We start from the raw sequence: 115,343 nt of genomic DNA, 5'->3' as shown, positions 1-115,343 counted from the left end.
TGAAGGCATTTACGGCTTCGCCAGCAATTTCAAAAACGGCTCCGGCTTTACGCGTCCGGCATTTGCATCGGGCTCGCTCAGCTCGGAAACAAGCCACGAGGGCTTTAACTACCAAACCGGAGAATTTGATTTCGGCATGTACCGTGATATTGCTGAGGCGCTTCACCAAATGAAAGCGGATGGCAGCATGATTCCAGGCGCTGAATCACTGGATATTGATCCGCTACGTGCCCAGTTTGCACAAGGCAAAATCGCGATGTATGTGAACCACTCCAGTGAGCCGGCAGTCTACACGTCGCAATTCCCGACGGACATCAAGTGGGCATCGACGCTTGTGCCGACAAAGGATGGCGAAATCAACGGCGTAACTTGGGTTAATGCAGGTGGTTATATCGGAATCAATGCACAATCGGACAAGCAAGCAGCAGCTGTGAAGTTCTTAGAATACTTGTACAACACTGAGCTTCGTACGGAATATCAAGAGAAGGGCCTTGGACTTTCCGTTCTGCCTTATGTGAATGAAGCAGCAGGCAAGCCTGAACTGAAGGGCATCGAAGGCTTCCTTCCAACGAAATATGACGGCATCTATCCAGCAACTCCGATTTCGGTTACAGAAACAAAGCTGGAAGGCAAAAAAGCAAGCGACATATTTATTGAATACATTTTGACCAGCAATCAGGACTTGGAAGCAGCGATTAAAGATTTGAATACGAGATACAACAAAGCGCTAGCAGCGGCTCGTACGGAAGGGCTGACCAATATTCAGGCTAATCCGTCGTTCAGCGCCAAGAGCCTGCAAGGCTCGCTCGGCCAGTAGCCGTATAGCTGAAGGGAAAGAGAGGCTGCCTGCGGGCAGCCTCTGCTTCTATGATTGGGGAAAAGCAGAGAGAGGAGCGAGTGCTTAAATGGATCATTTGTATTTTAGGCCGAAGCAGAGAAGCGATTGGGGAGCAAGCTTTCAGCAGCATTTTCCACAGCAGGCTGCCGCTGCGATTGCCCAGGCGAATCGCTGGTGCGAGGATAAGCCTGTGATTTGGAAAGGTTTTGAAATCGATTTGGGCCAGCCTATTAATTGGCTTTACAACCCAACCGGGGACAAGGAATTTACATGGGGCATTAACCGCTTTAAGCATCTTCGCTCCTTAGGCACCGCCTATGCGTGCACCGGGGACGAGAAATATGCAGCTAAGGCGCTGGAGCATATTTTAGGCTGGATCGATACGCAGCCTTGTCCGCGGGATTTGCCGGCAGAGGAGCTGACCTATTTTCAAAGACCGGGTCCGTGGCGGCTGCTGGAAACGGGTCTCAGGCTGCGCCAATGGATATATGCCTATCACTTTTTCGATGAATCGGACAGCTGGAATGGCGAGGTGAAGCAGCGGTTTCTCCAATCGGTGAAGGAGCATGCTTGGTTTCTCTCTACCTACAAAGCGAGCATTGAAATCAATCATTCGATTATGCATATGATCGGGCTGCTAGGCGCGGGGCTGACGTTTGTGTCTTGGGAGGAAAGCGAGGAATGGCGCGGCATAGCGATGAAGCGGCTGGAGGAATGCATTCGCGTGCAGGTGCTGCCAGATGGCGTTCATTCGGAGCTTACGCCGCACTATCATATGGTGTCGCTGGAGCTGTTCGTCGATTGTGCCGTTATGGCGAAAAAGCGCGGGCTTGCGTTCTCCGAGGAATACGAGCGTATTGTAGCCGGCATGACGCGTTTCGCAAGCCTGATGATCAGACAGGACGGCAGCATGGCGCCGTTTGCCGATTCCTTCGCGAACCAGCCGCCAGATTTGAATGCGGCGGCGCTGTATTATGATCGCCCGGGGCTGCTGCTGGAGGATCAGCTGTATGAGCAGTTTTGGACGGTCGGTCCGGAAGCCATCGACCGCCTGCTGGCAGCGGCAGCTAAATCGCCAGAAGCAGCATCGCAGTCTACTTCGACGGCAAGTGGAGCAGGAACGTTGCTCGGTGCTCATGCACAGGAGCAGCTGCCGTTTGCTTTTCCGGCAGCAGGCTATTATGGGTTTGGCGATACGGAGCAGCAGCTCATCTTCGATGCCGCTGCACTTGGCGGCCCTCATGGTCATGCCGATGCGTTGTCCTTCGAATGGTGCGCCTATGGCGAAGCATTGTTTGTCGATCCGGGCACGTACACGTATATGGAAAATCCATGGCGCCGTTATTTCAAAAGCACCTCTGCCCATAATACCGTTCTCGTGGACGGGCAGGATCAGACGCCTTACTTGCGCACCCAAAGATGGGGCGTGCCAGAAGCGGCTGTTTCCTTAATCGCTTGGGAGCCGGATCAGCAAATGATTTGCGCGGAGCATGACGGCTATGCATCCCGTGGCGTAACGCACAGGCGCGCCTTATGGTTTCTGGATAGCGGAGAATGGGTTATTTATGACCGCCTGACGGCTGCTGGCGAGCATACGTATCAGCACCGGCTGCACACTAGGCTGCTGGAGTGGGAGACGCAAAGACTGGCGACGGACAACGGTGCCTTGAATGATCAAACGCGCCCCCTTGATCAGCCTGCCTGCTACTATGCCAAAGGCAGTGGCCTAGCGAATGGATCAGAGCCTGCTCCTGCTTCGCCGCTCGCCTGCGAGCTGCTCGTTTTTGGACCGCCGGAGCTGGAGCTAGACGTGGAGGACAGCTGGGAATCGGTTCACCAAATGAAGATGCAGCCGCTGAAGGTGCTTCAAGGCTTGCTGACAACAGAAAATGCTGGTGCTTGGTTTATTACCGTGATGAAGCCATCTCTTGGAACGCAGCAGCTGCAGACCTCTGAATGGAGCGTCAGCATAGGCGAGCATGGCCGCCCTGTTCTGAGCTTAAACCGTGATGGACAGCTTGCCGTGTTCGCTATGCCTGAATGAAACGATTGGAGTGAAGCATGTGGATAAGCAAAACGGATTTATTACTCATTATCTGACTTCAGGACTGCGGTTGAGTGATTTTATATCAGATAAAACCGACAAAAATCAAATACGCTACGAGCAATATTTACGCTCGATTGTCGCAGACAGGAATCTACCAGCGCCTGCGGCTGCAGAAGCCATTCAAATCGGCGCCGAAAGCGAGCTGGGGCTGCCTTGGGAGTATCTTTACCCTTGCAGCGGTTTCGTAAATTTCAGCCAGTTTTCGTTTACGCCCCAGAAAGTAGAGCTGCTTGCCGCTACCGTGCTTGTTGTGGATGAAGACCTGGTCGCCTTGGCGAACCTATGGACGTATACAGCGATAGAAGTTTGGCTCAATGGGGAGAAGGTAAGCTCCGTTGCCGAGCCGGTTTATAAGCCGATTAATAAACAGGAAATGCAGCTGCCTTTGCGCAAAGGCAGAAACACCATGGTCATCCGCATGCAAAATTTGGCGGTGCGTGATACGCGGAATATTTTTGGCATTCAATTAGTGGAGCATTTGGACCAAATTACAGTGACGCTGCCGGATGCGGAGCAGGTCGAGCCGTTTCTTGCGCTGGACCGCTTCCTGTCAGGCATTACGCTGAAAGGCAGCGAGCTTTGCTTCCCGGTGGAAGCGCCGTGCGGCATCTATCTGGCGTACGGGGAAAACTTGAATGATAGCCTAATTGGCGAGGACATAAGCGGCAAGAGCAGTGTGAAGCTTGACGAGGGTGCGCCAATGGCCATAGTATATGGTGAAATCGGACCGAGAAAGCTGATTCGCAAAATCGAGCTGCTGCAAAACAAAAAGCCGATTTACCGTAGCGGAGCGGCGGCGGCCGAGGTCAAAGGCGCCATGTTTGAGGAGATTGCCGCCATAGGCACAGAGCAGGCGTTTCAACCGCTGCGCTTTGGTTTATTTTACGTGCTGGCGCGCTGGAACTTGGGACAACCTGGTGTTCATGATGAACAGCATATTCTGCACGCGCTTGGACAAATTGAGCGGCGCGAGGATTGCTCGGACTTTATCCTCGCGGGCTTGCTTCGCTTCATGCAGCAGCATGAGCTGCCAGACCATTTAACGGAACGGACTAAGCAGGCGATTTTAGACTACCGCTTCTGGATGACCGAGAATGGCTCCGATGGCATGTGCTTCTGGAGCGAAAATCACGCGCTGATGTTCTATATTTGCGCTTATATGGCGGGCCGCGAATACCCGGATCAGCTATTCGCAAGATCGGGCCGCACAGGCATTCAGGCAAGCGAAGTGGCGCTCGGAAAAATCCGCGAGTGGCTGGCAGATGTTGAGGAATACGGCTTTGAGGAGTTTCTCAGCGCCGACTATATGTGTGTGACGCTTGGCGCACTGCTAAATGTCGTCGATTATATGGAGGAAGAGGAGTCTGCTCGGGCCAGCCATTTAATTGACGAAATGCTGAAATCCTTCGCCTACCATACGTTCCGCGGCTCAATCGTCGCGCCGCAGGCCCGTATTTACCGCTCCGTCATTTTGCCATTTACCCAGTCAGCCCAGTCTTTAATTCATCTGCTGAATCCGGATACACCTATGGGCAACAGCGAATGGATCGTGTTTCTGATGAACAGCAAATACGTGATGCCGCAGCATTTCACAAGCCTGATGAATGAGTCCTTGGAGCTGGAGTATCAGACCGGCAACGCATGGGTGAAGCTCAATAAGCAGCCCGATTATATACTGACCTCGGTTCAATCACCAAGATATGATGCGAACCCGTCCTTCTGGCAAAATATTAGCTTTGACGAGTCCGTTGACACCGAATCGGGCGAATATGTTAAATCGTTTAATGAGCGTTTTCACGGCACCTCGCGTTTCGAGCCGGGCGTGTACGGGTATCAGCAGCATATGTGGTATGCGGCGCTGGACAACGATACGGTGCTGTATACGAACCATCCAGGAGAGCTGGCTGACGATGGCGGCATGCGTCCAGGCTATTGGTATGGGAATGGCATCATGCCAGCGGTCAAGCAGCAGGGCAGCGCGCTGGGCGCGATTTATGAAATCGGGGAGGACCATCCGGTTGCGTTTACGCATCTCTTTTTCCCAGAAGCGAAGTTTGATGCGTTTGTCCAAGACGGACATTGGCTGTTTGGGAAAAAAGGCAGCGGCTATGCCGCCATCTGGTGCAGTGAGCGCATGGTTCCCCACCATGACCGCTTGTTCCATTGTGAATACCGGGCATACAGCCGCGAGAACGCGTATTTCTGCAAGCTGGGCTCGGAGGAGGAATTCGGCAGCTGGGAGCTGTTTAAAGCGGCATGCTATAAGCTTGCTCCTGCCTTCGATTCTGAGGCGCTCAAGCTGACCGCAGCGGATGCTTATGAGCTTAGCTTCGTCCGCAGCAATAACAAAACGCAATATGTTTAGCCACAATATGTGTATACCAATCCGATAATAGTTGAGAGGAATGACGAATGATGAGCAGATTGAACAATTGGGAAAATGCCGAGCCAGGCGTAAAACGGAAGATCTTCACACCAGGCAATACGATTATGATGATGGAGGTGCATTTTGAGGAAGGAGCGGAAGGTTATTTGCACAGCCATGTGCATGAGCAGTTTTCCTACTGCCTGGAAGGACAGCTGGAGTTTTCGATAAATGGAGAAAAGACCGTCATTTCGGCGGGCGAGACGATCTTCATTCCTAGCAATGCCGAGCATGGCTGCCGCGCTTTGAAAGCAAGCAAGCTGCTTGATACCTTCACGCCGCTTCGGCAGGACTTGATCAATTAGTTTAATAAGGCTGTACTAGTGTGCTAAGCTGAGTGAGTACGCTATGCTGCGAGGGTTGTCCCAAAGCCATGCTTGATGGCTTTTGGGACAACCCTATTTTTATGGAGACAAGTACGCGCAGCCGTTCCTGCATTTCTGAAACATTGACATGGGCAGAAGCGTCTAGGGAAATGAGGTGATTGAAGATGAATGGAATCAAGCTTACTAGCCAGACTTTAATCGTGCTGCTCCTTATGCTGACAGCTGCCGGCTGCGGCGGTGGGAGTAGCGCGATGGAAAGGGGAGCGTCCAAGGTACCAGAGGTCCAAGTAAAAGCTGCGGGGCCAGAACCCGAGCAACCAGTTGAATCATGTAATGCGATTATTGAGTGGGTCGATTTTCTGATGATTAATGGCATCAAATATCAATATAACTACGAGGGGACTGGGAAGACAGCTGACGATCAGCTTGGCGAAAAAGTAGGCGAGGTATCTTATATGCTGAACGACCATGCTTGCACGGATCATGTGGAGAAGGATGGGAATGCCGCCTTTTTGCCAATCGGTACAGAGATCTTTGCGATGAAGGGTTATAAACCGGAGTTTCGTGTCATAGCAAGCAACAAGGTTTATGAGGTGATGGATAATCCAAAGGCGGCAACGCTGGGGCAATTACTCGATATTGAAGGCAACGTCGATAAAGTTGGCCTGGAAAGTGCCCAGGATGGCAGTCCAATCGGCGACTTCAGTGCTGAAGCGTCGGCACAATTTATTCAAGAGCTGCTTCCTCTGCAGCACGTGGGGTTTAATCAGGTTTATGAAAAAATCAAGCATGAATCCGGTGTTTTTCTGAGAGTGCATTTGCAGGACGGCACCTCCTTCCGGCTCGTTTATTATCCCGAGGGGAACGGCTTTACGGCTGGGGCATTCGGAACAGACAGCCTGAAAGCGTTAATAATGGAGCAGCGGGCCCAAATCAAAGCGGCAGCAGGTCTGGATAAATAAGCAGCAAAAAAATCCCGATGAATCGTCAGCAGCAAAAGCACGAGGCTTTTTGCTGCTTTTGACCATGCACCGGGACTTTTCTTATCATTCCATGCTACAGCTTGAATTTATTAATTTGAATACGCAGCTTCTCTGCCATATTAGCAAGCTCTGCGGAGGATGAGGCAACTTCCTCCATTGAAGCCATTTGCTCCTCTGCCGCAGCGGAAACATTTTGTGATTCTGCCGCCGTTTCACTGGCCGAGTCGGAAATGAGGCGAATGGATTCCACCAACGTGGTTGTACCGGACACCATCTCGCCGGATGCTGCTGATACGCCTTGAATGCTCGCTGCTACCTCTTGAATAGAAGAGCGAATGCGAGCGAACAGCTCACGGGCTTCTTCACCTGTATGTCTTCCTTCAGCCGCTTGGGAAACAGTCTGTTCGGAGGCCTGCAGCGTCCGATCAATTTCGAGGCGGATACTTCCGATGAATCCGGCAATTTGCTCCGCTGACTCCATCGATTGGCCTGCAAGCTTGCGAATTTCATCCGCTACGACGGCAAAGCCGCGCCCCGCTTCTCCAGAACGTGAAGCCTCAATCGCTGCATTCAACGATAAAATATTCGTTTGGCGGGCGATTTGGCTGATGCTGCCCACGACATCTCCGATTTTGCCGGACAATCCGCTCAGCGCATGAATCGTTTGGGCAAGCTCGCCGATGCCTTGCTCCATCTCCGCCATTTTTCCATTAAGCTGATCCATGGAAGCCGCTCCATCATCGGAGAGATTGGAGGCCTGGGAAGCGATGTCAGACGCATTTGTACTATAAGAAGCGATACCATCAATTTGCACAGCGATGCTGTCGGCGGCTTGGCTTCCATCCTGCAAGCTGGACGTTTGGCGCTCCGAGCTTTCGGCTACGACGAGAATTGCTTCGGAAATGCTTTGCGCGGCACGCGCGCCTTGATCCGCTCCCTCTGCAAGCTGCTTCGCAGAATCCGTCAGCTGCTCGGACAAGCCGTTAACCTCCATCATCAACAGCTGCATTTGATCCCCAGCGGCATTAAAGGAATGCAGCGCCTTGCTAATATCGGTTTTGCCTTTGACCGGAATGCGATACGTTAAATCGCCTTGTGCCAAAACATCAATGCCATGTGTTAATTGGCGAATGGGATACACAATCCGCAGAGCAATCAGAATCGTTGTAATCAGCGCAAGGACGATAATGCCTGAACCAACCAAGAGAATCAAACTCAGCAAAGTATCGACAGGCTTTAAAATTTCATTTTCTTCCGCATACATCGTAATAACCCAGCCCAGGCCAGTCACACTCATAAACCCAATTTTTTCAACGCCATTTTCCGTATAATGAATCGGGGCCGTATTGCCTTGGGTCGCATTGGTGAGAGCTTGATCAAGTGGGGTGATGCCCAGATCGGACAGTTTTTTGTTTAACACAAACGATTCATCCGTGTACGAAAGGAACGTTCCGTCCGCTAACGTCATATAAGCTTTTCCGGTCTCGCCGAATTGGGCTTTGCTGACGCTTTCTACCGCTTGGCTAATCGAATAGGAGGCACCGTAAAATCCATAGGCTTTGCCGTCTTTGATTAGTGGAGCGCCGACAATAACAACCATCGTGCCCATCGTTTTGGAAATTACCGGCTCAGAAATGAATGGTTTGCCTTCTTGGGCAAGCTTGATGTAAGGCCGATCAGCTAGATCGACGTCCGTATTTTTAATGTTAACGGCGTTGGCGCCTATTAAATCAAGCGAGAAAAAAATCGATTCAAACTCGGGATGCTGATTATGGGCTTGGACGAGAAAATCAAGCTGCTGCTGCCGATCTGCTTCCACCTTGGAGCCTTGCTCGGCGATGACCTGCATAATAGCCTGCTTTTCTACTAAGTTGGCATCAATCTCTTTAGCTAGAAGACTGGAGTAGAGCTCCATTTGTTTTTCGGCTTGGATTTGGACTTCTCTGGAGGTTGGAACATAGAACGTGTACGAAAGGACGGAGACACAAACGACAATAATAAGCAGTGTGGACAATACAATTCGACCTGCGGTCTGACGGATTGAACCCAGAATAAGCAAATTTCGAATAAAACGTGAATTCTTCAATGGCTTTACTATTCTCCTTTTAGAAAAGTTTATGTACTATTAATATCGGTTGCTGCCTGCAAATGTATGACCATTATTTTCATTTTATTTTGTAAATCCTTCAATATATATATTTTAAAAATGTAATCGCTTGCAAAAAAAGCTGGCGGAAGTCTGTTTATCTATAATTTATAGCGTAACGTTCCCCATTAGTTCACAGATTCAACAAGAAACTTAATTTTATCTTCTAACTCATCCATGCGACTACTGACATTCAGTTGTCAGTAGTGTTTTTATATAATCTAGGTATTAGAATCGATTCATTATGGAAGTTGATGTTGACGGAGAAATTTTTGATTGCCATTGTCCCACTACAGGTCGTATTGGTGACATCGTTTTTCGTGATGTCCCATGCATGCTTGGTTGAAGTGTGGCAGGTTTACTTCAAAATAACCCTTACAGAAGTAAATCTCATACGTTATTTTGAAACAACGAAAGATAGTATAAATGGTTGAATTCCAACAAGGGAGTGCAGCTTTAATTGAATAAAACAGAGCGTCTTTTAGCGATTGTGGTGGAATTACAGCGAAGCAAATTGCTGACAGCTGATGAATTAGCAGAGGTCTTAGGGGTCAGTGTAAGAACGATCTATCGTGATATGCAGGCTTTGAGTGAAGCAGGTGTTCCCATAATTGGTGAGACAGGATTAGGATATTCTTTAATGGAAGGCTATTTTCTTCCACCAATTAGTTTTACAGTAGAAGAGGCAGTATCACTTCTTCTTGGAGCTGAATTCATAGAAAAACGTTTTGATCCAACTTTTCGCAAAAGTGCTCGTTCTTCCCGCAGAAAAATAGAAGCCATTCTTTCACGACCTATTCGTGAGGAGACAAACCGAATACAAGGGAGCATCCGTCTGCTCCAAAAAGATGAAATGGTCATAATGACGCGGGAGAGAGTAAACTTGGGGATCATTCGCGAAGCCATGCTGGAGGGCAACAAAATTCGTTTCACCTATCACAAGCGGGTTGCTGAAGCTGAGGGGAATAGGGTAACTGTGCGAACGGTATCGCCATTCGGATTGGCACATGATGAGCAGAATGGCTGGCTGTTAGTTGCTTCCTGTGACTTGCGGGAGGATATTCGCCATTTTCGAGTCTCCCGAATCAGTGACCTTACCGTGACTGATGATACGTTTAAGACTCCCGATAACTTCAATCTTCAATCCTATCGGCCGAAGGATACCCGTAGCATACGGGTCTGCGCACTTTTTAATTCAGAAATCACCGATAAAGTCGAAGAAGCGAACAACTACTATATGGAGATTGCCGAATCTAAAGAGGACGGTTACCATGTCACTTTTCGTGTCCGTCAACCGGAAGAATTGCTGAGTTGGATTCTTGGATGGGGGGCAGATGTGGTAGTCACTGAACCTGAATCATTCAAAAACCGAGTAAGAGAAGAAATCGAGAAAATGAAAGAACGCTACTGACATACTGTTGGCAATAGGGGCCTTGTATAATCAAGATATACAAAGGAGGACATTACATTATGTCAGCAATTGGACCCGACTTCATTTCACTTCAAGTGAGCAATCTTGAAGGCTCTGCGGAATTCTATCAAAACTATCTCGAGCCAGGGATAGAACTCGGTTCAGGTACTCAGCCTGGACTTGGTGTCGCTCTGTGGCTTCATGCCCCTGATACGCAAGAAATCCACGATAAGCTTGTTGCAGCAGATGTAAAGATTGCATCCGCACCAATAGATGGACCATTCGGGCGAACCTTTACATTTGCCGACCCAGACGGTTACCTGGTTACCCTTCACAGTAAAGCCTAATTATTTCTATGCGAAACGGTAGCTTTGCCGCCAAAGGACAGCGACAGCCGTTTCACCTTGGCTAAATATGTCTGGAAGGTAGTGCTAAAAAAGCGGAAAAATTAGGGTGAAGTTAGGTCGAATATCTGCTTTTTACGATTTGATAGGTTAGTTGAAAGTTAGTAAAATTTAGGGTGAATTGTTAGTTTGAAAAATATGGAAATTAAAAACGTTTTATTGTATAGTGGCATTGTAGCCTATTTCCAATTAAAGAGAGGAGGAAGGGAGTTTAGTCTAGGTAATTATTGTTAGCCTAATAAACGATGAAGAGGAGAAACGTAAAATGTTGAAAAAAACGATTTTGTTAGGTTTTGTTATGACTTTGCTGCTTTCCCTGTCTCTAGTTCATATTCCTTCTGCTTCTGCTGCTACGGGCTTTTATGTAAGCGGTAACAATTTAAAGGACGCCAATGGCAACAACTTTGTGATGCGAGGGATTAATATGCCTCATGCCTGGTACGACACCCAGTCCTATAATGCGCTGACGACGGCTAGCTCCTATGGTGCGAACACGGTCCGTATCGTTTGGTCGACAAGCGGAACAGCGGCTCGCTTGCAGCAAATTATTAATCGCGCCAAAGCGCTGAAAATGGTGTCCGTTGTGGAGATGCATGATGTTACAGGCAGCGATAGTGCAGCCGCACTCAACAATATGGCGAATTATTTTGCCCGGAATGATGTGAAGGCTGTTTTGCAAAATAATACGAAATATGCGCTGGTTAACATTGCTAATGAATGGGGAAGTGCCAGTCTTTCCGATACGGCTTGGAGAGACGCCTATAAAACAGCGATTACGACCATTCGCAACGCAGGAATTACAAATACAATCGTTATAGACGGCTCTGGCTGGGGGCAATACGTTTCCCCGATTAAAAACTACGGGGCCGCATTGCTGAGTCATGATCCACAGCATAATCTTTTATTTTCCGTGCATATGTATGGGGCCTGGAACAATTCATCCACCATCGGAACAGAGCTGCAAAATGTGAAAAATCTCGGCCTTGCTATCATCGTTGGAGAGTTCGGCTATAACTATAATAACGGCAACAACAATCTGGGTACGACCGTTAATGCTCAAGAAATTATGAATCAATGCCAAGCGAAGGGCATCGGATATTTGGCTTGGTCATGGACCGGCAACGACAGCGCGAATGCATGGCTGGATCTGGTGAGCAGCAGCAACTGGACGACACTGACCTCATGGGGCAATCTTGTTTTTAATGGTACGAATGGCATCGCATCGACGTCTGTAAGGGCCAGCGTATTTTAAAAACAGCCGCTAAGACTGCTTGCCATTAAGCGCCGTGTCGGCAATACCCGGATATAAATGAATGATCTTAACAAGCTGTTCCTGCATATAAGCGGGCGGATGCTTAAAGCCGGTTTCAATCCAGTGCCATACGAGGCCTAGTACAGCACTCATACTATAGGTGGCTAGCAGCTCCCGATCAATATCAGCCGTAGGAAAAAGCAGCTCCTCCATTGAAATTTGCTTGAGGACATGAAGCATTTTTTCCTTCATATTGGGTAGCACATCATTTTTCATGAGAATCGTGTAGACGCCCGAATGCTCGTAAATATGATTGAATATCGTGACGGCATGGGCAGGCAGCTCACTAACGTTAAAGACCTCGACATGCTCGTAGGGTGCTCGGAACGCTTGCAGCAGTTGATCCAGCAGCTCCGTCGAAATCTCGTCAAGGAGCGCTTCTTTATTGTCATAGTTGGCATAAAAGGTTCCCCGGTTGTAGCCGGCATGCTCCATAATCTCGGTAATGGATATGGCTTGAAAGGGCTTATCCGCCATCAAGGCGAGGAGAGCTTCCCGCAAGGCGCGTCTGCTTCGAACGATGCGGCGGTCGATTTTTGAATGGTTTTCGGACATAAACATCCGCTCCTTCTACCAGTTAGTATACAAAAAACCGTCTTTTGTTCGTTAACGGGCAAAGGCGGTTTTTTTGCTGATTGTCAGCAGTTTCTACACTTTATTATACTCGAAGTAACAGATGCTTAAGTAATGAGTATGTGTTTATTTTATCTCTGATTCAAAATGGAGGAATGAACCGTGAGACTAACAGGAAAAGTGGCTGTCGTAACTGGCGCAGCATCAGGTATGGGTAAAGCGATTGCGGAGCTGTTCGCAGCAGAAGGAGCTAAGGTTGTCGTCTCGGATCTTCGCGTAGATGCGGCACAAACGGTTGTTGCAGCTATTGAAGAAAATGGCGGTACAGCGGTTGCCATCGCTGCCAATGTTGCCAAGGAAGAAGATGTCCAGCAATTAATAGATACGACCGTAGCAACTTACGGCACAGTGGATATTTTAATAAATAATGCGGGAATCATGGACAACTTTGTTCCGGCGGCGGACATCACGGATGAGCTATGGGAGCGGGTATTTGCGATTAATACAACGGGACCGATGCGTACGATCCGGAAAGTGCTGCCTCTTTTCACCGAGAAGAAGAGCGGGGTTATCGTCAATATCGCTTCTGCTGGAGGTCTGCAGGGCTCTAGAGCGGGCGCTGCTTATACAGCTTCCAAGCATGCCGTTGTGGGCCTCACGAAAAATATCGGGTTCCAATATGCCGACCTCGGCATTCGCTGCAATGCGATTGCACCAGGTGGTGTGAAAACGAATATTTCGACGACGATTAATGAGCCTAACCCCTTCGGAGCATCGCGCGTCATGGCAGGCATGGGCCTCAATCCGCGTACGGGCGAGCCTGAGGAAATTGCGAAGGTTGCTCTGTTCCTCGCTTCTGATGACGCAAGCTTCGTTAACGGTACGGTTGTAATCGCAGATGCGGGCTGGACGGCTTACTAATATAGGTCAAGCACAAGCTAATAGACCAAAACAATAAATTCCCTCTTGCGATTTCCTGCTCCTCACACACAACTATGGAGGAGGCTTGAATCAATCAAGAGGGATTATTATGCTTCAAGCATTAAGAGTTAATTGTTGTCATAGTTCCCCAATGCATTTGGCAGCCAACTAACCATTATAAAATCGACTTTTGAAGTCTCTGTATTGAAGCTAAAGTAGATGGTGTAGGTCTTCTTTTCGTTTTTAATTTGTGATCCATTGAATAAGGGGTCCAACTGCATATAGCTGCCATCTTCCGCTTCTTCATAAAAATAAAAGGCGCTACCCGTTTTTAAATATCCGGCTGTTCCGTATTGCTGTAAAACATCCAATATCGTACTTTTCTCCAATACAATGCCTTTATAAGTTGAGAAGAGCTTGCTCGCTTCCAAATGATCTTTATCGCTAGCTATATTCCACGAGTCCACTTGGCCTGCTTTATTATAATGAACCGTGAAAGTGGAATATTGGCTGCGTTTAATCATACCGGCCTGCTGTGATTCACCAAAGCGAGAGTCAATGGCCTGTTTACTTTCCCAAAGCTTTACTCCCATAGCTGGATTATTTCCAATTAGATCAAAATCTGCACTTATAACAGGTTGTGTACTGAATAAAGGCAGCGCCTTGGGAGCAGTTGCGGGATCCGGCAGCTTGCTGAGGTCGGAAAGTGCTTTCGGCCGTTCTTTAATGTCAAGCATACCCGCAACTGTTAATTGTCTTATCCATTGAATCGCTTCTGCGCGTGTTAAAGCAGCATCAGATTGGAAAGTCGATAATGTAGCATCAGGGCTGCTTCCCATGCCATTTCCGAGTAAATAAACCATATTATCGTTGCCTTCGTAGTGAACTCCTCTGGCCGATGCGATAATGGCTGCTGCTTGACCTTGCGTTATAGGTACTGGCCTCAGGGCAGGCTTGGAGTAACCAACAATTGGGTGGTTCCAGCTTCTGGCAAGCTGATAGGCTGTGCTAATTGGATGATTGTCTAACCGGACATCAAAGGCTCGATACAAGACGACTAAAAACTCTGCCTCGCTTATTAATCTGTCGGGCTGGAAGCTTCCGTCGGAATACCCCTCCATTATTTTTACATGGCTCGCCCATTGAAGCAGCGTATCAGCCCAATGACCATTTGGTTTATACGAATCGGCGTAAGCCGTTATTCCTCCAGTCATAGTCGATATAAGCAAAAGACAAATGAATGTACGACGAATGATAGGCATTTTCCCTAGTCCTCCTCTTGGTTAGATACCGCTCCTATAAAACATTTTTTAAAATACGTTATTAATTCTCCCCACTGACTACAGGCAGCCAAAAAGACATGATGAGATCGACTTTTAAGTTTCTTCATCGAAGAAGAAGGCGAAGCCATAGGTTTGGTTTCTATTATTAATGGGAGTATCCTGGAAAATCGGATAAAGCGAAAAATAGCTTTCATCCTCCGCCTGCTCATAAAAGAGGTATGCTCTGCCTGGGCTTAAATACCCCGCTGTTCCATATTGCAGAAGGACATCCCTTAATGTGCTTTTCCCGACTATTATGCCTTTGCTGGTAGAGAGGATCTGATTAGTGTCCGTATATTCATCATCATTAGATATAGACCAAAGGCCAATCAGATCAACTTTATTGTATTTAACCGAGAAGGAAGGATACGGGCTCAGTCCAAAAGAGATTCCCTGAGGTTTTCCAAACCGTGCATCGACAGAAGCTTTCGAATCCCATAATTTCAGCACTGAATTAGTATCACTTCCGATTAAATCAAAGTCATCCTTGGCTAATGGCTGCGTGCTGAATAGGGGCAAAGGCTTTGGTGCATTCACCAGACTCGGCAGCATGCTGCGTTTGGATAGGGATTTTGGACGCTCCTTTATACTCATCATTCCTGCAACCGTCAACTGCCTGATCCATTGAATCGCTTCAGCCCGTGTCAAAGGAGAATCGGATTTAAAGGTAGACAGCGAAGCGGAATCACTGTGAACCATGCCATGTCCAATTAGATAAATGAGGTTATTTTGTCCCTCAAAGTGTACGCCATTGGCCTAGGCAATAATCGCAGCCGCTTGTGCGTAGGTGATAGGCTTTGTACGAAGCTTTGACGAGGCTGTCCCGACAACGGGATGGTTCCACTCTTTTGCAAATTTATAAAGCGTGTCTACCCTGCTTTTAATGGTCCCATCCGTCTCAGCGTTCCTCAACAACCCATTATCGAACGCCTCATACAATACTTTCAAAAACTCAGCCTCGCTTATAAGTTTATCAGGCTGGAAGCTTCCATCCGAATACCCCTCAATGATGCCATTTTCGCTGGCCCATTGCTTCAACGTATCTGACCAGTGATCACTAGCACTAGGTAGGCTCATATCGGCATTAACGATGCTTCCCCCAAGCAGGCTTGAAACCAACAGAAGACAAATGAACGTCCGACGGAATATAGACATGTGTATCTCAGTCCTTCTTATTTTTAGTTTTTTGTGAGTGTAATCCCTTAAACGGAGCTTTCTAAAAAGTATTATCGGTTGAAAAGTGATTTTTTGTAAGGTTTTACCTTAGGGATTGCACCTCAGCTTATGAACTGGTAATTTCCCCGAAACCTTGTTACGCTCTCTATATCTAGTTTGAAACAGGGGGAAGCGGGATGTCGGAAGCAAAGGAAGTACAGGAAGGAAAAACTACGCGGGAAATAAAGAGGGTACAAGATAGTGAGAGCATCTACACGATTAAAGAAGCGGCGGAACAAAGCGGCTTGTCGGAGGATACGATTCGTTATTATGAGAAGATCGGCGTTTTGCCGCAGGCGGAGCGTAAAAACAACACCCATCGTTTTTACCGGGTAAAGGATATTGAAACGATGAAAATGCTCGTTTGCTTGAAAAAAACAGGTATGTCGCTAGACGAAATAAGACCGTTTATTGGTGTGTCCTTCATCAATATACCGTCGGATTATCCCGAGCTGGTGCAATTAATGCTGAACCATAAGCAGCATATTCAGCGGCAAATAGCGGATTTGCAGCAGGTGCTGGACTTTATTGATGACAAGCTGAAAATCACTTCTTTGGAGCAGTGAGGAATTGTTTTTTTGCAGCGTGGATAGGGTGGAAAAGGGGGCACATAAAACTAGGTTCAGTGCTGCTGACGGTTCTCAAATTTATACATACATGAAATTGAATTGAATTTTGCGCGGGTATAGTTAATAATTCTTGTTAATTCTCTCTTTTAAACGACAAGGACTGTGTTTAAAAATGGCTATCACGTACAATATACACAAGAATATGTGGTAAATTAGGTATTTAAATGTGATAATGAGTAAGGTAATTAATTGAAAATAAAGTTCTTATATTTCATATAAGAAAGAAGTATTTCTCAGTGGGCAATGACTTCCAAGGCACGGGGAGATAGAACGAGTGGGCGAGGAGGAGTGAAATGGCCGGAAAGCAGGTCATATTTAAACCGGATGAAGTGAGGCGCCTGCAGCAGCAGCTGGTGCGAATCGGAGCGGACACGGATGAGCTGCGACGGCGGGTGAGCGGGAAGATCGCGAGCTGGGATCGCTCTTTGCCGATGCTGAGCAGCCTGGAGCAGATTCAGAGGCAGCTGACGGGCTTGACGCAGGAAGCCGAGCAGATGACGGAGGTGATCAGCAAAGCACTGAAAGGCATCGAGCGTGTGCAAGCGGAAGCAGCGCAGGAAGCGAAGCAGCTGGCGAAGGGGCTGAGCGGGCTGGAGCGTTTTGACCTATTGAAGCGAATAGGGACGACAGGCGGCGGCAGCTATACGCCCGTTCCGGTCACCTTCCGTCCGATGGTGACGAACCTGATCGACCGAATTTTGCCGCAAGCTAGCCGGGATCGCTGGTCGAGCGATCCGTTGGTGAAGGAGCTGCGGCGGGTCGCAGGCCTGCAAGGTGCGACAGCAGCAGAGAAGCTAGATGCGGAAATGAAGCTGGAGGCGATCTTCGCGGAGCGGGATCTGATCGCGAAGGCGCAGACGGCATATGCGGTGTACAAGCAGTTCGGCAATCATCTGCTGATGGCGGAGATGCATAAGCAGGCGGAGATTAGCCGAGAGAAGCTGAAGGCGCTTGGCGTAGCAGAGAGCTATTTTGCCCCAAATGTGAATATGACGAGCTATTTCAAGCAGGTGCCGCTGCTGGCGTGTGACTATGATCCATCGTTCGCGCTGGAAGGGGACCTGACGACGCGGGTGCCGCTGCCGGACAACGCACGTTATTTGTTTATGGTGATGATGGCGCAAACGCAGGGTCCGACGGGTGAACTGGCGAGGGTGCAGCTGAAGGAAATTCATGCGCTGCAGCAAACGATTCGAACCGCCGCGGGCGGATTAGTAACGGATGTCCAGCAGGGGCAAGTGAAAAGCGGACTGCTGAACGTGCTGACGATTTTGCAGAGCATGCAGGCATTAAGCAAATACGATCCCCCACCAAAGGAAGTTGTCGTCGAGGAAAAGCCGGGTATGCTGGAGAAGTTTGGGCAGGATGCGATGCGAAGCCTTGAGATCTACGGGAGCGTGATAAAAAACCAAGCTTCAGTGGAATGGGCTGCGATTAAGCAAACCGGAAATAGCATAGCTGAAGTGGGAACGGATATATACAATGCTTACGTTGATCGAGCGAACAAGAGGAACGACTCGGTCTATGATTTTTTTAACTACGCGACGATGGGCTTGATTAGTGTGCCCGAAGCGCTATGGGAGGAGCACGTTGAACGAACGGCGAATCGAAATGAGTCGGTGTCTGCGTATTTGGATTATGTGAGCATGGGTCTAACGGGGATGGTGCAGGGAGCGTTTGCCCCTGAACATCCGAATTCCAAGGAGCATGTGCAGGATGTCCTAGGTGTCCTCGGTATATTGTTCTCGGTTAAAGTGAAGGTTCCAGGAGGAATAGAACCGACAGTTCCGAAAAGTCCAGCGGTCAAACCAGAGGGTGCAGGAAGTGGCCGTGGACTAGGCTTTGGCAATCAGCTTGTGACCCCTGAGGGGTTCCAATTCATGGACTCTTTTCCTAACAACAAGTCGCCAATTGAAGTCCCAAAAACAGACGTGCAGAAACGGTATTTGGAAGAGATGGATCGACTGAAGCGAGAGGCTGAGGGGACGGGTGAAGTTCCAAAGATTAAACTTACCGAACCTTCTTTACCAAAGGGGAGTAAACCTAAAGGGAATTACGGAGAAGGAGATTCCCATGGAATAAAGAAACAAAATGAAACAGCCGATGTATTGGCTGATAATGGCTATGACATTGAGATGTTGGATGAAATTGATGGTGGAAATGGTCATGGTATTGCAGAAGGGTCGAATCCAGATTTTCTAATCAAAGGAAATGTATTTGATTGTTATGCACCAAAACCAGATGGAAAGGTACAAAGTATAATTAAAGAAATAGCAGGAAAGACGAAGAAGCAGTCTGGAAGAATTGTTTTGAACTTAGACAACTTTCCAAATGAAAAAGTTACCGAAATTATCGAAACAATTTTAAGAAAAGCAAATCCGAATGGAGATTTAAAAAGACTAGAAGAATTAATTCTAGTGAAGGATGGAAAGATTACAAGAGTATTTGGAGGTTAGAAGTGAGATGGACTGTACGTTATTCTTAGTCACAAATTTGGATAAGGAAACACTTAAAAGAACAATTTATGACATAGTATGTGATACAGTTGAAGATAAAGTAACTAACTACGAAGATTTTTCTCGTCTTAGCTGTAAATACTTCACACTTGATATTGAAACGGAAGATATTATTAGTATTGATTTTTTAAGAGAAGAATATCGAATGGAGATTAATGTAGAGATTGGAATTCAATTATTTGGAAAATTATTCGAGGAAGGGATAGAAGTGTTGTTTAAAATTTTCGGTAACATTTTAATGGCTTTTAATCCTGATATGTTATTTTTGGAAAATGGTACAGATCAAATATTCAGAAAAGAAAATGCTACTGTAATCATAAATACAAAACTAGATCAATATCAGAAAAAGTATCTATCAAACAAGGTAATTGCCTTATTACGATATCCATATATTTTTCAGGAGTTACCAAATTAAAATCAGGCTATAGAATGCTTGTTCGGTATAGTCCGCTCGAATCATGAATATTTTAAAGGTGGTGGGCTACCCAGTGCCGAACAAAAGCCTTGTTTAACCAATAACACAGTTAACCCACGTAAATTGAATTGAACTCATATTCCACATGCGAGTCTAACAATGAACTGTAACCCGTAAGATGGACACTTGAAAAAAGTGACCGCTTACGGGTTTTTGTGCTTTAATCATACCATCGAGAATACATGGAGAATGAACATCATGAGGAAAATCAGAACAGGATTTACTGAAACAGAGATCAGGCTATTGGAGTCCAATCCGAATGTCAACCGCGTATCGGGGAGAAACATCTCGTATGCTCCAGCTTTTAAACTCGCAGCAGTGCAAGTTAATCAGGCAGGAGAGCCACCAATGGAGTAGTGGAAGAGAAGCTGCAACAAGCAGAAGCTCGGATTAAACTCCTCGAAGCGGAGAACGAGCTATTAAAAAAGCTAGAAGCGCTCGAAAGGCGAAAAAGTAAGGGGTCGACACCTTCCGAGCGCTTTCAGCTCATTCATCAAACGATTCGTCAGCATGATTTACGACGTTTAACACGTTACCTCTGTCAGATTGCCGGAGTAAGTGCAAGTGGCTATTTACCGTTGGTGTAACGCTGAAGAGTCACGTCAATTGCGAGAGACAGCCGATCAATACGACTTTCAGCTTATTAGGGAGCATTTTGAAGCATTGAATGGGAAAGCAGGCGCATTGGTTATCAAAATGAGGCTGGAGAGATTGAATGGCATTGTCATGAATCATAAAAAGATTCGTCGTATCATGCGAAAGTTTGGGCTAGTAGCTACGATCCGTCAAACCAATCCCTATCGCAAAATGGCTAAAGCAACACAAGAACATCGTACTTGTCCTAATCTCCTGGAGCGCCTGTTTGATCAAGGAAAACCAGAGAAAGACCTCCTTACAGATATCACATACATGCGCTATGGTAGCGGTCAGTGGGCCTATCTTTCTTGTGTGAAGGACGGTGCTACGAAGCAGATTCTGGCACACTATCTATCTTCAACGTTGGAGCTATTTCCATTCTGACCAGGGCATGCACGATACGCACCCGAAAACCCGCCTCCTCATCGCCGAAGCTGGGTTTAAGCAGTCGATGTCTCGTAAAGGGGACTGCTGGGATAATGCGTCCATGGAGACGTTCTTTGGTCATATGAAGGACGAGCTTGACTACAAGGACTGTAAATCTCTTAAAGAGCGGCGGCTAGGAGTTAATGAGTATGTGATTCACTACAATTCAGAACGCTATCAGTGGACACTAAAAAAGATGACTCCTGGTGAAATCAGAAGTCATCTCCTAGCTGCTTAAGGATTCAATACCGTTTTTTAACACTGTCCATAATTGAGGCTACAGTTCACTTATAAGCGAGACCAAGTTTGTAAATCCCACTGGCAAACATGGTGGGAAAGGTTCAACAAAAGCACATAATGAATTGTTAGAAATTATTGATTCGTCTACTGATTATGATATGTTTAAAAGAAGATTACAAAATTGGGCGAATTATAGATTTGAAGGTGGGGTAGATGCTCTGCCTGATGGATTAAAACCTTAGAGGAGGTTTAAAACATGGAAAAGGAAGGATTCGTATCTCTGTGGGTAGGGAATGTTCAATCTTCCGAGGAACTGGATAGATTACTTGTTGTTTCTTATTCAGATGAAGGGGATTTTATTCCGTCTATATTTGCTAAACACTTTGAGATTCGTAGATATGATGATGCGGTAAGAGAAGCAGAATATTATGAAGAAGTAAGTAATGACCTGAATCAATTACTTGAAGGATTTTCTTATGATGACGAAATTGTACCGAGATTTGATACGCTAGTGCAGGAAGAACTTCCAAATGATATTAATGCAGTAGTTTTACTTTATCACTTTAAGTATACTGGGGAAATTATAGAAGCTACAATTCAATCCAATTACCTGAGATTTTTAGGGACGGTAGAATATCAATAATGAGACTACCCAGTGCCGAATAAACCACTCATTCAACCAATAACACATTTAACCCTTGTATTACCCGTATAAAGATTTCTTCAATGCGATTGTACGCACGGCAACGCTTTACTTTTATACCCTAAATAACGCTACTGCGTTACATTAAATTACAGTAAATAAAGTCGAAGGCATGAGATATGGATATGCAGATTTTGCTGGTGCCGGAGTAGTTAAAGAAACGGTGTATTTACCAGAAGACTACTAGAAGTTATTTGATAAGGAGCGTAAAATGGAGCCATTCCTGTAATGAATGAAGTAGGGGGAGGTATTTTTATGGAAATAGATAAAGCGACTATCATTTATCCATTGCCGATTGACGAGTTGTTTGAGAGAAAAGAAAAGTTCTGGCGAGTAAAACTTCCAAAGGATTTTGTCGAATTTTTGAAAGAAAATAATGGAGGGAGAACGCTAGAAGGAGCTTTTGAATGTAATGGACGTGAATATGCAATAGATCGCTTTCTATGTTTACTTCAAACACCCAGAGAAAATAGATTAGGTATGTATGATATAGATGTCACACTAACACAGCTTGAAGATAGATTAACTGACAATGAAGAGTTAATTGGTGCAGATATTTTACCAATTGTTGTTTTGTTTGCAGGCGATTTTGTTTGTTTGGATTTTAGGAAGGATAGAGAAAATCCTAGTGTCTGTGTTTGGAACCATGAAGAGTCAGGTGATTTAGCACCGGTAACATACTTTGTAGCAGATACATTTAGTGAGTTTATTTCAAAACTATAATTGAAATCTGTAAAAAATTTCTCATTTTAATAAAAGTTCTAGAATGGCTTCATAGATTCGTTCCATTTCAAGAGATTTTTAAACCAGTGGTAGGAAAGAGGAATGGGAAAAACGTATTTAGGTTCTTCGTCGTAAAGCGATTTGTAAACAAAGGAGCAATTCTTATGCATGAGCTAACAGCAGCAGAGTTTTATATTGTAAATCCAATGCTTGAAAAGGTGAGAAATAAAGCGGTCTATGCTTTATCGGTCATCCAGCAGCTGCAAACAGGTAAGGTGCTAGTGAACGATAGAAACAATGCCACAGCTGCTCTAATAACGAGTGCCGGTGGCTTCTACTGCTTGTTAGGAGCTGCAAACGATGCTCGTTTTAACGAAGGTGTTATCGAGTTCCTAAACAATAAAAATAGCCATCCTATTCATTTCTATGCTCTAGCTTTATTTTCAACGGACTGGGAGCAACTGCTGGCTAAACATCATTTTATCCATGCGACCAAAATTAAACGAGCCTATTTCCATTTTAACAAGGAAAAATTTCTTCAAGCTTATCGCGATTATCCACTTGTGCTCGACCCGGAATTCAACGAAGAGGGATTGAATCCAGAAATAGCAAACCAATATAGAGAGGACTTTTACCCGTATTATAAATTAGTTTGGGATACGGCCCAACAATTTATCGATAATGGTGTCGGTCATTTTGTGACCAAAGACGATAAGATTATCAGTGTTTGTTCTTCTCCCTATGTTGGAGGTGGCTACGCTGAAATTGACATCATAACAGTAGAAAAATACAAAAGAAAAGGCCTGGCAACGTTGGTTGGTGTCCGTTTCATTAATGAGTGCCTGAATCAAGGACTGACACCAAATTGGTGCTGTCATTCAAATAACGTAGAGTCTTTAAGCGTGGCGCATAAGCTTTGTTTTGAGCAAATAGACGAGCATCCTATGTATTGGTACAACGGTTAGTGAATACGCCACTAGTATAAGGCGAAGGTCAGCGCTTGCTGACCGCCGCAGGTTCTTCCCACCCTTTATTCCCGAATGGTCACGCGGGTATTAATCGGAACCAAATGGGCGAGTGTCACAACATCGTCATTGTACATGCGGATGCAGCCATGCGACACCATGCGTCCGATAGATGCAGGATCATTGTTGCCATGAATGCCGTAATGCGGCTTGGACAATCCCATCCAGAAAGCGCCGAACGGCCCGCCGGGATTGGCTTGTTTATTTATAATCGTAAATTCGCCGAGTGGCGATTGTGTCAGCATTTTGCCGATGCCAACAGGATAGGCGTTTACGACCGTATTGCCATCAAGCAAATACAGCCTGCGGTCAGAAAGATCAACGATAATGCGGTATGAAGGCATGAAAGGTTTCCCTCCTCTGCTTCTATCCTATGTAAGAGTGGAGTAGAGGGCGTTAGGCATTTCTCCTCTATAAGCCGTTTGTTGTTACAGTAAAAATGACGCATCAAACTATGGTTAGTTTGTGCGTCATTTTATAGTTCATTTGATACCTAGCATTAAGCATTATCAGCCATTGAATGGAGCTTTCATGTAGCGTCTAGTGCTCAGCCGCCTCGTGATCGTTAGACAGCTTCAGCACATCAAACAGCTTGAACAGCAGGCTTAGCAAAATCGCTACGACTGTCGCAAGCGCCATACCGGAGATGGCGAAATCGCCTAGCTTGATGGTGACGCCGCTGAGTCCAGTTACCATGACAACTGTCGTCAGAAACAGATTAGTCGGCTTGCTGTAATCGACCTTCGATTCGACAAGCATCCGGAAGCCGGATGCGGCAATAACGCCGAACAGAAGCAGGGAGACGCCGCCCATAACTGGAGTCGGAATGCCTGAAATGAGCGCCGAGAATTTTCCTGAAAAAGAGAGCACAATGGCGATGACGGCAGCGCCGCCAATGACAAAGGTCGAATAAACCTTCGTGATTGCGAGTACGCCGATGTTTTCACCGTAGGTTGTATTCGGCGTGGAGCCGACAAAGCCGGAAATCATCGTGGAAATCCCGTTGCCCAGCATGGAGCGGCTCAGCCCTGGGTCCTTCGACAAATCCTTTTCCACGATATTGCTCGTTACGACCAGATGGCCGATATGCTCAGCAATAACGACGAGCGCAGCCGGAGCGATGGCAAGAATAGCGGCCCACTGGAAGATGGGCAGCGTAAACTCAGGAGACTGCAGCCAGCCGCTCTTCCCCACACCAGAAAAATCGGTCATACCCATACAATAGGCAATGACATATCCAGACACAATCCCGATTAGAATCGGAATGATTTTCATAAACCCGCGGAACAGCACGGAGCCGAACACGGTTATGCCCAGCGTAATCGTTGATAAGGCAACCGTAGCACCGTCCATTTTCCAGTTCGCTGGGTCCGGGTATTTATCCGGCATAATCCAGCCAGCCATTTTCGCTGCAACCGGAATGAGCTCCAGCCCGATAATCGCTACAATCGCGCCCATCGCCGCAGGAGGGAAAACGACGTTTATCCAGCCCGTTCCCGCATAATGAATAATCAAGGCGACAAGTGTGAAAATAACGCCTGCGGCGATAAAACCGCCCAGTGCCGCAGCGTAATTGCCGGGCTCTCCGGCGGCGTGCTCGCCAATAACGGCTCCCGCAGGAGCGATAAAAGCAAAGCTTGAACCGAGATAGGCGGGAATTTTGCCTTTGCAAATCCATAAATAAAGCAAGGTGCCGATTCCGTTCATCAGCAGGCAGACAGCCGGATCGACGCCAAGCAAATTCGGGACGAGTACGGTGGAGCCGAACATGGCGAATAGATGCTGCAAGCTCAGCATCAGGCTCTGCCCTAGCGGTGGGCGATCCATAATTCCAATTGTATGACGTTTTTCCATAAACCATTGATCCTCCCCAGTGTTCTATGTCTATAATCCTTGTCGATTCTACCGAGTTCGGTGAAGGTTGGCAAGCTTTTTTTAAAATTATAGAGAAAGTATGATTTTTCCATCCTTCCTCTATATTTCTCGGAATGAAACGCGCCACGCCGCCAAAGGACGGCGATAGCCGTTTCACCTTGAGCGGAGCAAAAAAAGAGACCGGAGCCGTCCCCAGAACGGACTCCAGCCTGATGCCGTTAGCTATACGAGCCTTGCAGCGTGTTGGTTTTCAAGGCAGTGCAAACCATCCTTACAGTATTATCGTCATTTATGGCGTGTGATGTCCCATATACTGGTACGTGCCTTTTGGATAAAACGACCATTGGCTCGTATCGTACAAGCTTTTGCCGATTTCCCCCGATTTGCGGACCATTGTGCCACCGCTTGGGAAAAGGGTGCTTGTTAAAGCTCCGTTTGAGCTGATATCGCCAACCACATCAACGACAACGCCATCTTTCTTAAGAGCGATGCCGCTCACGATAAATCCCCATTCTGGAGCAAGTTTTTCTTCAAGATTGTAATAGACAGCATTGGTTACATCAAAAAAGTCGTACCACGCCGTGTCTATTATAACGGTGACTCCGTTCGGAGTGAATTGAGAAAGAGCCAGCTCTTTCTCGTAATATTGTCCATTGGTAGAGTTGCGCCCGTAAACAAACAAGCTATAGCCTGTAAGGTTGTTGCTATAAATTTCTACGGCTGCCCGGTTTTCATCCTGAAGTAAAAATTCAGAAATATAAACGGGCGACGTTGTGAATGGCGGAGCGTCAGCAACCGTCGTAAACGTCCACTGCGTCTTTGAATTCATGCCCGTCGATGCCAGACCATTGCTGTCTTTAAAGCTTCCGGCAGCAAACTTTACATAATAGGCGGTCGCGCCTGAGAGCCCGGCAACTTGGACATTTGCCGTATTGCCGTTAAACGTCACCTTGGATGAATCATCAAGGGCGACACTAGCAGCAATGGAATCATCTGATGCTTTATACACGGTAAGCGTTTGGCCTGCTGCCGCTGTAACGGGCCGATTAAACGTAAGGGAGAGCGGTGAATTTTTATTCACACCCGTCGTCTGGTTGGCAGGGGACAGGCTTGTAATCTCCAGCTCATCCGTTGCTGCAATCAGCATGGCAGGAGTTGTAAGCGTACGTCCGCTGGTCAAAGCGCTCGCCTTGGCCGTAATGCTGAAGTTTGTAATATCCGTATCGAAGTCGGTGCCGTCGTAATCAACCGAGAGCCAAATTTCATTGGAGGATGAATGCATAACAGACAGTATAGACATGCCTTGTGGAGCGTGATTGAGCTCGAAGTCGCTAATGTCTGCTGCTGAATTGAAGGTATCCTGATCTAATGTAACGTTGAAAATAGCCCCGCCGGAAGCTCGCAGCTGATCCTCCGTCAAATCCTCAAGATCGACAGCCGTTAACGTCCGCGAATCTGCGGTCAGGAACGTCCAGGCTGCATCACCGCTGATGCCCGCAAACGGATTGCCATGCGCATCTGTAAATGCGCCTTCCTCAACTTCTACATAATAAGCCGTTATGCTTGTTAGTACAGAAAGTTGTGATTCGGGATGGAGAATCGCTTTACCGCCTTGAATCGTAACCTGCAGTGAATCGGACACGTTGTAGGTTTGCACAACCGTATCGTCTGCTGCCTGACGAATCGTAATTTTTTTACCTGTGACCGGAACGATGTTCTCGTTAAACGACAGGGAAAGCTCGGCTGACAAAGCATAACTAAGCTCCTGATTTGCAGGAGAGGTCTGCACGAGCAGCGGAGCGGCGATATCGGCAGTTGTAAAGCTCCATGCCGAGGAATCGCTGATGCCTTCAAATGCATTGTCCGCTTGATCGATGAATGCGCCAGCGTCAATCGTGACGAAATAGCTCGTCTCACTGCCTAGATCAGCATGCTTAATCGAAATATTTTTGCCATCTATGATGATATGACTGGTATCAGCTGCATCGTAGGACAGAACATCAAGCGGGTTTGCCGTATTTGTAATATAAATCTTCTTGCCAGAAACAGCTGTAACAGGCTTATTCATTGTCAGTTCCAAATCGGCAGTGGCACTAATTTCGCCCGCTGAATGAGCTGGAACTTGGTTCTGAATATAGGGTGCAGACGTATCTGGCACCACCGTGCTGGAGGTCAGCGTGATGGCTTGACCATGTGTTGTGCCTGTCGCTGCAATTGGTTTAGCCTCGACAAACAAATAAAGGCCGACATCCTCAGGCGCGACGAGGTAGGAGGCCGAGGTTGCGCCAGCAATGGCCGTGTGGTCCGAGCCATCAGCCTGCGAGCCGCGGTACCATTGGAAGCTGGATGTGGCTTCGGCGTCATTTTCGGCATCAAAATAATCATATTGCACCGTCATCATTTCGCCCGCCTTCAGTAAACCATTGAGCGAAGCGCCATACAGCACAGGAGCATCGTTGATGGAGCTAAGCGTGACAATGTAAGTGGAGCTGTTTGTAGAAATGCCTTTGCCCGCATAGCTGCTCATTAGCTTGGTCGCATCAGCAGCGGTTACAACGCCGTCACGATTAATATCAAGCAGGTTCATTTCTTCCGGCGTCAGTACAGTGCCGCTGTTTACCACCTTCATGATGTACAGGGCGTCAGCGGCTGTGATAACACCGTCGCCAGTTGTGTCCCCGATACGGGTTACCGTCAGTTCAAACTGCTCCGTAAGCTTCTCAAGGCTAGCGGTATGTGCTTCCAGCGTAATCGTAGTTCTTCCCGCAGATAAAATTTCTAATTCAGTGTAAAGCTGATAAGCATTTGCTGTAGCAACAGCGGAATTGCTGGAGGAGGCTGTTAGCTGTGAAAGACCAGCAATGCCAGAGAACAGCACACTTGCATCCAAGGCAATATGGGAACCGCTGTGCTCGATAGCGGCGCCAAATGCCACATTGGAATCGGAGGAAGGCTTAATCCAACTAATGTCCCTATTAACGATTGGGGTGAAAAAGTTGGAACTAGCTGGAGTTGCATTTGCTGCATTGGGCAGCGGCAGTGCGGTTCCCAGCATAGTTGCACACAAAATAAGCGCAGGCCCCTTGCTGCGGGAAAAAGTAGTCATTTTACGCCAATAGTTATTCATTCGCATAGGTCTCCTTGTAAGCCGATTGATGAGATGATGCTTTTATTGTAGAACAAGCGGTTGAACGAATTCTGAATCTTTTGTCGAATATCATCGGTGGAAAAAGGCTGCAAAATTCTAGAGACAGAATTTTGCAGCCTGATTAAAACCATACAGATTAAGCTTAGCCGTTAATCAGTCCAGCTTTGACAAGCAGGCGTTTTACGATAGCAGCCGTTTCCGCCCGGGTCACATTGGAATCCGGGTTCAGGGAACCGTCAGCGCCCTGGACAATGCCGTTTTTCAAAGCGCTGGCAACAGCGGCTTTCGCATATCCCGATACCGATGCACTGTCACCGTAAGCAGCCAGCAGGCTGTCGATTTCAGCAGTATCGCTGACGGTTGCCAAGGCTGTAAGTGCAAGAGCACGATTCAAAATAATCATCGCTTCTTCACGGGTAATCAAACCGTTTGGACGGAAGGTGCCATCCGAATAGCCGCTGATCAGCTTGTTTGATACCGCGAGCTTCACTTCATTTTCATACCAGCTGCCTGCCTTTACATCGGAGAAGGAAACCGAAGTGGTGCTGGAAGCCTTGTGAATACCAAGCGCGCGAAGCAAAGTTGCTGTAAACTCAGCGCGTGTAATGGAAGCATTCGGTGCGAACTCCGTGCTCGATACGCCCTTCATGATCAGACGGGAGCCGAGATCGTTGACGTCATTTTTGCTCCAGTGATTTTCAACATCCTTGAATGAAGCAGGGGCATAAACGACCGCATAGCTGCTGTTCGTCAAGCTGTTGATATTGGCAAAATACGTGCTGCCTGTCACGGAAATATAGGTCGGTACATGGTGCAGTGTACCATCTTCACCAAATACAACGCCTGTTGTAATCGCTTTGCCTTCAGAGCCAGCAGGCAGAGCAATCGTACGCTCTACATAATGATTAAATTGGCTAACGACTACACTTTTCCCGTTGTAATTTGCGGTAACTTCAAAATCTACCGGAGAACCAACAACGTTCAAGCCTTGCTTGGAAGCTTGAGCTTGGATAGCGCTTGCTGCTGCACTGTCCGTTGTTTTCACGGTAATCGTGATTTTAATATCCGACAAGGCAACCGAAGCTCCAACCTGTGCGGAAATGCTGTCAATGTTGATGTCGATGGCCGGCAGCGTGTAGGTAGCGGTTGGCGTTTGGATTTTAACAGCTGCGCCGCGGCTTTCCAGCTCTTTCACCAGTTGGCCGTTAAGCTCGCCAGTTACAATAGCAGCAGTTGTATCTTGAACCGGAAGTACCAGCTCCTTAATGCCGGTAGTACTGATTTGCTTGATTACTTTATCGTTGTCAACCTCAAGCAGGACGGATTTGCGTCCATTTTGCTCAGAGGTTTTGGAGGTTGCGAATTGCGGCTGTTCCTTGCCATCAATGTAGACAATGACAGGTGTTGATATTGCTGTTGGAGCCGGTGTGCTTGCAGCAGGAGTCGGAGTCGGTGTTGTGGAGCCGCCGCCCGACGAGCCAGAACCTGAACCCGAGTTGGCTTTGGAAATGACAATCTCTCCACCATCAACGGTAGACGGGATCGTATACGATGAGCTGCGGTAGACCGCCCATTTCTCATCGTCTGAAGTATCTACAGTCAAATGATACGTTCCAGTCGTTTCGCTGCTTAGCGATTTAACTTCAATAGCGAACAGTTGGATCGGATCATGAATGCGCGCATTTCCGCCCGTGGAATCTATCCAGATAACGCGAGCCCAGCCGGCTGTGTTGTCAAAATTAGACTGGAAATAGCCTGTATCCGACGGAGCGCCGTCTTCGGGAGCAACTACTCCATGTGTAGGCGTGATGCTGACGATGCTTAAGATGGAAGGATCAAAGTCGATTTGCATATTGTAAGCGCCGACGCCGTCTCCTGGATCTGTGAGCATGACAGGCACGGTTGCCGATTGTCCGGCAGTTACATTGGTATTCGTAATCGTAATCTTAGCAGGGGCGTCTGATGCAGCATGTGCGGCAGTTGGTAAAAGAACGGCTGGCAACACGAGCAGGCAGCTCAGCATGAGCAGCAGAAGGCGTCTTGCAGGAGCTTGCTTCAATAATGTTTGCATAATAACCTCCATGATAGTAAGGGTAGATGTGTGGTGCTTGGGTATTTTGACGTTGGGTAGTTTTTAAAAGATTAACCTACGTATTGGGTAGTGAAGACCCATTCAGCAAATGCAGTGCCTGCAAAATCAACGCCATCCATATCTTCAAAGGCGCCGTCATCAATGATAATGCTGAATTGTGTATCGGATGGTAGGAACATGGTTAAACCGCTAATGGTAACCGTATTTCCGCTAATGATAACGTGAGCCGGATAGTCGGCTGGAAAGCTCAGCACTTCACTGTTAGTTGAGGTATCAATAAATTTGATCTCTTTACCAGCAACGGCGGAAATGTCTCTATCAAATGTAAAAACAATATCGTCATTTTGATTGACATTGACGCTTCCGTTTACAGGGGTGCGGCTTACAATGAAAGGAGCAGCGCTTGCTACGGCAGCATTTGACTTCAAGAGGACAGCCTGGCCCGTCAGCAGATCACCAGATGCGGCAACAGGCGTAACCTCTGCGAACACATAATAATTGACATCGGCTTGCTGGAGGATATAGGTATTCGCCGTTTCACCGATGATTTCCGCACGGTCGGAGCCGTCAGCCAGCGTGCCGCGGAACCATTTAATGCGGGTATTGCCCTCGGCATCATTTTCGGCGTCAAAATAGCTGTATTGTGCAGTAGCGGTCTGGCCAGACACCCATGAGTTGACACTTAAGGAAGTGTTGTACACAGCAGGAGCATCGTCAATGGAGCTTAACGTAACGATATATTTTTCAGTTGAGTCAATGGAGGTTTTGCCGGTATACAGATTCATCAGTGCTGTTACATCTGCCATGGAGACGCTGCCGTCACGGTCGATATCGTACAGATTGGCGTCGCCCGGGGACAGGACGGTATTCCGGTCTATCTCTCTTGCGATTAGGAACGCATCCGCTGCTGTAACCATGCTGTCCTTGTTCGTATCCGCAAAGCGGTCGACCGTAACGCGGAAATGCTCGGTCAGTTTTTCATTTCCAGCTGTAACGCCTTCAATTCTGATTTCAGTCGTTCCAGCAGCTAAAATTTCAACGTCTATATAAGGCAGCTGCCCATTAACCGATGCGACATTTGTATTGCTGGACCAAGCAGTTAACGTAGTGATGATGGCTCCCTGAGGGAACAGCTTCCTCGTATCCAGCATAATGGAGGAGTCGTACGTAATAATCTCCGATCCCAAGCTAGGGACAGGACTGTAATTAGAAGTAGGCTTGACCCACTGTATATCGTTATTTACAACAGGTAGGAAGTAGTTCAATGGACCAGATGCTGCATGCGCCAGAGTTGATAATGACAAGCTTGTTCCTAGTACAGCGGTGCACAACAATAGCGAGGGACCTTTGCTGCGTGAAAACCCAGCCATTTTACGCAAAGAATGCTTCATTTGTCGTAAGTCTCCTTTATTCCGAGTAGTTTGTCTAATTCCAGTAGCTGAGTTTGAAAAGCTGCAAGATTCCAAGCTCAGAATCTTACAGCTTTATAACAAGCTTGCTAGTAGCTTAGCCGTTAATCAGGCCAGCTTTGACGAGCAGGCGCTTCACAATAGCAGCCGTTTGTGCTCGGGTCACATTGGAATTCGGGTTCAGTGAACCGTCAGCACCTTGCACAATGCCGTTTTTCAAAGCGCTGGCAGCAGCGGCTTTCGCATAGCCCGATACCGATGCACTGTCTCCGTAAGCAGCCAGCAGGCTATCGATTTCAGCAGTATCGCTGACGGTTGGCAAAGCTGTAAGCGCAAGAGCACGGTTTAAAATAATCATCGCTTCTTCACGGGTAATCAAACCGTTTGGACGGAAGGTGCCGTCCGAATAGCCGCTGATCAGCTTGTTTGATACCGCGAGCTTCACTTCATTTTCGTACCAGCTGCCTGCCTTTACATCGGAGAAGGAAACCGAAGTGGTGCTGGAAGCCTTGTGAATACCAAGCGCGCGAAGCAAAGTTGCTGTAAACTCAGCGCGTGTAATGGAAGCATTCGGTGCGAACTCCGTGCTCGATACGCCCTTCATGATCAGACGGGAGCCGAGATCGTTGACGTCATTTTTGCTCCAGTGATTTTCAACATCCTTGAACGAAGCAGGGGCATAGACGACCGCATAGCTGCTGTTCGTCAGGCTGTTGATGTTTGCAAAATACGTGCTGCCCGTTACGGAAATATAGGTTGGCACATGACGCAGCGTACCATCTTCGCCAAGCACGACGCCCGTTGTCATCTTCGAGCCGTCTGCGCCGGCAGGCAGAGCGATCGATCGTTCTACATAATGATTAAATTGGCCAATGCTGATGTTTTGTCCATTGTACTGCGCAATGACTTCAAAGTTTAGCGGAGCGCCAACGACGCTTACGCCTTGCTTGGACGCTTGGCTTTGTACAGAATTGATGGTTGCATTGTCTGCTGCGGTAATAGTAATGATGATTTTAATATCGGACAGCTTTACCTTGGTACCGACCTGTGCGGAAATCGCATCAATGTTGATGTCGCTCGCAGGCAAGGTGTAGCTAGCCGCTGGCGTCTCGATTTTAACAGTTGCGCCGCGTTTCTCCAGCTCCTTCACCAGCTGACCGTTCAAGCCGCCAGTTACGACAGCAGCTGTGCTGTCTTGAATCGGGAGTACAAGCTCTTTAATGCCAGCTGTGTCGATTTGCTTAATGACCTTATCATTGTCTACATCCAGCTGAACCGTTTTGCGGCCATTTTGAACGGATGTTTGAGCCGTTGCGAACTGCGGCTGCTCTTTGCCGTCGATGTATACAATAACCGGAGTTGTTGTAGTTGTCGGAGCTGGTGTAGTTGTAACAGGAGTTGTGGTGGAACCGCCGCCTGACGAGCCTGAACCTGAACCAGATCCTGAGTTGGCCTTCGAAATGACGATTTCTCCGCCATCAACTGTAGAAGGCGTCGTATGCGATGGGCTGCGGTAGAACGCCCATTTCTCAGCGTTCGTCGTATCTACAGTCAGGTGATACGTTCCTGCCGTTTCGCTGCTGAGCGATTTAACCTCAATAGCGAACAGTTGGACAGGATCGTTAATGCGCGAGTCTCCGCCCGTAGAGTCTATCCAGATGGCGCGTGCCCAGCCCGCCGTATTGTCAAAGTTGGACTGAAAATAGCCTGTAGCTGATGGAGCGCCGTTTTCTGGCGCCACTTCACCATGTGTAGGTGTAATGCTGACGATGCTCAGTACGGAAGGATCGAAGTCGATTTGCATATTGTAAGCGCCGACGCCGTCTCCTGGATCAGTGAGCATGACGGGCACGGTTGCTGATTGTCCGGCTGTCACATTGGTATTCGTAATCGTAACCTTAGTAGGGGCGTCTGATGCAGCATGTGCGGCAGAAGGGACGAGAAAAGCTGGCAATACGAGCAGGCAGCTCAACATGAGCAGCAGAAGGCGTCTTGCGGGAGCTTGCTTCATTGATATTTGCATAATAACCTCCATGGAAGTAAGAGTAGATGGATGAAGCTTGATTATTTGTTAAGTTCGCAAGCTGTTGCAGTATTAGCTCGGGAAGTCGGTAGTAAATTCCCATTCTCCTTGATCGAAGCCTGCATAATAATTACCGTTTGCATCTTTAAAGGCACCATGATCAATGAGAAGGACAAAGTGCGTACCGTATGACAGTTTTCCAGCTAGGTGTTTAATCGTAACGGTTTTCCCAACAACCTCAATATTGTAATCATCATCGGCAAGATAGTCTAATACAATGCTGTCTATTCCAGAATGAAAAAAACGAATGTGTTTACCAGGAACAGCCGTAACCTCTCTATCAAAAGTGAAGACAATATCAGCATTTCTATCGACATTTACACTGTAATTTTCGGGTGTAAGGCTAACAATGATAGGAGTAGCACTCAATACGATAGAATCGGGCTTCAATAGGACCGTTTCGCCCGTCAGCAGATCGCCGGATTCGGCAACTGGCGTCACTTCTGCGAATACATAATAATTTAGATCGGTTTGCTGAAGAGTATAGCTGTTCGATGTTGCGCCTATGATTTCCGTACGGCCCGAGCCATCTGCTTGCAGGCCGCGGAACCATTTAAAGCGGCTATTGCCTTCGAAGTCATTTTCAGGATCAAAATAACTGTATTGCGTAGTCACCGTTTGGCCTGGTGCCCATGTATCAGCGCTTAAGGAGCCGTTATATATAACTGGAGCATCGTCAATGGCGCTTAAGGTGACAACATATTTTTTAGTCGAGTTAAGGACAGTTTTGCCGGTGTAGATGTTCATTAGGGCGGAAGCATCCGCTGCCGTTACGGATCTGTCGCGGTCGATATCATATAAATTGAAGTCTCCGTTAGTAAGGGTGGAATTTCTGCTTAGCTCGCGAACGATGTGAAAGGCATCCGCTGACGTAATAGAGCCGTCTTTATTCGTATCGGCGAAGAGGTCTACCGTCACGCGAAAGTGTTCGGTCAGCTTTTCATTTTCAGAGGTAACGCCTTCAACCCTGATTTCAGTCGTTCCCGGGCCGAATATTTCCATCTCAAAGTTGGGCAAATAAGCGTTCGCAGACGCGACGCTCGTATCGCTAGAAGTAGCAGTTAACATCGTTATGACGGTTGATGGGGGGAAGAGCTTCTGTGAATCCAATGAGAAGTAGCTGCCATAAACGTCAATGGTTGATCCCATTCCCGCATTCGCATTGGAATCATTTTTAACCCAGTGCAGATCATTGTTTACTACAGGAAGAAAGTAGTTCGAAGGTTCTGGAATTGCATATGCCGGAGCAGATAGTGACAAGGTGGTTCCCAATACTGCAGCACAAACAAAAAGAGAGGGGCCCTTTTTCAGGGATAATGCGGTCATTTTGCGCCAATAATTGTTCATTTGTCCGGGTCTCCTTGTTACGAATAGTAGGATGCTTAGCTTCATTTTACTTTTTAGGGCTGAACCGATTCTGAACGGAAGTGTCTAATTGGGGTAAATGAAGTCGAAAAACGTCGAATAATGATGAAATTAAAAAGGAGAATGCAAAAAACCGTCAGATTCTGCAAACAGAATTTGACGGTTTAAAATATCTTTTCTTCATTATAGGTTAATATCGAGTAGCACCGGACAATGATCGCTTCCCATAATAGCGGAATCAATGGCCGCATCCTTCAGCAGCGGAGCTAGTCGCTCTGAGATCAGAAAATAGTCAATCCGCCAGCCGACGTTCCGCTCGCGAACCTTCGGCATGTAGGACCACCATGTATAGGCATCGGTACGGTCTGGGTAGAGGTGGCGAAAGCTGTCGACAAAACCGGCGGCCAGCAGCTCGGTCATTTTGCCGCGTTCTTCCGGGGTGAAGCCCGAATTGCCGTGGTTAGCTTTGGCGTTTTTGAGATCGATTTCCTGATGGGCGACGTTGAGATCGCCGCACACAATGACGGGCTTCACCGCATCAAGCTGCTGCAAATAAATACGGAAGCGATCCTCCCATTCAAGTCGATAATCCAGCCGCAGCAAATCGCGCTTGGCATTAGGCGTGTATACATTAACTAAATAGAAGCCCTCAAATTCCAACGTCAAAATGCGGCCTTCCGGCTCTTCATTTTCTTCAATGCCATAGCGGACGGAAAGCGGTGGTACTTTCGTAAACACTGCCGTACCGGAATAGCCCTTCTTCACGGCATAGTTCCAGTAATCTGAATACGACTCGCCAAGCTCCAGCGAAATTTGCCCCTCCTGAAGCTTCGTCTCCTGCAGACAGAAAATATCCGCATCCATCTCGGTAAAATAATCATTAAATCCTTTATTCACACAGGCTCTCAGCCCGTTAACATTCCATGAAACCAGCTTCAATGCGGAACCTCTCCTCTGTTGGCATTTATATAAAAACAGCTAAAAGCATTGCTTCTACTAGACGGGCAGCAGGATGAAAACCTTGCCATCGGCATTCAAAATCTGGCTTCCATTGCTAAGCGTGGCATAGGGAGGCTCCCAGTGTGAGTGCCCGCAAAATACGAGCGTCTCTGGCAGCTGTTCAAGCGCAGCGCGAATGGCGCTGTTCCCCTCAAGTCCAAGTGCCGGCTCATCCGGTCCCTGATGCAAAAGCAAAGCGTGGGGCTGCTTCATAATAAGCTTGCGAAGCCACTTCACATAATCGTGCTGAGACATGCGATTAGGCTTGTCTGCCCGTCCGATAATGCCGCCTAGACCGGCAAGGCGGAGTCCTAATATTTCGGTCAAAGCTGGCAGGTCCATGAAATGCATGCAATCGCTAGCGGCGAGCATATTCATATGCGCAGACTCCATTATATCATGGTTGCCGGGTACACCTGCGACCCAGCCGAATGTTTCGCCGAAAGCGAGCCAGACTTGAAGGGGATTGCCGCTGCTGCCCCTTTTGCTGGCATCCCCATATAAATCGCCGCATAACAGAGCGACCGTACGCTGTAGGGAAAGATGGGGAAATTCAATCGCCATTAATAGCGCTAAATATTCGGGGAGCAGCTCGCCAAGCTGTACCTCACAACCATCATCGATGGCAACGCCCTGCAAATCGGAGGTGACAATTAGGGCATCTACACGCTCGGGCAATCCGGATACAAAGCCCTGATAGACGGGCAGCAGAGCAGGGGAGGTTCCACCGCCAGCCGCCGCTGTTTGATAGGGGAAGCTTTCAAGAGGCTCGGGAAGTATTCGCTCGATTTTCATAACAGCCGATGTAGCCCCCTTTGCAACTGGAAATGATTCATGCTTTCGCTATTTATATCATGATTGCGAGTAGTGGGCAACTCAGGAGATTTGATCATGTTTACTAGGGTGCGTTATGATAGGGGAGGTAAATACAAGCAAAAAAGGAGACGGTATGGACAATTTCGTATTATGGCTGAAGTATTTGATTCTCGGTATTATTCAGGGCTTTACGGAGCCGATCCCCGTATCATCAAGCGGACATTTAATTATTGCCCAGCAACTGCTAGGCGTAGATCAGCGAGGACTGGCATTTGAGATTTTAACGAACACGGCATCGCTGATTGCGATTGGCTACATTTTTCGCCAGGATATTAATCGGCTGATCGTTAACACCATCAAATATATGAGAACACGGGACAAGGCCTACAAAAGCGACTTTCTGTTCGCTATGTATGTCGTCATTGGAACAGTGCCAGCCGTCATTATCGGGCTGCTGTTCAAGGATCAAATCGAATCATATTTCTCCTCCGTGCGCACGGTGGCGATATCGCTGCTCATAACGGGTGTGGCACTTTGGCTAATCCGCAATTTGCAAGGACGCAAGCGGGATGGCGACCTGACGGTCAAGGACGCTTTAATTGTAGGTTTGGCACAGGCAGTAGCGCTCATTCCGGGTATTAGCCGCTCCGGTTCTACCGTCATTACGTCCATTGCGGTCGGCATGAAGCAGGAGACGGCGCTGCGGTTTTCTTTTATGCTATACATACCAATTAGCTTGGGCGGACTGGTGCTGGGCGTATCGGACATCGCGAATGATCCCAACCGGGCCTCGCTGATGATTCCTTATCTCATAGCCTTCATCGCTACTTTAATCGTGACCTACTATTCTATGCGCTGGTTCATGAACATTATGGCGCGTGGCAATTTGAAATATTTCTCCTATTATTGCTTTGTCGCGGGCATTCTGCTGCTCATTTTCCTCTAGAACGATTGCTGGAGGAGAGAGCGCACAGGTCCGGGGAAAAAAGGGTTTGAGAGGCTGGTATCCGAATAGGGATGCCAGCTTTTTTTGTAATTATAAGCATTTAAAAGTTCCACACTTATAATCGACTATATTTCTCGGACTGAAACGCGCCACGCCGCCAGAGGACGGCGATAGCTGTTTCACCTTGAAATATAGGAAAGTATAGCATTGCGCACTCCTTTCTCTATATTTCTCGGACTGAAACGCGCCGCGCCGCCAAAGGACGGCGATAGCCGTTTCACCTTGAAATATAGGAAAGTATAGCATTGCGCACTCCTTTCTCTATATTTCTCGGACTGAAACGCGCCACGCCGCCAGAGGACGGCGATAGCTGTTTCACCGTGGCTGCGCCACCTGTGTTGGGCGTTTATGCATGCCTGCGAATAAAAAAAAGGGGATGGCGAAGCATGATTTTGTTGCTTTCAACAGAATTTACAACTTTTTCCTGTATGCTCGGAGCAGAAAACCGTTATTTCTTTATGAAAAACTCACAATATCTAAATTCAGGAAGAATTATAATTAAAAAATATATTGAATTTATTACTTAATTAATTTATAGCTATGAATATTTATTTGAGGTTTTAAATAAATATTACTCCTTCATATATGTTAATACTTGACTAACATTATCTCTTAAATCGAACTAGATGTTAAAAAAAGAGAGAAAGATAAATAAAAAGTATTGTAACTCTATTCTTAATGATATAAAATGTGACATAGATTGAGGCTCATGATGCCATCTTCGAACAGCAAGATTCGCCTGAAAATGCCGAGCCAAGCGCTTCATTATTTTCAGAATTATCAATTTAATTGACGCTCGAAATTATAATTCGTTAGGGTGATTAAATATGAGTGAGGAATTGCTGAGAATGGAGCATTTAACGACGTCCTTTCGTATAGCTGACCGCTACTATGCGGCAGTGGATGACGTTTCGCTAGCCGTCAGGAAAAATGAAATTTTAGCGATTGTCGGCGAATCCGGCTCGGGGAAAAGCGCATTGGCCTTTTCGATTATGGGGCTCCACACGCGGGCGAAAATCGAAGGGCATATTTATTATAAGGGGCAGGATTTGGCTCATCTGCCGCCAAGCAAATTAAACAAGCTGCGCGGCAAGGAAATGGGCATGATTTTTCAGGACCCGCTGTCGGCGCTTAATCCGCTCATGATTATTGGCAGCCAAATTGAGGAGGCTTTGCTGCTGCATAACGACAAGCTGACGGCGGAGCAGCGCAAGGTGAAGGTGCTGGAGCTGCTCGATAAGGTAGGCATTCCGCGCCCTGAGCATACGTATCAGCAATATCCGCATGAGCTGTCCGGCGGCATGAGGCAGCGCGTCGTCATTGCGATTGCGATTGCCAATGAGCCGGAGCTGCTCATTGCCGATGAGCCGACGACGGCGCTTGATGTAACGATCCAGCTGCAAATTTTGGAGCTGATCCGCAAGCTGAAGAGCGATATCGGAGCCGGCATCATCCTCATCACCCACGACCTCGGCGTTGTGGCGGAAATGGCGGATCGCGTAGCGGTGATGTACGCAGGGCAGATTGTGGAAATCGCCGATATTTATACGCTCATTTCGAATGCGCAGCATCCTTATACAAAGTCGCTGCTCAGCTCGATTCCGGCGGCCAGTGCCGAGAAGTCTCGGCTGCATGTCATTCAGGGCATCGTGCCCTCCTTGCAGAAGCTGCCCCGCGAGGGCTGTCGCTTCCGCTCCCGCATTCCGTGGATACAGGAAGCGGCGCATGAGGCGGAGCCTGCGATGCACGAAGTAAGTCCCGGTCATTTCGTCCGCTGCACCTGCTATCGGACTTTTTATTTTCCTAAAGTGGACGGAAAGGGGGCTGACTATGGCGCTTCTTGATATTAAGGATTTAAAGGTGCATTTTCCGATTCGCGGCGGTTTATTCGGCAGAGCGGTTGGCGAGGTCAAGGCGGTTGACGGCGTAAGCTTGTCGATTGAGCAGGGCAGCACCTACGGACTTGTTGGCGAGTCCGGCTCGGGCAAGACGACGACGGGGCGGGCGATCATCGGCCTGAATGCGATTACGTCCGGCAGCGTCGTGTTTGAAGGGAAAGACTTGAACGAAGGCGGCAGGCGAAGCTTGCTGAATGCCCGCCGCGATGTTCAAATGATTTTTCAAGATCCGTATTCCTCGCTTAATCCGAAGAAGCGCGTCATCGACATCGTGGCGGAGCCGCTGCGCAACTTCGAGCGGATGTCACCGCAGGAAGAGAAGCGGCGCGTGCGAGAGCTGCTGGAGCAGGTAGGCTTAAGCGCAGAGACGATCTATAAATATCCGCATGAGTTTTCCGGCGGCCAGCGGCAGCGGATCGGCATCGCTAGGGCGATTGCTTTGAAGCCGAAGCTGATTATCGCCGATGAGCCCGTATCGGCGCTGGACGTATCCGTACAGGCGCAGGTGCTTAATTTTATGCAGGACATCCAGAAGGAATTAAACCTCACGTACTTGTTTATCAGCCATGACCTTGGCATTATCCGGCATATGTGCGATCACATCGGTATTATGTACAAGGGCAGACATGTTGAGCAAGGCACAACCTCAGATATTTTTCATAACCCTCAACATATTTACACCAAGAGGCTCCTTGCAGCCATCCCTGATATCGACCCTACACAGCGAGAGAAGCAACGACAGTTTAGAGCAGCGGTAAAAGCCGAATATGATCAAGCCTACAGAGACTATTTTGACGAAGAGGGCCTGGCCTATTCACTAAGGCCCATCTCAAGCACGCATCTAGTAGCTCTGCCTGGGAAAGGTGGATAGCGATGTGGAAAACGATTGCTCGCCGTATATTCATTATGATTCCGCAATTATTTTTACTTAGCATTCTCGTCTTTTTGCTCGCTAAAGCGATGCCCGGCGATGCGCTCACAGGCCTTGTTGATCCGAGTCTGGACCCAGCGGCGCTTGAAGCGCAGCGCGAGCGGCTTGGTCTGAACGATCCGTGGCATGTGCAGTACTGGAACTGGATGATCCATGCGCTCCAGGGCGACTTTGGACAATCGTTCCGCTTCAAAATGCCCGTGTCCGAGCTCATTAGCCAGCGCATTTTTAATACGATCTGGCTGTCGGTCGCGACGCTGATATTGACTTACTTAATCGCGATTCCGCTCGGCATTACGAGTGGCCGCTACAACGATACTTGGGCGGACCGCATGATTACGGGCTATACCTACTTGGGCTTTGCTGCACCGCTGTTTATTTTTGGCTTGGTTATGCTGTGGCTGTTCGGCTTTCACTTTGACTGGTTCCCAACAGGCGGCAGCGTCAAGCCGGGGACAGAGCCTGGCACGGCTGCGTATGTATTTAGCAAAATCTATCATTTGCTGCTCCCCGCTTTGTCGATGGCGCTGATTACGACCGTGACGACGGTACAGCTGCTGCGCAGCGAAATTATTGATACGAAGCAGCGTGATTTTATTTTGACCGCAAGGGCTAAGGGGGCTTCAGAGTCCCGCGTCTATAACCGTCATATACTGCGCAACTCGCTGCTGCCGATTGCCGCTTTTTTCGGCTATGAGATTACGGGCCTGATTGGCGGCACCGTATTTATTGAGAGCATCTTCAGTTACCCTGGCATGGGACAGCTGTTTCTAAGCTCCATCTCCTTGCGGGATTTCAGTGTCGTGACGGCGCTGGTGCTGCTGTATGGGCTCGCATCGATTTTGGGAGCTTTAATTTCGGATATGATTTTGAGCATTGTCGATCCTCGGATTCGGATTAAATAAGCGCGCAGGGAGGCTTAAACTATGAGCAAGCTTGCAACCGCCGAGGCGGACCGAAGCCCCTCCGGCTGGAAAATCATCTGGCGGGAAATTGTCCGCGACAAGGTGGCGTTTGCTTCCTTTCTTTTTCTAGGACTCATCATCATCTTTGTATATGGCATTTCGCTTGTGCTGGATCAGAAGCAGATCGTGACCGTGGATTTGTTCTCGCTGTACAAGCCGCCTTCCGCCGAGTTTTGGCTGGGGACGGACTATGGCGGTCGCGACGTATTCGGGCAGTTGATCATCGGTACGCGAAACTCCTTGTCCATCGGGATTATTGTGACGCTGATGACCGGGATTATCGGCATTCTGATTGGGATGCTGTCGGGTTATTTTGGCGGCAGCGTAGACAATGTGTTTATGCGCTTCGTCGATTTCTTTATGATTTTGCCGACGCTCATGATCGTTATTGCGTTCGTAACCGCCGTGCCCAAATACAGCATTATTTCATTTTCGCTCATTATGACGGCATTCCTGTGGATGGGCATTGCCCGGCTGATTCGGTCGAAGGCGCTGCAGGAGCGCGAGCTGGATTACATTCAGGCGTCCAGAACGCTAGGCTCCTCTCACTTGAAAATCATGTTTACACAGCTGCTGCCGAATCTCAGCTCCATTATTATTGTGACCATGACGCTGAATCTGGCAGCGAACATCGGCCTTGAATCCGGCCTTTCCTTTCTTGGCTTTGGCTTTCCTGAAAGTACGCCGAGCCTCGGTACCTTAGTCAGCTATGCGAGAAACCCGCAAACCCTGGAGAGCAGATGGTGGATCTGGTTACCCGCGTCAGTGCTGATTTTGGTATTGATGTTGAGTATAAATAATGTTGGTCAAGCGCTGAAGCGCGCGACGGACGCAAGACAAAGAAAAGGCTAATAAAAGGAGGAGATGGTGTAATGAGAAAGGGTATAGGGACAAGGTATGTAGTCGTTTCGCTGATGCTTGTGCTCGCGCTAATGCTGGGGGCATGTACATCAAATGGCGGAAGCGGGGCGGCCGAGAGCGCAAGTCCTGGGGCGAGTGCTGAGCCTACGGCTAGCGCAAATGCAGAGCCAGCTGAAGATGATGGTCTTTATTCGATTGAGGATTTTAACAAGGTGAAAATTAATGAAGGTACGGCGCTGAAGGGCGGCTCCGTGACTTACGGCTTGGTGTCCGATACGCCATTTGAAGGAACGCTGAACTTCAATTTCTATTCGGGCAACCCGGATGCGATGGTCCTCCAATGGTTTGACGAGGGACTATTGACTTGGGATGCGAACTACGTCTATACGAACGATGGGGCAGCTACCTATGAGGTTGCTGAGGATGGTCGCACGTTTACCTTTACCATTCGCGACAATGTGAACTGGCAGGACGGCAAGCCTGTAACGGCTGAGGATTGGCTGTTCGCGCATGAGATAATCGGTCACAAGGACTATGACGGTCCGCGCTACGATTCCAATTTTACGAATATTGAAGGCATGCAGGAATACCATGACGGCAAAGCCAAAACGATTTCTGGCATTAAGGTGCTTGGAGACAAGCAGCTGCAAATTACGTATATTCAGTCTACTCCGTCTCTACTGACGGGCGGCGTTTGGATATATCCGCTGGCTAAGCATATTTTTGGCGAGATGGAGGTAGCGAAAATGTCCGCTTCCAAGGAAGTGCGCGAGAAGCCGATCGGCTTCGGACCTTTTAAAGTGAAATCAATTGTACCAGGCGAGTCGGTCGTGTTCGAGAAAAATGCCGATTACTGGCGCGGCGAGCCTGCGCTGGATGAGGTTGTGCTGAAGGTCATCAACCCGACGACGGTTGTGCAGCAGCTTGAGAGCGGCGGCGTTGATCTCGTCGATTCGTTCCCGGTTGACCAATATCCGGACAATGCGGGCATGTCGAACGTCGAGTTCCTTGGCATGATTGACCGCGCGTATACGTATATCGGCTTTAAGCTTGGTACATGGGATAAAGAAGCAAAAGCTGTTAAGCCGAATGACAAGGCGAAAATGGGCGATGTGAATTTGCGCAAGGCGATGTGGCAGGCGGTGGACAATGATGCTGTCGGCAAAAAGTTCTATCACGGCCTGCGCTGGAATGCAACGACGCTGATCCCGCCGTCCCACCCAGAGTTCCATGATTCTACGAACAAAGGTGTAACCTACGATCCGGAAGCGGCGAAAAAGCTGCTGGATGACGCAGGCTACAAATTGAACGGTGAATTCCGCACCAATCCAGATGGCAGCGAGCTGGTCATCAACTTTATTTCGATGACGGGCGGAGATATTGCTGAGCCACTGGCCCGTTATTATGTGCAATCATGGGCGGCAATCGGTCTCAAGGTTAACCTGGAAATGGTCGAGTTCAACTCCTTCTATGACCGTGTGGGCAACAATGGCGATGACGATCCTACGGTTGATGTTTATCAAGCAGCATGGTCTGTTGGCATCGATGTAGATCCAGCTGGTCTATATGGCAAAGATGCGATTTATAACTTCCCGCGTTTTGAGACGGAGGAGAATAGCAGGCTGCTTGCCGAGGGTGTCTCGGAGAAAGCCTTTGATGTAGCGGTCCGCCAAGGCATTTATAAAGAATGGCAGCAATACATGGTCGATCAGGTGCCGGTATTCCCGACGCTGTACCGCTCTGAGCTTGCCCCTGTCAACAAGCGGATTATGAACTATGCGATCGGCGATGGCACAGGCATTTATTTGTATCAGCTGGCTGTTTCGCAGGATAAACCGTTTGTGGCAACGAAATAGCGTATAATAGAGCTTAGAGTAGCAAAAAAGATAACAGGCGGGGCTTAAGTCCACCTGTTGACGAGGGCTGTTCACTAGGGCGGAGGATTCCGCCTTGGGGAGCAGCCCGCTTGTGCGTTTGGCAGCGGGGAGGACGCGGCAGCGCTCTTTTCAAACGGGGGCGGGAATGCTACAATCTCTGAAACTGAAGCTTTGAAAATAAAGAAAGGCAGGTAACGAATATGAGCAATCGACCTTCTATTAATGACTTTAACCCTTTTTATCAAACATACATTGAAAAGGTGCCGGAAGGCAGCATTAAGGATGTGCTGCTTGAGGCCTACGATACGACAAGCGAGCTGCTCGCAAGCATTCCAGAGGAGCGCGGCGACTATAAATACGCAGAAGGCAAATGGAGCATTAAGGAAGTCCTTGGCCATATTAATGATACCGAGCGCGTCATGAGCTATCGCCTGCTGCGGGTTTCGCGGGGCGATTCGACGCCGCTGCCTGGTTTTGAGCAGGAGGTATTTGTAGCGGGCGCGAGGTTTAATGAGTTTGCGATTGCGGAGCTGACTGAGGAATATCGGACGATCAGGCAATCGACGCTTAAGCTGCTTAGCAAGCTTTCCGATGAGGAGCTGGCACGGCGCGGTAACGCAAGCAATTCCGAGGTAACGGCACTGGCTCTCGCCTACATTATCGCTGGTCACGAGCTGCACCATTTGAACGTATTGAAAGAACGATATTTAATTGACTAAATGATATTAAGTTGAACGAAAGCATGAGATGGAGCAAAGGAGTAACGGAGAGAAAGGTTGGAACTGGAGAGAGCTAAGCTTTCCGTAGGAAAGCCGCTTCGTAAGCATTAGCTTAGCGTCCGCCTTTGTTTTATGATTTCATCCTCATACAGGATACAAATAAAAGAAATCAGAAAACAACAGCGGCCGGAAGTCCAATCTTTCTCGTAGTGGCGACCACCGTTCCCAGTGTCATTATGAGTTTAACTTATATAACAGTCACCAAAGGAGCTCTATGATGAGTGAAGCAAGCTTTAAGGATTATCAATTAAGTGAAGACATTACCAGGGCGCTGGATAGCTTAGGCTACAAGCAGCCGACCATTGTACAACGCGAAGTGATTCCGATTGCGCTGAGCAAGCGCGATCTTACGGTCAAGTCGCACACCGGCAGCGGCAAGACGGCAGCCTACGGCATTCCGATCTGTGAAATGGTCGATTGGGACGAAAATCGGCCGCAGGCACTCGTATTGACACCGACCCGCGAGCTTGCTGATCAAGTAACCGAGGATATTACGAACATAGGCCGTTACAAAAGAATTAAAGCGACGGCTATTTATGGCAAGCAGCCCTTTGCCCCGCAGCGCATGCAGCTGACGCAAAAAAATCATGTGGTCGTCGGTACGCCGGGCCGCATTATGGATCATATCGAAAAAGATACGATTGATCTGGAGAAGCTGCGCTTCCTCGTCATTGACGAGGCGGACGAAATGCTGAGCATGGGCTTCATTGAGCAGTTGGAAATGATTATTCAGGAGCTGCCCAAGGATCGGGTGACGCTTCTATTCTCCGCTACGCTGCCGAAGGATGTAGAACGTCTATGTCATCGCTACATGAATGATCCCGTTGACATTGAGATTAAAGGAGCGGGCAGCACGAAGGCTGAAATCGAGCATTCGCTGTTTATCGTACGGGATAACCGCAAGCTTCAATTGCTGCAGGATGTGACGGTAATGGAAAACCCGGACAGCTGCATCATTTTTTGCCGAACGCAGGTGAATGTCGATGAGGTGCATCATGAGCTGACCCAGCTCGGCTATCCGATTGGCAAAATTCATGGCGGCATGGAGCAGGATGACCGTAATCGGGTCATGGGCGAGTTCCGCAGAGGCGAATTCCGTTATTTGGTAGCGACTGATGTAGCGGCGCGAGGCATTGATATTGATCGGATTTCCCATGTGATCAACTACGATTTTCCGATGGAGAAGGAAAGCTATGTCCACCGCGCAGGCCGAACTGGACGAGCTGGCAACAAAGGCAAGGCGATCTCGTTCGTGACGCCGAATGAGGATTCTTTTCTCGCGAATGTTGAGGCGTACATTGGGTTTAAAATCCGTCAGGCGGAGGCTCCGCCTGAAGATGTTGTGGACAGCCGCAGGGAAAGCTTTGAGCTGAAGCTGAAAGCAAGTCCCGAATTGAAGCAAGACAAGAAGTCACAGCTGAGTGCGGACATCCTCAAGCTGCATTTCAACGGCGGCAAGAAAAACAAGCTCAGAGCGGTTGATTTCGTGGGCACCATTGCGAAGATTGAGGGCATGACAGCTGTCGATATCGGCATTATTACGATTGAAGACAACAAGACCTATGTGGAGATTTTGAATGGCAAAGGCCAGCTTGTACTGCAAGCGATGAAAAATACGACGGTTAAAGGCAAGCTGCTTAAGGTGCAGCCTGCGCGGAAATAAAGGGTATAGCCGATTACGATCAGCAAGCGTAGCGGGAAGGGCGCATCAAGCAAAGCGCTCCTCCAAGCAATCGCGCTGCATCGTTATCGGCTTTATTTTTGTAGGAGGAAAATAAAGCTCGACTGACAAAATTGAGATATTGACATTTGTATTGGACTAGGCTGTATGTTATGGTTGAAGCACCAAATTGGTGGAGAAGGGGATAACAATGGCAAATGAGACGCCGCTAACGAAGGAAGCGATTTTGGACGCTGCGGAACAGGTGCTTCGGCGGTATGGCCCAGAAAAAACGTCCGTTACGGATATCGCGAAGTTTCTTCAGGTCAGTCATGGTACCTTATATAGGCATTTTGCCAGCAAAGCTGCGCTTCGAGAGACCGTTACCGAGAGATGGCTGGATAAAAGCGTATCCGAGCCTCTGGAAGGAATTGCGGCTGCAACGGACGGGAGCGCTGCTGTACAATTGCGTTCGTGGCTTGAGGCGCTCATGCAGAAGAAACGGATGTATGCGCTTGAGGATGCGGAGATGTTTGCGATGTACTCGGCGGTAACGCTGGAAGCCGTTGATTTAATTGCGGAGCATGTCGATCACTTGGTCAAGCAGATTGTCGTCATTGTAGAACGCGGCATGGACAGCGGCGAGTTTAAGCCAGGTGATGCGCATGCGATGGCAAGGGCTATTTTTCACGCGACAACGAAATTTCATCATCCGGCATTTGTGCGCGAATGGTCGAGCAAGGAAATCAATCAAGATTTTGATGCCGTATGGAGCTTGCTGCTTGCCGGATTACAATGAATACGCCTTTAGAAACAGCTCGGATTAATCCTCCGGCAGCCGTTTCTAACAGGCGTATTTTTTTGTGTTTAATCAGTATAAATGACAAAAAATAATATTTGTTATTTGACATTCGTAATGTGTCCGCTTATACTCAAGTCAACAACAACGAGGAATAATTCCTCGCGACAAAGGATGGGACCACGGATGGAGAGAAGTTTAACGGGTAAAGTGGCTTTAGTTACGGGTGCATCGAGAGGCATTGGGCAGAAAATCGCCGAGGATTTGGCTTCGCATGGGGCCCAGGTCGTTGTCAACTATGCAAGCAGCCCGGAAAAAGCGGACGAAGTAGTCGCCGGAATTAAACGCAATGGCGGGGAAGCGAAAGCGATTGGAGCGGATATTAGCAAGGTGGCGGAAATCAAAGAGCTGTTCGACAAAACATTGGAAGCGTATGGACAGATAGACATTTTGGTCAATAACGCAGGCATTATGATTAACAAGCCGCTCGCAAGCATAACGGAAGAGGATTTTGACAAGCAGTTTGAGATTAATGTCAAAGGCACCTTTTTTACGATACAGCAAGCAGCACTGCATATGAAGGAGAACGGGCGCATTATTAACTTTTCAACGTCGGTGGCGGGCCATATGTTCCCGACCTACAGCACCTACGCGGGAACGAAAGGGGCGGTAGAGCAGTTTACCCGTCAGCTTGCGAAGGAGCTTGGACCGAAAGGCATTACGATTAATGCCATTGCACCAGGGCCCGTCAATACGGAGCTGTTTAAAGTTGGAAAGACGGAGGAGCAAATAAAGGCAATCAGTAATGCCAACTCCTTTGGACGGCTAGGCGAGCCGGAAGACATTTCTCAAGTAGTGCTGTTTCTGGCAAGCAAGGAGTCGCAGTGGGTAACGGGGCAGACGATGCGAGTGAATGGTGGCTTCATTTAAGAGGATAGTTTGAACCCCCTGTGCAGCTATGATATGGTTCATATAAAAGGGGAGAGCGATCATGCAGCATCTGGATCAAATCGTGCCGCTTCTGGAACAGGATACGCTTACGAACATTACGCTGCTGAAAATGATCGAGGCTTATGAGGCATCCATCATCAGCAAGCTCATTAAGGACTCTGGAACGTCGCGATGGGGGCTGCTCCTACTGCTGCCAGTCGAAGCTTATCCCTATGATCAGCAGACGTATCCCGGCACCAACTTTATCGTTTTTGTCGCGTATACGGAGCAGTCGCTGCTGCCCGAGCTGCTTAAGGCGGTTCCCGCAGGAGCCCGCCTTGTGTTCAAGCTGCAGAAGGATGAGTACCGGGAACAGCTTGCCCATTATTACGAGCTGGAGCAGGCGAGAGCTTATATTTCCTATACGAGCCAAAACGAGCTAACAGGCAGCAGCGTGCAGCAGCATAAAGGGATTAGGAATGAGGACGTTGTGAAGCAGGAGGCGCTGGCAGTGGAACTGCTGCCGCTGCTTTGCAGCAACGGTTATACGCCGGAGGAGCTTCGCGACTATTTTGCCGCAGGCGCCTATGCCTTCGTCATATACCGGGAAGGTGAAGCTGCTGCCGGTTGCTTTATTTTTTGCAACTATGACGACGTTTGGGAAATTGCAGGCGTCCATACCCGGGAGCGCTGGCGTGGGCAAGGCTTGGCGCGGCAGCTTGTGGCTGCCGCCTTGGAGCATTTGCAGCAGGGTGGGCTAAGGCCGAGATACCATGTGCTGGAGACGAATGCCGCCTCGATCGGACTCGCCGAGTCGCTGGGCCTCCAGCCCTTCATGAAGCTGACGCATCATACGATGTGAAGACCAACCGCGGAACAGCGGTAAATTTAGCCGAATCAACAAAAGCCCGCACCTTCAACGCTAGCTGAAGGTGCGGGCTTTGCTTCGTCAAACCTTATAATTCCAGCAGCACGTAGCTGCCCATATAATACATTTCGGCATCATCATATTGATCAGGTAATTCCTCCCATACAATATCCCAAGTGTCATCCAGCATTTCTGAATAATCAACCTCAGGGGAGAGGCGCAAAATAATTTGCTCCTGCCCGCTTTGCACGAGCTTCTTCAATTCGATACGAAACTGCTTATTGGAAGTCACTTCGAGACCATTTTTCACATAGTAGTCGTATTTATTGCTCTCGCCCGTATATTGATCGAGCTCATCATCCAGCCAGTAAGAGACATCCTCTATATATTCCTCATTGATTGCAGTAGCATCGTTGGCGTTATACAGCATATAGGGAACGTCAGAATTAGTCGCATTGTTGGTCGGATCGACGTTCAGCCATTCTCCTTCAATGTTAACCTTGTTCCACGCATGCGGAACGCCATCCAAATAGCCGGTTACGACAATCGTCTCCACGCCAGCGAGATCGTTCAGCAGCTTGTAGGTGTAGGCATAGCTCATGCAGACGCCGAGTTTATTGATCATAATGCCATAGGTGCTGTAAGCATCATAAAACTCGGGGTCCACCTTGCGAAAATCATATTTATACGCATTATCCAGCGCCTCATCATCGTACACCGCCGTATCGTTCAAATAGTCATAAAGCGCCAGCCGTTTTTCCTCGTCGCTCATTTCAGGCGTAATGGTGGCTACAATAATGCGCTCGGCCTCCTGCATAATTTCCCGCTGCTTCGCGCGCATCTCCTTGACGGGATTCTCGTAGGACACATAAAGCGTAAGTGTGCGGTAATCGTAGCCGTAGCTTGCCAGCCCGATAATATAAGGATTTTGGTACATGACCTTCTCGACGACATCAATGAGAACCTCGGTATTTTGCGCTTCGGGAAAGGACATGAGCGAAATGTCTTCCTCTCCGGTCATCAAGTTGCGAGCCAAATATTCTTCCAGTGCCGAGTCAGCAGAAATATGCAGCTTCTCCAGCAGCTTGTCGGTTGGGACGGTTGCTTTATCGCCCTTGGCGACGACCCGGCGCGTATTATCGATTTGCCGATCAATCAGATTGTCTGTGGCTGAAGACGCTTTGGTGAAGCGAGTAATAATCGTCGGCACATTGGCATCCGGTATAAAATAGGTCGTATTTTCCGGCTGAACATAGCCGGTATTAGCTGTACCCTCGGCTTCCCCATCCTCGTCTTCATACCAAGAAGCGATATAATCGATATCCTCAAGGATGACGTCTTCAACCCAGACGACGCCTGTCAGCGCCGTGCCTTTAATGGAATACGGAATGCGCAGGGGGCTCGATGGCTCAAGGACAAGCTCATCCGTTTCATACACGATGTCCTTAAAGCTGATAGAGCCATCGGTATGCTTTACTTCGACACTGTAGGGTAGATCATCCACGTACTCGTAGGTGTTGCCGAACAGCTCTCCTTCATATTCGTCCACAACCTCCGTCGGAAGCTGGCTCGACAGATCGGCCGTCACGACGGGAACGCTGAAGTTGGATTCCTTGCCGTTTGCGACGGCGGTAACATAGAAGTTGCCCTGTACTCCGGTATTTTGCGCGAGTGTAAAGCTCTCGCCGCTATCGAGCTCTATTTGGTCGTAAGTGGTATCGCCAAAATCGTCTAGCTCCGTTCCTTTGACCCGCTCAATCAGGACAGGGGACTCCAAATAAAAAGCGGATTTTTTGCCGGGAGCGCTTGTTACGCCATCCGTTTTCCGAGCTTCGGGGAAGGTCTGATACACCTTGTATTCGCTGATCCCTGTTATTTTATCCCAGACGAGCTTTAGCCTGCCCTCCTCGCTAATTTCATAGCTGAGATTAGGAACGGGCAGCTTGGACTGTACCGTGAATGGGATAATGAGCGGCTCCTCTAGCTTTTGGGGCGTAGTGGAAGCCATGTCATAATCAATGCGGAGATAATAAATCGGCGCGTTGCCCCAGCCCAATTGATTATAGGAGGAAGCGGAAGGAAGCGGCAGCACACCTGAATCCAGCGGCTCGACCGTAATCATACTTTTGTTGCCCTCTACAGGGGTGACCCGGTTGAATGAAGCCATTTGGCTGGAGGGCAGCGCCTGCCGATCGGTATGAACGGTGATCGTTTCCTCCCATTTTAAAATGTCGAGTTGCGACAAATCAGATTGGAAATTAAACTCGAACTTCCTATCTTTTGCTACATTGTAGAGCGGCATGATCGGTTTCTTGCTGGTTTCGCCGTATTTTTGCTTTAGTTGCTGCACGGACAGCTTCTCCGGCGTCTGCCAAGCATATTTAAGCAGCTTAATGCTGGAATTGAAGCCATTGGCGGCATCTGACATACAGCCCGTCAGCAGCAGGCACATGACCAGCAGGCTGAGCAGCATTTTTTTCATTTATTTAGCTCCTCTAATTGATATCGATATGAAAATTTTAACTCGTTAAATATAATTGTTCAATTCATTTTTTCCAAAAAAACGATTGCTCTATGGATCGGTGATATAATGGTATTTTAAGGTAAATGGCTGCAGGAAGATGAATTATTCTTCTATTTCTAATATTGAGGAGTGCTGCAAATGTATGAATTAGCCCAAGTTGATTTTTATAAAGTAAGGCCGCTTCTTGAAGGTCATTTTTTGCATCCCGAAATGGTTTCCGTCATTGAAGGAAATAACCCGGGCTGGATTTTTGTGGACCAAATGGCTCAGCCGGGGACGGCTTTAGTATGGAGCAAGGGGATTCAGGGATTCTATTTAATCGGCGACGCTACGAATCCGACATTTATCGCTGAGCTGGATGATTATATTAATACTCATGTGGCACCTAGAATGCGCAAAGCTGGATTACAGCATTTTGAATGCTCAGGCCAGCATGACAAGTGGAGGCTGGGTGAGATTTTCCCCTCAAGAAGCCTGCATCCGTTTGAGCAGTTCGTATTCAAGCTGTTACAAGAGCCTCCGGTACCAAGCACGAGAGGGATCAAGACCTTTAATCTCAAAACAGCGGATTGGGATGACTTGCCGTGTACGAATCTAGCATTTGTGAAAGATACGCTTGAGCTATTTTGGTCATCGAAAGATTATTTTTTGGAAAAAGGATATGGCTTTGCCGCGCTAGAAGGTTCGGAAATTATAGGGGTGTGTTACTCCAGTTTTGTGACCGGGGATACGCATGCGATAGGCATTGAAACCCTTCCCCAGCATCAGAGGAAGGGCGTGGGGGAGCATCTGGCGAGTCTAGTCGTCAATGAAATCGTAAAAAATGGCTATATGCCCTATTGGGACTGCTCATCAGATAATGAAGGCTCTCAAAAAGTGGCGCTGCGGGTAGGGTTCGAGCAGGTTCATCGCTATCAAGGCCGCGTTTTTTCCATATAGACCATGGATGCTGGCCAGACGGCCAGCATCTTCAGCCTCCTTAAGTAAACAAATCCTCGCTTTCACAAATCGCACGAATTGCCTCCTTAGAAAAGGTGAAAAACAACCTTTTAGCCTGCTTATTCTATTTTTAATATCGCTTATCCTGAATTGAACAAAAAATTAAACGACTGGCATAAATAATCCCATTGAGAAGCGGGGCGCTATGCTATTTAATTAATACGAACCAATGAAAACGCATACATTTAGGAGGGGAAACATGAAGCGAAGAAAAATAGCAGCTGTGCTGATGATTGCCGCTATGCTGCTCAGCACGCTGACGGGACTTGCGCCACGCGCGGCTTGGGCAACGGAGGAGGAATCTGCAAATCCGAATGAAGGCATATCGGCAGCGGAGTCGGTGTACGAGCCCGGCCTGATTTTACACTATGATATGAAAACGACGGTGACCGATGCAGGGCAGACGATTGTGAAAAATGTAGCTGGCGGAACAGGCGCATATGATGGCATTTTCCGCAATCCGTCGAACGGCCAGCTTGTAGCGGATGGGTCTGCCGGTTTTGCTGGCTTTAACGGAGGCGCTGCTTCCGCGAACAGCGGCTATATTGAAATACCGAAAGGCGCTGGCGGCGAGGATCTGCTGAGCGGATTAACCGATGTCACGATTTCCTCGCTCGTTAACTGGGAGAACGACGGCACGAATCGCTGGATATTCGGATTGGGCGCCACGACGAGCGATCCCGAGAACGGCAACAAATATTTGTTTGCTACGCCGCGTCATGGCAGCACAGGCAATTACGTGGCTGCGGGCATATCGAAAAGCGGCTGGCGCAATGAAGCGATTTGGAAAGGCACTACCTCGCTTGCAGCCGGAGCCTGGAAGCAGGTTACGGTCGTATTCTCCGGTGCAGCGGATACGATAACGCTGTATGTGGACGGCGTGAAGGCCGCCTCCGGCTCGGCGAAGGGCATTAAGCTTGCCGATATTATAGCGACTGGGTCGAATTATTCCGGTTATATTGGCAAGTCTATTTTCGCGGGTGATGCTTTCTATCGCGGTTTAGTAGGCGACTTCCGCGTCTACAATTATGCGCTGAATGAGCAGCAGGCGTCTGAGCTGTATACGCAGACTTCCAGCACAATTACGAATCTCAAGCAGCTTGTGCTAACAGCAGCAGCGGATGCACTAGCTCCAGCGACGATGCTTGCCTCAGGCGATGTGAGCGCTGATGCGGTTACGAAAAATCTGACGCTGCCAGCAACTGGACGCAATGGCGTAGCGATTGCATGGAGCTCCAGCGATGCGACGGTCATCGCCGCGGATGGAAAGGTGACGCGTCCAGCGGCGTCAGAAGCGGATAAGCCGGTTCAGTTAACGGCGAGCCTGACGTATCAGGGGCTTTCCATGGAGCGAGTGCTGAGCTTTAAAGTATTGAAGGAATTTTCTGAAAGCGCTATCGCTCAGGCGGATATGGAGGCTTTGGTCATTCCTCATACCGATCAGGTGAAGGGAAATCTGACGCTGCCGCAGCTTGGAGGAAATGGCTCCACCATCGAGTGGGAATCCAGCGATCCGGCGATTGTGAAAGGTTCGGCACAGGCGGCGGGCGATCTGACCCAGCTGGGCAGAGTGCTGCGTCCTGCGGACAAGGATGCTGCTGTTACACTGAAGGCCACGGTGAAAAAAGGCAGTGCAAGCGTGGAGCGGCTGTTCCACCTGACCGTGAAGCAGGCTCCGCCGAGCCTTGATTATGACGCGTATTTCTTTGCTTATTTTACCGGGGAATATGAGGGTGGAGAAGAAATTTCCTTTGCGACAGCCGAGGACCCGCTCAAGTGGCGGGCGCTGAATAATGGCCAGTCGATTATTCAATCGACACTCGGCGAGAAGGGGCTGCGCGATCCATTCATTATGCGCTCCCATGAGGGCGATAAGTTTTATTTGCTGGCGACGGATTTGCGCATGGGCGAAAGCACGAATTTTGACCAGGCGCAAATAACGGGCAGCCATTCCATTATGATTTGGGAATCTGATGATCTCGTCAACTGGAGCGAGCAGCGCATGGTCGACGTCGCGCCGAAAAATGGCGGCAACACTTGGGCGCCAGAGGCGATTTACGATGAAAAGACGGGGCAATACGTCGTATTCTGGGCTTCCTCGATGAAGGCTGCAGATACGTATGGCAAATATACGGGCGGTCGCCCATCGGGGCAATACAATGTCATGTATTACGCGACGACGCGGGATTTCTATACCTTCTCCGAGCCAAAGGTGTATATGGATGAAGCATTCCCGACGATTGATACGACGATGCTGCAGGAGGGCAATGACCTGTATCGTTTTACGAAATCGGAAATCGGCTACAAGGTGTATTACGAGAAGGCAGCAAACGTCTTTGACGATGTGGATGGCATTGCGGCCAATGGCTATCAGTTCCCGGCGATTGCCGGAACGAAAAATGGCAACCAGGGACGAATTGGGCATGGCGGAAACAATGAAGGGCCAACCCTATTCAAGGATATCCGGGAGGACAAATGGTATATGTTCCTCGATTCCTGGCCCTATCATGTGCGCGTCTCGAACAATCTGGAGGACGGAGCGCAGTTCAGGGATAATCTGCTCGCTGCTGATCAATATGCGCTGCCGCCAGGGCCGCGCCACGGCACGGTCATTCCGGTAACGCGGGCGGAATATGATGCGCTGCAAGCGCAATACGGCGTATCTGGTCCAGTGGAAAAGGAGCAGCCAGTCGTGCATTATACGTTCGACAGCAGCAGCGTAACCGGCACGCTTGTGAAGGATATGTCGGGGCAGGGACATGATGCGGAGCTCGTTGGTGGAGCCTCCATTAACCAGACGGATAAAATAGGCGACTCCGGCAGCTCGGTGGAGCTGAACGGCACAACGGGCTATGTAAAGCTGCCAGACAATCTTGTTCGCGATTTGAATTTGGAGAAGACGACCATTGCGACTTGGGTGAGGGCGGATCAGAACAAGCTCAACCAGCGGATTTTTGACTTTGCATCAGATACGGGCAGAGCCGCTAACCGCAATACGATGTACTTGAGCACGACAGGCGATAATGGAGGCCTTGAGTTTGCTATCGTGACGCCATTCACAGAGAAGTTTGCCAATGACTCGACACTGCTTGGTGCAGGCTATAAATATGCGCTTCGCACGGCGAAGCCAGCGGCAAGCGTTTGGCATCATGTGGCGGTATCCATCGATGGCTTCGAGGCGGTCATGTATGTGGACGGGAAAGAAGTATCACGCAGCAGCACCTTCAACGTAGAGCCGCGCATGCTGCTGCAGACGACGATGAACTACATCGGGAAATCCCGGAATGCGAGTCACGGCTTGTTCGACGGCAAGCTCGACGATTTCCGTATTTACAATCGGGCGCTGACGAAGGAGCAGGTTGCTGCGCTTGCAGCGGACATTCCGGAAGCACCGGGAGGCGGCGAGCAGCCGGAGGCGCCTAAGGCGATCGTCCATTATGATATGGGCCAAGTGGATGGCACGACGGTGAAGGATTTGGCTGGAAGCTTTAATGGCACTTGGGTCAATTCGCAAAAAGCAGAGTGGATTCATGCCGGGCAGAATGGTGTCATCAGCTTCGCAGGCGGCACGACCAGCTCCTATATTGAGCTGCCAAAAGGAGCGACCGATGGCCTGGCCGATACGACGGTATCGATGCTGATGAACTGGAGCGGCAAGGCTGGGGCGGAATGGGCCTTCGCATTGGGGCAGAATAGCACCAAATATATGTATTTTACACCGCGTTATAATACGTCGTCAGCGAATGCGCGCGCGGGCATTGCGACAAATTCATGGAACAACGAGGTTGCGGCGCAGCATACAGCTGGTCTGCCGACTAATCAGTGGAAGCTGGTCACGGCGGTTTTATCTGAAGGGGAGCAGATGCTAACGCTCTATATTGATGGTGTTATGGTAGGAGCAACACCAACGGGTGGCATGACTATGGCCCAAATTCAAAATGCAGGCGGCATCAGCGGTTATATCGGCAAATCCTTTTATGCAACAGATCCGTATTTCGGTGGCATGATCGCTGAGTTTAAGCTGTTCAATGGCGCTTTGAGCGGAGCGGAAATCGGGGTGCTTCAGCAGGAAGCAGCTGCGAAGATTGCCGCGCTAGATGGGCTCACGCTGGAATATGCGGCGAATCAATTGGATTACAGCGCTTTTCTGAACGGCAATGCGAGCAAGGACAGCATTCGCACGAATTTGAAGCTTCCGGCTAGCGGCGGACATGGCACGACAATCACTTGGGTTTCGGGCACGCCGAGCGTGGTGTCGAATACGGGTGTTGTCCTACGTCCTGCCAGCGAGGCAGGCAATCAGAGCGTCACGCTTATTGCTACGATAACGGATGGGACCAAATCGGTGACTCGCAGCTTCACGGTCATTGTGGAGAAGGATGCCAGTCTTATGGAGAAGGCGCTGTTGGATGCGCAAAGCCTAATCATCTACAATCTGGCCGATGTTCGCGGGCATTTGACGCTGCCTGTGAAGGGAGCGAACGGGTCGTCCATTGCATGGGTCAGCGAGCAGCCTAATGTCATCACGGCAACAGGCGAGGTTGCACGTCCCGCGCACGGCACACAGGATGTAACCGTTAAGCTGACCGCCATCATCACGAATGGCGCAACCTCTATTTCGAAGGCGTTCATAGCGACGGTGAAGCCGCTGCCTGCGCCAGCCGATTATAAAGGCTATGCATTCACTTATTTTACTGGGGAAGGCTCGGCAAGCGGCGAGCAAATCTATTTTGCACTAAGCAAAGGCAACGACGCGCTGCATTGGCAGGAGCTGAATGGAGGACTTCCAGCAATCACCTCTAATTTGGGTGAAAAAGGTTTGCGTGATCCGTTTATTATTCGTTCCCCGGAGGGCGACAAATTTTATCTGATCGCAACCGATTTGAAAATTTACGGCAATGGCGATTGGGGTGCCTCCCAGACGAGCGGAAGCCGTTCCATTATGGTTTGGGAATCGACGGATCTTGTGAATTGGTCGAACCAGCGAATGGTAGAGGTATCTCCGCCAGAAGCGGGAAATACTTGGGCTCCTGAAGCGTTTTACGACGAGAAGACAGGAGAATACGCCGTATTTTGGGCATCGAAAATGTATGAAGATGAGAGTCACAGCGTAGGTACGCATCAGCGCATGATGGTGGCTAAGACACGCGATTTCTATACGTTCTCGGAGCCGGTCGAGTATATGAATGATGGTTATTCGATTATTGATACGACGATGATTGGGCATGATGGCAAAGTATATCGTTTTACAAAGGATGAGCGCAGCACTAGCAGTGCGACACCGAATGGGAAGTTTATTTTTCAAGAGTCAGGCAGCAGTGTCTTTGACAGCAGCTTTAAGCTGATCAAGGAGGGCATTGGGCGCGGACAAATTGGCCAGGGGGAAGGTCCGACCATATTCAAGTCCAATACGGAGGAAAAATGGTATATGTTCATCGATGAATTCGGCGGCCGAGGCTATGTGCCGTTTGAGACAACAGACCTCGATTCAGGGGAATGGAAAATATCGACGAATTATGACCTGCCGTCAAGGCCGCGCCACGGTACCGTTATTCCCGTGACACAAGCGGAATATGACCGCCTGCTTGTAAGTGTACCGAAGGCAGGACAGTCTGGGTCAGGAACGAAAGTAACCGGTGTGCAGCTTGCGCCTTCAGCGCTTGCACTGAAAGCAGGGGAAGGAGCGCAGCTTGCGGCAAATGTTGCGCCTGCGGCTGCGACGAATAAATCTGTTGCTTGGTCGAGCAGTAATCCGGCTGTGGCAGCGGTGGATGCAACAGGCTATGTGCACGCGGTTGGAGAAGGTACAGCCTATATTAGCGTTGCAACGGTAGATGGTGGATTTATGGCCGTATCGGCAGTGACGGTAACCGCAGGGGAAGATAACGGTGGTGGAACACCGACACCTCCGGTTGAGCCAACGCCAACGCCAGGTGCGACGCCAACACCGACACCTAGTCCAACACCAGCACCGCCGACACCAAGCTCGGGTCCGACACCGACCCTACCAGGCTCGACGACTGGTCCAACAACGACGCCGATCATATCTATTCCGTCGACAGCGCCAGGCACAATGCCAGCAAAACCGAGTGCGGCACCTAGCACACCGCCGACTGGCGCCTTTAGCGATACAGCGAACCATTGGGCAAGCGCTTCGATTGCAAAGCTGACGGAAAAGGGATTAATGAAGGGTTATCCGGACGGCAGCTACAAGCCGAATGCCGCGATGAGCCGCTCTGAATTTGTGACGGTCATCTATCGCATGCTTGGTCTTGACTCTACTGCTGCTGGATCAACGGCAACCTTCAGCGATGTATCGGCAGATGCTTGGTACAGCGGGGCGGTTCATGCCTTGCGTGAAGCGGGAATTGTTAGCGGCGATGCCACAGGCACGTTCAGGCCGGGCGATGCCATTACACGAGAGGAAGCTTTTGTGCTCGTATACCGCATTATGAAAGAAAAGCTTGCGCTCAGTGGGGATAGTAATGGGCTTATATTCACTGACGATGCAGCGATTTCAGACTGGGCGAAGGAGGCGATAGCTGCCTTGTCCACAGCAAATGTACTGAGCGGCTACGACGATGGCACGCTCAAACCGCAGGGCAGTATTACCCGAGCTGAAGTCGCGACGATTTTGGCAGCATTCGTAGAATAAGCAATAGAAACCAGCTGGAAAATCAGCGAAATAAAAATACGGCGGCGGCTCCCGAAATTTTGCCCGGGAGCTGCCGCCGTTTTATTTTCAGAAATACGTATGGCTAGAAGTTACTCAGCACTAGCTTTAGGCGAAAGTACTAGGAGAAGCAAAGTTAGCTGGTTTTTAGCACAGGAGAGCAAACTGGACATCGCTTTTCACAAAGAGGTACAATCTATAACAGATCATTTATGCTCGTGGCAGAAAGGTCTACAAGAGAGGATGACGATACATGTTAGATGCAAATCATTTATTTGGACAAGCCCTTGTCAAATCGCTGGTAGGGGAACGCGGTCATATTCGTATTGCCCGTGCTCTACCTGACATTAATGCCGAGTTAGCCGGGCGCGTACATCAAAATATGCCTTACAGCATCTACCAGCTGTTGAAACATATGCATTTCTGGCAGCATTTCATGCTGGAGCACTTGGAAGGACGTAAGCCGCAGCTTCCCGCAAACGTCATGGAGAGCTGGCCTGAAGAGACTGCCCCACAAGATGAGGCAGCGTGGCAGGCGGATATTCAGGCCTTTCTGGCTGGAGTCGATCAAGCGGTAGCTATTGCCGAAACCGCACAGCTGGATGAGCCGCTTCTGTATTTTCCAGGTGAGACAAAAGCGGGTCTGCTGCGCAATATTGCGTCCCACAATTCGTACCATCTGGGCGAAATTGTGCTGCTGCGCCGCTTTTATGGTGCATGGCCGCCACCAGGAGGCGGATTTCCGGCGTAACGGGTAGAAGCACCTTTTACAATTGCTTAGGGGTAAATGCTATTTAAATTAGCAGCCCCTAGCCTCTTATTTTATGGCCTCAGTAAATGATGCAGCGACAGTAGCAGCGAGCTGTTCAGGGGGAAGCTCCAGCTGCAGGCCAATCTTCCCGGCGTTGACGACGATCGTCTCCTGTAATTCAGCGCTGCTGTCGATAAAGGTAGGATACCGTTTTTTCATACCAATTGGAGAACAGCCGCCGCGTATGTAGCCCGTCCACTTTTGCAAATCCTTCACTGGCAGCATTTCAAGCCTCTTCTCTCCGGCCGCTATGGCCGCTTTCTTCATATCCAGCTCAGCCCCAACGGGAATGACAAAAATTTAGAGGCTGTTTCCGCTGTGAGTGACCAGCGTTTTAAACACGCTCTCCGGAGCTTTTCCAATTTTTTCAGCTACAGCACTGCCGTGGATTTTCCCATCCTCGTTATCATAGGTGTGCACCTCATAAGAAATATGGTCGGCATCCAGCATGCGCATGGCATTTGTTTTGGTTACTTGCATAATGTGTTCTCCTTGTTCTATTGATTCGTTTTTTTCGAACATTATTGGTTTGAATTCGAGTAATTATGTGAATAATCATGCTATAATTGAGAAAATATCAAAGTGAGAATCAGGAGGTGGTATTGTGCTAGTTATGTTCCGTTGTAAGAACTTTTCTTCCTTCCATGAAGAAGCTGTTCTAGACATGCGTGCTACTTCCTATACCCAACATAGTTCCCATATTATTAAACAGGATTCGGTGAATTTATTGAAAACGTTAGCCATTTACGGGGCAAACGCCAGTGGGAAATCAAATCTAATTAGTGCAATGCATTGGTACGAACGATTAATTTTTAGTCATTTATTTCAGGAAAAACAATCTCAACACCCTAACGACGAAGTTGAGGAGCCACGACAACTTTCCTCTATCCAGCCTTATTTGCTAAGTGAGCCTATAAATGCCTGCATTGAATTTGAAATGATTTTTATTCACCAGAAGAGAATGTTTCAATATGGTTTTTCTATTGAAGACTCTCTCATTTTAACAGAATGGCTAAGCATCGATAATGTTCTTGTTTTCGATAGAGGTGAAAAGGGAATTTCATTTGGGAAAAAATATGAGTCCCAGTTAAAGCATTTCAATAAATATCGCGAAGATCGACTTTATCTTTCTGTGCTCGACTACTTTGCTACCGATGAAATGAATGAAACGGTCAACTGTTTTAAAGACTTTTTCCGAAGTCGATTCAATGTTCACTTTGAATTAATTTTAGAATCGAGTATAAAAGGCACCGTCGATTCCTGGTCACATTCCAAACGACTTGTTCATGATGATAACTTTCGTACAAAGGTCGCAGAATATATACGAAAAATTGATGTGGGCATTGAGGACATCGTCATTGAACAGGAGTGGGTTATGAACAAAAAAAGGGGGCAAAAGGAGCAAGAGCCACTAATTAAAACGATTCACCCTGTCTATAACGCAGATGGTGTTCGGGTGGGAACTAAAACTTTTGATCTCCCTCAAGAATCATCCGGCACACTAAGGTTTCTTTCTTTTATTCAAGAAATTTTGATTCTGATTGAAAAGGGTGGGGTTTTTGTCATTGATGAGTTATCGGCTCGACTCCACCCTTTGCTAACAAAATTTATTGTAGATCTCTTTCAATCGGATACGAACACTAATCAGGCCCAACTAATCTTTACTACTCACGATACATCCATTCTAAATAAAGAGCAGTTCAGGCGCGATGAAATTATGTTTGTTGATAAAAATGAACGGGGAGCTTCTACGTTATACTCATTGGCTGATTTGAAAACGGTTAGACAAGATGCGACTTACAATAAGGATTATTTTAATGGTAAGTATGGCGCAATTCCCATTTTTCAGCCGATAGTCAATCGAAACGGTGGTGATTGATATTGCCAGATTAAATCCGTTTATGCCTAGGCAAATCGAAACACGCCACAGTAATTTGGGTAAAGTGCTTCTAATTTGCGAAGGACCTACTGAAGTCTACTATTTTGAGCATTTTGCTAGCATTATTCGCAATAATCAAAATAAGTATGCGCATCTAGATATAGAATCAATTCCAGCGGGAGGAAATGCCCAAAGAGTTCTAAATTTTGCAGAAGAATTTCTTCAGGATGAAATTAATCTTCGAAAGTATAGTTTATATGAAAAACATCTCGTATTTGATTGCGATGCTCCAACTGAGATAGAACGGGTCATTATTGAAATGCTTTCATCGGCTAATAACTATACATTATCCTTAACTAGTCTATTGTTTGAAACTTGGCTACTTATGCATTTTGAACAAGTAGAACAGCTGTATTCTAACACCAAAACAAAAATAGAATCCAGATTAAATGTCGCCTTAGGCAAAACGTACTCAAAAGCTGATCCTGGTCTTATCCGTCAAATAGTTGGGAACGGTGATAACTTAAGAAGTGCCATTTCGCATGCTTTTGAACTTGAGGAGCGCTATAGGAAGCAAAATCTAAATATGGAAAAGGATATTCGACAAATGAATCCTTTCACAACGGTCCATTTACTTATGGAACGTATTCTAAATGAGCTGTAAAACTAATGATAATGACCGAATAAAGCTGGCGACCTATTCGGTCATTTTCATTTTACGCACAATAGTAAGCCTGACTTGTGATCAACCCTATCGATCCGGTATAACAAACGACACCGTTGTTCCTTCATTAATGCTGCTCACAATTGACAAGCCCTGGCCGTATAGCTGCTGCAATCGTCGATTCGTATTAGGGATGCCAATTCCAGCTTTTTCACTCAAAGCAGCATTTTGCAATTGAGCGACCTTCTCCTGATCCATTCCCTTGCCATTATCCTTTACTTCAATAAGGGTAAAACCCTCCCGGCGAGTGATGGAAAGCTGAATCGTACCTCCCGCGTTTCGGCTGAGGAGACCGTGCTTGACGGCATTTTCGATCAGCGGCTGAATAGAGAGCGGGGGCAGCAGCAGGCGGATGCCCGGCTCCACCTCCCATTCAATCGACAGCCGATTCCCGAACCGCGTTTTTTCAATATATAGATAGGCTTCGACGAGCGCGAGCTCATGAGACAGCTCTACTAACTCTCCTGTATTGAGATAATCAAAGCTAATTCGTAAAAAGGACGAGAAAGCCTCACCCAGCTTGCGCATGCTTTCCGTATCAATATCACTTAATGCCATTAATGAATTAAGGGTGTTGAATAGGAAGTGAGGCTGAATTTGCGCTTGCAAATAGGCGGCCTCCATACGGAGACGCTCATTAATGGATTGCTTCAGTGCTATCAATGCTCTGATCCGATATTTTAACTCCAGAGCATCTACGGGCTTCGTCACGTAGTCGCTTGCTCCCGCTGAAAATCCGGTGTAAATGTCGGCTCGCTGGCTGCGTGCGGTTAGAAGCAATACGGGCAGCTCCGACATGGAAAACTTCTCTCTTACTTTCTGCGTTAATTCATAGCCGGACATTTGTGGCATCATGACGTCAGCGATAAGCAAATCCCACTGCCTTGTCCCAAGCAATTGCAGCGCTTCACGTCCGGAACGGGCGGTTGTAAGGGTATACGGTTCGGTCGAAAGAATGCTCGCGAGAACATTCAGATTGATCGGATCGTCGTCAACGGCAAGAATATGGGTGTGCTCTTCCTTAAGCAGCGGCGCAATTGTGGCAGCAGCCTCTATTTCCCCTGAGAAATGATGCGGGAGCAGGAAGCCAGCGGGCGTCTCCTCCATGATTGCGGGCACCTGTCCAGAAGTTTTCGGGAACTGTGCCTGCGGAAGCTTAGCCTCATCTGCCAACGGAAGATTAAAGCTGAATACAGAGCCTTTGCCCAATTCAGAGCGAACCGTCAATGCTCCGCCGTGCAGCTCGACAAGCTGCTTGCAAATACTTAAGCCCAGTCCAATGCCTTGCCCGTCGCTTATCCCAAAAGAACCTTGCTCATAAGGAAGAAAAATCTTCTCCTGCGTTTCTTTATCTATACCGAGTCCCGTATCGGAAATATGAATAATCACTTGCTTGTCTCTCATTTCGGCGGAGATGGCAATGCTTCCTTCCTCCGTATACTTGAGGGCATTATGCAGCAGGTTATATAAAATTTGAACGAGCCTTTTCTCATCAGCGATAACGAAGGGCAGCGATTCGGATATATCCATATGCAGATTAATTGGCTTGTGCTCCTTCATGAATTGCAGCATCGCGATAACACCGGGTGCGATAGCCTGAATGCTCAAGGGCTCTCGCTGCAAAACAATGCGTTGTTCCTGAAGCCGAGCAACATCGAGAAGATCGCCAAGCAGCTGCGACATTCGCCTGCTGATTGTAATGAGGAGCTGCATGTCCTCAAGGCTGCTTTTCGTAAGTCTAGACTTCTCTTTGGTGACCACGTTGTAAGCAATATTCATAATGCCATGCAGCGGGGTACGGAGCTCATGAGATGTATTAGCCAAAAATTGGTCTTTAATTTTATCCGCTTTTTGCAGTTGCTTGTTCAAGTCTCTGTTTTCTATCGCATTTCGAAAATATTTTTTAAACCAATAGGCCGAAAAGCCAATAATGGCAAAAATAATGTCGAGGGGATAGTAGACGGTGGTAACATCTCTTATATTCTCAGCCATACTCCATAATAAGTTGGAAAGAATGCCTGCTGCAGATAACAGCAAGTAAATGATGTCATTATCTTTATTTTTTTGCAAAAACATCGTTCCTACTATGTAGATAAACCAGGCGAATGAGATGAAATTTATCGTATTCAATACATTGAAATGGATAAGTCTATAAACGATAGAGACTGGCGAAACTAGAAAAATGACGGTAAGAACAACGATGGCCGCATTGTATGTGCGGAACCAGTTCTCTCGCAGTGGGGCGGTGTTGAAGCTATTGAATAGCAGCAGCAGGAATATATTTTGCCACAGCAGAGTGATCAGTCTAATTTTGAACGCCCAAGTATAGTTGATCGGTAGCCATAATAAAAGGATATTGTCGTGACCAATTAGAATGGTAATGCCAACGGATAATGTTAATAGCGCTGCGAACAACAAGGTCTTCTCTTGCGGACTTAAGAGGTAGAGAATGCAAGCATATGCACAATGAAGCAGCAGAATAAGAAAAACGAGCATCTGAAACCCAATAGAGTACCAGCGTACAAAATCAATAGTGGCCGCAGTGCCAAAGCGAATCGGCGTTACAATACCGCCCTGATAAGGGCTGTCAAAATTGGCTGCGCGAATGACTAATTCGATCTCTGTCGCTCCTTCAATGCCATAAGTAGAGGTGAACGAGGCGCTTTTTGGCGTATATTCATTTGCAGCATCGGCAAGTTTGCCCTTGCCCCCATCATTTTTTCCGTTAATTTCAATTTCTGACGCCGCCTGAATTTTTTTGAACCAGAACGAAACAGGAGTCTGAAGCGGATCGATCAAAATGCGAAGATGATATGTTCCATACCCGTACGAGTTGCTTGAATGATGCGGCAGCACGCTGCTCCAATCGCCTGGAACGACAACGTGACTTGCATCGGATTCCATCCCCAAAAGCTCGCTGCCCGTTAAGAATTTTTCAGGATAAAACTGCCATTCTCCATTCAAATTTAGCGCGGGGGAATTTTCTAATTCGATACCGCGAAGGTCAAGCACACCGCCAACGGCATGCGGTTGCTGGTCAGACATGGGAAAAACGACAGACCACGCCCATCTCATGCCAACTAATACAGCAAAAATCAATAGCATGATCGTTATATATTTAAAACGTGTTATATGTTTTGCCTGCATGATGTTCATCAATTTTGTCATAAATGAATAAAACCTCTTTTGACCGTTCTATATTGTTAATCCTTTACATTATAGCACAGGAGGTTGCCGTTCTCTTACTAGGATGCTAGAGGGAAAAGAGGGGAAGAACTCAGTGTGCGCGAAAATAAACAACGCCCCTTGGAATGAGCATTGGAGACCTATGAAGGCTCACCAGTGCTATTCTAGGGGGCGTTTAAAAGGGAGATGTCTTCCTGCGTAATCTCTAGCGTACCTGTATCATCAAATAGAGGCAGCGTCTCGCCTGCGAACGCTTGCAGCAGCCGCTCGATAATGCGTGTGCCCCATAATTGTTCATTTTGCGATAGCGACGCTGTAATTTGCCCATTGTGAATGGCTTCTTGGATTTCCGGCATCATGCCGAAGGTTAGGGAATAGCGGTTTAGACCCTGCGCTTTCCAGACGAGCACCGAGGCGGAGCCGGAGAGGGCATCCATCGATACGAGCGCGTCAAAATGCGGGTGGTCGTCGATCATTTTTTCCAGCTGCGCCAAAGCGCGGGTTTCGTTACCTTCGTTATACTGCACTTCGAGCACTTGAATGTCGGTCTGCTCGTTAATATAGGTCAGCATGCCTTCTAGGCGCTCGCTTAAGCTTTTCATCCGCGTCATCCCGTTTTCGACAATAACCATTCCCCGCCCGCCTAGCAGCTCGGACAGCATATGCCCCATCTGGGCGCCCGCAGCAGCATGATCCGTTCCGATGAACGCAGCGCGCTTGCTGCTTGGTGAATCGGATTCAAAGCAAATGACCGTAATGCCCGCCTGTACGGCTTTGTTAATGACAGGCACGAGCGCTTCCGCATCAATCGGATCAAGCGCTATGCCGTCTACCTGCGAGGCAATCATCGTCTCCATCATGCGGATCTGCTGCTCCAGATTCGCTTCATCCGGCGCTTTCACAATAAGCTGCACGCCGCGCAGAGCTGCTGCTGCTTTAGCGGATTCCGTCACCGTCTCATAATACGGATGCGCCATCGGATATATAATGCCAAAGGTGGCGATGTCGGGTGCTGCTGTTGAAGCAGTTGATGCAAAAGGGGAGGATGCTGGCGAGCCGCTATCCCAACTGCTCGATGAGACGGTGCGGATATCTTCCGCTGCTTCATTATTTGTACAGCCTGTCATGAGCAAGGTGAGCACCAGCAGGACTGTAAGCAAAGCAGTAAGCACGGCCCTTCGTCGTAAAGCAGCCCGTCTATGGAAGAACAATGCCGCTAGTGCTTGCATGGTGATACACTCCTCCTGCAGCGGGCGAGCTGCCACCTTGTTCTTGCTGCTTGCGAAACTGCGTTGTCGTCATGCCGGTTACCCGCTTGAACAAATTAGAAAAATAATGTGCATCATTATAGCCGACCTGATGGGCGATTTCATACGACTTTGCATTCGACGCCTGCAGCAGCTCCATCGCTTTGCGGATGCGCGTGTGGGTTAGAAATTCAATAAAGGTCTGGCCCGTCTCTTGGCTGAACACTTTGCTAAGATGGCTGGGACTGACGCGCACATGCTCCGCCGCATCATTCAGCGACAAATGATCATCGCCATAATGCTTCAAAATATAGTCCTTTACCTGGCTCAGCATCTCGGCGTACTTATCCGCGGCGCCGGCGCGCCATTGCCAGAACTGCGCCAGCAGCGTTTGGAGATAGCAGCAGGCATCCTCTTGGCTGCGGACCTCGCTCATTGCCAGCTGCAGCTTATCCAGCTGCTCCTTCGGCATATCCGGATTCCGCTGAATGGCTTTGGCAATATGAACAGCTTCAATCGTCAGATCATTAAGCAAATAATAGCCGTAAAAGGCACCGCGCCAGTCCAGCTGCTGAAGCCCAGCCGCAAAGCTGGCGACGAAAGCCTCCGTCTTGGCGGGCGTGCCGAGCTTGAGAAAGTCGATGAAGCGCTGGCGCTGAGCGACCACCGATTGCTCGGATAAGCCGGAGGCGGCATCGCGCAGCGCCTTGCGGTTTTGCCCGGAGAGCCTGCGCCAGTGCTTGTCATCCTCCGCCTCCAAATAGGAGGAGTGGATACCTTGCAGGCGATCCTGAATGCTGCCGATGCCAACGGCTATCGTGCAGCTGGCACTGCGCTCCGCCTGCTCCTTCCAGCTGCAAGCGAAGCGCGCCAGCACCTCTTGCAGCTGCGGCAGCGAATCGCTCTTGAGCAGCCAGATCGTCTCCGTCTGACTGCGCTTATAGGAGAGCGCTCCCGGCAGGAGGGAGCTGATCGCTTCGTGCAGCAGCAGCTCCGTCTGCTGCTGAATAGCTAAATCAACGCTGACGGAGCCTTCCGAGCAGCGAATGTCCGAGATGGCGGCTGCGTAATAGCTGGCCGTCAGTCCAATCGAAAGCGAGCCGGCCTGATGGATGGCTTCCGCTGTTGTAATAAAGCCGCTGCATAAATCGCTGAGCAGCTTATGCCGCATCTGTTCTGCGCTTCCGCCCTGGGCGAGCTGCTTCTTCTCTAGCAGCTCGCGCTCATAACGCTCGCGGTCAATGCTGCGGCTGACGTCATGCAGCGTCCGCACGATATCGGCAGCACTGACCGGCTTGAGGCAATATTCTTCTACGCCGACTCGCAGTGCCGCGCGGGCATATTCAAATTCGTCATGCCCGCTGAGAATAATGATTTTGATATCCGGCATCCGTTCGCGGACGATGGCGCTCAGCTCCAGGCCATCCATAAACGGCATCTTGATATCGGTAATGAGGATATCCGGCTGGCGCTGCTCAATAAGCGGCAGCGCCAGCTCGCCATCGGAGGCGTCCCCGCAAAATATAAAGCCCTCTTGCTCCCAATTGATACAGTCCCGAATGCTTTCCCTGACTAGAATCTCGTCGTCAACGAGCATAACCTTTTTCATTCGGCTTCATCCTCTCCATTGGAATGCGGATCGTAACCTTTGTTCCAAGCTGGTCTTCGCTTTCTACGATAACGGTATAGGCTTCCCCGTAATAGAGGCGCAGACGCTGCTGGACATTATGCAGGCCGAAGCCGCCGGATACCTCCGAGCCCGTTTCCTCGGGAATATGCTGCATGCGGAGCGCCTCGCGCAGCTCGGCAAGACGCTCTTGCTTCATGCCGATGCCATTGTCTTCAATTATTAAATATAAGTCCGAATCTTGGCTGGCATAACCATAAATGCGGATTAAACCTTTACCGCGTTTATTTTTAATGCCGTGATATAAGGCATTTTCAACGATGGGCTGGAGCGTCATTTTCAAAATCGGCAAATCCTTCAGCTCCTCCGGCACATCCAGCTCATAGTCCAATATGTCGCGGTAGCGCATCTGCTGGATGATCAAATAGCTTTGCACATGCTCCAGCTCATCCTTTAGGGCAATCCAGTCCCGCCCCCGATTGAGGCTGATGCGGAAAAAGCGCGACAGCGCCTGCACCAGCTGGATAACCTGCCCGCTGCGCCCGGCTTCCGCCATCCATACGATGGAATCGAGCGTATTATAGAGAAAATGCGGATTAATTTGCGCTTGCAGCGTTCGCAGCTCGGCCTTCTGCAGATGCTCCTGCTCCTCAATGCTTTGCATGAGCAGCCTCTTAATTTTCTCCAGCATAATGTTGAAGCTGTTGCCCAAATCGGCAATTTCGTCATGGCCGCTTGGCTGCACCTTGACCTCGAGAAAACCGCCGGCTGCCAGCCGCATCTTGCTCTTCAGCAGTTGGATCGGCCGCGTCAGGCGGGCTGTAATGAAATAATGCAGCGTAATCGCAAACACGATGCTGAGCAGCACGCTAATAATGATCAGTTGGCGAATTTCATTCGCCTCGGCGACAATCTCCTGCAGCGGAACGGAGCCGACGATTTTCCAGCCTGTGGTGGACGAGGTTGTGAAGGCGACGAACTTCGGCCTGCCGTTGCTGTAATCCACATAGCTGTTTTGCTCTAAAGCGAGCTGTGCGCTGAGATCAGCAGGCGGCTGGGCCTTCGCTACACTCGTCATGGCCGAGGGGAGGAAGATGGGATTGCCTGCTTGGTCGAGCACATACACGTAGCCGCTCTCGCCAAGCGTAATATTTTCACAGTAACGCTCAATGATCGAATCATCTAAATCGATGACGATAAAGCCGATTACCTCGTGGGTAATTTGCTGCTTGACCGTTGCCATGATAGAGATGACGTTATGCTGCGAATAATGAAAGCCGTCGAGACGGTCAAGCGGCGAGGCGTCCGGCGGGGGAATGTTCAATACCTCATCCGGATGGTTAAGCAAATATTGAAAATGCGGGTTGCGCAGCGGATTCCTGTCCAGCTGGAACACGCCTTTGCGCTCGCTTAAGCCCCGTCCATACAGATTGACGACCGTAATGTTGAGCACGCTTTCATATTTATACGTTTCCCGGTACAAATTCATCGTTTGAATAATCGCTTTGGCATCCTCATACGTATCCGTTTGCGAAAATAAATAATGCAGCACCTGTGGGTTGTTTTCCAGCTCCAGCAGCCTGCCCGTATCCTCGAGCAGCGCATCAATGTCATTGCCAAGCTGGCCTACAACAAGCATCGTCGCCGCTTTGCTGTGATCAGATACCGCATTGTACGATTTTTGATAGGATATCAGGCCAACCGCGATCAGCGGAACGGAGGTCAAAATAATGAACATCAGCAGCAGCTTGGCCCGAAGGCTTGAGAAAATCCAGCGCATCAGCTTCATAGGTTTATAGGAACCTTTCAAATTGGAAATGAATGCGATTTCAAAACTGTCCAACCTTCACTATACCAAATTGTCGTTGACCTCGCTACGCACAGATGTGCGATCGACTAAATTTCCACCTTTCGCACAAAAAATCAAACCATTTGCCGCTATTGCTGAAAAATTACCCAAAAAATCAAATCGAAAGGCTATCGGACTCCGTATCCTGACCTTTTGTAAGCGTTCTATAATGAGGGCACGCCAAACGTTGGTGAATGACAGGGGAGGTAATACAAAGATGAAAAAAGCAGGAAAACTAGGCATGTCGCTTCTGATGGCGACGATGCTGCTCGTCACATCCGCTTGCGGAAGCGGCAATGGAGGAACGAATACGGCAGGAGCAGGAAATGCTGGTGGGACGAATGCTCCGGCAGCGGCGAGCAGTGAGCCAGCGGCAGCACCGGCGGACAAAAAAGTGACGCTCGGCTTCGCGCAGGTTGGTGCCGAAAGCGGCTGGCGTACAGCGAATACGAACTCGATTAAGGAATCGGCTACAGCAGCGGGTTACGATTTGAAGTTTTCCGATGCTCAGCAAAAACAAGAAAATCAAATTAAAGCGATCCGCTCCTACATTCAGCAGAAGGTAGACGTTATCGCATTTTCTCCAGTCGTAGAATCTGGCTGGGATACGGTATTAAAAGAAGCGAAGGATGCGGGTATTCCGGTCATCTTGACAGACCGCGCTGTTGATTCGGCAGATACTTCGCTGTACCAAACGTTTATTGGCTCCGACTTCGTTGAAGAGGGCCGCCGTGCTGGACAATGGCTCGTTGATAAATACAAGGATTCGACTGAAGAAATCAACATTGTTGAGCTGCAAGGCACAACAGGCTCGGCACCAGCGATCGATCGCAAAACAGGCTTTGAGGAAATCATCAAGGGCAATGCCAACCTGAAGGTTATCGCTTCACAAACGGGTGATTTCACTCGTGCAAAGGGCAATGAGGTTATGCAATCATTCTTAAAAGCGAATAAAAAAATCGATGTTCTCTATGCTCACAATGATGACATGGCGCTGGGCGCGATTCAAGCGATTGAAGCAGCAGGCCTTAAGCCGGGCGAGGACATTATCATCATATCCATCGATGGCGTCAAAGACGGCTTCGTTGCAGCAAGCGAAGGCAAAATCAACTTTATCGTCGAATGCAATCCACTGCTCGGACCGCAATTGATGCAGGCAGTACAGGATGTGCTGGACGGCAAGACGATTGAGAAGCGTATCGTAACCGAGGAAGGCGTCTTTACTTCGGAGCAAGCGAAGGCTGCCCTGCCTGACCGGAAATACTAGAAGCAGCGCAGAAGCCAGCGAAGGAAGCCGCGTAAGGCTGGTCTACGTACCAGGCGGACGGCTTCCTTTTTTATCGCTTACACATAAGCGAATAGGAGCATAGGCAAAATTCAAAACCAAAGGGGAGAAGAAGATGGAGCGGGAACGCGAACCTATCCTGCAAATGAGCAATATCCATAAAGGCTTTCCAGGCGTAAAAGCTTTATCCGGCGTCAGCTTTCGCCTCTTTCCCGGCGAAATCCATGCGCTGATGGGCGAAAATGGGGCAGGAAAGTCTACCTTGATTAAGGTGCTGACAGGTGTTTACTCCATTGATCAAGGCACGGTAGAGCTTGCGCGTCAGCGTATGGCCATCGACAGCCCTCAGTCGGCGCAAACGGCTGGCATTAGTACGGTTTATCAGGAAGTGAATCTATGTCCGAATTTGACAGTTGCTGAAAATATTTTTATCGGCCGCGAGCCGCGGCGTTTTGGCCGTATTTTGTGGAAAGAGATGAATGCGGCAGCCGAGGAGCTGCTGCTTACCCGCTTGCAAATTCGTTTGGATGTAAAGCTGCCGTTATCGGCCTATTCTGTCGCGATTCAGCAGCTTGTTGCTATTGGGCGGGCGCTGAATATTTCGGCGAAGGTGCTCATTTTGGATGAGCCGACGTCAAGCCTTGACCGCAATGAAGTGAAGCAGCTGTTCGAGGTGATGAACAAGCTGAAGGCGGAAGGGCTGGCCATTTTGTTCGTCACGCATTTTCTGGATCAGGTGTATGAGGTGTCCGATCGAATAACCATTCTCCGTGGCGGAGAATTTGTAGGGGAGTATTTGGCGAAGGAGCTTCCCCGGATAGAGCTCGTATCGAAAATGATCGGCAAGGAGCTGGAGCAGCTCGATGCGCTACCGCGTGAGAAAGAGACGGCACCCGCTGCTGAGCATTCGAAGGATCTGGTTATCGAAGCGAAGGCTCTGGGCCGCAAAGGGGCCATTGAGCCGTTCGACCTGACTATTCGCAAGGGCGAGGTTGTTGGTCTTGCAGGCCTGCTTGGCTCAGGAAGGACGGAGCTTGCGCGGCTATTCTTTGGCGCAGATCGGCCTGATAATGGCGCGCTGCGGGTGAATGGAGTGAAGGAGGGCATCGCTTCTCCTCGCGAGGCGATTGATCAGGGAATTGCCTTCTGCCCGGAAAACCGCAAAACAGAAGGCATTATCGACGAGCTGACGGTTCGTGAAAATATGATTCTCGCCCTGCAGGCGACGCGCGGCTGGTTTCGCGCCATTCCCCGCAAGCGCCAGGATGAGTTTGCTGACGAATATATCAAGGCGCTCAATATTAATCCGCCTAACCCGGAGCAGCTGATTAAGAACCTTAGCGGCGGCAATCAGCAGAAGGTCATTCTTGGACGCTGGCTGCTGACGCAGCCGAAGCTGCTCATCCTTGATGAGCCGACGCGCGGTATTGATGTTGGCGCAAAGGCGGAAATCCAGAAGCTTGTGCTGAAGCTGTCGGGTGAAGGCATGTCGGTGCTGTTCGTCTCCTCGGAGCTGGAGGAGGTGCTGCGGGTCAGCGACAGGATCGCGGTGCTGCGAGACCATGTAGTAGTCAAGGAAATAGCAGAAGATGAAATGAGCCAGCAGCAGCTTATGCAGGCCATGGCAGGGGAGTGAGCAAGCATGGTGAAACATCATTTATTTTGGCCGCTGGTCATGCTGGGGGCGCTGTTATTATTTAATTTGCTTTATGAGCCGGAATTTTTCTCCGTGCAAATGCGGGCAGGCAAGCTGTACGGCAGCTTGATTGATATTTTGAATTTTGGCGCGCCGCTTATTCTCGTCGCTATCGGCATGACGCTCGTTATTGCCACGAAGGGCATCGACCTGTCGGTCGGCTCGATCGTGGCTATCGCAGGCGCCATGGCCTGCATGATGCTCAGCCAAGGCACGGATCAGAACATGCTGGGCCTCGTGCTCAGCGCGATCGGCATTGCTCTAGTGCTGGCGCTTGTGCTGGGCTTATGGAACGGCATGCTTGTGGCAGTCTTCGGCATTCAGCCGATTATTGCCACGCTCATTTTAATGGTTGCTGGGCGCGGCGTTGCCCAGCTCATTACAGGCGGGCAGATTATTACCGTATCGAGCAGCGCCTATAAGTTCATCGGCGCAGGCTCGCTGCTCACGCTGCCCTTCTCCATCTTTATCGCTGGCGGAGTGCTGCTGATTGCAGCGCTGCTGACGCGCAAAACCGCCCTCGGCCTGTTCATTGAGTCCGTTGGCTGCAACCCCGAAGCGAGCCGCCTGGCCGGCATTCGCTCGCGAGTCGTCATGATCGCCGTTTATATGTTTTGCGGCTTATGCGCCGGCATCGCCGGTTTGCTGCTCAGCGCCAATGTATCCAGCGCCGACGGCAACAACGCCGGGCTGTGGTATGAGCTTGACGCGATTCTTGCCGTCGTCATCGGGGGCACCTCGCTCAATGGCGGACGCTTTTATTTGCTCGGCACGGTCGTCGGCGCGCTCATTATTCAGACGCTGACGACGACGATCTACATGATCGGCGTTCCGCCGGAAATAACGCTTGTAGTCAAAGCGTTTGTCGTGCTGCTCGTCTGCCTTATTCAGTCGGAGACGTTCCGCAAGACGCTGGCACATCGCTTTAAGACACGCCGCTATCCGGCAGAGAGTGAGGTTAAACGCCATGCTTAAAAGACAGTATATCCCAATCGTGGTGACAGCCGCGCTGCTTGCTTTGATGTTTGCGGCAGGCTCGTTCCGCTACACCGGCTTTTTCTCGCTGCAGGTGCTGCTCAATCTGCTCATTGACAACGCCTTTCTGATTATCGTCGCGGTCGGCATGACCTTCGTCATCGTTTCCGGCGGCATTGACCTGTCGGTCGGCTCGGTCATTGCGCTGACGACGATGATTTCGGCGAGCCTCGTGCAGCAGCAGGGCTGGCCGCCTGCCGTCGTCATTCCGCTTGTGCTCGTGCTGGGCGCAGCCTTCGGCTGGCTGATGGGAGCGATCATCCATTATTTTAAAATCCAGCCGTTCATCGTCACGCTCGCCGGCATGTTTCTGGCCCGGGGGCTGTGCTACGTCATTAGCATCAATACGATTACGATTGATCACCCGTTTTATACGAGCATGGCGCAGACGAAAATCAAGCTGCCGGGCGGCTTTTTTATCTCCATCAGCGTCATTATCGCATTGGTTGTGGTAGCTGCAGCGATTTATTTGGCCCATTATACCCGCTTCGGACGCAATACGTATGCGCTTGGCGGCAGCGAATCCTCCGCGCTGTTAATGGGGCTGCCCGTCGCCCGCACGAAAATTCTCGTCTATACCTTTAGCGGACTTTGCTCTGCGCTTGCGGGTGTCGTCTTTACGTTCTATATGCTGTCAGGCTACGGCTTGCATGCGGTCGGACTGGAACTGGATGCCATCGCTGCGGTCGTCATTGGCGGTACGCTGCTGACAGGCGGCGTCGGCTATATTCTCGGAACCTTTTTCGGCGTATTGATTCAAGGGGTTATCCAAACCATTATCAGCTTTGAAGGCACGCTCAGCTCCTGGTGGACCAAGATTGTCATCGGCCTGCTGCTGCTGCTGTTCATCGTCCTGCAGCGTCTGCTCAGTGCAAGGCGGCAAATGCAAAAAGCTTAATAGATTGCGGTTCAGGGGTGCAGCGCAACGATTCGACGTTGTTCGCGGCACCCCATGAGTCGTTACGACGATGACAAAGTGCTCCGTATCCATTACAATACGATCAGTAAGCTGGAAGGGCATAGACGCTTTTACTGGCTGAACCGGAGGGAAGGCCTATGCGAAGACAAGCTGTATTTGTGAAAATAATTTATGCAATCGCTTTCTTGATGCTTCTGAGCAGCTGCCAGCTTACGTCCCCTGCTCCTTCATCATCGGGAATAGACCAAGCTCTGCACAACGAATCGGGTGTTGGTAAGGGCGAGATAGCAGGAGACGGAACGCTGCCTGAGGCAACAGGAATCGAGCTGCTTCAGCCAGTGAGGCCGATTGTTCTTGGTTTCTCCCAGCTCGGTTCAGAGAGCGAATGGCGAATGGCCAACACCAATTCGGTCAAAGAGGCGGCAAAAGAGGCCGGAATCGAGCTCTTGTTCGCAAATGCGGAGCAATCACAGGAAAAGCAGTTTGAGGCGATCCGATCCTTCATTAGGCAGAAGGTCGACGTCATTGCCGTTGCTCCGGTTGTGCATTCGGGCTGGGATGAGATTTTAACCGAGGTGAAGCAGGCGGGTATTCCGCTCATTATAACCGACCGTTCCGTCGATGTGGGCGATTCCTCGCTTTATGTGACGCATATTGGGGCGGACTTGTATGAGGAAGGGCGCAAGGCGGGCAAATATTTGGTCGATAAAATGCGGGATGCTGTGGAGACAATCCAAATCGTCGAGCTGCGAGGAACGGAAGGCTCATCCCCCTCGATCCAGCGTGGACAGGGGTTTCGGGATATTGTGCTGAAGCAGCCAAATTATAAAATCATGGCCAGCGTTGACGCTGATTTTACTTTTGAACGGGGCAAGGAAGTGATGGGCACACTGCTTGAACAATATGGCGGTGAAATGGATGTGCTGTTTGCCCAAAACGACGATATGGCACTTGGCGCAATTGAAGCGATTGAGGAATATGGACTGCGGCCGGGCGTGGATATTGTCATTATTTCAGTGGATGGGACGCGGCGGGCGTTCATGAAGCTGGCGGAAGGCAAAATCAACTGCATTGTCGAATGCAATCCGCTGCTTGGCCCGAATATCATGCAGGCGGTGCAGGAGCTCGTTGCCGGGCGCACGCTGCCGAAACGAATCGTGCCGCAGGAAAGCGTCTATACGGAGCAAATGGCGAAGAAGGAAATCCCGTTTCGGAAGTACTGAGCGCAGCTTTGATGGTGAAAGAATCGCCTTGCATCCCTCATCATCCCCCATCATCCCCCATCTCTCATCCATCAACGATCATACACAGCACAAGGCAGTTTCCGTCAGCGTAGAAGCTGCATGGAAACTGCCTTGTGTCGTTTCACTATATGGTTTTGGTAGAAGCGAGGAACAGCGTTACATGCAGGATCGGAATAACCCGGTTATCCAGCCTGAAAGCTTGGTGGAAAATGTCCTTCTCTGAAGAATCGGGCACAAGCTCAATGTCTGTTTCTTCAATGGAGGCCGTATTTTCGATATCATCGACGAGCAGTGCTACTTTGGCTTGCCGGAGCAAAATGATTTTTTGATAGCTGCCTTGGGCCTGTCCAAACAGATTAAATTTTTTGCGCAAGTTAATAATAGTGTAGAGGCCGCCACGAATGTTGGCCACGCCACCATGCCACGGCTCGGCGAAAGGAAGTGGTGTTCCTTCTACGGCTGCTTGAATCTCATCAATTTCCGAAAAATGGACAGCAAAAGGTTTGTTGGCCACGTTGAAAATAATAAAGTCGCTCATTAGAGATGGTCTCCTTGCCGTGTTTGGTATGCTTCGAGCAATTCCTATCTCCATTATATTATATCGTTCGACACGCTGCATATAGCTTTCAAAATAATGATTTGACATTGCGAGTAACTTGTAACTATAATAGTTACATTAAGTAGGCCGCTTTTCAACTAACAAACCTTATTTATACTCAGGAGGAATAGACAATGAAAATAGCAGTTATTGGCGCGACAGGTAAAGCAGGTAGCTTGATCATTCAGGAGGCTGCAGCAAGAGGCCATGAGGTGACGGCGATCGTCAGAACGGCATCGAAGTTTGCACAATCTAATGCAGCTGTATTGGAGAAGGATGCATTCAAGCTTACAGCTGCGGATTTGAAAGCTTTTGACATCGTAGTCAACGCATTCGGTGCACCGCAAGGCGAGGAAACGAAGCATGTGGAGCTAGGCAAAGTGCTGATTGAAGCGCTCCAAGGCGCACCGGAAACTCGTTTGATCGTAGTCGGCGGAGCTGGCAGCCTGTATGTGGATAAAACGAAGACAACGCGTTTGTTCGAAACGGAGCATTTCCCTAAAGAATATTATGCAACAGCCTTCAACCAAGGCAGCAATTTGAATGATCTTCAAGGCTCGACGGGCATCAAATGGACCTTCGTTAGCCCGGCTGCTTTTTTCAACCCGGACGGCAAACGTACAGGCTCTTACACGAAAGGCGAAGACAATTTCTTCTTTAACGCAAAAGGTGACAGCTACATCAGCTACGCCGACTATGCCATTGCCATTGTGGACGAGGCGGAGCAAGCTAACCATGTGAATGAGCGTTTCGCAGTCGTTGCGGAAGCGGAGTAAGCAAGAGACGTTATAGTCAAAAACAACCGACAAGGGCAAGATTCATCTCATCATGAATCTTGCCCTTGTTAACGTTCTAGTGGCTTGCAGGTGGGGTGTTCTGTCGACGCACTAGGCAAGCTGAACTCGTTTGCCGTTCGTCGATGAAGGCAGCAGTGAATAAACGTTTTGCAGGAAAAAAACGCTTGGGCTAAGCTTGAAGCTGGAGCCTTTGAACGTGCAGCGATCATAGTTGAAATGCAGGGACGATATTGTAATGGTGCAGTTGTTGAACGTGCAGCCAATGTAGTGGTTGCCATCTAAAAGTATTTCTTCCCCATCAAAGCGTTTGTTTATAATATATTCCATCCTATATTCCTCCTCGAAATGTATATCGAATTACTTTTATTTACCCGAGCAAACAGATATGAAACAGGCATTTCGTGCCATTGACTATTTTCAGATATGAACAAGCATTTTTTTATTTGACGAAAAAGGAGCCTGTCCGGTTGTGCGGCGGGCGCTCTTGCACACTGGGCTTAGCTGGGCGTGGACGGGCCAGCGACGCATTCATTTCCCCGCCTAATATAATGATATGAGACGTAATGAATAACCAGACTAGCAAAATAATAATGCCGCCAATACTGCCGTAGGTTTTGGAGTAGCTGCCGAAATTATTAATGTAAAACTGGAACAGCATCGAGGCTGCGACCCAGCCGAAGGTTGTAAACAGCACACCGGGGATCACCTCCCGCAGCCGCAGCTTGCGGTTAGGGGCGATCCAATAAAGGATGGTAAATACGAGAAGCATAGCAGTGAGCGGAATCGCATATTTCAGCAAATTCCATACCCACTCGCTTTCACTCGGCACATGAAGCAGGTCGAACAAGTAGCTGCTGATCGTCTTGCCGAATACAAGCATAAGCATGACGAGCGTAATGACAAGGCCAAGCACGAGCGTGGCGATCAGCGCAATGCCGCGGATTTTCCAGAAGGGGCGGCTTTCCTGCTCCTCATAGGCGGTATTCAGACCTTTAATAATCGCATTCATGCCATTGGACGCCGACCAGATCGTCGCGAGCATCCCGAACGAAAGCAGTGCCCCATTGCTGCCCTGCGTAATTTCTTCAAGCACCTGGCTGATCGCCGTGCCCGTCTCGGCAGGGAGCAGGCGAATGAGTTCGGCAATGAGGCTGTCCCCCGATAACTGAACGAAGCCAAGCAGGCTGACAACAAACAGCAGAAAGGGGAAAAAGGACAAAATCAAATAAAAAGTCAGCTGCGCCGCGACGCCCGGCACATCATCATCACGGAAACGGACATACATATCGAGGAAAAATCGCATCGTCTTTGATTTAGGGGCCATGAGCAGCTGCCTCCATTCAGGATCTATTTTTTTAACTAAGTTATTCATATATGATCATCTATTCTGGTCCATTCACAGCACTCACTGTGGCCTATGTCTTTGCTTATGCTTACCCGAACAGGCGGCAACTTAAGCGAAATGAAGCGCAGGCTATTAGGGCGTGTCTGAAAACCCGTTCAGTGGCACCTTTCACCGCCTTTTCGCCCCCTGCTTCGTTCCGTTTGCTTGACGTACCCCCGGTACGCCTTCACAAGCGCGCCTTGCATGGAACGAAAATTCGGCAAAATTTGCTGTCCTCAGAGTTCTCAGACACGCCCTAATCGCGCAGCAGGTACAACTTTTTCCTAATGATTATCGTCTATAGCATAAATGGGCGGACAGGAAGTGATGGTTTGGATGTTTATTTGAAGGCGAGCGTCGTTATTGCACTGCTGCTGGGGGTGGGCCTGCTGTTTATCGCTTCGTCGAAGAAGCGCTATGGCCAAGATGTGCACATGAGCGAGCGTCGAAAAACGCTGCGGCGCATCGGTGCCTGCATCGTGATCTTCACAACGCTGCTGATCGTGTTCGGCTTATTGTCCTATAACGCCGAAGAAGTGCATCAGATGGGGCATTGAATATTGAAACAGAAAGGGGTTATCCGCAGGGTCGCGATTGAATAAGGCGACTTGCGAATAACCCTTTTTATTTGTTGCGTGTCATCTGTGGGGGAAGCGGTAGGCTGCGCCAGCATGAGTATCCGGCAGGCGTGTATTTCCTTTGCCGAACAGGCGCTCGCGAAGCGTATCCTCCTCGTATTCTTGTCTGAACATGCCGCGGCGCTGTAGTTCTGGCACAACGAGATCGACAAAGTCGATATGCGTCCCGGGCAGCACATAACGCTCCAAGTTAAAGCCATCAATACCCGTTTCCTCCACCCAATATTGCATGTGATCCGCAATCTCCTCGGCGGTTCCCGCTATCACAATGCCACGAAATTCCTTCTCGGCAAAATTGTTGCTCACTTCGCGCACGCTCTGAACTTTGCTGCTATGCTTCGTATAACGCTCGGTATGTGTGCGTCCTTGCTCGGTTTTTACATGTTCGAACGGCGCATCGGGATCGAGCGCGGACAAATCTATACCCGTCGCGTTCTCATAGGTGAGGAGAGCCGCCTCCCGGCTGTGATGGGCGTTATATTCGGCAAGCTTGCCCTCAGCTTCCTCACGCGTACGGCCAACCACAGCCGACAGTCCCGTGAAAATTTTAATTTCCCCGTCTCCTCTGCCATAAGCCGCAGCCCGCTTGCGAATATCCTGTACCTGAGCCCTCAGTGCTTCTACAGTAGGGGCTTTCAGAAACACACCCTCGGCATGCTTGGCGGCAAAATCACGTCCGCGATCCGAGCTGCCCGCCTGAAACAGGACAGGCGTACGTTGAATGGATGGCTCACTGGCATGGGAAGCCTTCATTTTATAATATTTGCCGCTGTGCTCAATAACATGAACCTTGTCCGCATCGGCGTAAATGCGGCGCTCGCGATCAGCGAGTACAGCGTCGTCCTCCCAGCTGCCCTCCAGCAGCTTATAGCTGGCTTCCATAAATTCCTCAGCCTGCTCATAACGTTCATCATGCGGCAAAATGCCGCTGCGGCCAAAGCTTTCCGCGCCGCTGATGCCGCCTGTAGCCACGACATTCCAGCCAATGCGGCCGCTTGTCAAATGGTCAAGCGTCGAGAAGCGGCGGGCATTGGGAAAGGGCAGCTCGTATACAGGCGAGGCCGTCGTGACGAATGCGAGATGCTTCGTGCTGGCAGCGAGTGCAGAAATGACCAGCATCGGATCGTTGGAGGGCGTGTATACGGCTTCGCGATACGAAAGCTCACGCTTATGATGGGGATAGCCGTAGGAATCGGCAAAAAACATAAAATCGAATTTACCGCGCTCCAGCACCTGCGCAAGCTCAATCCAGAAAGCCAGCTCCTTATAGCGTGTAGATTGATTGGCGGGATGGGTCCATAAGCCCTGCGTCATTTGATTCGGGGTATGAATATCGAAAATACCTAAATGGATTTTTTTCATTACAAGCAGCGCTCCGTTCCACTATTTAAATAACAAGTTATTCACTCGGAATAATAGTTATAAGTGAGCATAGCGGAAGGCGCAGCGTTTGTACAATTGAAAATGCTAAAGCGCTGCTTTAATAAACCTAAAGCATAATTGCTGCTACCAATCTGGATCAGGAGTGAGCGCCAGCTTAATATCGGTAATCAGCTCTTTATTAATTTGGCTCAGCGTCGTGCTGTTCCGCTTAATGAGGATGCCGAGCTCAGGCCCCTCGGCCATATCGATAACCTGCTTGATGATCGTCCCTGGCAGCGGCGGAGAAATGGCGACAACGGGCGATAGGGCAATGCCTAGCTGCGCCTGCACATAATATTTGAGCGCGGAAATGCTGGCAACCTCAATGCTGTTATGCCGCAGCTTGCCGATTTTTTTCGTAATCATTTCCTCGATGCGAATGCGAAACGAGCAGGTTCCCGGTGTGAACAGAAACTTTTCATTCCGCAAATCCTTCATCCGTATTTCCGCGCGTTCAGCAAAGGGATGCCCAGCAGGGAGCAACAATGAAAATTGTTCTTTCATTAAACCGTGAAATTCCAGCTCGATATGCGGTTCAGGCTGATTGCACAGCGCCAGATCAATTTCATCGTCGATGACCATCTGCATCAGCTCTCTGGTCGTACCGACCTTGACTTTAATTTGCACCTTCGGCTTTTTTTGCGTATACGCGGACAAAATCCCTGGCAGACGACTGCTGGCGGAAGGCTCCGAAGCGCCCACCCGCACAACGCCGGCATCCCCTTGAATGAAGTCCGTCAAGGAGCTGTTTAGCTCGTCGTATTCCCGCAGCAGCATGTCGGCCCGTTCATGGAATAGCCGTCCGGCGCTGGTGAGTGTTATGGTTTTGCCTCGCTCGAACAGCTTCATGCCGAGCTCCTCTTCCAGCTTCTTAATTTGTATCGTAATAGTAGGCTGCGAATATTGCAGTGCCTCGGCAGCGCGCTGGAAATTACCGAGCTTAACAATGGTCTGGAACGTTTTAATTAACCGAATTTCCATGCGATTTCACCCCTATGCTTAAAAAATACTAAATTGGCTATTTAAATCTTTCAATTATACACGTCCAGCTTTATGCCCTATTATAACAGATATAAACCCGATTAAATCAAGTGGATTACACATATTTAAAATGGAAAATGGAGGTTTTACCCTAATGTCGAACGAAAGCCTGTACACCAGACACGCACCCAGCTTCTCATCCAAAATATTCAGCTATGCCCCCGATGCCTTTAAGGCGTTCGGCGAATTCAACAAGGAAGCACTTGCCGATGGCGTCATTTCAGTCAAAGTTAAAGAGTTTATAGCCGTTGCCGTTGCCCACGTTACAGGCTGCCCTTATTGTATTGAAGCCCATGTGGGCAAAGCAAAGGCGCTAAACGCATCGTTCGAGGAATTGTTCGAGGCGGCGGCTGTCGGTGCTGCGGTCAATGCGCATTCCGCCTTCTACCATTCGGTCAATGCGCTTAATGCGTTCAACGGCAGCAAAGAAACGGACTTGTACAGCAGAAGCAATATCGAGCTGGTAGAGCAGCTGGAGGACGTAAATGAGGGGCTGTACAATGCGTTCTTCGAATATTTGCACAAGTCGCTTAAGCCGCAGCATATCGAAGCGAAGGAAAAGCTGCTCATTGCAGTGGGCTCGGCCCATGTGACGGGGAATGCTTACAGCATTGAGATTTTTACAAGGCAGGCGAAGGAAGCGGGAGCGACACTGGAGGAGCTGGCTGAGACGATTATTGTAGCGACGGTATTGAAGGCAGGCTCTGCGATGGCGCATCGGGTGAATGCCCTGCAAGCCTACGAGCGGGAATAGAAACGGACTTCCTGCATTAATAGCCTGATAAAGAAGAAGGGGGATGCAAGCATGTCAGATGAAAATAAAGGCTGGAGCGGACAGCTCCCTGAATGGGTTCATGAGCAGGCTATAGCATGGCGAAGGCATTTGCATCAGCATCCGGAGCTGTCCTTTGAGGAGACGGAGACGGCGCAGTTTGTTGAAGACACGCTGCGCAGCTTTGGAGGACTGATCATTAGCCGTCCAACGAAGACGAGTGTGCTGGCAAGGCTTGTCGGCGCCTATCCGGGCAAGACGCTGGCGCTGCGGGCCGATATGGATGCCCTTCCGATAGCGGAAGAAAACACGGCTGAGTATGCTTCTCAAAATCCGGGTGTCATGCACGCCTGCGGGCATGATGGCCATACCGCTGTACTGCTGGCGACAGCGCGGCTGCTTGTAGAGCAGAAGGAGCGGCTGCACGGCGAAATCCGGTTTATTTTCCAGCATGCAGAGGAGCTTCCTCCGGGGGGCGCACGCGAGCTGGTCGAGGCTGGCGTACTGGATGGCGTGGATTGGATCGTAGGCGAGCATCTAGCCGCCCAGTTGCCCGTTGGGCAAATTGGCATCGTATATGGGCAAATGTCGGCATCGCCGGATAATTTCACCATTACAGTCAATGGGGTTGGCGGCCATGCCGGCTTCCCTCATCGCTCGGTCGATACAATTGCGATTGGCGCCCAGATCGTGACGAATATTCAGCATATTGTGGCGCGTTATACCGATCCCTTGGAGCGGCTGGTCGTCTCCGTGACCCAATTCACGGCGGGAGCCTCCCATAATGTCATACCCGATAAGGTAACCCTGAAAGGTACGGTGCGGAGCTTTAGCGAGCAGGTTCGCAGGCAGGCGGAGGAGCAACTGCAGCGCATTGTCGCCGGTATTGTTTCGGCGCATGGGGCGCAATTCGAATTCCAATATGTGTACGGCTATGATCCCGTGGTCAATGACGAAGCATTGACCCGCATCGTGGAGGAAGCGGCGATTGAAGTCGTTGGCAAGGAGCACGTCGTCCACAACCCTCCGGGCATGGGCGGCGAAGACTTCTCCGCTTACCAGCGCAAGGTGCCTGGCACATTCATTAATATAGGCGCAGGCAACATCGAGAAAGGCATCGTCTATCCGCATCACCATCCTCGATTTGACATTGATGAGGCTGCGTTGGCAAACGGAGTGGCCTTGTTCGTAAAAGCAGCAGAAAAGCTAGTGGATTGGCAGTCATAATGCACAATAACAGGGAGGCACTTTATTTATGAAGCATTATCAAAAGCTAGGAATAATCGGATTGCTCAGCGCTTTGCTTATCGTTTTCGGCTGCTCCAGCAACAGCTCTGCACCTGCAAGCTCGGAAGGAGCGGCTTCGCCTGCCGAGTCAGCAGCAGCTGGCGCATCGGGAGGCGAGAAGCTGGCAACCGAACTGAAATATCCGCTCGCGCAAACGATACCGACGCTGGATCCGCATCTGTCGCTTGGCGGAAGCAATTCGACGGTAGCGGTCAATATTTATGAGGGACTGTTCGCCTTTAATGCCAAGTATGAGCCGGTTCCTATGCTCGCCGAGTCTTATGAGCTAAGCGAAGACGGAAAAGTATATACCTTCCATCTCCGTAAAGGAGTCAAGTTTCACAACAGCAAGGAGATGAAGGCAGAGGATGTAGCAGCTTCGCTCAATCGCTGGAAAAATACGGCGCCGCGCGCCAAGAGCTCTTTTTCCGATCGCGAGTTTGAGGTGAAGGATGATTATACGGTCGTGCTCAGCTCGGACGTGCCGAGAAATGATACATTGGCGCAGCTTAGCCACGTGCTTAATTTTGCAGCTATTATGCCCAAGGAGGTCGTGGATGCGGCCGGTCCGGACGGGGTAACCGAGTATATTGGTACAGGTCCATTCAAGTTTGTGGAGTACAAAACCGACCAATACGTGCATGTGCAAAAGTTTGCCGACTATCAGCCTGTCGATACGCCAGCTGACGGTTTTTCCGGCAAGAAGGAAGCGCTCGTGAACGATTTGTATTTCACATTGGCAACGGATAATGCGACGCGTTTCTCCTCCTTCCTCGCGAAGGACTTTAACAACGTCGATGTCAGTCTAGATAATTTGCCGCAGGTTGAGAGTGACCCTGATGTGGAAATTATCAAAAATCTGTCCACCGATTTTAATTTGGTTTTCAATAAAAAAGGGCCATTGTTCTCGCAGCTGAAATACCGCCAGGCTGTCGCATCGGTGCTCGATGTTGACCAAGTTCTGCTTGGCATCGTGTCCACACCGGAGCTGTACCGCTTGAACCCAAGCTACATGTACAAGGAAAATACGAAATGGTACAGCGAGGCAGGCAGCGAAGCCTATAATCAGAAAAATCCGGACAAGGCGAAGCAGCTTCTCCAGGAAGCGGGCTACAATGGCGAGGAGGTTACGCTCCTGACGACCAAGGACACAGGCACCTTCTATAATGCAACGTTGATGGTGCAGGCGCAGCTGGAGCAAATCGGCATCAAGACGAAAATCGACATTTCCGATTACGCCACGATGCTGACGAAGCGCGCTGACCCGAATGGCTGGGATATTTATGTCGGTCCATTCCTCGTGCCTTCAACACCTTCACAGCTGCTTTATTTGAACCCGTCCTATGGGTTTGCAGATGATGCCAAGCTTGCTGAGCTGCTTGCAGCTTCTACCTCGGCAATTAGCGACGATGCGATTAAAGCGGCGAATGATGCGCTGCAAGCTTATGAGTGGGAGTATTTGGCGGCGATTAAGATCGGCGATATTTACAACTACAATGCGGTTCGCAAAAATCTCGTCGGCTTGACGTTCCTCAGCAACATTCCGAATCTTGCAAATACGAAGCTGGTTGAATAACAGCATTGCACAGCACTATCCAGCATGGTAGCAGGCTTAAAGCAGGCATACAGCAGCTGCACGCCGTGCGGAATTCCACCTTGGAAGGAGGTAAACGGTTTGACCGCTTTTATTGTAAAACGGGTGTTATCGTTGATCCCCATTCTGTTCATCATGTCGGTTATTGTCTTTCTGATCATTTACCTCATTCCGGGTGATCCCGCGCGCGTCATGCTGGGCGATGGCGCAGATGAAGCGACGATTCAGCAGCTTCGTGCTAATATGGGGCTTGATCAGCCCCTTATCTTTCAATATGGCCAGTGGATGGGCTCGGCGCTGCAAGGGGATTTAGGCGATTCTTATTTTTTGAAAAAATCGGTGTCCGCTGTCATTGGCGAGCATCTTCAGCCTACTCTGTCGCTCGCGCTGCTTGCCGAGCTGCTGGCGATTGCTATCGCCCTGCCGTTCGGGATTTGGGCAGCCGTTAATCGCGGGGGCTGGGCGGACAAGGCACTGACTGCCTATACGCTGCTCGGCATAACCATTCCCGGCTTTTTGCTCAGCATGTTTCTGGTGCTTCTGTTCGCGGTTCAGCTGAAATGGCTGCCGGTATCCGGCTATGCGCCGATCAGTGACGGGCTGTGGGACTTCCTGAAATTTTTAATATTGCCCGCCATTTCAGTCGGCGTCGTCATGTCGTCGGTTATTGCCCGAATCGTTCGCTCCTCCTTTCTGGAGGTGATGAACCAAGGGTATGTGAAGACGGCGCGCTCGAAGGGGCTGCGTGAGCGGAGCATCGTATACAAGCATATTTTGCGCAATGCGCTGATTCCCATTTTGACCGTCATTGGCGGAACGTTCGGTACGCTGCTCGCTGGAGCTGCGGTTGTGGAAAGTATTTTTAACATTCCGGGACTGGGACAGCTTCTGGTGCATTCGGTATCGCGCCGGGACTATACCGTCATTCAAGGCTTGGTGCTGTTCATCGCGTTTACCTATGTGCTTGTGAATTTGGTCGTTGACCTGCTTTATGCGGTCGTTGATCCCCGGATTCGGTTGAATAAATAACAGAAAGGAGGCTGAGCGCGGATGGGAAAAGCACAGCCATCGCTTCATCTGGCAAAGCGCAAGCGTGCTTTCGGCAGTCGAAGGCGTGGACACGGGCTGCTCAAGAGGCTGCTGGCCAGCAAAACAGCGTCGGCGGGCAGCGTGCTGATTATAGTGGTCGCCTTCATTACTTTTTTTGCGCCATGGATTTCGGTTTACGGCCCGCTCGAAGTCGATATCGTCAACCGCTTGTCTCCGCCGGGCGCGGAGCACTGGTTTGGCACGGATAATTTGGGCCGGGACATTTTCAGCCGGGTGATGCATGGCACGCAAATATCGGCGCAGGTTGGCTTTGCCGTCGCTTTATCGGTCGCTATTCTCGGGCTTGTGGTCGGCTTGTATGCGAGCATGTACAAATGGCTGGATCAATTGCTGATGAGGACGATGGATGCTTTGTTTGCTTTCCCGGCGATTTTGCTGGCGATTGCCATCATGGCCGCGCTCGGGCCAAGCGTCTCCAATCTGATTATTTGCCTGATTATCGTTTTTATTCCATCGGTAGCCCGAATCGTCCGCTCGGCCGCGCTCGTCGCAAAGGAGCAAACCTATGTGGAGGCGATGCATGCGCTTGGCGCGTCACAGACGAGAATTTTGTGGCAGCATATTATGCCCAGCACGATTTCGCCGCTCATTGTGCAGAGCTCCTTTATTTTTGCCGAGGCGATTATTGTGGAAGCCGCACTTAGCTTTCTGGGAGCGGGCATTCCGGCTCCAATGGCAAGCCTCGGCAATTTGCTGGCCGATGGAAAAATGTATATATACAACTCCTGGTGGATGACGCTGTTTCCCGGCTTTGCGCTCATTATTTCGGTACTGGCGATGAATTTGTTTGGGGATGGCATCAGGGATTTGCTCGATCCTCATGTTAGACAGGGTAAGGGAAAAAAATAGGGCATCGCAGATGGCGGGCTGGAGTCCGACTAAGGAGGGGTGGAAGAAATGCCGGAGGAGCTTTTGCTGGAGGTTAAAGCGTTACGAACTTATTTTCATACAGCACGCGGGAAGCTGGCGGCAGTCGATGGCGTTTCCTTTGATGTGAAGCGAGGGGAAATCGTCGGTGTTGTCGGAGAATCCGGGTGCGGCAAGAGCGTCACTGCCCAGTCCGTGCTGCGGCTGCTCGATGAGAAGCATGATGTTAGCTATGAAGGGGAAATTCGGTTTGCGGGCAGCAATCTGCTTGAGCTGAAGCAGCGGCAAATGCGGGCAATTCGCGGCAATGAAATTGCAATGATCTTTCAAGACCCGCTTAGCTCACTCAATCCGGTATACACCATCGGCGAGCAAATTATCGAGGCGATCATGCTGCATCAGAAAATCAGGCGCAAGGAGGCGGTTCGCAAAGCAATCGAGCTGCTTAAGCTGACGGGCATCCCTTCTCCGGAGCAGCGGGTATGGGAGTATCCCCACCAGCTTTCCGGAGGCATGCGCCAGCGCGTCATGATTGCGATGGCGCTGGCTTGCGAGCCGCAGCTGCTCATAGCCGACGAGCCGACGACAGCGCTGGATGTGACGATTCAAGCGCAAATTATGGAGCTGATTACGGAGCTGAATCGTAAGCTGGGTATGAGCGTTCTGCTCATCACCCATGATCTGGGCGTCGTTGCGGAAACATGCCAGCGCGTCGTTGTCATGTATTTGGGGCAGGTCGTTGAAATGGCTGATGTGGCGACGCTATTCGCGCGCCCGCTGCATCCGTACACATTAGGCTTGATGGGAGCCATTCCACGAATGGATAGTGACCGAACGAAGGATTTGCAGGTAATTGAAGGTAGTGTGCCTTCGCTATTGAATGTGCCGTCTGGCTGCCGCTTTGCGCCGCGCTGCGCATATGCCGACGACCAATGCCGCCAGCATATGCCAGAATTAATTCAGGATGCTACCAGTGGAGCGATGGTGCGATGCTGGCATGCCGGCACCCTGTCCGAAGCGGTCGAAGCAGATGAGGTAGCTGAAACAGCTGAAGTAGTTGAAGCAGCCGATGCTGTTGCAGAAGCTGATGCGAAAGGAGGCGTGCAGCATGCCATCACCCCATGAACAGGAAGGCGGTCCAGTGCCGCTGCTGGAAGTGAAGGGCTTGTCCAAGCATTATAGTACGAAGCGTCCGGCGTCTTTTCGCAAAAGCCTCGTTAAAGCCGTTGATGATGTTTCCTTTCACATTTATGAAGGGGAAACCTACGGGCTGGTCGGGGAGTCGGGCTGCGGCAAAAGCACGCTAGGCAAGGCGCTGCTGCGTCTAGTTGAGCCTACTGCCGGAGAAGCGCTGTACCAGGGCGAGGATTTAAACCAGATGCCAAGCCGCCAGCTTCGGGCCAGTCGCCGCCAGCTCCAAATGGTTTTTCAGGACCCCTATTCTTCGCTAAATCCCCGCAAAACCATTGGCAGGACGCTGGAGGAGCCGCTCATTATTCATGGAATAGGCAGCCCGCAGCAGCGAACGGAGCTTGCGCTGCGGATGCTCGGGACGGTGGGCTTGCAGGAGGAGCATTATGATCGGCTGCCGCATGAGCTGTCCGGCGGCCAGCGTCAGCGGATCGGCCTCGCCCGGGCCCTTATTCTTGAGCCTCGCCTTGTCATCTGCGATGAGCCCGTTTCAGCACTGGACGTCATTATTCAATCGCAAATCATTAATCTGATGCGCAAGCTGCAGCGGGAATTGAAGCTGACGTATTTATTTATCGCCCACGATATTGGCGTTATACGCCATATATCTGACCGTATTGGCGTTATGTATTTAGGCAAAATGGTTGAGGAGGCCCGAACGGACGATCTGTTCGCCCAGCCGCTGCATCCTTACACGCAGGTGCTGCTGTCTGCTGTGCCGATTCCCGACCCCGCTATTAAGAAGGAGCGGATGATTTTGCAAGGAGACATCCCGTCTCCGCTGGAAACGGTCAGCGGCTGTGCCTTTCATCCGCGCTGCCCGTTTGCGGTTGAGACATGCCGGAAGCTCGCGCCAGTCAAGCGGGAGGTTGCGCCGGGCCATTTTGCAGCATGCCATCTTGCGTAACGTCCGTGCAGCCAAGCTAAGCTAATGAGGGATAGGAGAGAGTAGACGATGAAGAAAAAAATTCATTTGGGAGTCTTCGAGGTAAACGCAGTCAATCATTTGACCCAAGGCATCTGGACGCATCCCGAGCAAAATCGCATTCATTATAATAGCATTGATTACTGGATTGATATCGCCCGAACTTTGGAGCGGGGCAAGTTTGACTTTATGTTTTTCGCCGACAGCTACGGCTATCCGAAGGAGAGGACCGAGCTTGCGTTCCGTGAAGCATCGGGCGCAGTAGGCAATGATCCGATGCTGCTCATTCCAGCGCTTGCGCAGGCGACTGAGCACCTCGCTTTTACGATGACGACCTCGACGACGTATGAGGCTCCTTATGCGAATGCGCGCAGATTTTCAACGCTGGATCATATTACGAGGGGGCGAATCGGCTGGAACGTCGTAACGACAAGCAGCAAATCAGCCGCCGATTTGTTCGGCAGAAGCGAGTTTCTGCCGCATGACGAGCGTTATGATATGGCCGACGAATATATGGATGTCAGCTATAAGTATTGGGAGGGCAGCTGGCAGGACGATGCGCTGCTCGTTGATCGCGAGAAGCGGATATTCGCTGATCCGCAGAAGGTTCATAAGGTGAAGCATGAGGGGAAATATTTTAAATCGGAGGGGTACCATGCTTCGACGCCTTCCCCGCAGCGGACGCCGGTCATTTTTCAGGCAGGCAGCTCAGGAAGGGGACGCGCTTTCGCCGCGAGGCACGCGGAGGGCATCTTTCTCAAGGCGCCGACGACGGAGGTGCTTCGGGACCAAATCGCTGATATTCGCAGGAGGGCAGCGGAATATGGGCGTGATCCGGCAGCGGTGAAAGTGTTCACCGGGCTGTCGGTTGTAGTGGCGCGGACGCGCGAGGAGGCGCAGCGCAAATTCGACGAGTATATGCAGCATCAGAGCGCAGAAGCGACGCTGTCCAGCTACGCCGGTGTGACGGGCATCGACCTGACGTTGCTTGACCCGAATGCCTTTTTTGAAAATATTCATACCGAAATGGGCCAAACCCATACCGACCGTTTTACGAAGCATAGCAAGACGAAGAAGACGGTACAGGAGGTCATGGACGATTTTGTGCAAAAGGGCTTTCGCGGTCTGACCGTTGTCGGTACGCCGGAAGACGTTGCGGATCAAATCGAACGCTGGACGGAGGAGACGGACGTGGACGGCTTCAATCTGGAGCCATATGTGCTGCCAGGCTCTTATGTCGATTTTGTCGATCTGGTCATCCCGGAGCTGCAAAAACGGGGGCTGTTCAAAACCGATTACGAAGCAGGCACGCTTCGCGAGCGGCTGTTCGGCAAGGGAGAGGCACGCCTGCCGGAGCATCATCCAGGCGCTTCTTTCCGTACGCCGGCCGCCCTTGTCTGATCGAAGGAAAGAAGGAGACGATTATGTTTAACGACGAGCTGCTTCTCCAGCTTGTGGAGCAGACCGAATATACGCAGCGCCAAGCGGAGCTCCTCGCCCAGCTTCGCCGTATAGGCAAGCAAAGCATTGGACCCGCAGCGAAGCAGGTGGATAATGAGGGAGCTTACCCGTATTCATCACTGGCTGCGCTTAAGAGCGAGGGCTTGCAGAATCTTTCTGTACCTGATGCATTCGGCGGATTAGGGGCTGGCTGCAAGGGGGATGCGGTGCTGCTCGTACTGGCGCTGATGGAGCTGGCGTCTTGGTGCTCGTCCACCTCGCAAGTATTTGCCTTGCATAATACCGGTGTGCAGCTGGTGCATGCGATGGGCGATGCGGCGCAGCAGCGATTTTTTTTCGAGGAGGTCCAGCAAGGTCATCTATTCGGGAGTTTTGGGAGCGAGGCAGGGGCGAATCGTTTCGTGCTGGCCAATACGCTTCGCAAAGTAGAAGGCGGCTACCGGCTGAATGGGAAAAAGATTTTTGCAACCGGCTCGCCCGGCGCAAAATGGGCGTTCTGGCGCTCGGTTTCCGAGGATGCGCCGGGCAATCAGGATGAGCGGTATATGATGCCCATAGCGGAGCTTGATGGAGCGGGCATCACGGTCAACGATGATTGGGACGGCATCGGACAGCGCGGCACCGGAAGCGGCACCGTCCTAGCGCAGGAGGCTTTTATTCCAGAAGCGCATGTGCTGGGAGGGCCTGGCGCTTATGCCGCCCATGCTCCTTTTTTCGCAGCGCAGTTTCATATTCATTTTGCCGCCCAATATGTCGGGATTGCGATAGGCGCATATCGGGAGGCCGTGGCCTATTTGAAGGAGAAAGCAAGGCCATGGTCAGACGTCAAAACGGCGGCTGAGGACCCGATAACGCAGCTCCGTGTGGGCGAAATGGCAGCCAAGCTCGCCTCCGCGCAGCAGCTGGTGCTTCGCGCCGCACGCCTGCTGCAAGCTGTTAATGAGCGGCCAGATGAACCGGAATTGTACAGGGCCGTTCAAGCGGCGGCGTCCCATGCCAAAATCATCGCGACCGACACCGCGCTGGACGTAACGAATGCGATTTTTCAAATTATGGGCGCTCGCTCGGCGACCAGAAGCTGCAATTTCGACCGCTATTATCGCAATGCCCGAACGCTCACGCTGCATGATTCGGTAGACAAGCAGCGCGAGGCTGCGGGCAAGCATGAGCTGGGGCTGTAGCCTGGGAGTCCAGTCAACCACAATCAAGCACAATCAAGAAAGCCTTCCGAATGCCAATTTGGGAAGCTTTCTTATTTGTGCTTAGCTTGGTTCAGCTAGGCTTGGCAGGAGCAAGCAGGAAAAAATGATATTATTGAAAACGCTTGCAAATAATAATATACTTTGATAAAGCGGCAGAAGAGAGAGGGGTAAGGCATGAGGTTCCGGCATCCGTTTTTTTATCGAACGCTCCGCTTTAAGCTGTTATTTGGCTTTCTGCTGCTCGTCATTCCGATTGTTTCCTTCATGATCTACAACAACTTGTATGCGATTAATGTCGTACGCAATCAGGTAGCCCAGTCCAATAAAAATTTGATCAGCCTCTATATGGGCCAAATTGACCGCAATTTGGAGGATGTGGAGAAATATCTGTTTAATATTGCGGCGATGGAGACTGGCCTGCTTGTGCTGGAGCAGCCGCGCGAGCAAAATCCCGACAGCTATTCGTTCGAGAAGATCCAGCTGAGCAACCAGTTGAGGAATGAATTGCCCAATTATAAGTCGATGGACATGTTCTTCATTTATTCGCCGGAGAACGATGATTTGATGAGTGTATTCGGCGTTGCCCCGGATTATGCCAGCCGTTCCGTGATGGAGCAGGATATTGTAGATAATATCAAGCTTGCCAAGAAGCCGCTGCAAAAGGACTGGTTCGTTCAGCATATGGCAGGCGGTGATTATTTAGCCTATGTCATTCAATACGGCGACATTTATATAGGCGCGATGGGCAATGTCGATCAGCTGATGGTTCCACTGCATTTAATTGATTTGGGTGAAAATGGCCGGGCCTTTCTGACGGATGACCGTATGAAGCCCATTATAGATACGCCGCTGGATGACGGCATCTCGATTGAGCCAAGCAGCAGCGACAATGAAGGCTACCAGCTTACGGGAAGCAACGACCAATTTATCGCAGTCGGCGAGCCCTCCTCGCGAGGCCGCTTTGGACTGGTTGCCCTCATTCCCGACAGCGTCGTGCTGGAGAAGCTTCCTTTTTTGCGCAGCATCGTCTCGCTTATCTCCTTTGGGGCCATTATCATTTTGCCGATCATTTTGCTGCTGCTGCGCAAGCTGGTGCTTGTGCCGGTCAATCGCATAATTATGGCGATGCGCCGCATCGAAGCCGGCAATCTGGATATGCGGATCACGAAACCGTCCTCGACATTTGAATTTGAGGTGATGAACGAATCGTTCAACCGCATGATTACGCAAATTCAGGAGCTCAAGGTTAATGTGCTGGAGGAGCAGCTGAATTACAAAAAAGCGCAGCTTAAGCATTTGCAGCTGCAAATCAATCCGCATTTTTTTCTTAACTCACTGAACATTGTTTATAATTTGGCGCAGGTGAAGGACTATCATCTCATTCAGGAAATGACCCATTGCCTGGTGCAATATTTTCGATTTATGTTCCGCAGCAACCTGTCATTCGTGTCTCTGTCTGATGAGCTTGCCCATACGATGAATTATTTACGCATTCAGGAAATGCGTTTTCCGGGCGATCTGACCTTCGCTTTCCACACGGATGAGAGTCTCGGAAAAATACCGATTCCACCACTAGTCATTCAATCGTTCGTGGAGAATACGATTAAGCATGCGGTAAATACGGATACACAGGTTCACATTGCTGTTACCGCCCAGGCGCTTAATGAAGATACGCTATATGTCCGCATTGAGGATACGGGGGAAGGTTTTCCGCCGCAGGTGCTGGCGCTGCTCCAGCGCGATATGGAGCTGAGCAATGAAGAAGGCGATCATATCGGGATTCAAAATGTGAAGCAGCGGCTGGGACTGCTGTATCATGATGCAGCCCGCATGGCGCTTAGCGGCAGCTCCGGCCTTGGAGCAGTCGTGGAGCTGTGGCTGCCGATGCAACCAGAAGAGACAGGGGGACGACGAGAATGAGACAGCTGTTGATTGTCGATGATGAGCGGCATGCGGTGCGGGGCATTAAAGCAGGCGTCGAATGGGAGTCGCTCGGCATTTCGGTCGTGCATGAGGCGTACAATATCCGAACCGCCAAGGAAATCATGAGCGACAGCAAAATCGATGTGCTAATTTGTGATATCGAAATGCCGCAGGGCAACGGCTTCGAGCTGCTGGACTGGGTGAAAATTCATTTTCCCCAGACGGAGGCGATGTTCCTTACCTGCCATGCGGATTTCTCCTATGCGCAAAAGGCGATTCAGCTTGGCAGCTGCGATTATATGCTCAAGCCCGTTCGTTACCCCGAGCTGGCGAGCACGGTCAAGCGCGCGCTGGACAAGCTTACGAAAGCCGATCTCGACCGCGAGAAGCTGCAATTCGCAGACATGTACGAGCATTATTATCGGCTATGGGAATCGTACCAGCCGATGTTTATGGAGCGCTTCTGGCAGGACCTGCTAAGCCGCGCCATTCCTTCAACCAAGGAGGGCGTTCGCGAAGCGCTGGCGAAGCATAACATTGCCTACGAGGAGCTGCCGCACTATAAGCCGGTGCTCATTAGCGTCCAGCGCTGGCATAAGGAGCTGACGCTGCGCGAAGAGAAGATTATGGAATATGCGCTGCGCAATTCCTTTGAAGAGATGATTCTAGCGAAGTCTGGGCTTGGCCGAATCATTCAGGTGCGCAGTGGGGCGCTGCTTGCGCTGCTGCCTATTCGCCAGGAGGATGGCGAGCAGCTGCATGAACAGATCGATTCGTACATCGAGGCATGCAATCGTTATTTTTTCTGCGACTTGTGCTGTTATATGGGCAGCGCGGTGCCTGTGGAGGAAATATGCGAGATGTACGAGCAGCTTGCCGAGCTGGAGTCGCATAATGTGACTCGGTCAAATGAACGGCTTAGCCTAACTAATTGCAGCGTTAGCCCAGATGTCGCGCCGCTTCCGGTAATGAGCGGCTGGGCAGAGATGCTCAAGCTCGGCTGCGGAAAAGAAATGCTTGAGGAAATCGAAAAGTATTTGGACAGCGTCAAGCATACGGGTCAGGCCGATGCCCGCTGGCTGCGCAGCTTCTATGAGGATTTTCTGCAAATGGTGCATCAGGTGCTGCATGCGAAGGGGCTGCGGGCGCATCAGGTGTTCTCCGCCATGGTGCTGATGAAGCGGGCGGATGCCGTCACCCGTTCCATCACCGACTTGTCGGAGTGGGTAGGGGTGTTGATCAAGGAGGTCAGCGGCAATCTGAACGTTGTGGACGAGACACAGACCGTTGTAGACAAGGTGAAGCATTATATTGCCAAGCATATGAGCGAGGATTTATCGCGTGAGGATATTGCCGGCCATGTGTGCCTGCATCCGGATTATTTGGCCCGGCTGTTCAAGAAGGACACGGGACTGACGATTTCGGAATATGTGCTGCAGGAGCGGGTAGCGCTCGCCAAGCAAATGCTGGCGAAGACGGAGCTGGCGATTACGAGCATTGCCTACGAGCTGGGCTACGGCAACTATTCGCATTTTTCAAAAATGTTCAAAAAAGCGACATCAGTCGGCCCGCAGGAATATCGCAAGCTTCAGCAAAGCGGGCAGGCTAAGGGAAGCTGATGGCCCGGTTATTTTCTTAGTCACAGAAGAAGCCCAGCAAAAACGACTATATGATCAAAGTAATTAGAGCGTGTATGCAAACTTAAGCAAGCCATATCCAGATCCGGATCCAGATCGAATTTAGTGTCAAACAATTTGCCTCTCCTACCGGGAATGTTACACCTCATGAAGGTAAACATATGTACCGAAAGTCAGCTTCATATCCATCGTTTCAGTGGGCTACTCCCTGCGCAAAAATAGACTGGGTGGACAGAGCAGCCGCTATTTCAACAGAATCACCGAGAAAGGCACAGGTGGTGGACTCAGGAGCCGCTAATGCGCTGCAAATAGCCATTTTGACGGAATATGCAGGGCCATAACGGATTTCCTGTCCGCCTACGAGCAGAAACCGCATCAAAAGCCAGAATAGCGGAATCTCAGTCCGTCAAAAAAAGAGTAAGCGTCCGGAAATGCACGATCTCGGCAATGCGGCTTAGCCACTGGAGGCTTAGCAACAATCGGCGGCTTCGGTTCTCATGCCTTGAATCGTCAGATAAGATTGGCATCGATTCTCCAGCCATGATAAAGTTCTGGGCAAGGAGTGGCAGGGCTACTCCAGTTTGCATACACACCCTAGCAACCTTATTATAAGACTATATAGTGACCTAGTAGAAGCCTGCTCTGTACGCGCAATCGTACGGGGCAGGCTTTTTAGCTATTTGATAAAGAGACATGTCTTTTTTCAAATATAGGAAAGGATGTTCTAAGGCGATCCCTTCTCTATATTTCTCGGACTGAAACGCGTCGCGCCGCCAAAGGAAGGCGACAGCCGTTTCACCTTGGTCGCCTTCCTCAAGATGTCGGAAGATGACAACGAAGAAGTCGGTTTAGTCGTAGTGTGCTTGCCCGCGAAAAACTAAGATAGAGGTAGAAGAAGTGAAGGGGGAACCGCGATGGCGACGACGGCAAGCACAGCTACATCAAAACCAGCGGAGCAGCAGACGGAAGTAAGACGGGCACAAAATCCCGTATTGAAAAGGCTGAAGCGTTACGCACCATTATTCATTATGATTATTCCCGGAGTCATCTATTTGTTCATCAACAACTATTTGCCGATGCTGGGTCTGATTATCGCCTTCAAGGATGTTAACTTTGCAAAAGGCATTCTAGCCAGCGATTGGATCGGCTTTAAAAACTTTGAATACTTATTCAAAACCGAAGATGCTTGGATCATTACTCGCAATACGCTGCTCTACAACATATCTTTTATCATATTAAACCTGATTATAGCAGTGGGCATCGCCATCTTGCTCAATGAAGTAAAGAAAAAAGTGGCCGCCCGTTTTTATCAAAGCATCGTACTCATTCCTTATTTGATCTCCATGGTTATCGTTGGTTATTTGGTGCTTGCCATGTTGAGTGGTGAAACCGGATTCATAAACAAACAGATCCTTCCGCTCTTCGGAATCGATCCGATTTCTTGGTACAGCGAGCCTAAATATTGGCCCTTCATCTTAGTTATCGTTAACGTTTGGAAAAATGTCGGCTATCTCTGTATCATTTATCTTGCAGCGATTATCGGCATTGATCCGGAATATTACGAAGCGGCCACGATTGACGGAGCAGGAAAATGGCGTCAAATTACGCAAATTACGATCCCGCTTATCGCGCCGGTTATTACCATTATGACGCTGCTGCAAATTGGCCGTATTTTCTACTCGGATTTTGGTTTATTCTATCAAGTACCGCTGAATACGGGCGAGCTGCTCTCAACGACGAACGTAGTGGACACTTATGTATATCGGGCACTCATCAATCTCGGCGATATCGGAATGTCCTCCGCTGCCGGCTTGTACCAATCCGTTGTCGGCTTTGTGCTTGTGCTGCTGTCCAACTACATTGTAAGTAAACGAAACCGCGACAATGCGCTGTTCTAGGAGGTTATAGTCATGGTAAATACGAAGGATAAAATTTTTCAAGTTGCGATTCATGTTTTCTTTATCGCCGTTGTGCTCATGTGCCTCATGCCATTCGTGCTGCTGCTGACGACTTCCTTCACGAGTGAAGCGTCCATTGTCAAGGAAGGGTACTCCTTAGTTCCGAGCGAATGGAGCCTTGATGCTTACAAGTTTTTGTGGAGTGATGCTGAAAATATTACCCGCTCCTATGGCATTACCATATTCGTGACATTAATCGGAACCTTCGTCGGATTGTCCATATCGGCGCTGCTCTCTTATCCGATGTCGCGCAGCGATATGCCAATGAAAAAGCAGCTCGCCTTTTACGTCTTTTTCACGATGCTGTTCAACGGTGGACTCGTACCGACCTATATCATTTACACCCAAGTATTTGATATGAAAAACTCCCTGCTGGCGCTTATTATTCCAGGCTTGCTGACGAATGGCTTCTTCGTCCTCATTATGCGGACGTTCTTCCAAAATTCGATTCCGCATGCGATTATTGAATCCGCTTCCATTGACGGCGCTGGAGAATTCAGAATTTTCTTCAAGATGATTTTGCCACTGTCGCTGCCGATTCTGGCAACGATTGGCCTCATGCAGACGATTGGCTACTGGAATGACTGGTTTAACGGGCTCATTTATATTACCGACAGCAAGCTGTTCAGCTTGCAGAACCTGTTGAACCGGATTTTGCTCAACGCCCAGTTTATCCAAAACAATGCCTCGACGCTGAATGCGGGGGAAGTAGCCAATGCGCAAATTCCGCTGGAAACGGTAAGGATGGCAATGGCGGTTATCGGTGTAGTGCCGCTGCTATGCGCATACCCTTTTTTCCAAAAATATTTCGTCAAAGGGCTTGTCATTGGTGCGGTTAAAGGTTAATGAGATTAACGTTCGGCTACACACGGCTTTTGGCCGGTTAGCATACAAGCTTGAACATACAGGGAGGTTGCAGAGATGAGAAAACGGACAAATGGAATAGTGGCTATGCTGCTGAGCGTTATGCTGGTGCTTGCAGCATGTGGTGGCAACAGCGGCGGTTCAACATCGAATGCCGGAGCAACGAATGCTGCAGGCGGAGAAACAGGCGGAGCGTCTGAACTCAAGCCTTATGAAATGACGGTGGCTTTCTTAAGCATCGGCAATACGAAGGATTTGGCTGAAGTTCAAGCTGAGGTCAATAAAATTACACAAGCTAAAATCAATGCAACGGTTAAATTCCTTCCTATCGATATCGGAGCATGGCAGCAGCAGATGAACCTAATGCTTGCTGGCAATGAGCCGCTGGATATTCTCGTAACCGGCACAGGGCTTAACTTTGGCACACAGGCTGCTAAGGGCCAATTGGTAGAGATGGATGATCTTCTAGCGAAATACGGACAAGATATTCAGAAGGTTGTGGGCGAAGATGTCATTAAAGCCGGCTCCTCGAACGGCAAAATTTACGCTCTTCCAAGCGTACGTGACTGGGCAGCAGATTATGGCCTCGTTATGCGCCAAGATATTGTAGACAAACACAAAATTGATGTCAGTGCGATCAAGACGCTGGATGACTTGACGGCTGTTTTCCAAACGATTAAAGATAATGAGCCGGGCATGGCGGCCGTTCTCCCAGAAGGCCCAAGCTTCTCGGTTATCCAATCCATGGTGGGCAGCGTCATCGACCCGCTTGGCGACGAGAACGGTGTACTCGTTGGCTTTGATGGCGAGCTGAAAGTAGTGAACTGGTATGAGACGCCTGAATATGCGAGCTTGGTGAAAAAAGCAAGAGAATGGTACAACGCAGGCTTTATCCCTAAAGATGTTTCGACGAACCAAACGACTTCCGAGCAGTTGATCAAAGCTAACAAAGCGTTTGCTTTTATGGCGCATATGAAGCCTGGCTATGAAAGCAAGGAGTCCCTGCTTACAGGTACGCCGCTCGTAGCAGCACGTATTTCCCCAGCGATTTCGACGACTTCTTCGATCGCTAACATTATGTTCGGCATTGCTAGAAACTCAGAGGACCCTGAGCGCGCAATGATGTTCCTGAACCTGCTTTATTCGGATGCGGACCTCGTTAACCTGATCGACTATGGGATTAAAGGCAAGCACTATGAAGTGAAGGATGGCAATATCGTTGGCTTCCCGGCTGGCGTAGATTCCTCCAGCTCGACTTACAATCCGACGCATGGCTGGATGTGGGGCAATCAATTGCTCTCCCATATTTGGGAAGGGGATAACGCGGATCTATGGACGAAGCTTGATGAGTTCAACAAATCAGCAGTGAAATCGAAAGCGCTTGGCTTCAGCTTTACAGCGGACCCTGTCAAAACAGAAGTGGCGGCTGTACAGAACGTGAAGGAGCAATTCAAGATTGGTTTGGAAAATGGTACGCTTGACCCGGATAAATATTTGCCGGAATATATTGCGAAGCTGAAATCGGCCGGCATGGAGAAAATCGTTGCCGAAAAACAAAAGCAGCTTGATGAGTGGGCAGCAGCCAACAAATAATATTCGAAGGAGTGATGGTCCGGCATGAGCATTCAAGCAGGCATTAACATTTATTCCGTCCATGAGCAGCTAGCTCAAGATTATTACGGCACTTTGCGTCAGCTTGCGGAAGCAGGCTATACCCATCTAGAAATGCTAGGCTTCAATATGGTGAAAATGTCGCGGTTCAGCGATGAGTTTCCAGCCAAGGAGGTTGCCGCCGAGCTGGCGGCTTCCGGCCTTAAGGCTATCGCAGCCCATGAAGGGCCGATGCCGGGCGAGGATTTGCTGGCCCACCGCTGGGATGAGCTGATGGATTATTACGAGCAGCTCGGCTGTACGTCACTGGTGCTCCCATCCGTCTGGATGGATGACCGTGACAGCACGCTGCGTCTCGCCGAGCAGTTGGAGCAGCTTGGCGGCAAGCTTGCGCAGCGCGGCTTCCAGCTTTATCTCCATAATCATGCTCATGAATTCAAGTCGGATGGCGATACAACATTGTTTGATATCCTCGCCGCCCATACCGATCCCAAGCATTTAAAATTTGAGCTGGATCTCGTGTGGGTGATGCGGGCTGGGGTTGATCCGATTGCGGTAATGGAGCGTGTAGGAGACCGCTGCGATATGATTCATCAGAAGGATTACAGCAAGCAGCTGTCTGGCCCGCTTAATTTATTCGAATCCATGCGTGCGAACGGCGATGAAGGACTTGGGCTGATGGATGTATACCGCAAATATATCGTGCCTTCGGACTTTGTTGATCTCGGTACAGGCGCCTTCGATTTTACCCATGTGTATGGAAAGATCAAGGAACTCGGACATGTGAAATATGCGTTGGTTGAAAATGAAGGAAAATCAGCGGATAAGCTTGCCAGCGTCCGCAACGATCTGGCGTATTTGCGCACATTCATTTAAAATATAAGAATTTATATGCTTATATCTATAACTATGCTTATATTTCATCGCGAAACGGTTGCTTTGCCGCCAAGGGACGGCGACAGCCGTTTACGCTTAAAATATAAGAATTTATATGCTTATATCTATAACTATGCTTATATTTCATCGCGAAACGGTTGCTTTGCCGCCAAGGGACGGCGACAGCCGTTTACGCTTGAAATATAAGAATTTATATGCTCACATCTATAACTATGTTTATATTTCATCGCGAAACGGTTGCTTTGCCGCCAAAAGACGGCGACAGCCGTTTCACCTTAGGAGGCTGCAAATGATGGGGAAATTGAAAGCAGGCATTATAGGCTGTGGAGGCATCGCCTTTCAGAAGCATATGCCGTCACTTAAAAATAATAGCGATTTGGTTGATATGGTTGCGTTCTGCGATATCATCCCGGAGCAGGCAGAGAAAGCGGCGCAGCAGTTCGGTACAGAGGATGCCAAGACGTATACCGACTATAAGCAGATGTTAGAAGATAGCTCTATTGATATTATTCATGTGCTGACGCCAAACCTGCAGCATTCATTTATTACCGTAGATGCGCTGGAGGCGGGCAAGCATGTGATGTGCGAGAAGCCGATGGCGATTAACTCGGCAGAAGCGCGTAAAATGCTGGATGCTGCAGAGCGGACAGGCAAAAAGCTGACAATCGGCTACCAAAACCGTTGGAATGACGATTCCCAAACGCTGCATCAAGCTTGCCGGGAAGGAGCGCTCGGCGAGGTGTATATGGCGAAAGCCCATGCGATCCGCAGGCGGGCGCTTCCGACATGGGGCGTATTTGCCGACAAGGAGCAGCAAGGTGGCGGCTGCCTGATTGATATTGGCACGCATGCGCTTGATTTGGCATTATGGTTTATGGACAATTACAAACCGAAGTCCGTTAGCGGCTCGGTGTTCTACAAGCTGCGGGATAAGCCGGAGGGCAATATGTTCGGTCCGTGGAAGCCGGAGGAGCTGGAAGTTGAGGATTCCGCATTCGGCCTCATTAAGATGGAAAATGGCGCAACGATTTTCCTTGAAAGCTCCTGGGCATTGAATACGACGGATGTGAAGGAAGCGAAGGCATCACTCTATGGCACAAACGGCGGCGCAGAGATGAAGCAGGGCGCAGATTATGCTGGAGAACTGATCTTCAACAATGTCCAATTCGGCAAGCTGATGGAAACGAAGGCGGCAGCCGGTCCCGGCATCGCGTATTTTGGCCCCGGCTCGAATGATCCGGGCACGAAGGAAGCCCGGCAATGGCTCGAGGCGGTTATCCATGATACGGAGCCGCTCGTTAAGCCGGAACAGGCTTTCGTAGTGACGCAAATTTTGGAAGCCATCTATGAATCGGCAGCGACCGGCAAGGAGATTTATTTGTAAAAGCATACAAAGAAGCTCGCAGCGATATTCGGCCCAGCCGAAGCTGCGGGCTTTTTTTGCATTTTAATAGAGCCTGGCGTTATTTTCATTGTAAATGAGAAGATTTATCAATTATAATGAAGGAACTAAGGGATAGCTGGATCGGTTCATTTAAGGCAGGGAGTGGGGAGGTTGAGGAATTGAAGCTGGATGAACATATAAAATTATGGAACCAGACGGCTATTAAAATATGGGATATTCGCCATGTCGTCATGCAGCCAGGCGAGCTGCTGGAGGATTATTTGCTGCCATCAAGCGGCTTCATTTACAGTGTGCGTGGTGCTGGCTATTTGAAGCTGGACGGCGACGAGCATGAGGCTCAGCGGTTTCATGTCCTGCATGGCGGCAAGGGCATGCGGCTGGACGTGTGGGCGGAGGAAGAGTTCGAATATTATTTGCTTTTGTACCGGGCGGTGTATGCTTTGCCGGGCAATAAAGAGCTGGCTCGGCTCATGGAGCGGCATCAGCCCTTTGCGCTGCAATATGGTTTTCAGCCGCAGGAGCCGCTGCCATTGCTTCGTCCACTGGACCATATTCGCAAAGCATGGCAAAACGCAGATGATCTGGATCGCATCCAAATCAAGGGGTTGTTTTATCAATTTATCCATGAGCTGCTTCGGCAAATGAAGACACAGGGCATTAAAGTAAGCAAGCCGGACCTCGTTACGCAGGCCATCCGCTATATAGAGGATCATTTTCAGGAGGCTATTACGCTGGAGTCGCTGGGGGAAAAGCTGAATTACAGTCCCCGGCATCTGTCGATGCGCTTTAAAGAGCATACGGGAGCAAGTCCGATCCATTACTTGATTCAAATTCGGGTGAAGCGTGCGGCCGAGCTGCTCATTGGCACGGATGCGGCACTGAATGAAATCGCGCTTGAGGTTGGCTATGCGGATGTGTATTATTTCAGCCGGATTTTCAAAAAACATACCGGCTTATCCCCCGTTCGTTTCCAAGAGCGGGAACGCCAGAAGCGGCTTTCAGAAGATCGTCCATTCATCTTATCTGAAATATCCATTGGAACGGGCAAGCTGCGGCGTTATATTGGTAATTATGATAATCATTATCAATATAAACGTGGAGGGTCTGTACGAATGAAAAGAAATACAACATCTGGTCTCGCTATTAGCTTGTTGCTTACGTTAACGCTATTGCTAGGTGCCTGCTCATCAGGTACTGCGAATACGAGCACGAACACCGGAGCTTCTGCTTCCCCAAGCACTGCCACGGAATCAGCGTCGCCCGCGCAAAATGACAGCGGCCAAGCATCGCCAACTGAAGCAGCAACTCGCATCATCAGCACAGAGAAAGGCGATGTGGAAGTGCCTGCCGAGCCGAAGCGCGTCGTTGCGCTATATATGCTGGGCGATGTGGTGGCGATGGGCGTGAAGCCGGTCGGTATTTCCGATGTGTACGAGGGAGCAGCGTTTGAGCAGGAGCTTACGGGTATTGCAACGCTCGGCGAATGGTTTGAGCCGAATCAGGAGGCGGTACTAGCTCTTGATCCAGACTTGATTATTGCCCCTTCTGAGGATACGTATAACAAGCTGCGTGATATTGCTCCAACGGTTTACATTCCGTTTGACAAAATGACGACGGATGAGCGAATGAAAATGCTGGGCAAGGTGTTCGGCAAGGAGCAGGAAGTAAATACGCTGATGGAAAACTTCAACAAGAAAGTGGAAGATAGCAAGGAGAAGCTGAAAGCAGCAGGCGTTTATGACAAAACGGTTTCTATTATTGAAGGCGGCAAAAAGCAAATGTCGGTCATCGCCAGCAAGCAGTATGGCCGCGGGTCGCAAATTATTTATGAATACCTGGGAATGAAGGCTCCGAAGGTGATTCAGGATAAAATCGATGTCGCAACAGTTGGCGATGGCGAAAACGTATCGCTGGAGGTTCTGCCGGAATATATGGGCGATTATATTTTCCGCTCCTCATGGACGGGTATGGATGATTTATCCGACAACTCGATTTGGAACAGCATCCCGGCTGTAAAAGAAGGCCGCTTGGTCGAAATCGAATTTGGACTTGCGTATTACAGCGATATTTATTCGCTGGACAAGCAGCTTGATTTTATCGTGGAGAAGCTGCTGGAGGGTGCACCAAAGGCATAGCACCTGTTTTATCTTTATACCAAAGCTAGCCAGCTGCTCTACAACAGCTGGCTTTTTGATGAGGGAATGCCCGTTCACATGTGCAATTAGCGGCTGTGAACGGGCATTCTCTTTTTCATTTATAAATAGAAGGGATCTAGTATTTGTGCAGTCCTATCAAGTAAATGGCGCAGTGTGAACAAATGAAACCTGGGTGAACAATTTGTGGGAACAGCAGCGGTTCAGCCTGCTCCGAATTGTTCAATTGAACGATAGCCAGTGGTTGGTTACAATTCATTGTGACGCTCCAGCATTTTTTTTGCAAACGCATACATGCTTGGGGTGATCTATATACAGAGAGGGGATTCATCGTATTGAATAAGCGAAAATGGCTTTCGGCCGCATGCTCCTGTCTATTGGTGCTGTCCATGCTTGTATCTGCTTTTCCTGCCTATGCGGCAGAGGGGCTGCAAAACGGGGACAATTCTTCTAATGTGAGCGCAGCGGTACGTGATGATTTTACCGAGCAGGAATTGAAGGATAACGACTATATTCTTTATTTTGTGAATGCAGGGGATGCAACGCCATCTACAGTAGAAGGCACGGATAAGTTTGGACTGTATTCCTCCGTAACCGAGCAGGTCTATGGGGCGGATGCTGTAACCGGAAAAAAATGGGGGTTAGTAACGACTACATCAGCTGCAAGAACAGGCGATGCTTCAACGAAGCTGGGTACGCTGCGTTATTATAACGGCTCGCAAGTAAGGGATAAGGCGATTGAATACAAATTTGAGCTGCCGGAAGACAGCTATGATATTACGTTTGGGTTCAAAAATCCATGGAGCGGCCGCAGCGTCAATATGGTTGTGAACGGGACGAATCTCTTCGGTGAAACTGCTATTGGAGAATATGATGCCGTAAAGGAGGTAACTTACCGCAATTTAAGGCTGACAGGAAATGAAATGCAGGTTCGCGTTCAAGGGCCAGCTACTGCAGCATTAAGCAATTATAATGATCCAATGCTTAGCTATATTATTGTTCGTCTGAATGTCACGGTTCCTTTGTCCGACTTGGGAGATAAGCTGGATGAGGCAAGAAGCGAGGCAACTGATGTGAAGTACACACGCTACAGCGTACAGGTGCTGAATGATGCAATTGCCACAGCTGCTAGTACATTCGATGCACTGTCTGCAAATGGCACAGACATTCAAGACCCTGCGGTGCAGGAGCAGATTCGCTCGGCTATCGCTTCATTGAATACCGCGCTTGCCCAGCTTTCGCTGGATGTGCCGAATACGTCGTTTAAGCCGGGCACGGTTTGGAATGATACGAGCGGTGCGCTTATTCAGGCTCATGGCGGCGGCATCATCTACGATGAGCATACGCAAAAATATTATTGGTATGGCGAGGATAAGACCAATGGCTATTTGCCAGCCCGCGGCGTTCGGGTATACTCCTCAACCGACTTATACAATTGGGAGGATCATGGTCTGGCGTTGACTGCGATTGGGTCGATGGATGATTTTACGAATGATCCGCTCATCTCTCAGCTGTATGCAGGCAGAACGGATCAAGCCAGCATTTTGAACGATATTGGGACGGATCGCATTATTGAGCGTCCAAAGGTTATTTACAATGATGCAACCGGAAAATACGTGATGTGGATGCATACGGATGGCCCGTCGGAAACGTCGACAGCCAACTATGCGAAGGCGGAGGCTGGCTATGCGCTGAGCGATTCGCCAACAGGACCCTTCGTCTACGGCGAAAGCCACCGGATGGACCGTGCTCCTGCGGATGCCACCTACAATGGGCAGCCTAACCAGCCGGGAATGGCGCGGGACATGACGCTTTTCAAGGATGATGACGGTACAGCTTACCTCGTCTATTCCAGCGAGGAAAATATGACGATGTACATTTCCAAGCTTAACGAGGAATATACCGATATTGTCGGCTGGCATAAAGATGGCAATGTCGAGCGCGATACCGTATACAAAGCCGAATATGGTGTCGATTACGTTCGGGTATTTCCGGGAGGACAGCGGGAAGCCCCTGCCTTGTTCAAATATCAGGGCAAATATTATATGATCACATCAGGCGCCACCGGATGGGACCCGAACCTTGGGAAATACACGGTTGCCGATGATATTTTCGGTGAGTGGAAGCCGATGCGCGATGTAGCGCCAGGCAGCGGTACGACGTTTGGCTCGCAAAGCACGCATGTTCTTCCGATTGATCCAGCAGCGGGTAAATTCCTGTATATGGGCGATCGCTGGGACAAAAATGATTTGAAAAATTCGCGTTACATTTGGCTGCCGATCGAATTTGGCCAAAATGATGAAATCGCGCTGCGCTGGCGCGATGAATGGACGCTGGATGAGCTGAACGCTATGGGACGTATTACGATTAATACGCCTTTGCCTTCGCAAACCTCGATTGGCAAAGTGCCTGTGTTGCCAGATACGGTGCAAATTACATTGTCTGGTGGTTCGCAAACGACGGCTGCAATTGCTTGGAATGCAACGCCGGAGCTGTTTGCTAAGCCTGGAATTGTTACGCTGAAGGGTACGCTTAGCGGGGCGAGCAGCAAAACGATTGAACAGCAAATTTATGTGGTGCCGGATCGCAGCGCTTATTTTGTTCATGCTGGAGGAGCGGCAACAGCCGATTATAACGACATGATTGCCTACATGGATGATACGCTTATTAATAAAGATGCGATCGACCAGAAATATGACCCGGATAATGGTCAAAATTGGGGTTATGTTGGTGACAATACCTTGACCTCGGGTACGGCTAGTGGCGATCTGTTCGCCTCACTGCGTTATTTAAAGTCTGGTACTGGCGATGATTTGCCTTACCGTTTTGATATCGCAAATGGCGAATACGATGTATATGTAGGCCTGTTCGATCCATGGTCGCAATATAACCCTGGTACTCGGAAAGCTCATATCGTTATCAATGATGAAATTAAAACGAGCAGCTATACATTCAGCGCTTCGCGAGATGTGCTGGGCTACGAAGACGTGAATGTATCTGATGGGAAGCTTGCGCTGACGGTTCGCCGGGCGGTTAATGGCGCTCCCGATCCGCAAATCAGCTGGATTATGATCGTCGCTAAGGAGCAGACAGCCGTTCAGGCGGCAAATCGTCTAGGCGAAATAGCAGCACCAGCACAAGGGGCGGTACAACTTGCGCTTCCGGAAGCCCCAGAAGGCTTCACAGTGGCGATCAAATCCTCCAACAGTGCAGTAATTGGCACCGATGGTACAATTACGCCGCCAGAGCAAGCAACAACCGTTCAATTGGAGCTGGAAGTGACAAGGTTATCGGATCAGACCAGTGCTGTTATCGTACGGTCGGTTATCGTTCCTGCCAAAGCAAGCAGCGGTGGCGGTACGGACCCAGGCACGAATCCTGGAACAAACCCAGGGACGAATCCTGGCTCGGGGTCCGGCAGCAATCCAGGATCAGGCTCGGGAAGCGGCTCAGGCAATGGGTCGAATCCAGGGACTACGCCGGGGACTGGAACTGGTACGGATCCGGGAACGAATCCAGGAACAGATCCAGGAACGAATCCGCCAGCATTTCCGGATGTAAGCAATCACTGGGCAGGAGCGGCAATTGGCAAGCTGACGGCTCAGGGTATCATGCAAGGATATCCAGATGGCACGTTCCAGCCGGATAAAAAGATGAATCGCGCCGAGTTTATGACGATTATTTTCCGCTTATTGAAACTGGACACGGCTGCCGGTTCATCGAAATTTAGCGATGTGTCGGAAGGAGCTTGGTATGCAGGCTCGGTAAATGCGTTGGTCAATGAAGGAATTGTGAGCGGATTTGCTGACGGCAGCTTTAAGCCGAATCAGGAAATTACTCGCGAGGAAGCTTTTGTGATTTTGTACCGTGCGATTAAGGGGCAGCTTGCTGCTGGCACGGCGAGTGGCGAAGGCAGCTTTAAGGATGGCGACAGCATCTCTGCTTGGGCAGCGGAAGCGGTTCAAGCTCTGGCAGAGCATGGTCTGATCAGCGGTTATAAGGATGGTTCTATCAAACCGGAGCAATCGATCAATCGTGCTGAAATAGCTACGATTGTCGCCAAGCTTTTGCAAGAGTAGTAGAAAATGAGAAGAGCAAGGTTTCCCGGGATCGCCTTGGAAACCTTGCTCTTTTATTTTACCCTCGAAACGGTAGCTTTGCTGCCAGAGGAAGGCGACAGCCGTTTACGCTTGAAATATAGGAAAGGATATGATGTTTTGATCCATTCTCTCTATTTCTACGCGAAACGGTAGCTTTGCTGCCAGAGGAAGGCGACAGCCGTTTACGCTTGAAATATAGGAAAGGATATGATGTTTTGATCCATTCTCTCTATTTCTACGCGAAACGGTAGCTTTGCCGCCAGAGGAAGGCGACAGCCGTTTACGCTTGTTTGTTTATCAACTGTTCCGTTAGCAGATGCTTTCGTCAGCTCACTTTAAAGCTGGAAATAGCGGTTTCCAAATCGCTAACAATGCGATTCAGTGCTTGTGCCGATGCTGCGATATGCTCCATCTGCGCCAGCTGTTCCTCCGTTGCCGCCGCCACGTCATCTGTTTTCTCCAAATTGGAGGCAGCGCCAGCTGCAGCTGATTCTGTCGAAGCACTAATTTGCTGCGAGCCTGCGGACAATTGCTCAGCAATGGCCGAATTATCATGGAGCTGATTCGCAATTTGCTCAATAGCGATAGAGATAGCATCAAGCCGCTCCTGCACCACTTTCAGCTGGCCGCCGCCATTTTCGACCTCTTGAACGGTTGTCGTCATATAGCTGGATGCACTAGCGATTTCACTGCGTGTACCAGCTACGAGCGTATTGATGCCTTCCGCTGATTCCAGCGAGGCCGCTGCCAGCTTTCGGATTTCCTCCGCAACTACGGCGAAGCCTTTGCCTTGTTCTCCTGCCCGTGCCGCCTCAATTGAGGCGTTCAGCGACAAAATATTCGTTTGACCGGCGAATGCGGTAATATTTTGCGCGATTTTGCCGATTTGCTGCGAGCGATGCTCAAGAGACTGAATGCTTTCCGACAGCTTCGTAATGACGGAACGAACATCCTCCATCTGGGCGATGAGCGCAGCGAGCGCCTGCTGGCTTTGCTCGGTTTGCTCTGACGTTTCAGAGGAATGCATGGCAATGGAAGTTGTATTTTCGGCAATACGCTGAATGCCAACCGCCATTTCTTCAATCGCACGGGATGTTTCCTGTGCAGTTCTAGCCTGAACCATGGAGCTTTGAGCGACCTCTTGAATCCGAATCGCGGTGTGCTCTGCGGCCTCGGTCGATTCCTGCGACGCAGCTGTCAGCTGGGAGGAAGCTGCGCTTACCTCGACGGAAGACTCCGAAATGCCGGAAATCAGCTTGCGCATCGTATCTATCATATGATCGACGGCTGCTGAAATCCGGCCAAGCTCGTCTTTTCCAGGATTTTCATCGCGCTGCACCGTCAAATCTCCCGCTGCCACTTGGTTGGATTTGGCGACGATAATGCGGACTGTCCGCATAATTTGACGGACGGTGATGATAACAATGATGACTAGAAGAAGCGTAACTAAAGAAATCGTTATGAATGCTACAAGTTGATTTTGATCCACTTGCTTGTTGATGGCCGCAATCGTCAGCTCCGCATGCTTGTCTAAGCTTTCTCCAATTTCGTCAATGCCGGAGCGGCTGGATTTAAAAGCGTCGTCAATTTCGGCATTGCGGAACTGGTGCTGGTCTCCGGCAGCAGCCTGTACGGCAGCAGAGGACCACAATTCAAATTTTGGCTGGAATTGGCCCAGAATGTCCTCAATCGTACGGCCAGACTCACCATATGCCAATTTTTTCAAAGATTGCGCTTCAATAATAACGTTTGCTTTTCCAACACGTTCGGATACCTGCGCGATATTTTCTGCCAACTCTTTACGCGCTTCATCCGTTTCAGCTGCGTTTAACGTACCAGACTCCACTTTTAAATACGCTTGATAAGCTTGATACATGTCGCGGTCTGCATTCAAAATCAGTGAATTGACCTGATTGGATGTGTCATAAATCTCCTCTGTCATCGTGTGCACAATTTGCTGCTGGCCGTTCAGGTAATACAAGCTCGACAGCACATACGCAATAAGCGGAATTGCAGCAAGCAGAGCAAGCCGCCAGCGTAAAGATAGTTTTAACATAGAATCCCGCCCTCTTTTCTAAAAGTTAACCTAATATGTAGTATATATCGGTGTAAATCACGTTTTCTGTAACGATTTTATAAAGTGTTTTTAAAATAATTATGTCGAAGCTGTATGGTGAAAAAAGGTGGGGAAAATGCTAGGCTATTTTCTTGGATAAAGCCTTGCCAGTCGCGGTTTATGCTCGATTGAATATTCGACACATTTCGATAAAAATTTAGGGCTGAATCCCTCTTTTTTTGGGAGGAATATGTTATAATTTGTCGAATTTATTCACAGCTAGAAATTTCCTGACTTAATTATGGTACAGAAGCTATTGGGTGGCGTCATCAGAGAGAGTATAAATGAAGCATAGAGGAGGGTGAATCCGGCGGGATGTACGAGCCTGCATATTATTGGAATTGGGTTTTTGAAAGAGCTTGCAAGACATAGACAGCAACTTAATAAAATTCTGGAGGCACTCAGCTATGACAAAAAGGCATCACACATCGATATGGCCACGAATAGGAATTTTTATGCTCGCTTTTATCATCATGCTTCAAGTTGGTACCCCTTCCATTTATGCAGCTCCTACACCGGACACCTTTACGACAAAGAGCAGTGAAACGTTACCTGCGAATTCCATGGCAGCTGGCGCTTATGGCAACGGACTGTACATTGCTGTTGGATCTTATGGGGCAATTATTAAATCTACAGATGCCGATCATTGGGAAAGCGTAAAAACAAAGGCGGATTCTAATTATTCTGGAGTATCGGCTCCATCAAGTTTTAGCTTTAATGGTGTTGCTTTTGGCAATGGAACCTTTGTTGCCGCTGGTTCTGAAGGGGTTATATTAAGCTCCACAGATGGTGTGAATTGGACACAGCGGACCTCGGGGATTACATCCCAGATATCTAATATCGAATATTTCACATTTAATGGAGTAGGAGCCTTTTATGCACTCTCGATGGGGAAGTATATTACCTCTACCAATGGCACCACTTGGACAACGGTTGTACCGACTGGAATACCTTCAGACAAATCCATCACTCAAGTAACAGTGGGAAACAATGGGACGCGCCTCGCTGTATCGAGTGAGGAAGGCAAAATTTATTCGACGACTAATGGCACGACTTGGACTTCCGTTCATCCAGTGACCCCAGCCTCGCTCCCCGCTAATGGAGCCAATTTTCTGGAATGGATGAATGACCGTTATTTTATGGCTGATATTAGCGGCTATATTTGGACCTCTACCAATCTCTCCACTTTTACCTTAATGGGTGCCCCGTCTTTACAAGTTGGGTCAAATCCAACCGGCCAAATGAGAAAAGGCTTTTATGATGGAGCACATTATTATTTGTTTGGCAGCGAGGGAAGCAAATATGGCGCTGTTTATACATCAACAGATGCGACAACTTGGACGCTGCAGCCTTTTGAACGAGAGTTTGTTGATCAAAATGCTTCCTATATAAACGGAAAATACTTTTTGTTTGGAAATGAAGGCATGAGCGTCTCAGATACGGGCTCTAATTGGAGCTATAAATGGGGCGGGATTTTTAATGAAATTATTTATGACGGTACCAAATATATAGCCGTTGGGCAGCTGGGAAAAGAAGGAACAATTTGGACTTCGAATGACTTGTCTGCGTGGACGAAGCAAAGTATTTCGGGACAGGCAGATGCTTTTACATCAGTGGCGCACGGAAATGGCAAGTACGTGGCAGTTGCCGGACCTTATCACGGCGCAACAAAATTGGCTACCTCCAGCAACGGTACAAGTTGGAGCCTGCAAGGGAGCTTGCTTGGCAATGAATTTTTTAGTGATGTTGCTTACGGCAGTGGGATATTTGTGGCTACAGGTTATACCAATAAGGCTGTGATCGAGACATCGGTGGACGGTGTAACTTGGACTGAGCAGACTTTGCCTACCAATACGTTGAACTATTTAGCCTCGGTTGCTTATATTAATAATCAATTTGTAGCGCTAGGGAATGCTAATGATAATTATGGAAATGTGACTGAGCTAGCAATTCTGACTTCAAATGATGGGGTAAATTGGACGAATCACGATAGCAGTTACCCTAATTCAACCGATTTTGTAACCAATATGATTTATGATGGAAGCAAATATATTTTGCTTGGGTACGATTCATCAACCTATGAAATGTTTACCCGCACGAGTGTGGATCTTGTGACATGGTCTTCTCCTGGTTTAACAGGCGGATATTCAGTATATGGTGGTTCGACATTTATAGGAAAGAAAGGCAATACGCTTTATGGACTTTTTACAGATAGCAGTTATGAGTCAGAGGACATTTTTTATTCCAATGATGATGGTGCTACTTGGCAAGCCACTTCTACTTTAGATGCTAACAAGAGAGCGTCTGCATTAATGACCGTCAATAACGAAATTGTTATATCAGGTCCTAACAAGCTGGTTATGACCTCGGGAGCGGTAGTTTCTTCATCGGCAATTACCCCTAGTACGGCAAGCTTTGATAAAGAAACATCGGCGCAGGCGGATGTAGCCGTGACGTTGACGCTGAACGGTAATACGCTGAGCAGCATCACGAATGGCGGAGCGACGCTGACAGCGGGAACCGATTACACAGTTGCGGGCAACACGGTAACGATTAAAAAGTGGTATTTGTCGCAGCAGTCTGTAGGCACAACGAACCTCGCGTTTAATTTCAGCGCAGGAGCAGCGCAGACGTTGGCAGTAACGGTGAGTGACACAACGCCGCAAAACAGCCAATTGAGCCAGACAACAGCGAGCTTCGATAAAGAAACATCAGCGCAAGCGGATGTAGCTGTAACGTTGACGCTGAACGGCAATACGCTGAGCAGCATCACGAATGGCGGAGCGACGCTGACAGCGGGAACGGATTATACGGTTGCGGGCAACGTTGTGACGATCAACAAAGCATATCTTGCGCAGCAGTCAGTAGGCACAACGAACCTCGCGTTTAATTTCAGCGCAGGAGCAGCGCAGACGTTGGCAGTAACGGTGAGTGACACAACGCCGCAAAACAGCCAATTGAGCCAGACAACAGCG

83 protein-coding genes and 2 pseudogenes (1 of these 85 running past the window's edge) are annotated in these 115,343 nt (G+C 49.4%); 59 read left to right on the top strand and 26 right to left on the bottom strand.

The genetic code is table 11. From position 1 onward, the window contains the following. The 5 genes from AC50YG_RS23200 to AC50YG_RS23180 form a co-directional block, all read left to right on the top strand. Window positions 1-817 carry the 3' portion of an ABC transporter substrate-binding protein gene (locus AC50YG_RS23200; RefSeq protein WP_473758728.1) on the top strand. 599 nt of this gene lie to the left of the window's left edge, so only the last 817 of its 1,416 coding nucleotides appear in the window; its start codon lies beyond the left edge, outside the window; its stop codon occupies window positions 815-817. An 88-nt stretch (window positions 818-905) separates the two neighbouring features. After that, entirely contained in the window at window positions 906-2,882 is a 1,977-nt protein-coding gene (locus AC50YG_RS23195) for a heparinase II/III family protein (RefSeq protein WP_494830041.1), read from the top strand. Window positions 2,883-2,901: 19 nt separating this feature from the next. Further along, window positions 2,902-5,310: a hypothetical protein gene (locus AC50YG_RS23190; protein WP_494830039.1), complete on the top strand. Its 2,409-nt coding sequence runs from the start codon at window positions 2,902-2,904 to the stop codon at window positions 5,308-5,310. A 50-nt stretch (window positions 5,311-5,360) separates the two neighbouring features. Continuing rightward, window positions 5,361-5,675, top strand: coding sequence for a cupin domain-containing protein (locus AC50YG_RS23185; RefSeq protein WP_494830425.1), 315 nt, complete (start codon window positions 5,361-5,363; stop codon window positions 5,673-5,675). Between the two features lie 185 nt (window positions 5,676-5,860). Further along, window positions 5,861-6,658 (top strand): hypothetical protein, encoded by a 798-nt coding sequence (locus tag AC50YG_RS23180; RefSeq protein ID WP_494830037.1) that lies wholly within the window; start codon window positions 5,861-5,863, stop codon window positions 6,656-6,658. Window positions 6,659-6,752: 94 nt separating this feature from the next. On the opposite strand, the gene AC50YG_RS23175 is transcribed toward AC50YG_RS23180, so the two are convergent. Then, on the bottom strand, window positions 6,753-8,765 hold the full coding sequence (locus AC50YG_RS23175; RefSeq protein WP_494830035.1) for a methyl-accepting chemotaxis protein: 2,013 nt from the start codon (window positions 8,763-8,765) through the stop codon (window positions 6,753-6,755). 304 nt (window positions 8,766-9,069) lie between these two features. On the opposite strand from AC50YG_RS23175, the gene AC50YG_RS23170 reads away from it, so the two are divergent. The 4 genes from AC50YG_RS23170 to AC50YG_RS23155 all read left to right on the top strand — a co-directional run bounded on the left by AC50YG_RS23170 (window position 9,070) and on the right by AC50YG_RS23155 (window position 11,892). Next, window positions 9,070-9,171, top strand: a complete 102-nt coding sequence (locus tag AC50YG_RS23170; protein WP_494830033.1) for a hypothetical protein — start codon at window positions 9,070-9,072, stop codon at window positions 9,169-9,171. A 114-nt stretch (window positions 9,172-9,285) separates the two neighbouring features. Further along, the gene (locus AC50YG_RS23165; protein ID WP_494830031.1) at window positions 9,286-10,236 is read left to right on the top strand and encodes a helix-turn-helix transcriptional regulator; all 951 of its coding nucleotides are present in this window, start codon (window positions 9,286-9,288) and stop codon (window positions 10,234-10,236) included. Window positions 10,237-10,295: 59 nt separating this feature from the next. After that, window positions 10,296-10,583: a VOC family protein gene (locus tag AC50YG_RS23160; protein WP_494830029.1), complete on the top strand. Its 288-nt coding sequence runs from the start codon at window positions 10,296-10,298 to the stop codon at window positions 10,581-10,583. A 322-nt stretch (window positions 10,584-10,905) separates the two neighbouring features. Continuing rightward, entirely contained in the window at window positions 10,906-11,892 is a 987-nt protein-coding gene (locus tag AC50YG_RS23155) for a cellulase family glycosylhydrolase (RefSeq protein WP_473758721.1), read from the top strand. A gap of 9 nt (window positions 11,893-11,901) precedes the next feature. Here the strand turns inward: AC50YG_RS23155 and AC50YG_RS23150 are convergent, their stop codons facing one another. Further along, complete coding sequence (locus AC50YG_RS23150) at window positions 11,902-12,507, bottom strand: TetR/AcrR family transcriptional regulator (protein ID WP_494830027.1); 606 nt, start codon at window positions 12,505-12,507, stop codon at window positions 11,902-11,904. Window positions 12,508-12,687: 180 nt separating this feature from the next. Between AC50YG_RS23150 and AC50YG_RS23145 the strand changes: the two genes are divergently transcribed. Then, window positions 12,688-13,446, top strand: a complete 759-nt coding sequence (locus AC50YG_RS23145) for an SDR family oxidoreductase (protein WP_494830025.1) — start codon at window positions 12,688-12,690, stop codon at window positions 13,444-13,446. Between the two features lie 128 nt (window positions 13,447-13,574). Here AC50YG_RS23145 and AC50YG_RS23140 read toward each other — a convergent pair whose 3' ends face one another. The 3 genes from AC50YG_RS23140 to AC50YG_RS23130 form a co-directional block, all read right to left on the bottom strand. Then, window positions 13,575-14,708: an S-layer homology domain-containing protein gene (locus AC50YG_RS23140; RefSeq protein WP_494830023.1), complete on the bottom strand. Its 1,134-nt coding sequence runs from the start codon at window positions 14,706-14,708 to the stop codon at window positions 13,575-13,577. A gap of 114 nt (window positions 14,709-14,822) precedes the next feature. Beyond that, window positions 14,823-15,467: a hypothetical protein gene (locus AC50YG_RS23135; RefSeq protein WP_494830021.1), complete on the bottom strand. Its 645-nt coding sequence runs from the start codon at window positions 15,465-15,467 to the stop codon at window positions 14,823-14,825. A gap of 57 nt (window positions 15,468-15,524) precedes the next feature. Next, on the bottom strand, window positions 15,525-15,923 hold the full coding sequence (locus tag AC50YG_RS23130) for an S-layer homology domain-containing protein (RefSeq protein WP_494830017.1): 399 nt from the start codon (window positions 15,921-15,923) through the stop codon (window positions 15,525-15,527). Between the two features lie 197 nt (window positions 15,924-16,120). Between AC50YG_RS23130 and AC50YG_RS23125 the strand changes: the two genes are divergently transcribed. The 7 genes and pseudogenes from AC50YG_RS23125 to AC50YG_RS23095 all read left to right on the top strand — a co-directional run bounded on the left by AC50YG_RS23125 (window position 16,121) and on the right by AC50YG_RS23095 (window position 23,296). After that, window positions 16,121-16,549 carry a MerR family transcriptional regulator gene (locus tag AC50YG_RS23125; protein WP_494830011.1) on the top strand — a complete coding sequence of 143 codons (429 nt, stop codon included), beginning with the start codon at window positions 16,121-16,123 and terminating at the stop codon, window positions 16,547-16,549. Window positions 16,550-16,905: 356 nt separating this feature from the next. Beyond that, window positions 16,906-19,068, top strand: coding sequence for a CdiA C-terminal domain-containing protein (locus tag AC50YG_RS23120; RefSeq protein WP_494830009.1), 2,163 nt, complete (start codon window positions 16,906-16,908; stop codon window positions 19,066-19,068). Window positions 19,069-19,075: 7 nt separating this feature from the next. Then, on the top strand, window positions 19,076-19,543 hold the full coding sequence (locus tag AC50YG_RS23115) for a hypothetical protein (RefSeq protein ID WP_494830007.1): 468 nt from the start codon (window positions 19,076-19,078) through the stop codon (window positions 19,541-19,543). Window positions 19,544-19,801: 258 nt separating this feature from the next. Beyond that, a pseudogene (locus AC50YG_RS23110) lies at window positions 19,802-20,903 on the top strand (IS3 family transposase). A gap of 258 nt (window positions 20,904-21,161) precedes the next feature. Further along, window positions 21,162-21,548, top strand: a complete 387-nt coding sequence (locus AC50YG_RS23105; RefSeq protein WP_494830005.1) for an immunity 22 family protein — start codon at window positions 21,162-21,164, stop codon at window positions 21,546-21,548. A 288-nt stretch (window positions 21,549-21,836) separates the two neighbouring features. Then, window positions 21,837-22,331 carry an SMI1/KNR4 family protein gene (locus tag AC50YG_RS23100; protein WP_494830003.1) on the top strand — a complete coding sequence of 165 codons (495 nt, stop codon included), beginning with the start codon at window positions 21,837-21,839 and terminating at the stop codon, window positions 22,329-22,331. A 164-nt stretch (window positions 22,332-22,495) separates the two neighbouring features. Continuing rightward, window positions 22,496-23,296, top strand: coding sequence for a GNAT family N-acetyltransferase (locus AC50YG_RS23095; protein WP_494830001.1), 801 nt, complete (start codon window positions 22,496-22,498; stop codon window positions 23,294-23,296). 65 nt (window positions 23,297-23,361) lie between these two features. Here AC50YG_RS23095 and AC50YG_RS23090 read toward each other — a convergent pair whose 3' ends face one another. From AC50YG_RS23090 to AC50YG_RS23050, 9 genes are all read right to left on the bottom strand, one after another. After that, the gene (locus AC50YG_RS23090) at window positions 23,362-23,700 is read right to left on the bottom strand and encodes a L,D-transpeptidase (protein WP_341279618.1); all 339 of its coding nucleotides are present in this window, start codon (window positions 23,698-23,700) and stop codon (window positions 23,362-23,364) included. Between the two features lie 196 nt (window positions 23,701-23,896). Beyond that, window positions 23,897-25,210: a uracil permease gene (gene uraA, locus AC50YG_RS23085; protein WP_494829999.1), complete on the bottom strand. Its 1,314-nt coding sequence runs from the start codon at window positions 25,208-25,210 to the stop codon at window positions 23,897-23,899. 310 nt (window positions 25,211-25,520) lie between these two features. Then, window positions 25,521-28,358, bottom strand: coding sequence for an Ig-like domain-containing protein (locus AC50YG_RS23080; protein ID WP_494829997.1), 2,838 nt, complete (start codon window positions 28,356-28,358; stop codon window positions 25,521-25,523). Window positions 28,359-28,521: 163 nt separating this feature from the next. Further along, window positions 28,522-30,450 carry an S-layer homology domain-containing protein gene (locus AC50YG_RS23075; RefSeq protein ID WP_494829995.1) on the bottom strand — a complete coding sequence of 643 codons (1,929 nt, stop codon included), beginning with the start codon at window positions 30,448-30,450 and terminating at the stop codon, window positions 28,522-28,524. A gap of 71 nt (window positions 30,451-30,521) precedes the next feature. Next, on the bottom strand, window positions 30,522-31,862 hold the full coding sequence (locus AC50YG_RS23070) for an Ig-like domain-containing protein (protein WP_494829993.1): 1,341 nt from the start codon (window positions 31,860-31,862) through the stop codon (window positions 30,522-30,524). 115 nt (window positions 31,863-31,977) lie between these two features. Continuing rightward, window positions 31,978-33,903 carry an S-layer homology domain-containing protein gene (locus tag AC50YG_RS23065; protein ID WP_494829991.1) on the bottom strand — a complete coding sequence of 642 codons (1,926 nt, stop codon included), beginning with the start codon at window positions 33,901-33,903 and terminating at the stop codon, window positions 31,978-31,980. A gap of 72 nt (window positions 33,904-33,975) precedes the next feature. Continuing rightward, complete coding sequence (locus tag AC50YG_RS23060; RefSeq protein WP_494829989.1) at window positions 33,976-35,310, bottom strand: Ig-like domain-containing protein; 1,335 nt, start codon at window positions 35,308-35,310, stop codon at window positions 33,976-33,978. A gap of 201 nt (window positions 35,311-35,511) precedes the next feature. Then, window positions 35,512-36,267, bottom strand: a complete 756-nt coding sequence (locus AC50YG_RS23055) for an exodeoxyribonuclease III (protein ID WP_494829987.1) — start codon at window positions 36,265-36,267, stop codon at window positions 35,512-35,514. Between the two features lie 57 nt (window positions 36,268-36,324). Beyond that, a complete protein-coding gene (locus AC50YG_RS23050) occupies window positions 36,325-37,122 on the bottom strand; it encodes a metallophosphoesterase (protein ID WP_494829985.1) in 798 nt (265 codons plus the stop codon). A 154-nt stretch (window positions 37,123-37,276) separates the two neighbouring features. Here AC50YG_RS23050 and AC50YG_RS23045 point away from each other — a divergent pair, with 154 nt between their 5' ends. From AC50YG_RS23045 to AC50YG_RS22995, 11 genes are all read left to right on the top strand, one after another. Further along, window positions 37,277-38,089 (top strand): undecaprenyl-diphosphate phosphatase, encoded by an 813-nt coding sequence (locus AC50YG_RS23045; protein WP_494829983.1) that lies wholly within the window; start codon window positions 37,277-37,279, stop codon window positions 38,087-38,089. 887 nt (window positions 38,090-38,976) lie between these two features. After that, a complete protein-coding gene (locus AC50YG_RS23040; protein WP_494829981.1) occupies window positions 38,977-39,993 on the top strand; it encodes an ABC transporter ATP-binding protein in 1,017 nt (338 codons plus the stop codon). Then, the gene (locus AC50YG_RS23035) at window positions 39,980-40,918 is read left to right on the top strand and encodes an ABC transporter ATP-binding protein (protein WP_473756235.1); all 939 of its coding nucleotides are present in this window, start codon (window positions 39,980-39,982) and stop codon (window positions 40,916-40,918) included. Before AC50YG_RS23040 ends, AC50YG_RS23035 begins: the two co-directional genes overlap by 14 nt. A 2-nt stretch (window positions 40,919-40,920) precedes the next feature. Further along, window positions 40,921-41,883 carry an oligopeptide ABC transporter permease gene (gene opp4B / locus AC50YG_RS23030; protein ID WP_494829979.1) on the top strand — a complete coding sequence of 321 codons (963 nt, stop codon included), beginning with the start codon at window positions 40,921-40,923 and terminating at the stop codon, window positions 41,881-41,883. Between the two features lie 21 nt (window positions 41,884-41,904). Further along, window positions 41,905-42,795, top strand: a complete 891-nt coding sequence (locus tag AC50YG_RS23025) for an ABC transporter permease (RefSeq protein WP_341279607.1) — start codon at window positions 41,905-41,907, stop codon at window positions 42,793-42,795. A 20-nt stretch (window positions 42,796-42,815) separates the two neighbouring features. Beyond that, complete coding sequence (locus tag AC50YG_RS23020) at window positions 42,816-44,660, top strand: oligopeptide ABC transporter substrate-binding protein (protein WP_494829976.1); 1,845 nt, start codon at window positions 42,816-42,818, stop codon at window positions 44,658-44,660. Window positions 44,661-44,881: 221 nt separating this feature from the next. Then, window positions 44,882-45,400, top strand: coding sequence for a DinB family protein (locus AC50YG_RS23015; protein ID WP_494829974.1), 519 nt, complete (start codon window positions 44,882-44,884; stop codon window positions 45,398-45,400). A gap of 277 nt (window positions 45,401-45,677) precedes the next feature. After that, window positions 45,678-47,123 (top strand): DEAD/DEAH box helicase, encoded by a 1,446-nt coding sequence (locus tag AC50YG_RS23010; protein WP_494829972.1) that lies wholly within the window; start codon window positions 45,678-45,680, stop codon window positions 47,121-47,123. A gap of 208 nt (window positions 47,124-47,331) precedes the next feature. After that, the gene (locus AC50YG_RS23005; RefSeq protein ID WP_494829970.1) at window positions 47,332-47,919 is read left to right on the top strand and encodes a TetR/AcrR family transcriptional regulator; all 588 of its coding nucleotides are present in this window, start codon (window positions 47,332-47,334) and stop codon (window positions 47,917-47,919) included. Window positions 47,920-48,105: 186 nt separating this feature from the next. Then, window positions 48,106-48,849 (top strand): SDR family oxidoreductase, encoded by a 744-nt coding sequence (locus AC50YG_RS23000; RefSeq protein WP_473756229.1) that lies wholly within the window; start codon window positions 48,106-48,108, stop codon window positions 48,847-48,849. A 61-nt stretch (window positions 48,850-48,910) separates the two neighbouring features. Beyond that, window positions 48,911-49,711 (top strand): GNAT family N-acetyltransferase, encoded by an 801-nt coding sequence (locus tag AC50YG_RS22995; RefSeq protein WP_494829968.1) that lies wholly within the window; start codon window positions 48,911-48,913, stop codon window positions 49,709-49,711. Between the two features lie 94 nt (window positions 49,712-49,805). On the opposite strand, the gene AC50YG_RS22990 is transcribed toward AC50YG_RS22995, so the two are convergent. After that, a complete protein-coding gene (locus AC50YG_RS22990) occupies window positions 49,806-52,199 on the bottom strand; it encodes a transglutaminase domain-containing protein (RefSeq protein WP_494829966.1) in 2,394 nt (797 codons plus the stop codon). A gap of 180 nt (window positions 52,200-52,379) precedes the next feature. Here AC50YG_RS22990 and AC50YG_RS22985 point away from each other — a divergent pair, with 180 nt between their 5' ends. The 3 genes from AC50YG_RS22985 (at window position 52,380) to AC50YG_RS22975 (ending at window position 60,664) form a co-directional block, all read left to right on the top strand. After that, on the top strand, window positions 52,380-53,180 hold the full coding sequence (locus tag AC50YG_RS22985; RefSeq protein WP_494829964.1) for a GNAT family N-acetyltransferase: 801 nt from the start codon (window positions 52,380-52,382) through the stop codon (window positions 53,178-53,180). A gap of 259 nt (window positions 53,181-53,439) precedes the next feature. Beyond that, window positions 53,440-59,895, top strand: coding sequence for an immunoglobulin-like domain-containing protein (locus AC50YG_RS22980; protein ID WP_494829962.1), 6,456 nt, complete (start codon window positions 53,440-53,442; stop codon window positions 59,893-59,895). 271 nt (window positions 59,896-60,166) lie between these two features. After that, complete coding sequence (locus AC50YG_RS22975; protein WP_494829960.1) at window positions 60,167-60,664, top strand: DinB family protein; 498 nt, start codon at window positions 60,167-60,169, stop codon at window positions 60,662-60,664. Window positions 60,665-60,730: 66 nt separating this feature from the next. Here the strand turns inward: AC50YG_RS22975 and ybaK are convergent. Next, a pseudogene (gene ybaK, locus AC50YG_RS22970) lies at window positions 60,731-61,204 on the bottom strand (Cys-tRNA(Pro) deacylase). 133 nt (window positions 61,205-61,337) lie between these two features. Here ybaK and AC50YG_RS22965 point away from each other — a divergent pair. Both AC50YG_RS22965 and AC50YG_RS22960 read left to right on the top strand, forming a co-directional pair. Continuing rightward, on the top strand, window positions 61,338-62,603 hold the full coding sequence (locus AC50YG_RS22965; protein ID WP_494830423.1) for an AAA family ATPase: 1,266 nt from the start codon (window positions 61,338-61,340) through the stop codon (window positions 62,601-62,603). Continuing rightward, window positions 62,593-63,267 carry an RloB family protein gene (locus AC50YG_RS22960; RefSeq protein WP_494829958.1) on the top strand — a complete coding sequence of 225 codons (675 nt, stop codon included), beginning with the start codon at window positions 62,593-62,595 and terminating at the stop codon, window positions 63,265-63,267. The genes AC50YG_RS22965 and AC50YG_RS22960 overlap by 11 nt, the downstream gene beginning before the upstream one ends. Before the next feature lie 87 nt (window positions 63,268-63,354). On the opposite strand, the gene AC50YG_RS22955 is transcribed toward AC50YG_RS22960, so the two are convergent. The 4 genes from AC50YG_RS22955 to AC50YG_RS22940 form a co-directional block, all read right to left on the bottom strand. Next, window positions 63,355-66,495 (bottom strand): hybrid sensor histidine kinase/response regulator, encoded by a 3,141-nt coding sequence (locus tag AC50YG_RS22955; RefSeq protein WP_494829956.1) that lies wholly within the window; start codon window positions 66,493-66,495, stop codon window positions 63,355-63,357. Window positions 66,496-66,677: 182 nt separating this feature from the next. Beyond that, entirely contained in the window at window positions 66,678-67,742 is a 1,065-nt protein-coding gene (locus AC50YG_RS22950; protein WP_494829954.1) for a sugar ABC transporter substrate-binding protein, read from the bottom strand. Then, window positions 67,711-69,369 (bottom strand): response regulator transcription factor, encoded by a 1,659-nt coding sequence (locus AC50YG_RS22945; RefSeq protein ID WP_494829949.1) that lies wholly within the window; start codon window positions 69,367-69,369, stop codon window positions 67,711-67,713. Before AC50YG_RS22945 ends, AC50YG_RS22950 begins: the two co-directional genes overlap by 32 nt. Further along, window positions 69,347-71,176, bottom strand: a complete 1,830-nt coding sequence (locus AC50YG_RS22940) for a sensor histidine kinase (RefSeq protein ID WP_494829944.1) — start codon at window positions 71,174-71,176, stop codon at window positions 69,347-69,349. Before AC50YG_RS22940 ends, AC50YG_RS22945 begins: the two co-directional genes overlap by 23 nt. Before the next feature lie 277 nt (window positions 71,177-71,453). Here AC50YG_RS22940 and AC50YG_RS22935 point away from each other — a divergent pair, with 277 nt between their 5' ends. From AC50YG_RS22935 to AC50YG_RS22915, 5 genes are all read left to right on the top strand, one after another. Further along, window positions 71,454-72,503, top strand: a complete 1,050-nt coding sequence (locus tag AC50YG_RS22935; protein WP_494829942.1) for an ABC transporter substrate-binding protein — start codon at window positions 71,454-71,456, stop codon at window positions 72,501-72,503. 133 nt (window positions 72,504-72,636) lie between these two features. Continuing rightward, a complete protein-coding gene (locus AC50YG_RS22930) occupies window positions 72,637-74,157 on the top strand; it encodes a sugar ABC transporter ATP-binding protein (RefSeq protein WP_473756217.1) in 1,521 nt (506 codons plus the stop codon). Between the two features lie 6 nt (window positions 74,158-74,163). After that, complete coding sequence (locus AC50YG_RS22925; RefSeq protein WP_473756216.1) at window positions 74,164-75,192, top strand: ABC transporter permease; 1,029 nt, start codon at window positions 74,164-74,166, stop codon at window positions 75,190-75,192. Beyond that, a complete protein-coding gene (yjfF, locus tag AC50YG_RS22920) occupies window positions 75,185-76,150 on the top strand; it encodes a galactofuranose ABC transporter, permease protein YjfF (protein WP_473756215.1) in 966 nt (321 codons plus the stop codon). The genes AC50YG_RS22925 and yjfF overlap by 8 nt, the downstream gene beginning before the upstream one ends. Before the next feature lie 158 nt (window positions 76,151-76,308). Beyond that, the gene (locus AC50YG_RS22915) at window positions 76,309-77,394 is read left to right on the top strand and encodes an ABC transporter substrate-binding protein (RefSeq protein WP_494829939.1); all 1,086 of its coding nucleotides are present in this window, start codon (window positions 76,309-76,311) and stop codon (window positions 77,392-77,394) included. Between the two features lie 145 nt (window positions 77,395-77,539). On the opposite strand, the gene AC50YG_RS22910 is transcribed toward AC50YG_RS22915, so the two are convergent. Then, entirely contained in the window at window positions 77,540-77,953 is a 414-nt protein-coding gene (locus AC50YG_RS22910; protein ID WP_494829937.1) for a chemotaxis protein CheW, read from the bottom strand. 194 nt (window positions 77,954-78,147) lie between these two features. Here AC50YG_RS22910 and AC50YG_RS22905 point away from each other — a divergent pair, with 194 nt between their 5' ends. Then, window positions 78,148-78,789, top strand: a complete 642-nt coding sequence (locus AC50YG_RS22905; protein ID WP_494829935.1) for an NAD(P)-dependent oxidoreductase — start codon at window positions 78,148-78,150, stop codon at window positions 78,787-78,789. Window positions 78,790-78,900: 111 nt separating this feature from the next. Here AC50YG_RS22905 and AC50YG_RS22900 read toward each other — a convergent pair whose 3' ends face one another. Both AC50YG_RS22900 and AC50YG_RS22895 read right to left on the bottom strand, forming a co-directional pair. Next, window positions 78,901-79,137, bottom strand: a complete 237-nt coding sequence (locus AC50YG_RS22900) for a hypothetical protein (RefSeq protein ID WP_338553137.1) — start codon at window positions 79,135-79,137, stop codon at window positions 78,901-78,903. Between the two features lie 112 nt (window positions 79,138-79,249). Beyond that, complete coding sequence (locus tag AC50YG_RS22895) at window positions 79,250-80,134, bottom strand: YihY/virulence factor BrkB family protein (protein WP_494829933.1); 885 nt, start codon at window positions 80,132-80,134, stop codon at window positions 79,250-79,252. Between the two features lie 347 nt (window positions 80,135-80,481). Between AC50YG_RS22895 and AC50YG_RS22890 the strand changes: the two genes are divergently transcribed. After that, window positions 80,482-80,751 carry a hypothetical protein gene (locus AC50YG_RS22890; protein ID WP_341279586.1) on the top strand — a complete coding sequence of 90 codons (270 nt, stop codon included), beginning with the start codon at window positions 80,482-80,484 and terminating at the stop codon, window positions 80,749-80,751. An 81-nt stretch (window positions 80,752-80,832) separates the two neighbouring features. Here the strand turns inward: AC50YG_RS22890 and AC50YG_RS22885 are convergent, their stop codons facing one another. Both AC50YG_RS22885 and AC50YG_RS22880 read right to left on the bottom strand, forming a co-directional pair. Further along, the gene (locus AC50YG_RS22885; protein WP_494829930.1) at window positions 80,833-82,194 is read right to left on the bottom strand and encodes an LLM class flavin-dependent oxidoreductase; all 1,362 of its coding nucleotides are present in this window, start codon (window positions 82,192-82,194) and stop codon (window positions 80,833-80,835) included. Between the two features lie 144 nt (window positions 82,195-82,338). Further along, entirely contained in the window at window positions 82,339-83,235 is an 897-nt protein-coding gene (locus AC50YG_RS22880) for a LysR family transcriptional regulator (RefSeq protein ID WP_473756210.1), read from the bottom strand. Between the two features lie 154 nt (window positions 83,236-83,389). Between AC50YG_RS22880 and AC50YG_RS22875 the strand changes: the two genes are divergently transcribed. The 18 genes from AC50YG_RS22875 (at window position 83,390) to AC50YG_RS22790 (ending at window position 110,231) form a co-directional block, all read left to right on the top strand. Beyond that, window positions 83,390-84,049 (top strand): carboxymuconolactone decarboxylase family protein, encoded by a 660-nt coding sequence (locus tag AC50YG_RS22875; RefSeq protein ID WP_494829926.1) that lies wholly within the window; start codon window positions 83,390-83,392, stop codon window positions 84,047-84,049. Between the two features lie 51 nt (window positions 84,050-84,100). Further along, window positions 84,101-85,294: an amidohydrolase gene (locus tag AC50YG_RS22870; protein ID WP_494829920.1), complete on the top strand. Its 1,194-nt coding sequence runs from the start codon at window positions 84,101-84,103 to the stop codon at window positions 85,292-85,294. 28 nt (window positions 85,295-85,322) lie between these two features. Further along, window positions 85,323-86,930: an ABC transporter substrate-binding protein gene (locus AC50YG_RS22865; RefSeq protein WP_494829918.1), complete on the top strand. Its 1,608-nt coding sequence runs from the start codon at window positions 85,323-85,325 to the stop codon at window positions 86,928-86,930. Between the two features lie 99 nt (window positions 86,931-87,029). After that, window positions 87,030-87,977: an ABC transporter permease gene (locus AC50YG_RS22860; RefSeq protein ID WP_494829916.1), complete on the top strand. Its 948-nt coding sequence runs from the start codon at window positions 87,030-87,032 to the stop codon at window positions 87,975-87,977. A 21-nt stretch (window positions 87,978-87,998) separates the two neighbouring features. Next, the gene (locus tag AC50YG_RS22855) at window positions 87,999-88,907 is read left to right on the top strand and encodes an ABC transporter permease (RefSeq protein ID WP_494829914.1); all 909 of its coding nucleotides are present in this window, start codon (window positions 87,999-88,001) and stop codon (window positions 88,905-88,907) included. Between the two features lie 48 nt (window positions 88,908-88,955). Next, window positions 88,956-90,050 (top strand): ABC transporter ATP-binding protein, encoded by a 1,095-nt coding sequence (locus AC50YG_RS22850; protein ID WP_494829912.1) that lies wholly within the window; start codon window positions 88,956-88,958, stop codon window positions 90,048-90,050. Continuing rightward, window positions 90,034-91,023 carry an ABC transporter ATP-binding protein gene (locus AC50YG_RS22845; RefSeq protein WP_473756203.1) on the top strand — a complete coding sequence of 330 codons (990 nt, stop codon included), beginning with the start codon at window positions 90,034-90,036 and terminating at the stop codon, window positions 91,021-91,023. Before AC50YG_RS22850 ends, AC50YG_RS22845 begins: the two co-directional genes overlap by 17 nt. Window positions 91,024-91,071: 48 nt before the next feature. Then, window positions 91,072-92,442 carry an LLM class flavin-dependent oxidoreductase gene (locus AC50YG_RS22840; protein WP_494829909.1) on the top strand — a complete coding sequence of 457 codons (1,371 nt, stop codon included), beginning with the start codon at window positions 91,072-91,074 and terminating at the stop codon, window positions 92,440-92,442. A 23-nt stretch (window positions 92,443-92,465) separates the two neighbouring features. Continuing rightward, the gene (locus tag AC50YG_RS22835; RefSeq protein ID WP_494829907.1) at window positions 92,466-93,683 is read left to right on the top strand and encodes an acyl-CoA dehydrogenase family protein; all 1,218 of its coding nucleotides are present in this window, start codon (window positions 92,466-92,468) and stop codon (window positions 93,681-93,683) included. A gap of 195 nt (window positions 93,684-93,878) precedes the next feature. Further along, window positions 93,879-95,624: a sensor histidine kinase gene (locus tag AC50YG_RS22830; protein ID WP_494829905.1), complete on the top strand. Its 1,746-nt coding sequence runs from the start codon at window positions 93,879-93,881 to the stop codon at window positions 95,622-95,624. Beyond that, window positions 95,621-97,246, top strand: a complete 1,626-nt coding sequence (locus AC50YG_RS22825; RefSeq protein WP_494829903.1) for a response regulator — start codon at window positions 95,621-95,623, stop codon at window positions 97,244-97,246. Before AC50YG_RS22830 ends, AC50YG_RS22825 begins: the two co-directional genes overlap by 4 nt. A gap of 1,046 nt (window positions 97,247-98,292) precedes the next feature. Further along, window positions 98,293-99,162, top strand: coding sequence for an ABC transporter permease (locus tag AC50YG_RS22820; protein WP_341283075.1), 870 nt, complete (start codon window positions 98,293-98,295; stop codon window positions 99,160-99,162). A 12-nt stretch (window positions 99,163-99,174) separates the two neighbouring features. After that, window positions 99,175-100,068 (top strand): carbohydrate ABC transporter permease, encoded by an 894-nt coding sequence (locus AC50YG_RS22815; RefSeq protein ID WP_473756198.1) that lies wholly within the window; start codon window positions 99,175-99,177, stop codon window positions 100,066-100,068. 75 nt (window positions 100,069-100,143) lie between these two features. Beyond that, window positions 100,144-101,679: an ABC transporter substrate-binding protein gene (locus AC50YG_RS22810; RefSeq protein ID WP_494829901.1), complete on the top strand. Its 1,536-nt coding sequence runs from the start codon at window positions 100,144-100,146 to the stop codon at window positions 101,677-101,679. A 24-nt stretch (window positions 101,680-101,703) separates the two neighbouring features. After that, the gene (locus AC50YG_RS22805; protein WP_494829899.1) at window positions 101,704-102,573 is read left to right on the top strand and encodes a sugar phosphate isomerase/epimerase family protein; all 870 of its coding nucleotides are present in this window, start codon (window positions 101,704-101,706) and stop codon (window positions 102,571-102,573) included. Between the two features lie 310 nt (window positions 102,574-102,883). Further along, complete coding sequence (locus AC50YG_RS22800; protein ID WP_473756195.1) at window positions 102,884-103,978, top strand: Gfo/Idh/MocA family protein; 1,095 nt, start codon at window positions 102,884-102,886, stop codon at window positions 103,976-103,978. Between the two features lie 179 nt (window positions 103,979-104,157). Further along, a complete protein-coding gene (locus AC50YG_RS22795) occupies window positions 104,158-106,134 on the top strand; it encodes an AraC family transcriptional regulator (protein ID WP_494829897.1) in 1,977 nt (658 codons plus the stop codon). A 353-nt stretch (window positions 106,135-106,487) separates the two neighbouring features. Continuing rightward, window positions 106,488-110,231, top strand: a complete 3,744-nt coding sequence (locus AC50YG_RS22790) for an S-layer homology domain-containing protein (protein WP_494829895.1) — start codon at window positions 106,488-106,490, stop codon at window positions 110,229-110,231. 346 nt (window positions 110,232-110,577) lie between these two features. On the opposite strand, the gene AC50YG_RS22785 is transcribed toward AC50YG_RS22790, so the two are convergent. After that, complete coding sequence (locus AC50YG_RS22785) at window positions 110,578-112,308, bottom strand: methyl-accepting chemotaxis protein (protein ID WP_494829893.1); 1,731 nt, start codon at window positions 112,306-112,308, stop codon at window positions 110,578-110,580. A 467-nt stretch (window positions 112,309-112,775) separates the two neighbouring features. On the opposite strand from AC50YG_RS22785, the gene AC50YG_RS22780 reads away from it, so the two are divergent. Continuing rightward, on the top strand, window positions 112,776-115,343 hold a 2,568-nt coding region (locus AC50YG_RS22780), incomplete at its 3' end, for a X2-like carbohydrate binding domain-containing protein (protein ID WP_494829891.1).

Source organism: Paenibacillus sp. J31R34 (genome assembly GCF_059383715.1).
Note: the sequence above shows the minus strand (reverse complement) of the source record. Positions and strands in the feature narration are given on the sequence as shown.

Excerpts from the sequence above, each read along its gene's own strand:
- AC50YG_RS23195 (WP_494830041.1), top strand. The coding sequence starts at position 906 with ATGGATCATTTGTATTTTAGGCCGAAGCAGAGAAGCGATTGGGGAGCA.
- AC50YG_RS23185 (WP_494830425.1), top strand. The coding sequence starts at position 5,361 with ATGAGCAGATTGAACAATTGGGAAAATGCCGAGCCAGGCGTAAAACGG.
- AC50YG_RS23180 (WP_494830037.1), top strand. The coding sequence starts at position 5,861 with ATGAATGGAATCAAGCTTACTAGCCAGACTTTAATCGTGCTGCTCCTT.
- AC50YG_RS23170 (WP_494830033.1), top strand. The coding sequence starts at position 9,070 with ATGGAAGTTGATGTTGACGGAGAAATTTTTGATTGCCATTGTCCCACT.
- AC50YG_RS23160 (WP_494830029.1), top strand. The coding sequence starts at position 10,296 with ATGTCAGCAATTGGACCCGACTTCATTTCACTTCAAGTGAGCAATCTT.
- AC50YG_RS23155 (WP_473758721.1), top strand. The coding sequence starts at position 10,906 with ATGTTGAAAAAAACGATTTTGTTAGGTTTTGTTATGACTTTGCTGCTT.
- AC50YG_RS23150 (WP_494830027.1), bottom strand. The coding sequence starts at position 12,507 with ATGTCCGAAAACCATTCAAAAATCGACCGCCGCATCGTTCGAAGCAGA.
- AC50YG_RS23140 (WP_494830023.1), bottom strand. The coding sequence starts at position 14,708 with ATGCCTATCATTCGTCGTACATTCATTTGTCTTTTGCTTATATCGACT.
- AC50YG_RS23135 (WP_494830021.1), bottom strand. The coding sequence starts at position 15,467 with ATGGTTCACAGTGATTCCGCTTCGCTGTCTACCTTTAAATCCGATTCT.
- AC50YG_RS23130 (WP_494830017.1), bottom strand. The coding sequence starts at position 15,923 with ATGTCTATATTCCGTCGGACGTTCATTTGTCTTCTGTTGGTTTCAAGC.
- AC50YG_RS23125 (WP_494830011.1), top strand. The coding sequence starts at position 16,121 with ATGTCGGAAGCAAAGGAAGTACAGGAAGGAAAAACTACGCGGGAAATA.
- AC50YG_RS23120 (WP_494830009.1), top strand. The coding sequence starts at position 16,906 with ATGGCCGGAAAGCAGGTCATATTTAAACCGGATGAAGTGAGGCGCCTG.
- AC50YG_RS23115 (WP_494830007.1), top strand. The coding sequence starts at position 19,076 with ATGGACTGTACGTTATTCTTAGTCACAAATTTGGATAAGGAAACACTT.
- AC50YG_RS23105 (WP_494830005.1), top strand. The coding sequence starts at position 21,162 with ATGGAAAAGGAAGGATTCGTATCTCTGTGGGTAGGGAATGTTCAATCT.
- AC50YG_RS23100 (WP_494830003.1), top strand. The coding sequence starts at position 21,837 with ATGAATGAAGTAGGGGGAGGTATTTTTATGGAAATAGATAAAGCGACT.
- AC50YG_RS23095 (WP_494830001.1), top strand. The coding sequence starts at position 22,496 with ATGCATGAGCTAACAGCAGCAGAGTTTTATATTGTAAATCCAATGCTT.
- AC50YG_RS23090 (WP_341279618.1), bottom strand. The coding sequence starts at position 23,700 with ATGCCTTCATACCGCATTATCGTTGATCTTTCTGACCGCAGGCTGTAT.
- uraA (WP_494829999.1), bottom strand. The coding sequence starts at position 25,210 with ATGGAAAAACGTCATACAATTGGAATTATGGATCGCCCACCGCTAGGG.
- AC50YG_RS23080 (WP_494829997.1), bottom strand. The coding sequence starts at position 28,358 with ATGAATAACTATTGGCGTAAAATGACTACTTTTTCCCGCAGCAAGGGG.
- AC50YG_RS23075 (WP_494829995.1), bottom strand. The coding sequence starts at position 30,450 with ATGCAAACATTATTGAAGCAAGCTCCTGCAAGACGCCTTCTGCTGCTC.
- AC50YG_RS23070 (WP_494829993.1), bottom strand. The coding sequence starts at position 31,862 with ATGAAGCATTCTTTGCGTAAAATGGCTGGGTTTTCACGCAGCAAAGGT.
- AC50YG_RS23065 (WP_494829991.1), bottom strand. The coding sequence starts at position 33,903 with ATGCAAATATCAATGAAGCAAGCTCCCGCAAGACGCCTTCTGCTGCTC.
- AC50YG_RS23060 (WP_494829989.1), bottom strand. The coding sequence starts at position 35,310 with ATGAACAATTATTGGCGCAAAATGACCGCATTATCCCTGAAAAAGGGC.
- AC50YG_RS23050 (WP_494829985.1), bottom strand. The coding sequence starts at position 37,122 with ATGAAAATCGAGCGAATACTTCCCGAGCCTCTTGAAAGCTTCCCCTAT.
- AC50YG_RS23045 (WP_494829983.1), top strand. The coding sequence starts at position 37,277 with ATGGACAATTTCGTATTATGGCTGAAGTATTTGATTCTCGGTATTATT.
- AC50YG_RS23040 (WP_494829981.1), top strand. The coding sequence starts at position 38,977 with ATGAGTGAGGAATTGCTGAGAATGGAGCATTTAACGACGTCCTTTCGT.
- AC50YG_RS23035 (WP_473756235.1), top strand. The coding sequence starts at position 39,980 with ATGGCGCTTCTTGATATTAAGGATTTAAAGGTGCATTTTCCGATTCGC.
- opp4B (WP_494829979.1), top strand. The coding sequence starts at position 40,921 with ATGTGGAAAACGATTGCTCGCCGTATATTCATTATGATTCCGCAATTA.
- AC50YG_RS23025 (WP_341279607.1), top strand. The coding sequence starts at position 41,905 with ATGAGCAAGCTTGCAACCGCCGAGGCGGACCGAAGCCCCTCCGGCTGG.
- AC50YG_RS23020 (WP_494829976.1), top strand. The coding sequence starts at position 42,816 with ATGAGAAAGGGTATAGGGACAAGGTATGTAGTCGTTTCGCTGATGCTT.
- AC50YG_RS23015 (WP_494829974.1), top strand. The coding sequence starts at position 44,882 with ATGAGCAATCGACCTTCTATTAATGACTTTAACCCTTTTTATCAAACA.
- AC50YG_RS23010 (WP_494829972.1), top strand. The coding sequence starts at position 45,678 with ATGAGTGAAGCAAGCTTTAAGGATTATCAATTAAGTGAAGACATTACC.
- AC50YG_RS23005 (WP_494829970.1), top strand. The coding sequence starts at position 47,332 with ATGGCAAATGAGACGCCGCTAACGAAGGAAGCGATTTTGGACGCTGCG.
- AC50YG_RS23000 (WP_473756229.1), top strand. The coding sequence starts at position 48,106 with ATGGAGAGAAGTTTAACGGGTAAAGTGGCTTTAGTTACGGGTGCATCG.
- AC50YG_RS22995 (WP_494829968.1), top strand. The coding sequence starts at position 48,911 with ATGCAGCATCTGGATCAAATCGTGCCGCTTCTGGAACAGGATACGCTT.
- AC50YG_RS22990 (WP_494829966.1), bottom strand. The coding sequence starts at position 52,199 with ATGAAAAAAATGCTGCTCAGCCTGCTGGTCATGTGCCTGCTGCTGACG.
- AC50YG_RS22985 (WP_494829964.1), top strand. The coding sequence starts at position 52,380 with ATGTATGAATTAGCCCAAGTTGATTTTTATAAAGTAAGGCCGCTTCTT.
- AC50YG_RS22980 (WP_494829962.1), top strand. The coding sequence starts at position 53,440 with ATGAAGCGAAGAAAAATAGCAGCTGTGCTGATGATTGCCGCTATGCTG.
- AC50YG_RS22975 (WP_494829960.1), top strand. The coding sequence starts at position 60,167 with ATGTTAGATGCAAATCATTTATTTGGACAAGCCCTTGTCAAATCGCTG.
- AC50YG_RS22965 (WP_494830423.1), top strand. The coding sequence starts at position 61,338 with ATGTTCCGTTGTAAGAACTTTTCTTCCTTCCATGAAGAAGCTGTTCTA.
- AC50YG_RS22955 (WP_494829956.1), bottom strand. The coding sequence starts at position 66,495 with ATGACAAAATTGATGAACATCATGCAGGCAAAACATATAACACGTTTT.
- AC50YG_RS22950 (WP_494829954.1), bottom strand. The coding sequence starts at position 67,742 with ATGCAAGCACTAGCGGCATTGTTCTTCCATAGACGGGCTGCTTTACGA.
- AC50YG_RS22945 (WP_494829949.1), bottom strand. The coding sequence starts at position 69,369 with ATGAAAAAGGTTATGCTCGTTGACGACGAGATTCTAGTCAGGGAAAGC.
- AC50YG_RS22940 (WP_494829944.1), bottom strand. The coding sequence starts at position 71,176 with ATGAAGCTGATGCGCTGGATTTTCTCAAGCCTTCGGGCCAAGCTGCTG.
- AC50YG_RS22935 (WP_494829942.1), top strand. The coding sequence starts at position 71,454 with ATGAAAAAAGCAGGAAAACTAGGCATGTCGCTTCTGATGGCGACGATG.
- AC50YG_RS22930 (WP_473756217.1), top strand. The coding sequence starts at position 72,637 with ATGGAGCGGGAACGCGAACCTATCCTGCAAATGAGCAATATCCATAAA.
- AC50YG_RS22925 (WP_473756216.1), top strand. The coding sequence starts at position 74,164 with ATGGTGAAACATCATTTATTTTGGCCGCTGGTCATGCTGGGGGCGCTG.
- yjfF (WP_473756215.1), top strand. The coding sequence starts at position 75,185 with ATGCTTAAAAGACAGTATATCCCAATCGTGGTGACAGCCGCGCTGCTT.
- AC50YG_RS22915 (WP_494829939.1), top strand. The coding sequence starts at position 76,309 with ATGCGAAGACAAGCTGTATTTGTGAAAATAATTTATGCAATCGCTTTC.
- AC50YG_RS22910 (WP_494829937.1), bottom strand. The coding sequence starts at position 77,953 with ATGAGCGACTTTATTATTTTCAACGTGGCCAACAAACCTTTTGCTGTC.
- AC50YG_RS22905 (WP_494829935.1), top strand. The coding sequence starts at position 78,148 with ATGAAAATAGCAGTTATTGGCGCGACAGGTAAAGCAGGTAGCTTGATC.
- AC50YG_RS22900 (WP_338553137.1), bottom strand. The coding sequence starts at position 79,137 with ATGGAATATATTATAAACAAACGCTTTGATGGGGAAGAAATACTTTTA.
- AC50YG_RS22895 (WP_494829933.1), bottom strand. The coding sequence starts at position 80,134 with ATGGCCCCTAAATCAAAGACGATGCGATTTTTCCTCGATATGTATGTC.
- AC50YG_RS22890 (WP_341279586.1), top strand. The coding sequence starts at position 80,482 with ATGATTATCGTCTATAGCATAAATGGGCGGACAGGAAGTGATGGTTTG.
- AC50YG_RS22885 (WP_494829930.1), bottom strand. The coding sequence starts at position 82,194 with ATGAAAAAAATCCATTTAGGTATTTTCGATATTCATACCCCGAATCAA.
- AC50YG_RS22880 (WP_473756210.1), bottom strand. The coding sequence starts at position 83,235 with ATGGAAATTCGGTTAATTAAAACGTTCCAGACCATTGTTAAGCTCGGT.
- AC50YG_RS22875 (WP_494829926.1), top strand. The coding sequence starts at position 83,390 with ATGTCGAACGAAAGCCTGTACACCAGACACGCACCCAGCTTCTCATCC.
- AC50YG_RS22870 (WP_494829920.1), top strand. The coding sequence starts at position 84,101 with ATGTCAGATGAAAATAAAGGCTGGAGCGGACAGCTCCCTGAATGGGTT.
- AC50YG_RS22865 (WP_494829918.1), top strand. The coding sequence starts at position 85,323 with ATGAAGCATTATCAAAAGCTAGGAATAATCGGATTGCTCAGCGCTTTG.
- AC50YG_RS22855 (WP_494829914.1), top strand. The coding sequence starts at position 87,999 with ATGGGAAAAGCACAGCCATCGCTTCATCTGGCAAAGCGCAAGCGTGCT.
- AC50YG_RS22850 (WP_494829912.1), top strand. The coding sequence starts at position 88,956 with ATGCCGGAGGAGCTTTTGCTGGAGGTTAAAGCGTTACGAACTTATTTT.
- AC50YG_RS22845 (WP_473756203.1), top strand. The coding sequence starts at position 90,034 with ATGCCATCACCCCATGAACAGGAAGGCGGTCCAGTGCCGCTGCTGGAA.
- AC50YG_RS22840 (WP_494829909.1), top strand. The coding sequence starts at position 91,072 with ATGAAGAAAAAAATTCATTTGGGAGTCTTCGAGGTAAACGCAGTCAAT.
- AC50YG_RS22835 (WP_494829907.1), top strand. The coding sequence starts at position 92,466 with ATGTTTAACGACGAGCTGCTTCTCCAGCTTGTGGAGCAGACCGAATAT.
- AC50YG_RS22830 (WP_494829905.1), top strand. The coding sequence starts at position 93,879 with ATGAGGTTCCGGCATCCGTTTTTTTATCGAACGCTCCGCTTTAAGCTG.
- AC50YG_RS22825 (WP_494829903.1), top strand. The coding sequence starts at position 95,621 with ATGAGACAGCTGTTGATTGTCGATGATGAGCGGCATGCGGTGCGGGGC.
- AC50YG_RS22820 (WP_341283075.1), top strand. The coding sequence starts at position 98,293 with ATGATTATTCCCGGAGTCATCTATTTGTTCATCAACAACTATTTGCCG.
- AC50YG_RS22815 (WP_473756198.1), top strand. The coding sequence starts at position 99,175 with ATGGTAAATACGAAGGATAAAATTTTTCAAGTTGCGATTCATGTTTTC.
- AC50YG_RS22810 (WP_494829901.1), top strand. The coding sequence starts at position 100,144 with ATGAGAAAACGGACAAATGGAATAGTGGCTATGCTGCTGAGCGTTATG.
- AC50YG_RS22805 (WP_494829899.1), top strand. The coding sequence starts at position 101,704 with ATGAGCATTCAAGCAGGCATTAACATTTATTCCGTCCATGAGCAGCTA.
- AC50YG_RS22800 (WP_473756195.1), top strand. The coding sequence starts at position 102,884 with ATGATGGGGAAATTGAAAGCAGGCATTATAGGCTGTGGAGGCATCGCC.
- AC50YG_RS22785 (WP_494829893.1), bottom strand. The coding sequence starts at position 112,308 with ATGTTAAAACTATCTTTACGCTGGCGGCTTGCTCTGCTTGCTGCAATT.